Below are 108,996 nucleotides of genomic sequence, written 5' to 3'. Positions count from 1 at the left end.
TCGTTGGGGTAGCCGATGAGTTAAGTTTAAAGATTAAAAGATCACTTGGCCAACCACTCGCAGGCTATGATGAAATCAGCTACTCCAGAGAACCTAACGGGACTTATCTCATACAAAAAACTGACAGACTTATTGGATGAAGCTCCATTAACGAAGGAAACGCTGGGTTTGGCTTTATTCAGCGTGAGGATAACCCACAACATTTAGCTTTTCTCACAGATTATAACGGGATGCTGGGAATGATCCATGCTCCAGCACAGGCACGGCAGTGGTCGAACACCGCCTGGATGATGATTGGATACAACGTTTGGTAAAGGTGTTTCGATGGCAACCATAGTTCTTGCTGCCGCTGCAAGTCAGGAGCCTCAGCCCTGGGTGCTGGAAGTTTTCTATCCCCGTATTGCCGGTGGTATATAGGTGGTTTCATTGGTGGTTTTGTAGATCGTTCCATCTTTGGAAACCATGCACGTATTCATCAGGAAGGGTTCGCGCTAACTGACTTAATGCTACGGAGCTTCACCTGTGGAAAGCGATTCCGTTGGTCTATGGTAATGCCCGTATTGCTGGCAATATCATCTGGTCACTTCCATCCAGGAACATGCAACCACCACGACACAATCATCAGGCGGTGGTAAGGGTAGCGGTGGCGGCTCAAACCTCAACAAACAATTACAGTTACACAGCTTCACTGGCAATTTCAATTTGCGACGCCATTACAGAAGTGATACGTATGTGGGCAGATAGTAAGCAGCTTAACCTCATAAAAGGCAATTATACGCTTTACCTAGGTGATGAAACTCAACTACCGGACACGTTTATTTCATCCTTTCATTCAGGTGGGCAAACTCCTGCTTATCGAGGTATGGCCTATATTGTTATTAAGGACTTTCCACTTGAAGAATTTGGAAACCGTATCCCTAATTTTACCTTTGAAGTGCGGCGTACCATCAAAAAATCCTACGACCTTGAAGATAAAATTACCGATATTACCTTGATCCCTGGTGCTGGTGAACTGGTCTATGATACCGTCATACAGGAAAAAACACTTGGCAAACGAGATGCTTCTGGAAATTTCGTTCAAAGCGGGAAAGCCATTAAACTTAATCTGAATAATTTGAATAACAAAGCTGATGTGCTGGTAGCACTTGATAATTTGAAAGCCACCCTACCTAATGTGGAGTGGGTTTCGGTAGTGGTCAACTGGTTTGCTGATTCACTGGATCCAGCTGTATGTGTGATTAAACCAGCCGTTGAATTTGGCAGCCAAAATACCAAAGTTATACCTGATGATTGGGCCGTGGCTGCGTTTACACGTGAGACTGCCCATCATGTCTTAGTCTTCCCTGATGGCTCCACTACTTATGGCGGAACTCCCACAGATAAAAGCATCATTAGGCTTTGCCAAGAATTAAAAACACGTGGCTATAAAGTATTGCTTTATCCTATGTTACAGGTAGACACTATTACACCACAAGCCAAGCCATGGCGTGGCAAAATAACCCCAACCGATGTCGCAGCGGCTAATGGCTTCTTTACCCGCACGAATGGGTATAATGCATTTATCACGCATTATGCCAACCTCACTGTAGATGGCGTGTTGTTGAAGAATATTATCGATGCCTTTATCATTGGTTCAGAGTTGGTGGGTTTAACACAATACATGAACCCAACAGGCGTGTTTCCTGTCGTATCACAACTTAAATGCCTCGCTGCTACCGTAAAAAACACCGTGGGCTCCAATGTAAAAATCATGTATGGCGCAAATTGGAGTGAATATCACTCGGTCAATGGCTGGTACAACCTCGATCCACTTTGGTCAGATCCCAATATTGATGCAGTAGGAATTGATTGTTATTTCCCCCTCACCCCAGATTTACCACAATCACTGATTGATTATGAGAAAGTATATGATGGCTGGTCGAAGGATGAGGGTTGGGATTATTATTACTTAGATGCTGCCCAACGTACAGGTAAGACCAATTACGGATCACCTACCTATGCTTGGAAGAATATTCGGCATTGGTGGAACAGTACGCACACCAATCCTAATGCGACTGCCACTGCCTGGGTTCCAAAAATGAAACCTGTTTGGTTTTCTGAACTTGGCTTTCCTTCAGTTGATGGATGCTCTAACCAACCGGCTGCATTTACAGACCCTGACTCATCTGAAAATTCTTATCCCATAGGCAGCCGTGGCAGGGTTGATTTCCTTGCACAGCGCACTGCCCTTGAAGCTTCGATTGATTTTCTTAATAGCCAAAATGGGGAGGAAGCCAATTTTGTGCCCAGGAAATTTATTTGGACATGGGATGCACGTCCCTTTCCTTTCTTTCCTGACCTTAATTCTGTCTGGGCAGATGGAGGCAACTGGAAAACCGGCCATTGGGTACAAGGGAAGCTTGGGATTTCAAGTCTTGGGCAAATCATTGCCAACCTGTTGAACAAAGTCGGGTACGATTCCACAATGGTTGATGTCAGCCGACTAAACGACATTGTTTCAGGGTTTATCATCACCAACCGGCAAACGGTACGTGCGTGCCTTGAACAGCTGGCTATGGCTTATTTTTTTGACATGGTCGAATCAGATGGGATACTAAAATTTATCAAGCGGGGCAATGCTTCGCAGATCGATATCGACTTTAATGAATTAGCGTTACATGACGATGCAAGTCAAACTTTCATCGTTACCCGCACCCAAGAACTGGAATTACCGCGCCAGGTGGATGTGATTTATCTTAGTCGCACCGCTGATTACCAAACAGGTACACAATCCTCATTGAGGCAAACCGTCAATGCGGTCGATTATGCAACGATCAATTTATCCATTGTGCTCAACGACCAGGAAGCCAAATCTGTGGCAGATATTTCCCTCTATAATGCGTGGGTTGGGCGTACACAATACCAGTTCTCAGTACCTCCCAAATATGCACTGCTTGAACCCACCGATGTCATAACCGTTACCAAGGACAATGCTGCCTATTTGATGCGTATTACATCCACTAAGTTAGTGCGCAATGGAATGCAGGAAATTACAGCGACAGCTGAGGATATCAGTCTCTATGATTTCTATAATCCAACAGGTGGACATACTCCTAATGCCCAACTTCCTCCGCGTGCTTTGGCTACACGGTTGGAGTTGCTTGACCTGCCTGCATTCCCTACTGATTCCATGACAGATGCCTATTTGCGTTATGGTGCAGTAGGATTAGGAGCTGACTGGAAAGGAGCAGCGATCTACCGATCCGATGATGATGGTGCTAATTATACTTTGATGCAGACGCTAACCACCCAGGCAACCATTGGATCCGTACTGAGTATTATCCCTGCTGGTACGGTCTGCACGTGGGATAACACCACCACCATTGATGTATTGTTAACCTTTGGACAGTTGCAGAGCGTAACCGACCTCGCCGTACTGAATGGTGCCAATGTATGTGTGATTGGTGATGAAATTGTCCAGTTTCAAACAGCGACCCTCGTGGATACCAATCAATATCGTCTTTCTAATCTGCTACGTGGACGACTTGGTACGGAGTGGGCAGTCGGCACTCATAGTGCTGGTGAGCGTTTCATCCTGCTTAATAGCGCTATTGCCCGTGAGCCTATGGCATCATCTAACTGGGGTATGAATAAGAAATATAGGCCGGTAACGATTGGTTCTACACTTGCAGCTTCCTCCCCACAAGACTTTGCTTATTCAGCACGGGCTTTAAAGCCTTATTCACCCGTACATATAGCAGCAATCCGCAACCTCAATGGCGATCTCATCATTAGCTGGAAACGGCGTACACGTATTGGTGGTGATTGGCGTGATGGGGTAGATATCCCGCTTTCTGAGGAATCAGAACGATACGAGGTGGATATCATGCAGGGCAATGCCATAAAACGCACCCTTTCTGGTCTTGTTTCACCTACCGCAACTTACACTACCCAGCAGCAAATCGCTGACTTCGGACAGATACAAAATAACGTTACCGTCAATGTATACCAGCTCTCAGCCACCGTCGGACGGGGCTATGCAGGATATGCCAGCCTTTAATCTTTAACACCAAAAACAACCAAACCAAAGCCACTACCATAAATCAAACTTGGGCAGTGGCTTTTTTTATTGGAGGAGCCATGACCCAAGAACAAGAATCCCAACACCTTGATATGCATGTCGCCCTGTGCGCGGAACGTTATAAATCCCTCGAACAGCGACTAGACCGTATTGAACGCGTTATGTGGTGGACTTCCACCGTGCTGATGACCGGCATGGGTGGAGTTATTTTCAAACTCATGACAATTAAGGGAATTTTATGATTACATTGCTCAGCTCGCTGCTTGGTTTTATTAGCGCAACATTTCCTAATTTAATCCAGCTATTCCAAGATGCATCGAACAAAAAACATGAAATCACACTGCTGAAAATGCAGATGGATTCTCAAGCACAAGGACATCAGGAAAAACTAGAAGAAACAAATGCCCAAGCCGATATTGCCGAAAGCCAAGCCCTTTATAAGACGTATACTTCAGGCATCGGCTGGGTGGATGCACTCAATGGAACAGTAAGGCCTGTTATCGCCTATAGTTTCTTTATCCTCTATGCCACGGTTAAGGTGATGCATTTCTCGACTAATCTGCCATGGTTGCTTTGGACAGAAGAGGATCAGGCCATTTTTTCAGGTATTATCAGCTTTTATTTTGGACAGCGTGCCATGAGTAAAATTCATGGAAAAATAAGCAACTAGTCGTTCTAATTCAGTTGATTAACTTTTACACTTTATAACCGCTTCCTATGCATACTTCTCAGTTGCCTGAGTAACACCTGGAATTTCCTTTAATGGAAACATAAATGTGAATGTACTGCCAATTCCGTTCTTATTATTTTCCGCCCAAATAGTACCTAAATGTGCCTTGACAATTTCTCTGGAGATAGCAAGCCCTAAACCCGTTCCACCGGCTTTGGTTTTAGTAAGGCTGCTTTCAAAAAATTTATCAAATATTTTAACCAATTCATCTTCAGGGATACCAATTCCTTCGTCTGATATTGAAATGATCATACCTGGTGCTTGAGCCACCCCCTCAAGAAAAATAGCTTCTGGATTAACACTCTGGGAAATCCTTATGGTTCCCTTCTCAGAATATTTGACAGCATTACCAATTAAATTGGTCATCACCTGCGCCATCCGTCCCTCGTCTACTTCCACTAATGGTTCGTTAGCCATGGGTTGAAACACCAGCTTCTCATGTTTTACCTCCACTACTCCACTGGTTTCTGCAATAACGGTTTGAATCAGATCACTGAACAGCAATTCTTTACGCTCCAGCTGTACCGCCCCTTTCTCAAATTTAGACATATCTAGCAGGTTATTAATCAAGATCAATAACCGTTCACCTGATTTATGGGCGCGTTGGGCGTAATTGAATAGCATGTCATCATCTGTATCATTCCATTCTTCAACTAAAAGCCGAGTGAAACTCGTCACTCCATGGATGGAGTGCGGATTTCATGGCTCATGTTGGAGAGAAAGTCTTCTTTTACTTTTAGGGCGTATTCTAGGTCTTCAGTGCGTTCATGAACCTTATCTTCAAGGGCTAAATTCAAATCTCTGAGGGCCGCATCACCTTCAGAAATGATGTCAAGCATGCGATTAAACGCCATCGCTAAATCGCCTATTTCATCATCTGTTTCTATGTTAACCCTATGAGAGCAATCATTTTCTTGAGTAATATGAGTAACGACAGACTTAAGGCTGATTAATGGTGATAGAATGATATGCTCAAGTTTTCGGGATATAAGTGTACCTAATCCTAGCGTAGCCAGTATAAATCCAAGAATGATAAATGCATTTGTTGTGATAATGGCTTTAATGTCATGACTATTTGCTCCAATAAATACATAGCCAACATTTGATCCAGCCTTATCGATGCTTGCTAAATTTGAGAAGGGTAAATCAGAAAAATGACTGCGAACTAGATTTATGTCGTCTGGGCATCTTAAGCTATTAGATTTATGATAATCAAGAAATAATGAACCAAAACTGTAGTACAAACAGACGTTATCAATATAGGGTATATCTAAAAATTTCTTAAGTCTTGCTGCGCCTTCAGATTTACGGTCAAATATAAGGGGGTCGATCATAGCATCGGCTAAAACATTAGATAGAAGATTAACTTCATGTGAGCGATTTTTCCATGTTTCATATGAGTTAAAACCAATAAAGAATGATCCACATAAAAGGATAATTATCCATATTAGTCGATGAATAATCGAGTTTATTTTTGTGATAAGCGACTTTTTCTCAATCGTCATTTTTCATCATTACCCAAATATTCTACAAAAATTTTCTTATACCGTCCTGAAGTACGCAGATTTTTTAGCCCTTCATTAAAATCATCTCTCAGAACTTTGTCACGGAAAATAGTTTTATAATCATTCCAGGGGAATATCTGATGATAAGTAACATCTTGGTGGGTGCTTATCTTGTTTTTTAACTTACGGGTATAATACTGAAAAATAGCCTTATCAGTGATAACAGCATCGACTTGATTGTCATAAAGTAGTTTGACATGAATAATTTGGTCTTGTTTCTCACGATAATCTGGATTTTCCAATACCGCAGTAGCATATTCATTCCCAAGGTATCTTGTAGCCAATTGAAATGCGGAAACTTTTCCTTTTCTCAAGTCATTAATAGAGTTAATTTTCAATTTGTTTGATGCTAAAGTGATCGCATAATTCTTATACGTTATAACTACATCACTAAAGTAACCATCCATACCGATCTTATCATTAACGGTCGCCACAGCATCAACATTCTTATCTATAAACGAAGAAGTGATATTGCTAAAGGTCACATAAACAGGGATTAGTTTATGGCCCTTATAGGCAAGAGCCTCTCTTATAATATCCATTTCTATTCCACTGTTAGAATCCTGGATTATATAGGGAGGCACAGATTGACCAAAAGCTACCCTAACTTCTTTTGCTTCAACTACGAATGGCAATAGAATTCCTAAGATAAACAATAATAAAATACGACACATGCTTCTCTCCAATGCTCATTTTTTCATTATTTACAACAGGCTATCATAGAACCAATAAGTTAACAATCATTTATCCTGGTGTTTAGGCAGAAAAATCCTGTATGCTCACTGCCAATAAAGAGTTGGATTTGGGAGCGTAAATCACAATTACCACTTTAAGAAGGCGCTAACCTCTGCGCTTAAAGGTCATGCTGAAGCAATTCTTGAAGTACAGGGGTATGAACGGGTGAGTTATTTGTCTATACTTGATGGACCATTTACCCCACGTGTATCGCTAGAGATTTTTGTAATAAATCCCCCTGATGGCACAGAAGGTTGTGGGTGCTCTATGCGCTTTGCTAACACATTAACACTATTCCGAAATTCACTGTTTCCCAGCCTCTCGCTAAGATCTATGCCACATTTATTCGACGCCACAACTTGTACAGAACTTCTCAAAATCAGGCGATTGTTTTGTTCTTGAAGTAATGAACACAATTGCCCTAAATATTCTTGAGCAATCCCCTCCTCTGCAAGCTCTTCCAGTGGACGCTGAACCACAAACTCTACTAAATACTTAAGATACTTTAGGTCAGCATGATCATTTATATCTATTTCTCCGTTCACAGTCTTCAATAGATTCTCTTTTAATTCAATCGTATTATTTGGAAAAATCAACTCAGATTCAATTATATAATTAAAATGAGTCATTCCCTTGGAATTTAGAATTCTTTCCACAGTGCTTGTCGTATGTGGATTAACAGTAGCACGGAAATTGATCCTAAATTGATTTTGATCAGACTCAGGACTGTCATGGATTATGATAGCAAGTCCATTGTCAGACAATAAATTACAGACATTGCCCATGATAGATTCGATATCATTCGCCCAATAGAACACATGAGATGCAATTATTAAATCCTGTTTCCCAAAATTAGCAAGGTCATATTCGAATGCATTGCCTTGTCTTACGTCTAAATTTATGGGAAAGGTCCCAAGATCTTGTGATACTTTAGAAACATTTTTATCCACGATATCAATTGCTGCGTAAGTTCTCCCCTCTAATGCAAGGCTATTTCTTTGGAAAGATTCGAGTATGTGTTTGGCCAGCGTTCCTTCACCACATCCAATATCAAGCATTGTAGAGGGAGTCCATGGGGAATCACCTATGGCTAAATTTCTTATGAACTTCCTGAAAAATCTTCCTGTCTTAGCTTTTTGATTCGTACGTGGGACAAATCGTTTGAACCACTTATTTTCTAATCTCTTTTCCAGCAAAGATAATAATTCGTTCTTTATAACGTCGTCAATCAGAGAGCTATTTAGTCGACTGATTACCTCTCTTTTCCGAGCGATGGAAGATTTTGTTCGAGATAATAATGCAATATCAGCAACAGTTTGGGTTACATTTGAAGATTCTTGATATCCAATAAGAAGTGAAGAAGAGAGTCTTTCAATGACCTCTAATACTAATTTATATTCCGTTTGTTTGCTCATAATAATCCCAAATTAAATTTTTAATTGCTCGAGCATATATCAACTCAATAACAAATAAAACCAGAATTAATATTGTATTATTTAAATGCAATATTAATTGTTACTTTTGTATTTTATATTATTGACAATATCTAACATTATTATTTAAATTCAGTTAAGATGCACGCATCGAAACTTCTGTCAATGGAAAGTGCTGATTTTAAATTATTTCACTCCCTTCCATAGCCTGAACTAGAAAAAATTTATAGTTACTGTGGATTTTGATTAGAAGTTATGAAAGCTTTAGATTCGAAGGCGGTGATTAAGTTGTTAGCGTTTTTACGTTCCTTAGAATTATATTCACTAGACCTGCGTACGGTCTTTAAAAAACTCCCTTTTTACGTTTAGTTGAGGCTAGAACAAGGTAGTTGTGCCTAATACTACCCACCACGCATGGACAGGATAATACCATTTAGTGCGGTTTAATACAGCCCATAAAAACATAACATGCTGTCATTAAATGATTCTATTAAAAATAGAACCAAATAGCCTCAAATTTGGCAGAAGTCAGGAAACAACAAGCATTAAATGCTAATTAATTGTTCCGCAATTATCACTTTTAAGAATTTGAAGATAAAATTATATATATAATATTGAAAATATCCTATTAATGCTTTAATATGTGCAATGTCATTAATTTTTAATTGTAATTTGCAGTATTTGCTCGGAGAATAGAATGGCTTTCTTAGAAAAATTGATTAATCAAAACAATATAGATAAATTTAGAAAAAATATTAAGAGAATCAAAACAGAATCCCAATGGTTAGAAATAGCGGAGCATGCCCTTACGAGCAATAAGCCAGAATTTGTTAAAGAGCTGGTTAAATACCTCGCTGAAAATCGCCACATTACAGACCCTCAAACGCGCAGCCAATTAGTAAGCAACATTATGAATCAGGCTTTTGCTCAAAGAAATCTTGATATGGTAGAGATTATTCTAAATGAACGGCAAGCTATTGCCGTGAATGGGAACTTAGGTCTGATTGAGGACCTTCCTATTGAATTATTACATACTGCTATTGCCTCGCGTAAGTCCAATTTATCACTAAATCTTTTAAAGTATTTTGAAAAAGAGGATTTAAATAAATGTGATGCAAATGGATCTACTGCTTTACTAAGTGCCATTACCAATGGAATGGAAGAAGTAGCCTTAGCTCTTATTAAAAAAGGTGTGCAGCTCAACGTGACTGAAAGAAACGGACATTCTGCTTTAACAGTTGCCATCAATCTTGGAATGCAAAAAGCAGCCTCAGCTCTTATTGAAGCGGGAGCAGATATACGCATACGCGACTCAAGTGAATTGAATCCATTAACAAATGCAATACATCGGAAGAGAACGAATGTGGTTCTATCCATTGCTGAGCACGCAGATAATTTGAGTAAACAAGAAGCACATCAAATACTCCGTTATGCATATTTATCTAATAAAAGATCAATAAGGCCGATATTCTCAAAAATTCGCAATATTAATCCAGAAACGCCACCCGTACCTAGTTCAGTTAATTCACTGGCTCTCTCTGCCCTACAATACTCAAGTGATGACGTAGTCATTGAAGTTTTAATGCATAATCTAGAAGATCTCAACACACACTTTCGAGCTCTCCCCCTGTGGCTAACAATATTGAGAGCCAAATGTGGAATCCTTTATAGCAAGTATATTTCTTATCAAAATATTAATCCTAGACCTGAAGATTTAGCGCAATTAATTTTGCACTATAATAGGTTGAATACTGGAGAAAATAAAGATGAGGTAGAAATCTTAAATCATATTTTCAAACGATTACTCCAACAACCCCGTAAGGAAAACGTTCCTTTTTCTCATTATCTTTTCGAAGGCTTTTTTAAATTTAGGGAAGACAATAAGTGTGGGCTAGGTAATTTCCTGAATTCTGAATTAGCCATGACATTTGAAATTAATGACTGTAATGCTCAAGGTGAAACAATCTTAGATCTTGCATTTAAACATCTTCTTGAGGACCCATTGCAGAGCTTTCCTTTTTATGACCTAAAAGTGATGCTTGAAAAAGGCGCGCGCTGCAATGGTTATGACTTGAACGAAATCGTAGAGTTTCTGTTTAACGCGAATGATGGACTTGATAGTAAGTGTCTAACCATCAAAAATGAGATATATGATATTCTCCTAGATATTATCCAAAAACCTAAGGTTAAATCCGCACGAGTTGTTGATAAAATAAGCCCTTTAACCAATCTTCTGAAAAACGAACAATATTGCATTGGTTATGATGCCAATAAAAAGGAGATTCACTTGTTTACTACTAGCAAGGGTAAAGAAGCGCTTGCCACCCAACTAATAAAAAGTGGGCTTGATCAAAAACTTCAAGCATCTGGTGTGGTAAACTGCCTTGTTTGCATCCTTCCTGCTGGTCCTGATTCAGAAAAATTCTTAAATGATCTCAACAGCAAAATTAAACCAATTGCAGAAGCACAGGAAGCACTTAAAAAAGTTAGTCTAGAGGAGTTACGATCCAATCGTATTTCCGCTTCAAATGCGTCACAAGCTAAACAATCAGCTAGACAGTTATAAAATAAAGTGAGCCGTGAGTGGTTCTCCGCTTCTTATACATTGTAAAGGTTATTTAGATGTAAGAATTTTATAGATGGTGGCTTGATCCTCAGGCCACCATCCCCAGCTCTGGTATTCCCTCTCATGATACGATAAGTCGGGTGATTTCAAGCCTTGATGTATCAGGGTTCCACAACAGTTTTATGAATTATGCAGAGAGTCTTCGGGAGCAGGTTCAAGGGATTATATCGATTGATGGAAAGACAGTACGAGGCTCACACCATCGAGCAAAGAATGTTTCAAGTCGTCACATAGTTTCTGCATGGTCAGAGCATGAGCAGCTATCCTTAGGTCAGATTAAGACAGCAGAAAAATCGAATGAAATTACCGCTATTCCAAAGTTGCTAGATCAGTTGGATATTTGGAATCAAATTATCACAATCGATGCCATGGGTGCTCAGCGTGACATCTGTAATCAGATTCGTAACAAGGAAGGATATTATCTTATCGCCTTGAAAGGCAATCAAGGGTCTTTACATCAGGATATTAAGGATTATTTTGAAGATGAAACGCTTCCTATTAGCCAGGAATGGGAGGAAAGTGATAAGGGGCATGGTCGCATAGAATACCGCAAATGCAGGGTAACAGACGATATTGACTGGCTACAAGATCAGCACCAATGGCCTGCTTTAAAAACTATAGCCTGCGTTTACTCCAAAAGGGAATTTATCAATAGTGATAAACCTACTACAGCAGATGTGCGTTATTATATCTCATCATTACCTGCTAACGCTGAACAAATCGCCAAGGAAGCCAGAAAACATTGGTCTGTCGAGAATCAGCTCCATTGGGTACTCGATATGACTTTTAATGAGGATGGTTCACGTATACGTAATGATCATGCCCCTGAAATCATGAGCATGATCAGGAAATGGGCTCTAAATATCATCAACCAACTTAAAGGAACTTTATCCGTTAAACGTATGATGGCTAAGTGCGCTATGGATCCTAAATATCTCATAAGTGTCATCAAACAAATTTAGATACGTTTGCCCTGCCAAGACATGATAGACCCATTGACACATATAGTAGCGCATGGGATTATTGGTTGTGGCACCGGGTTAGCATTATCCGGTAATTGTGGAGCGGGCGCATTTGGAGCAGTTGTGAGCGAGGGGACAGCAGAATTGGCCTTTGGTGCCGGCATGAGTCAAACAGGTAGTGCAACATTAGGACAATCTTTAGCGGTAGGCGCTGCATTTGGCCTGGGCATGGGTGCCGGAGCTATTCAAACGGTCAACACGACGGCTGCGCAGGCGATCAATTATAATTATTTGTTGCCGGATGAGAAGGGTGATTTAATCAATAAATTAAAAGCTTGTGGCGATAATGATGCGTGCAAAGATAAGGTTCAGGAGAGCTATCAAAAAATTAGTGATGCAAGGGATGTGGAGTATGATAAGCAATATAAGATTTGTCAAGAAACTGGGAATTGTACAGAATCTTTGAAGATCCATTATGATTTACGTTTGGCGCTCACCCAGAAGGGAAATGAATATTTCCTAACACATAGGAATGAATTCGAGCTGTTAGACGATTATCAATCTGTGTTCCATAATTTTGTAGTGGATCCAGTAACAGGAAAGGTCATCGATGGCCAATTAGGAAATAATGTAAAATATATTGATCCAATACATGGATATGAAGTTGTTCTTGATACCAAAGGACACATAATCACCGATCCACTTAATGAAGGAACATATAATTTTTATAATCCAGGACTTCCTTGGTTTGGAGGAAATTCTTTGATTGAAAATCCATTATCTCATAATCATTTCGATGTGACTCCATATTACCAATTTGGAAATGCTGTTAATGACCCTACAACTCAAAATCAAAGAAATGATCAAAAATGGATGGCACCATTAGCAATTATGGGTATAAAATGAAAAATATAGGGAGATTATTTATACAGTTGAGCTTATTTGTGTTTTCAACTCTTTTTGGATCATATTTCTTGTTCCGTATATCCGAATATATTGCAAGGAAATTCTTTAATTCATTTGATATCATAAATGCATTTTTCATTTATTTTTCCATCATAACATTGCTGTCGTTTTATATATTAACTGCTTATAAAAGAATGAAGATAAAAATTTTATTTTGTTATATTGGCTTCCTAATACTAGGGGGGGATATGTTTATTTATTTATGATTCAATAAAATGGCTCATACTAGACAAGATATACCTTAATTCTTGAAAATTCATTATGATTTAAGGAGAAAAATAAATGAAGAAGCCGTAGATAATATATGACTATAGAACAAACAAACGTAGTAGACTTTATCGGGATTGAGGCTGATACAAATTCCGTTATCCTTGCTATTAGCGATCATTTGGACTCCAAATTTAATGAAGAAAATCATGTAGAATTATTGCGCAATAAAATCAATAATTATCTTGAATACATAGAAAGTGGAGAAATTTATGTACAGTTTCCTAAATATAAGGGAAAAAAAATTGTGATTAGCATAGCTCATAAATATCAAATAACGGAAAGGATTTTATTGTTTTATAGAAATGTTGGAATTACCCTAAAATCAATTGGAGTTGAAATAAGATATTTTTTATTATAGGGCCTGTTCTAAAATGAAGTGCAACACCTTATGACCGGCACCACAGGGCTACCTCATCTAAAAATGTTTAATAAATCTAGAAATGGATTAGAGTTCTGTTATTTCAACCATAAGGGATTGAGTTATGACGGAACTAGCTTTTTTGGATTATTTTGGTGAGTTGGAAGATCCGCGCATTGATCGGACGAAACTTTATCCTGTTGAAGAAATTCTCTTAACCACGCTGTGTGCGGTTATTTGTGGAGCAGAAGGTTGGAATGATGTCGAGCTTTTTGGTTTGAGTAAAGCGGAGTTTCTGAAGGAGTACCTCCCTTATGAGAATGGGATACCGAGTGATGATACCTTTCGTAGATTTTTCCGGTCGGTTGATCCTAAAGTTTTTCAAGATTGTTTTATAAAATGGGTTAACAGCCTTGGTATCGAAGTGAGAGACAAAGTGATAGCGATAGATGGTAAAACCTTACGTCGCAGTCATGATGGAGACAAGAAAGCACTCCACATGGTGAGTGCCTTTGCAACGGAAGCCAGACTTGTCCTTGCTCAACAAAAGACCTCTGAGAAATCGAATGAGATTACGGCAATTCCAGAGCTTCTTAAGTTACTGGATATTAAAGGTGCGACCGTTTCGATTGATGCAATGGGCTGTCAAAAGTCAAAAGCTCGGGAGATTGTTTCAAAGGAAGGAGATTATATACTTGGGTTAAAGGGCAACCATAACAGTTTACATGAAGATATTATGCAATTTTTTGATGACAAAGAATTGCTGAAAGAAGCTGATTATTATGAGGAAACAGACGGAGGTCATGGCCGTATTGAACTAAGGAAATGTACCGTAACGGATAAGGTTGATTGGTTAAAAGAGCGGCATAATTGGGAAGGTTTAAGATCAATTGTCAAAGTAGAGTCCAAGACGGAGTCAAGTGATAATCGAGAACCTGATACGCGGTATTACATCAGCTCACTGCCCGCAGACGCGAAGAGGATTCTTATCTCAGTTCGCAGCCATTGGGCAATAGAAAACTCGTTGCAATGGGTTCTGGATATGAGCTTTAACGAGGATCACTCCCGAATCAGAAAAATGAATGCGCTAGAGAATATGGCCATTATTAAACACTTAGCACTCAATATGATTAGAAAAATTCAACAAAAGAGACAGTCCATAAAGGGGCTCAGAAAAGTCGCAGGTTGGGACAACAGAACACTTCAGGCTATCTTGCAACAAAAATTATGATGAGGTAGCCCTGAGCTACGACGTTTTAAACCTGGAAATAATGGCGAATTACTGGTACATATTGTCATTGGCGGAATCCACTTATAATTGGTTTTAAGCAACTGTAATATATAAGATAAAGGCGGTTCCGCCAACCTATTACTTCATGCCTTCATGAAATATCCGGGTTAGTGGGGTAAGAGCCTCTGTGAATAATTGGACAAGAATGGACATTTCAACGCTTAAGTGACATCGGGGGTAGAAAATGTATATCCCAGCCTCTCATAGCCTTTACGCCTTTTATCGGCCATTTTGGCAAGCATTGGAACGGCTTGATCTACATAATCGTAGATAATAACTTCTTTCTTACCGGGATGGAGCCGGTGCAGGCGACCCGCGTATTGTGCAAGCGTTCCATGCCATGAGACAGGCATAGTAAGAAACAGTGTGTCTAACCTATGATCATCAAACCCTTCGCCAATATAACGGCCTGTGGCTATTAACAGGCGTTCTTCAGTTTCTGGAATGGATGCAAGCTGTTCTCTCACTTTTTCACGCTGCTTTGTGTTTTGTCCGCCTACCATCACCACAACATGCTTGCAGAACTTGGAAAATTGCTCTGCGAACGCAGATACATGATTTTTGCGTTCCGTAATGAGAATAGGATTGCGGCCAGATTCCAGTGACTTCAGTACATCATCAAAAATTCCCTGGTTTCGTATTTCATCATTAGCAATAGCTGCATATAATTGAGTGATGGTTGGAGCTTTATCTGTTAGGGCTGAAAATTTGAAGGTCGTATTTCGTATTACAACTTTGTGTGTAAATGGTCTGAGTCCTGCTTGTTTCTTTGCATCCACACGATAGCGTATAGGGCCGCATTGCATGCTAATAATCGGATGATGGCCGTCTTTACGTGTTGCTGTAGCGGTCAAACCAAGTACATAACGTGCCTTACTTGCACGTGCTACCGCTTCAAAGCTTACAGCAGATAAATGGTGACATTCATCCACTATGAGCTGCCCATAATCTGCAACGATATCATCAACCTCATTCCTGCGCACAAGGCTTTGGATTAACGCGACATCAATAATACCAGTCGGCTTACGCTTGCCGCCACCGATTATGCCGATATTTTTTTCCGGAATATTGAGAAAAATCTGTAATCTTGCTACCCATTGATCGAGTAATTGACGGCGGTGTACCAGCACCAATGTGTTCACCTGCCGGTAAGCAATGATATTTGCTGCAACCACGGTTTTGCCAAACGCGGTGGTTGCGGCGAGTATGCCAGTATCATGTTTCAGCAAAGTCTTTGCTGCGTCTTGCTGCTCATCGGTTAATTAGCCAAGGAATGCGACTTTCACCCCAGAACCATTGTTCCTTTTATCCTCAACTACCACCTTGATTCCTAAAGATTCCAGTAATTCTTTGGCTTCATCATAACAACCACGCGGTAAGCCGATATATTTCTTGAAGATTTCGGCACAACTGATAATACGTGGTTTATCAAAGGTGGAAAGGCGCATGGAATGTGTAAAATTGTTGGAGCGGTAGTTTATCCCACCACTTCTTCCTCTTTATCTGCTGGAATGTAAGGGATAATACCATCTTCATAGGCCTGTTCCTGAATCTCGCGGGGTAAGGTGCGTATATCGCAAATAAAACCGTCGACTTTTACAAACCAGAGCATAGGGTTGGAATCCTGGGTTGCCTGCAACATCCATTCTGTATTAAGTATATGATCCATACCCAGTGCTTCTCTTGCTGTCTTTGCCCGAAGCCCGGCGGTACTTTTGGATACAACGAAAAACTCCTGTATCGTTTGTGCGTTTGTATAAAATGGATTGGATTTATCAAACATCCAGTTTACATATCCAACGGCCTGGATAATACCACATGCCCATGATTCAGTTTTTCCGCTAAGTAGTGGCGATGGACGCTTGCGGCATAAAGCTGCGGTTGCCTTTCGTACAAGTTCTGCATATTCGTTGCTTAACCGTTCCTTGCAGAATGTATCAGTGAGTATAGTAATGGCATCATAATAGCCTTGCATTGCTTGTGGGATACGCTTGTTTGTCACTTTAGTCTCCTTTTACACATGGATCATGAAAAAATCATCGTTTTTAATGGCATCAAGGCAATCCTTTAATGGAATATTCTGATATTTATCCCACCATTGTCCCGTATGCCGCATATACGCAAGGTTAAACCGTTCATCACCCATATACGCCATACGGGCAAAAGGATCGCTATAATGTTCCTGTATTACGTTCGGCCTGGTATCATGGAACTCAGCCAGAAAATGTACAAAATGCTGCTGGTGCCATTTCGCATAAATATTCACCAGTCTGCGAGCTTCGTCGAATGGTTTTTCTGAAAAATAGCGGGGCTTAAGGGTGGTTTCAATACACGTTGTTACTGCTTTATCTACCATCCTCATGAATTCCGGTGATACTTTCTGTTTAGCCGGTTTGGGAGGAACCCGTACCCATTGTCTTTTTCGTTTCATAGTATTTTACCGTTTAGCGTGTCTAGAGAAATCATTAGGGCAATTGGCTAATAATACGGCTTTGAACAAAATCAAATGCTTCATCAAAATGCCAGTGCGTGTTATGTGGCAGCAGGATGTTCATATCGGTTTGAAAATCTCTATTTAAACGCTTCATCTCCATATTCTTGTGAAATAATTCTTTGGAGATGGTAATACCATCATTGACACAGTATTGCTGAAAGATATCAATAACCACATCGATATCCACCATCTCTCGCTTAAAAACATGCCACAAATCAAACAGATCCCGCCCTTTGCGTCTTTGATAGAGTGCCCGGAGTTTTGTTGCGATCAGTTCCTCAAGCTCGCAGGTGACAATGGAAGCATCGCCTTTAAACCATTCCGATTCTACCTGTAATGGTTCCAACCTAATGGGCAGCACCTGAAAATGCTCTGTCGTATTAATCTCTATTTTTAATTTAGCCGGCAATCCACCTATGGCTTGATACTGGTACACAAGTTTTGCGCTACGCTCTGTAATTTTCCTTTTTGGTTCCCCAAGCCAGGGTGTTAATATCTCGCGAATAGTATCGATGGTTGAACCTATAGGTTGTGGCTGTCTTTGAACAAAATCAATATCTTCACTGTAGCGTTCCGGTGGCTTCAGGAATAACTTGTTCAATGCCGTACCACCACGAAATACAAGGCTATTTTTAATGGTTGGATCATTATACAAGCATACAAGTGCTCGGCTAATGACCAGATCCTGTTCAACCATGCCAAGGGTTTGCCATTTGGCAACCGCGCGCCAGCTTTCTATAAAACTTTCCGGAATCATAAATCCCCCTCAATATCGGTATTCTCAATAATTTTCCATTTCCTTATGCGAGGATAGCCGGTTTTCGGCAACTCTGAAGCAAGAGGAACAAATACGGACATTTTTCCATCGAGATATGTTTGCAGGCTGGCTATAAGCCCAACTCGTTTTTCTTCATCCATCGAATCAATTTTTTCCAGAATGAACCCAAGCCGTTGTAACCAGGCTTTTGCTCCTACCATTATAGCCAGTTTGATAAGTTTATCGGCATCTATTGCCTCTATGAGTTCGGATAAGACAGTGGCAATATGACTTAAGCCCCCGACACGGCTTGGGTAGGTAAGAAGATCGAAGGCAATAAGTTCAGGGCTTGCAATTTTTAAGTAGCCAGTGTTCACAACGATATCTTGCATAGGAAGCCCGGTCATGGACTTCTTATAAATTATCTCTAATTTTATTTGCCCAAATTCCAACGGATGCTTGATGCGTTTGTTGGTAATGATTTGAAAACGTGCTGGTTTTTGATGAGATGCTCCATAATATGCCGCTCCTGAAAGCAGGGAGACATAGTACTCTGCTTTTAAATATTTCATCAGGATGGGTGCCAGTTCCTCAGCGGGAATAGAGCCTTGAGGCCGGTGTTCTGGCGGCACTATTACATAAAGCCCTTTAGCAGGGGTAATGAGTTTTCCTTCGGTTTTCAATCGATATAAGCCCGATTTTGCGCTATTAACCGAGGTGCTAAGGTCTGCAATTACCTGTGAAAAGGTAAAATACCGCTTTCCCGATGAGCGCAAGTTATCCAGATATTCTTCAAACATACTATGTCCTCTAGGTGTTATTTATTGACACCTAGAGGACATAGTAGGAAATAAATGCCTATTGGTCAAGCGTTACTAGTTGAGATATCATTCTCACTTTCTGTATGTTTCATGTCCCTTAGGTGTTATATATTGCCACCTAAAGGACATAGTAAAATTTAAAGAAGCGAGTTTACCATCCAGGGGGAATCGCTGTATTGCTGATAAGAAGTTGCAGTTCAACTATGGAGTGCCTGGATACTCAAAGTCAGAGATTTTATTATCTCCACGTGAGATCCAGCAGATGGCTCTTCTGACCTTGGCATATTGCAAAAGACGTGGGGATTAAGCAGATCCGATTCTAGCAGCGACACATTATGCATATCAGGTAGCGTATCAACATGTACCGCGCAATCAAAGTGTAAAGTTTAATGATGAGCATAAACCACAACAAAGACTACCACGTGCGAAAATCAAAGGTCTTCCCGATGACTACATCATGACCTCATCTCGTAGGCCAGTGATGTATTTGCTTAATGATATAGTGAATCTTAGGTCCTTCAAACGTGCCAACCCAGGACAAGTAAGCTGTGCGGGTCTTGGGGGGGTAATTCTGGAAGGTAAACCAGGTGTAGGCAAAAGCGAAATGGTGATTGGTTTGTTGCAGTCCAAGGGCTTAGTCAAAGATCAAGACTATTACATGATACCAGCGAGTATGCAGCCGAGCGAAAAACGCACCTTACTACTAAAAGCCTTCCATGAAGGAGCTGTGGTGGTTATGGATGAATGTAACAGTGCCTCGATGATGGAATCGTTACTGAATGCATTACTCAACGGTAAGACTCCAGACGGAAAAATGCCAGATACGCCAGGCTTACCGTTATTGGTACGCAAAATCCAATCAGTATGGCAGGACGCACTGCGCAAAGTAACGCATTGTCGCACCGCCTGATGAGCGTTGATGTGCCTGAGTATGGTAAGAAGGAAGTCAAACATATCTTGAGCGACATTAAACAGTTTACAAATGAAGAAGCAAAAGCAGCCAGTGAGGTGTATGTTGAGCTAGCGAGTAAAAACACCATCAGCTTTAGGGATCTGATTAAGGTTCAACCTTGTCCTGGGGTGAGCCGCCACATTCACGTTTGAAGTGCAAACCTCTGACATTTTTTTAGGAATGCCTCATGAGGAGTTATCCAATTGAGTTTTTTGCGTGGTGTTAGGTTATCGTTATCAATGGTTTCATTGAAATCCTCCTTGTTGTATGTGTGAATGTTCGTTTTTCTGGGTAAGTCTCTTCGCAGTCTTCCATTGGTATTCTCGACGCTGCCCTTTTGCCATGATGCATATGGGTCGCAGAAGAAGGTTTTGATGTCCAGTGCTTTACCCCATAACTGGTGACGGGTAAATTCACCACCATTATCCAAAGTCAACGACTTGCGTGCTTTTTGAGGTGTTTTGGTTATCAGGAGATGGAGTGAATGTTTGCTTGGCTGAGGGCGGTTTTAAACGCTTGTTTATATTCAGAATCATTATTAATCCTGGAAAATAACGAATCCCCTCTTCCATCAGCACCTTGATATTGTTTATCACGCGGCTGCAATTGGCTTCCATAGTCCTTTAACAGATTTAAAACAAGGAGGCGATCTAAGCTGCTTATCGCATTATAAAGCTTATGGTGGATTTTATTAGCTGCCCGTTCAACTTGCCTTAACCGGGATTCGCTCATGGATTCCCGATCAATCTTCACCTCTTGGATGGTGCTATTTGCCTCAAGGTTTTGAGTGATACCATTAAAAGTAGCTTCCGATATTTTAAGATTAAACCCCTGGATCTTCCCAACTGGATTAGCGGTTAGGATTAATACTGACAAGGCCGATTGAGGGTTTGTTCTCAGCGCTTCTGTGACTGCCAGCAGATCGCTGCCATATAGTTTATTGTCCTGAAGGTTCAGCTGTTGCAGGGTACTATTTGCCTTCAGCATCGGCACAAGACAGGTAGTAATGGCTTCAGACGTCATATGATTACCTATAAGACTCAGGTAAGTCACTGAACGATTAACCTGCAAGGCTTTAAAAAGCAGGCGGTATTCCATACCATTTTGTTCAGCTCCGCCAATCGGAGAGGCTGAATTATCAAGGATAATCGCTTTAATTGAGCATTCAGGCGCCTTTAATTGCACGCATAATTCACGTAATTCTTCTTCATCAACAGGGGTGTTGGACCAATTAACTTCAGAATTCTCAAGCATTTGTTCACGCATAAATAGATTTTCCTCTAGCTATTACAACCAATATTAATAATTAAGAAATAAATATATGCAACAATTAAAATATGAAGTCAACAAAATCAACGCCTGACGCAGGCCTCTATGACATGGTTTTTATTATTGGGCCCGATTTTTCTGAGGAAAAAATAGCTGAAACAATACAGGCCGCCTGCACCCATAAAACCTCAGAGGTTGATAGTTTTTCCTATCTTATCATCGGAAATGGAAAAGATTATGTAAGTGAAAATGAACTTAAATCTTTAAAAGGGCGCATTGGCCCTGGTACTCAAATACATCTCATGGCGCATGGTACGGTTCAAAATAAAAAACATATTATACAGCTGTTGAATGAACAAAAGCTTATGCAGACATTTGGGGTATTTGATATCTTAGCTCAGTGCGCCGTAGATGCCCCTACTGCCTCTCCCCTTAACGGTATGCAGCTTTCACTCAAGAGCTGTTATGGGGGCATGTCTGTTTTGGATGGTGAACGTTTACCGCATTACTGTGCCTTAATAATTCATGGCGGTAAGGAATATCCTACTTCTACACAAAGGAATATTGATGGAATTGTCCATTCCATCAAAACGCAGGATCCTTCACGCACCGTCCTGTCCAATTTTGCTGAAGATTGGAGAACAACTCCAGAGACTCACACATTATTACTTGGGCATTCCAAACAAACGATAAGCATGCGTGCACCCCATAAACACCCGTTAGCTACCGCAGATGCTGTGAAATTATATTTAGAAAACACACAAACAAGTACCTATCTGGATTGGTGTAAAAAACTTCCAGTATCGACACCACAAGAAGAAAATATAATCAAACAATCCGTGGACTACTTAGCCGAAAAAAAAGTGAGTGACCCAGAAGCACATACCTACCTGGCAAATTTAGATGTTTTTCACTGCTACATTCGCAAAAGACCTTTAATAGATTTTTTAGATAAAACAGGTAGACATCCAGATCAAGTGAATTTGAATAATGCTTCTTTACTTGCCATTTTTTCAGATAACGGCTTCATACAGGATTGCAACTCGCTACTTGAGCGTGGAGCTAATCCAAATCATATCTCAAGATCAGGAGACTCACTGTTACATGACGCCATCAGACATGACAATCTAATGTTCTTTAATACTCTGTTGCGGTATGGCGCTTCTACAGATAAGGAGTTTAACGGGAAAACCTTATTTGCCTTCGCACACGATAATGGGAAAGCCAATTTTGCTGAGGCGCTCATGCAATATAAGTTATTTCCCCTTCATTGGTCGATACGTAACCAATTTGATGAAAAAACACAGGAATATCTCGATTTACCCAGTAATCTGGATAGGCAATTTGCCCCTAAAGAACAAACATCTCTGCATGTGCTTGCAAAACATGGAAAAACCAATATTGCTCAGGTTTTTCTGGAAAAAGGAGCCGATCCCAACATCCCCGACAGCAAAGGGCATACACCACTCCATATAGCAGCCATGAAAGGTCATGCAGACTTGGTAACCTTACTGATTGAAAATAAAGCAGATTTCAATGCACTGGATAATACAGGACATACTCCTTTATATTATGCAGCTGCTCACGAGCAAAAAGAAATAGTTAATCTCCTCACATCTTATAATGCAAGCATGGATATAGGCTGGGAAGATAATAACAGCCCCCTGCATTATGCAGTAAAGAATAAAATGGTTACGCTTGTCGAGGAGTGTATAAAGCAACAGGTTCCCCTCAATGGCAAAGATGAGGCTGACTATACTCCTCTGCATTTTGCTGCCAAAAGCGATTCCGGAACGATAATAGATCTGCTCGTAACTGCAGGAGCAGACGTTAATGCCACCGCCAAAGGAATAACACCTCTCTATGTGGCATCATTCTACGGTAAACTTGAGGCAGTCAAGAAGCTGGTATCAGCACAAGCAGACATTAATCAGCATGATCTCAGAGGGCGTACTCCATTAGACCGTGCTCTCTATAAAAATAAACTTGATGTAGCGAATTACCTTCTCAAACAAGATGGAATACAAATAAACCAACAGGCTGATGATCTATCAACCCCTTTACATCAGGCCTTGCGTTCCACTGCAAATTTTAGCTTGGTAAAACCTCTTCTGGAAGCAGGGGCAAATCCTGCACTTGCAGACAAAAACGAAATAACCGCACTCCATCTCATAGCTCAAAAAGGATCTAAGGAGACGTTAGAGGAAGTACTTCAAACCATCAATAAAGACGCGATTCATGCTAAGGATAGTAAGAACAAAACTCCCTTAATTATGCAGAAGAATCTAAAAAAGATGCTAACGAAAAAGTAAAGTTGTTAAAAGAATCCTATACTCATAAAACCATATCGAATGAATCTCAATCAGCAGCATTGCTCCCTAAACACCCCCCACATCCCCGAATTAATAAGGGTCCTGAGCATCCTGGTGAAAGAGGAATGAAGTGATTGATAAAGAATAGACGCAGTAGCTTTCTTCACCCCTAAATCCGCGATGATATAAAAAGTATCCTTACCCCAATAAACACTGGGCCTGTTCTTCGCCACCCCGAGCTCCACTTGCATGCTGATGAGCACTGACATAACTTCCGTCGGCGAATACCCCACTCCGTATCAATTTCACCTCGTAGCTCAAAAAAAAATTCTCCTACACCCCTTTCGAAGCCCAACGGTTAAAGCGATTATAGGCTGTTTTCCAGGGACAAAATTCCTCGGGAACATCTCGCCAGGGAGCTCCTGTACGAAGCTTCCATAAAATGGCTTCCATAACTGCACGATCATTGTCCTTTGAAGTTGTTCCCAGATTGAATCGCTTAAAAATTGTCGCACCATAGGTAAAACCTCCCTTCAATATTAAGAAACAATCTCACTTATTCAGCTAATTTGCAGCCATTTTATGTGCAAAAGCATAATTGACGAAACGCCCTAGGAGACAACTGCAAAGAAATTTTTTACAGTTCAAACCTAAGTTACTGCTTACAGACCATTTTCTTTGGGCATGCAAATAAAATTGTACCGACACCTCATATCGCCTGCATTTCCCATAATTTCTTATATAAGCCGTTTTTTGCTATCAACACATCATGGCTGCCTTCTTCCATAATTTTCCCCTTATCTAGCACAATAATTCTATCCATGTGCTTAAGTGTTGAAAGCCGATGGGCAACAGCAATGACTGTGGCATTGCTTGTTTCAAGCAGTTCATTGAGAGATGTCTGGATTAGTTGTTCGGTTGGCGTATCTAATGCACTGGTTGCCTCATCTAGAATCAAAATAGGCGCATTCTTTAATATTGCTCTGGCAATGGCAATACGCTGCCTCTGACCGCCGCTGACCTTAACACCACGTTCCCCCACAATTGAATCATAGCCTTTATCCATCCCCATAATGTCGTCATGAATTTTTGCATGTTTACATGCCTCGACAATTTCTTCAAAACTTGCATCATGCTTTGCCAGTTGAAGGTTTTCAAGGATGCTACGGTGGAACATGGTAATATCCTGCGGAATCAACGAAATATTAGCACGCAACGATTCCTGGGTGACTTCAGCGATATTTTGACCATCAACTAGAATTTGCCCACCTTGTACATCAAAATACCGAAGCAGAGATTTAATCAAGGTGGTTTTGCCTGCTCCTGATTTACCGACGATTCCTATGCGTTGTCCGGCAGGAATCTCCAAGTGGAATCCATTAAATATATCCTTTCCACTTTTTTTATACGCAAAATTTATATTAGAAAATGCTATATTGCCTCTCACATTAGAAAGGATTTTTGCATCCGTCTTATCGGCAGTATCATAACCGGCACTCACAAATGCGAATGATGATTTCATGGTAGCAATGCCTGGAATTATGCTGAACAATAAACTTTCCAAAAATGTCTCAAGTTCGCTGTGGATACTGGAGGTTGTCATTGCAATGAAGGCAAAGCCACCTGCCGTTATTTTTCCGCTTTGATACAGGTATGCCAGTAGGTAAATTTGTACGGCACTCATGATTGTTCCCATGATTGTGTCGGCATTATCAACCCACCATGCATCAAAAATACGGGTTTTCCTATCCCAGCCACTCCAACGTAGTAGTGAGGGTGTTAGTTTGAGCTTAAATTCTGACCACAGATTGCCAATAATTTTTATACCAAAAACATTGGCAATTGAATCATTGATAATACCGACAGTTTCCTGCCTTGCCGATGTATATTGTTCTTGAAGTTGCAGTTGTTTTTTAAGTAAAATGCATACCACAGGCGTATAAACCAAGATAAACACAGCAACTACTGCGGCAGACGCGGGGCTAATATGCAAAAGATAAATCATACTGATTACCACCACCGCCAGGTTAATCAGTGCGCGGAAACACATGGTTATAATCGTAATGACGATGTTCTGGAAATCAATTATTTTACTCGATATCTCACCCGATAAATGCGAATCAAACCAATGGAGCGAATGCCCAAGTGTTTTCGTATACATATCGCTTACCACTTCAGCAAGTATGACCGGCTTATATTTAATATCGAGCAGCCTGGAAATAAAATATAATCCGTGCCGTATTAGTTTATAAAACACAAATAATGCTAATAATACACCAACATTATCACCGTTTTTTAATGCGATGGTATCGATAATTTCTTTAATCTTATAATTCAGGGAGATAAACGATATTGCAGCACCAATCGCTATGATCACCAATGAGAAAATATAGACCTTATACCGCATCAAAAGCGAGGTAAGGTAAAGGGAGAGTTTGGCTGTATTAGCGGTGTTATTTTGATTATTCATAGCAGCCCTTGTACACCTTATTATTTTCCTTCACTAGCCACTTTCCATCTTTGAGGAATTGTGGTTTTACATCATTTCTGGCTTGAATTTCTTCCAAGGTAAACCACTGTTTCAGGGTAACAGATTTATCATGTCCTAAATCAAACCATGCATGTGTTTCTGGATGGGCATCAATAACACCACGGAAAACACATTCTATTTTATGGCTATCAATGCGTTTATCGTAAAATTCAAAAACATAAAGAATATCCTGAAGTTCTACTTCGTACCCAGTTTCTTCAAAAACTTCACGCTTAACACATACCGCAAGATTCTCTCGTGGTTCCATATGCCCGCCTGGTAAATACCAGTAGCTGCCGTCATTGCTGACCAGCAGCAATTTATTTTCATGAACGACGCACGCACGGGCACAGGTGTTAATATGAGTCATCTTTATTAACCTTTTATTGCCTTCACCCTAAGACGTACATAATCGGCAAACCATCCCATATCCTGATTCCAAAGGATAGGGCGTACCTGCACAATCACTTCTGTTATAATATCCTTGGCTTCCTGTTCTGAGAATGATGATAGAAACGGATTTGCAAAGGTTCGCAGCCATCCTTCAATACCGGTTTTAAGCGGGGTAGGACGTATAAATAGTTCACATTTTTCAACGCTGAACCCTTGCGCTTCAAGTAGATTTTTATATTCATCGGGCGAGGGAAAATACCAGGGATTAAGTTCCTTTCCATCCTTGTCTCGTTTTGAAACGGATTCTATAAGAGCAGTTTGAATGGTTTCAACATTCCCCTTTCCCCCAAATTCGGCCACAAAGCGCCCTCCGTCTTTTAGCGCGTTAAAGATTCCTTCTACCGCCTTTTCAGGTGGCTTAACCCAGTGCAAAGTAGCATTTGAAAACACAGCATCAAATGCTTGTTTATAGGATAAGGCTGCCGCGTCCATTACATAGGCCTCCACTCCTTTCTTTTTGGCGGCCTCTACCATATCCTCACTAGCATCGATTCCCACAACATGTGCTTTGCATTCCGACATGATGAGGGCTAGCGTTCCCTCACCGCAGCCCACATCTAGAATTCTTTCTCCCGATTTTGGCGCAAGCCACTCTAAAACTTCCTGTCCGTATTCAGATACGAAGGAAGCATTTTGATTGTACAGTCCCACATTCCATGATTGGTTTTCTGCTGTCATTATTTCTTCTCCTTGACCAACATCCTAACTCTTGAGGTGTGAGGGGTATAATTCGATCCATAAAGGATCATAGGAACTTATGCATAAAGCTCATAAAACCACACTGAATTCCTCTCGTTACAAATCCTTGGTTTTGAATTCGCTATAGCCCTCATAGTAATAGCTGACGTCAATGCCTTTCATGAAGGTTTCGCGGTCATGAATTTTATCGGTGAGCGCAGCTCCAAGAAGTTGCTTAATTTCAACGTCCTTCACCACGCTGCGTTCCATGGCGGATAAGTATGCTTCCTTATCCACCAGATTCCAATCAATCACTTTTTGGATGTTTGCTTTCAGTATAACATCAAGCCAGATGCGCGTTGCGCGTCCATTGCCCTCTCTGAAGGGATGGGCAATGTTCATCTCAACATATTTTTCAATAATTTCATCAAAGCTGCCTTGCGCCATTGCGTCGATATGTTCCAGCGACGGCTTCAAATACATCAGCGGAGCGAAGCGGAAATTGCCCTTGGCGATATTCACCTCACGGATTTTGCCTGCAAAATCATAAATATCTTCAAATAGGATTCTATGAATCTGCGCCAGCCCTGCAAATGTCCCGACCTCAATCTTGTTGATTTCCTCAGTATCAAAAAGCTGTTTGGCTTTTTGCTTGCTGATTTTTTCCTCAGCTCTGCCAAGTTCAACTTGGTTGGTGATGTTCAGCTTATTTTCCAATACCATCTTATACCTCCATTAAATCAGCCACATCTGCGCAATCCACTTTTCTAAGTTCTGAGGTGCTCCCAAATGTTGTACCAGTTAGAAGTAGAGTCCTGAGTTTCTTATAACTGCTTTTGGTTTCGCGATCAACACCGCATTGGGCATGCCCAATGTGGTGTTGATCGCGGCGAATTGCTCAGGTGTCCAGAAATGGTTCTGCATGTGTTCCATAACACATTCCTGGAGCTTGATATCCTTGTCTTTAACAACAAACATCATTAGGTGTTGCACTTCATTTTAGAGCAGGCCGACAAGATGTTATCAACAGCGGCAACATCAAATGATCTCCAACATTCATGACCTTGCAAACACGTGACAGATCGATCATCACCGATAAGAAAGACCGTAATATCAAGCTCATCCAATACCGGCCTGATTTTGGCTATAAACGTAAGATAGGTAGGATGATTTGGAAATGCTAGAGCAATTTTATCTTCGCCTTGGCGCTCGTGACTGCTTAAATCAGCCGCGGGATATAAATCTGTGGAAACGCTTGTTGAAATCTGAGAAGGACTAAACGTTCTTTCATATCGCTTACTACCCTTAAAAGAGCCGGGGTCACCTTGGGCTTCGATTAAAAGTCGGCTAGTCCCCTTTTTAGCAATCACGTCGATTCCCTTCTCTTTCGTTGTGCGAGCTACCACAATTTTATAATCATGGCTTTTTAGATACATGCATAGTGCATCTATTAATTCATTTTCGCTAAGCATTTATCCCCCCCATAATAATGTGCACTTGGATTATGACCTCAAACACAATCTTATGTAAACAAAAAGATATTGTTACCCACGCCTGCACATGGCTTGGCAGACCAGCTGGGTAGATGCCATCATTGGAACTGTACAGCCTGTCATTGACGATGGTTTCTGTATCCGCTATGCCTCAGTCAACGTTATGCACTTCTTGGCTGATTAACGTTTACACTTTATAACCGCTTCCTATACATACTTCTCAGTGGCCTGAGTGATGCCTGGAATCTCCTTTAAGGGAAACACGAAAGTAAATGTGCTTCCTACTCCATTCTTATTATTCTCCGCCCAAATGGTACCTAAATGCGCCTTAACAATTTCTCTAGAGATGGCAAGTCCTAAACCTGTTCCACCGGCTTTAGTTTTAGTAAGGCTGCTCTCAAAGAATTTATCAAATATTTTGACCAATTCATCTTCAGGGATACCAATCCTTCGTCTGATATTGAAATGATCATACCTGGTGCTTGAGCCACCCCCATCAAGAAAAATAGCTTCTGGATTGACACTCTGGGAAATCCTTATGGTGCCCTTCTCAGAATATTTAACAGCATTACCAATTAAATTGGTCATCACCTGCGCCATCCGTCCCTCGTCTACTTCCACTAATGGTTCGTTGGCCATGGGTTGAAACACTAGCTTCTCATGTTTTGCCTCGACTACTCCGCTGGTTTCTGCAATAACGGTTTGAATCAGATCACTGAACAGCAATTCTTTACGCTCCAGCTGTACCGCCCCTTTCTCAAATTTAGACATATCTAACAGGTTATTAATCAAAGCCAAAAGCCGATCACTCGATTTATGAGCACGCTGAGCATAATTAAACAGTATATCATCATCTGAGGTATTCCATTCTTCGACCAAAAGGCGCACAAAACTAATTACTCCATGAATAGGAGTGCGAATTTCGTGGCTCATATTCGAGAGGAAGTCTTCTTTGACTTTGAGAGCGTATTCTAGATCCTCGGTGCGTTCTTGAACTTTTTGTTCTAACGATTGGTTCATTTCCTTTAGATTTAAATCCCTCTCATGAATTGTGGTCAACATTGAATTAAACGATTCTGTCAAAATCCCAATTTCGTCTTCATATAATTTTTTCGCACGTATATTATAATTCCCCGTCTTAATTGAAGAAGTTATATTTATTAAATTATCAATCGGGATTGAGATAAATGTTTGAATTTTATAAGAAAACAAAATAACAATTATTGATATTATTATAAATATACCAGATGCATATGTTAAGCGAATTATAAGATCTTTTATTATATAATTTGTTTTTGCATAAATAATTATTTTACCTAAGATTACATTATTTAGTTCTATATCTTCGTTAACAGTCAGGTAATTCCAATTTTTTGTCGCATAAGGACTACAAGAAAATGGATTCCCATCCTTAATTAAGGACACAACCAACTCTTGATTCTTTGAATAAATACAAGAAGCTATAACATCTTTTTTAACATCAAAAATCTTAAGATTTTTTCTGATTTCATCATAATCTTGAAAGCTCATCAAGACGGCGTTTCTGTTTCCAACCAGTTGAGCTAGAAGTTTTAATTCATGTGATAAACCGTTTCTTGAGTCAAAATAGGTTGTTATAACGAATGCTACATATAGTACCATGATAATGCTTCCACATGATCCCAGTGAGAGTATAAGCAATTTTGATCTGAGCGATTTATTTCCAATTAAGTTCTTGATATAACCATTCATAATCTTGTTTCCAAACTAGCTATTTTAACTATACTCATCAACTAAACTGGGCAGGAGGAACAAATGTTAGTCTCTCAAAACACGCTAGGGTCTTTGCAATTTTCGTTCTCCACGGACGTTCACGTCATCAAAGATTATTATGATATTGTTAAAAATGTTTATAGAAATGAAATGCATATACGCAATATTAACCTTCCTGAAGTTGATCCTGACGAATTTGATTTCCAAAGTGACTTCTTAATAATTCTATCGAATGGAGTATGTGTTGGCGGAGCCAGAATTACAACATCATATCCAAAAAATAAGAATCTTATCCCCCTAGAAAATGAAAATTTTCCACTTTCAACTTTTATACCTGATTTACAATACCATGCTTACTCTGAGATATCAAGACTCGCTGTACTGCCTGAATTTAGAAAACAAGGATTAGTAGCCGATCTATTTCGCTATATAATAATTCGGAGCCTAGACAATAATATATCAAGTATATTTGCTAAATCATCTAAAATTCACACTATAAATTACAGAAGATCAATAAAAAAACTAGGACTAGATATAAATTGCTTTAACTATCCTTTTAAAAATGATTTTTTAAACACTCGATATAAAAAGAACCTAGTGATGCTCTGTTTAAAAGATGTCACTAACTCATCTAATGGACAATTTCAACGGCTAACTCCAAAAGCCCAGGATCAAACTTTAACTTTAGTTGCTTAGCTGTCTTTATATTCACAGCAAATCCTATTTTTCCATCCCTCATATCTCTGAACTCGATTATCCCACCCTTATTGACGAAATCCTTAATTTCTGAAATAGAAAGAATAGGAAGATCGGCCATCTTAAAAAAGATTTTTTCTAATCGATATGCCTCAGAAGAGCCGACAAATAAAGCATTGCAATGAGGAATATCATCGATTAATACACCCCTTTTGATAATTATCTCATAGCGAGATGAAAGTTTCTCAGAAGCCTTATCTAAACTTGTACCAAAATGATCATCTCCAATTGTACAAATAGTTATGGTATGCTTCAAGGCAGGATAAAATTCAGTTGCCATAATGAAGTTATATATATAAAGCGATTTAACAAAATAAATATCTGCTGCTAAAACCCGATAAGATTGGCTCATTAGCAACCCCAAACCAATCATTATTAAAGCTAAATTTTTTCTTAGAAATGCCATGTTACTTTACCATAGACACTTCTTCTGATTTCGGATTCTTCACCATAAAGCGGTGCGCTCGTTTCAGGATGAGATGGATCAAGCAAATTTTGTCCAACAAGGCTGAAATCTAGATGCTCAATAGGGTTCCAATTAACTGAGGTATCAAATCTCCAATAACTAGGTGCAGAAAAACCTTTAAGCTCACTTACATAAGACAATATATTGCTCATAGAAAGACTTGGAGTAAATTTATAGACAGAAGATAGATTGAATTGATTTTGTGCCGACTGATCCTCTGCTTTTTCAAATGACGTATCGTTACTACCTACATCACGGTGTAAATTTAAGCGCAGATAACTATAACTACCTGATAAGCTCAACTTCTTTGTTACATTCCAACTTCCTGATAACTCAGTTCCAAAAACTTCAGCCGCACCTAAATTCTCAAAAGTAAATGGCAAATTTATATGCGGAGGGAATGTGGTAGTTGTATCAAGAAAACCGGCTCCCTTTTCTGTGGTTCTAAGGTTGTCATACCAATTCACAAAAGTAGTGAAATCAAGCATTGTTTGTTTGGTCGGCTTAATCCGATATCCTCCCTCCAAACTAATCAACTTTTCACTATCTAAATCTTTATTTCCATTCCATGTTGCAAATCCTCCTGGAATGCCTGCAACAATAACGGATACATCTTGCTCCGTTCGTGAAGGTGTTCGTACAGACCTACTTAGAGAAGTCCAAACTGTTTGATTTTCTTTTGGTTTGTATGAGATCTTGGCCGAGGGCTGAAGCTCTATATTTGTATACTGGTTATATTCAAGCTTTGTTCCCAATGTAGCAAATAACTTATCGGGAATAAGCGAAATTTTATCTTGAGCAAACACATTGAAAATTTCATCTGTTCTATTACTTTCTGAATATCGGATGTAAGCTGTCTCATCAAGTGAGTCTTTGATAACTCTTACACCCCCTCCAACGACAATGTCATTCTTTCCATTTCCAATCCAAGAACGTTGATAATCCAAATCCAAAGTATATATCCGTTGATCTAAAGAGATATTATTTCTTCTGGTATAATCAATATAAGCCTGAATTTGGCTTGTAGAATCATCTTCATGGTGATGGTTAAATCGGGTGAGTAAATTTGCACCACTCAATTCTTCGTCTCTTACAACTGTGTTTATTGTCGGGTAGGGAAGATCGGGCAAATAAGATACACCATCCTTAATACCGTTATAAATATCCCCCTGAAATGTGATTTGATTGTTATTAATTGAATCAAAATCCATCCGAAAACCACCAGTAGACACTCTCCAATCATTATTTAGTCCAGTTCCGTCTGGCCTTAATGATTCATCACGATCGAATGTTTCTGCATAGGTTTTAAAATAACCTTTGTCACCTATTTTCCCCCCATAACGACCTGATAATGCTCCTCTTTCAACATTTCCATATAAAGCCTTAACAAATCCCCCTTGAGTTTGAGACGCGCTTTTGCGAATAATATTAATAACCCCCGCCACAGCGTTGGCACCCCACATTGTGCCACCAGGCCCCCTTATAACTTCAATTCTTGCGATATCCTCCAATAAAACATTTTGTGTATCCCAATAAACTCCAGAGAAGAGCGGTGTATATACACTTCTACCATCGATTAGAACCAAAAGCTTATTGGTAAAAGCTTCATTAAATCCTCTTATTGAAATACGCCAACGGCTTGAATCTGTTCTTGTAACCTGAACACCAGGAACAGTTCTCAACAATTCTGGCACGGAAGTTGCTCCGGAATTCCTAATGTCTTCTTCAGTTATCACATAAATAGCAGCTGCGGCATCAAACGCATTTTCTTCAACTTTTCCAACAGAAGTAACCTTCAATGAAGAAAGATCTTTTAAATCCATTTTCATAAGCTCATCTGAATCATCCGCTGCAAGTGCTTGGAAACTGAAAATTAAACAAGCGCAAAAGCCTACCCAAAAAGAAAACCGCATAATGTCCCCCATACAAATTCAACGGACCATTGTATTAATGAGATATTAATACAATATTAAAAAATTGTCAAATTACGTAGCCATTCCATCACGAATCATAGAATGTTTTGTAACCGACTCTTTCTCTTAACAAATTGATAATTCCATCATGTTTGATTTAATTGTTTAGACATAAAAAATAGCTAAAGACTAAAAACATTTTCAAAATGTGAAACTCCAAAGTTTGCGAATTCAAATTCCTTAACCTAATATGAGACGGATTTAATAAACATGAGATACTGACTTAAGAAAGATTGATAGGAAGCACATTTTAATGTTGATCCAGGAAAGGTATGAGATTGGGACTAGAGAAAACTGAATTTGAGGCACAACTTTCTGAGGAAATTATATTTGAAGCAACTGACGATGCCAATCTTATTAAACAGTATATCGACCTAAGAAAGCGAATATTTGCTTCTAAGCCTGTCACTGAGAAGACACTTTCCCTTGATCAAGGTATTGATTACGAGCTAGAGACTTATGTGCTTGTTGCTCACAAAGGAAATCGTTGCCTTGGCGGGTGTCTTCTGCTCATAAATTATAGCAATACATAGAAACTTCTCCTGAGGTGCTCCCAATTGTTGTACCAGTTAGAAGTAGGGTCTTGAGTTCTTTATAACTGCTTTTGGTTTCGAGATCAACACCGCATTGGGCATGCCCAATGCGGTGTTGATCGCGGCGAATTGTGCGGGTGTCTGGTAACCCAGGCTGGAATGGGGGCGCACATGGTTATAATCCTGCCTCCATTCTTCAATCATTGCCCTGGCTTCCCGCAGACTTGTAAACCAGTTTTCATTTAAACATTCATCGCTGATCCTCCCATTTAAACTTTCTGTAAAACCATTCTCTGAAGGCTTTCCAGGACGGATATAGTGCCATTTGATCCCATGATGCTCTGCCCACATTAACACCGCTTTGCTTGTCAATTCTGTACCATTATCACTGATGATTGTCCCCGGCTTTCCATATCGCTTAATCAGAACGTCAAGTTCACGTACGACGCGGTGACCCCCAATCGACAGGTCTGCAACGAGGTTAAGGCATTGGCGGCTATAGTGATCCATAATCCCAAGGATACGGAATCTTCTGCCATCTGCTAAAGCATCACTCATAAAATCAAGTGACCACACTTCGTGCAATCGGCGAGAGCATGGCAAGGGAACGCGGCTTCCCAATGCGCGTTTCCTGCCCTTGCGACGTTTAACAGATAAATTTTCTTCTCGGTATAATCGGTAAACTTTCTTCAAATTGATAACATAACCTTCTCGTTTCAATAAAATAGCCAAACGACGGTAACCAAAACGGCAACGCTCGTGCGCAAGTTTCTTTAGGACAGCACGCAGCTCACTATCATCATGCTTCCGCTTATGACGGTGGGTGCTGCGAGCAAATCCTAATAGCCTGCAAACGCGACGCTCTGATAAACCTTTCGTTTGGCAGATATCTTCTACCAACAAACGCCGAGATGCAGGCTTTACCACTTTTTTGACAGGGCTTCCTTCAATATCGCTTTGTCTAATTCAGCCTCAGCTAAAAGCTTCTTCAAACGACGGTTCTCTTCATCAAGCGCCTTCAATCTGCTTGCTTCAGATACACCAAGCCCACCGTACTTCGATTTCCATTTATAAAATGTTGCTGAACTTATCCCATATTTCCGGCATAAATCTCCTGTTCCAGTACCGCTTTCATGCTCATGAAGTATGCGAATGATTTGATCTTCCGTGTAACGCTTTTTCATAGTCTGCTCCTTTTAGGTTAAAGTTAACAGACTCTACTTTTTTGTGGACCAATTTTTGGGGAGCACGTCACTCTCCTTATTCATCAATTGATGATTCTTCCTTGAATTCTGAAGCAATGCTGCAGGCCGTTATTTTTGGAATAAATCAAGATGGTGATAATTATATTGAGCTGTTACCAAAGACCGATTCAGGTTATAAGAAAAGGAGAGATGATTACGGAAAACAGCCTATTGAGTCAACTGCATACCAAGTGCAAAACACTGTCAGAGCCGCAGTTAATGCGTGGTTAAATCCTTAAACATGTGGAGTCAAATAATAAATGAGAAAATTTATAAAAATCGTTAATTGTCTTTTTATGGTATTTATCATATGCGCATGCAGCAACTCTTTTGCTGAAGAAAGATATTCTCCACTGGAAGAAAAGCATACAAGCTACATATATCCAATAAAAATAGAAATTAAATATTGGGGCAATCTTATATATGGAATACCTGGAAAAAACAGCAATAATTATTTCAAAGAACGATTGAAGCAACCAAGAAGTTATCTTCTTAAGGACAAACAGAAGTTAATGAGCTTAAACGCAACTCATTCAAAGGATCAGATTCTAGAAAATTATAAAGGATTTAGAGGGGGGTATTATAAGTATTTAATGCGTCCTGATAGCGGTAATGAAGGATACGAAAATTGGGAAATGGATGGTCCATTGGATTGTGGTTATATTATCATCGATAAAGATGGTTTTATTTGGCCTTTTCTTAAAAATGGACCTGCTGAATGGCTGTTATACAGTGATATAAGTCTTATAAACAGATCTGGTAAAGTCAGTCGAAACTTTTCACTACCAACTTATGACCAGAATGGACAAATTGTACCAGAGCCCCCCATCGGTCAATATGATCTTGATGGGGGTCAAACATTTGAAGCTAAAGACCCTTATTTTGCACATGGAGTTATTGGATATTTAGAAGATAGAGATTTTGAAATAACAGGTGTAGAGGAGAATGTTGATTTTAATCCTAAAGATTTCAAGGAATAATAACACTTCTTTTGAATCTCAATCAGCCTTTTAAGTTATCACAAGATGGTACTAATTATATCAAGCTGTTAAAAGAGCCTAATTCAGGTGATGAAAAAAGCATAGCTGATTACGAACAACAGCCTATTGAGTCAACAGCGTATAAAGTACAGTCTGATGTAAAAAAAGCCGACAAGATGTTATCAACAGCGGCAACATCAAATGATCTCCAACATTCATGACCTTGCAAACACGTGACAGATCGATCATCACCGATAAGAAAGACCGTAATATCAAGCTCATCCAATACCGGCCTGATTTTGGCTATAAACGTAAGATAGGTAGGATGATTTGGAAATGCTAGAGCAATTTTATCTTCGCCTTGGCGCTCGTGACTGCTTAAATCAGCCGCGGGATATAAATCTGTGGAAACGCTTGTTGAAATCTGAGAAGGACTAAACGTTCTTTCATATCGCTTACTACCCTTAAAAGAGCCGGGGTCACCTTGGGCTTCGATTAAAAGTCGGCTAGTCCCCTTTTTAGCAATCACGTCGATTCCCTTCTCTTTCGTTGTGCGAGCTACCACAATTTTATAATCATGGCTTTTTAGATACATGCATAGTGCATCTATTAATTCATTTTCGCTAAGCATTTATCCCCCCATAATAATGTGCACTTGGATTATGACCTCATTGGAACTGTACAGCCTGTCATTGACGATGGTTTCTGTATCCGCTATGCCTCAGTCAACGTTATGCACTTCTTGGCTGATTAACGTTTACACTTTATAACCGCTTCCTATACATACTTCTCAGTGGCCTGAGTGATGCCTGGAATCTCCTTTAAGGGAAACACGAAAGTAAATGTGCTTCCTACTCCATTCTTATTATTCTCTGCCCAAATGGTACCTAAATGCGCCTTAACAATTTCTCTAGAGATGGCAAGTCCTAAACCTGTTCCACCGGCTTTAGTTTTAGTAAGGCTGCTCTCAAAGAATTTATCAAATATTTTGACCAATTCATCTTCAGGGATACCAATCCCTTCGTCTGATATTGAAATGATCATACCTGGTGCTTGAGCCACCCCCTCAAGAAAAATAGCTTCTGGATTAACACTCTGGGAAATCCTTATGGTGCCCTTCTCAGAATATTTAACAGCATTACCAATTAAATTGGTCATCACCTGCGCCATCCGTCCCTCGTCTACTTCCACTAATGGTTCGTTGGCCATGGGTTGAAACACTAGCTTCTCATGTTTTGCTTGGACTACTCCGCTGGTTTCTGCAATAACGGTTTGAATCAGATCACTGAACAGCAATTCTTTACGCTCCAGCTGTACCGCCCCTTTCTCAAATTTAGACATATCTAACAGGTTATTAATCAAAAGCAACAGCCGCTCACCGGATTTACGGGATCGCTGGGCATAGTTGAATAGCAAGGCATCATCCGCAGTATCCCATTCTTCTACCAAAAGCCGGATGAAACTGAGAACACCATGGATGGGCGTGCGGATTTCGTGGCTCATGTTGGAGAGGAAATCTCCTTTTACTTTTAGAGCGTATTCTAGGTCTTCAGTGCGTTCTTGGACTTTTTGTTCTAAGGATTGGTTCATATCCTTTAGATTCATATCTCGATCATGTATTGTGTTTAGCATGGAATTGAATGTGTCCGCCAATGTTCCCATTTCGTCTTCGCTAAATTTATTCGCTCTAATCGAATAATCACCCTCTTTAACTTTTGCAGCAACCTCAACCAATCTTGTAATAGGATATGTAATAATAGGCTGAGTATATTTTATAGCTATATAGAATATTATTAACAACAATACAAATGAAATAGAAACAATATATATCAACCTAATTAAATGCTCTCTTATGTCTTTTTCATCCGAAATGATAAATATATAGCCAACAACAATAGAATTTTTTGATTTTATTTCTTTATAAACATATATATAATCTCCAGCCATAATTATTTCTTTATTTTTCTTGAAACATTTATATTTTCTTCCTTCATTCAATTCTGCAAGAAGCTTGCCCTCCACGCCATATATGCACGCGTTAACGATAGAACTCTTAGTCGCAACATCTTCAATTATATCATGAATTCTAAATTCATCTCCAAGCACAATCGCTGGTGCTAATCTTTTCCCAACGACTGTAGAAAGCAAATTTATTTCATTAACAATTGATGATTTCGTTGTTCTGAGATCATAGAAAATAAATGAAAAGGAAACAATCGATAGGGCGACAAAAAGCATTGCCATCATCATCACAACAAGTTTTGTTCGAATAGCAAGCTTAGAAAACACCTCTCCCTCCTTAATATGCCTCCAACCCTAACCAATTTATACAAAAATAACAACAAACTTTATTGCATATTAATAATTAATGTATATACAATAGTATATTGCATATATTGAATAATTATTAATTTATCTTAAATATGTCTTGAATAGCCTTAAATATTTGTTTATATACCCTTCGAGTTTACTTACTTCTCATTGGGAAACTAAATGCAGAAATCTCACCCAAAAAAAATATCCTTGATCACGTACCGTGATCTCGAAACGACTGATCTCATCATTGAAATCACCGATAATCAAGATTTCATTAACCAATACTTTGTACTACGCGAACAATGCTATAAGCAGGATTTGGGTTTAAAAAATTTTTCTGGTGGATGCGATGCTTTTGATAATAAAGGCACTATAGCTATTGCCAGACTGGGCCATATTGTGATTGGCGGGAGTCGACTAGTTGTCTCACTTATTAATAACCCATGTATATTGCCTCTTGAAGAAGATGGTTTTATGGTAAAAGACTTATTTCCAGAACTTGAGCTCAACAGACATGGATATTTTGAAATAGGTCGTACTGTTGTGGCCCCCAATTACCGTCACACTGATATCAATTTTAACATTAATAAGCTTCTTGTAATGAATGCCCTAGAGAGAGGTTGTTATTTTCAATTTACGATTTCAACCTTACCTGTTTTCCGAATAAATAGGATAATTGGGACAAGACTGGGCATGGAACATATGTTAATTAAACACGTTTCTGTGCCTATAAAACATATTTATGAAGCTCTAAATAAGCAAGGAATCTATATCTCAATCTCTTTTATACGTCCCAAAGATACAAGAATCCAACAAAGAAAATTATTAGAACATACCAATACTCAAGATAAATTATTCCTGGACAAGGAAACAGTTGCTTCATAATATAGTAAGTGGGGAATGCTATATAAGGGGCTATCGTTATCTTTGGGGGTGTTTATTTATGCGTAAATTGTTTTTCCTATGTATACTTACTCCTACCATAGCATTTGCAAATGATCCGACTATCAAACAGCAATTTCAAGTAACAGATGATGAAGTATTCACCTTATCGAAAAAGCCTGAAAATGCATTTCAAGCGGCTTCTGCCATTTATGTTATTTCCCAAGAAGATATAAGAAGAGCTGGCATAACCACAGTTCCAGAAGCACTCAGACTTGCACCTGGAGTAGAAGTTGCCCAGATAGATTCCAATAAATGGGCCATTACTAGCAGAGGATTTAATCGTCAATTTGTCAATAAAATGCTTGTTCTCATTGATGGAAGGACTGTTTATACCCCTTTGTTTGCTGGAGTTTATTGGGATATGCAAGATTTAATGATTGAAGATATTGAGCGCATTGAAGTTGTCAGGGGCCCCGGGGCAACTATTTGGGGAACAAATGCCGTAAACGGTGTCATAAATATTATTACTTATTCCTCAAAAGGTACTCAAGGCAATCTTGCATCTGCTGTTTACGGTAATGAGCAAAGGGGAAATTTAGCTTTTAGACATGGCGGTCGAATCAATGATAAACTGCATTATCGTGTTTATGGAAAATATGACCACCGTGATGATAGTCACTTTACTGATAAAACTAATGGGAATGACACCTGGGAAAATGGCAGAACAGGATATCGTATGGATTGGGACGCAAGCCCCAATGACCTAATAACATTTCAGGGTGATATAAGTAACGGTTATGAAGATTATACGTTAAACCCTCCATCACTACCCACTGCGGTTACCAGTGATGAAGAAATCATTGGTGCAAACCAGATGGTAAAATGGCAAAGGAATCTGACTAACCATTCAATTACGACAAATGCTTATGTTGACTACACATCGCGTGATTCTGTTTTCTTAGAACAAAAATACTTAACTTTTGATCTTGACTTTCAAGATGTGTGGACAGTCAACCCCAGTCATGAATTATCTTGGGGATTGGGATATCACTACTTTAGAGATAACTTAAAAAGTCTTCCAGTTTCAGGTGTTACGTTTATTGACTATACCCCTGACAAGACTGATAATGACTTATACAGCGTATTTCTACAGGATCAGTGGTCTATTATTCCTGATAAATTGTTATTAACCCTAGGATCAAAATTTGAGCATAATTACTATACTGACTGGGAAACACAACCCACTATTCGACTTAGTTATCTTCCTGATGAAAAGCAAACCATCTGGTCATCTATTTCAAGAGCAATAAGAATTCCGAGTCGTGCAGAGCGGACAATTAACCTTGCTGTAGCCAATACAGGTTTTGGACTCATAAGGCAGGTCGGTCAACCAGGCTATGATTCAGAAAAGCTAACTGCTTATGAATTGGGCTATAGAAATAAAATTATTCCTTCACTTACTTTTGATGTTTCTGCGTTTTATAACGTATATCAGGATTTGAGAAGCCTTGAATTTAGTGGACTCAACATGCTCGTTGAAAATCAAGCATCCGGAAAATCTCATGGCATTGAAGTTGCAGCTCAATGGACTGTTTTACCAGGCTTATGGTATCTACAGGGATCATACTCCTATTTGCATCTGGATATCGATAATAAATCTGGAAGTACGGATATCCTAAATGAAAAAGATGAGGGCGCATCCCCCCAAAATCAATACAAGATTCAATCTAGTATTAACCTCTCTCACAATGTGGAATTTGATCAAACATTATATTTTGTCGACAATCTTCGTACCCTTGGGATTAATGCGTATACACGCTTTGATTTGCATTTAGCCTGGAAACCTGTACGAGGACTAGAATTGAGCGTGGCTGGTCAAAATCTACTGGATAATCGACATCAAGAATTTAGTCCTGACTTATATTCCAAGGCATCAGAAATAGGTAGAAGTATCTATGGAAAAGTAGTTTGGGAGTTCTAAGTGAGTTTCACCTTATTCGAATACAGGCAAGTTCTATACGCATTGATACGGCTTCTTATGTGTTCATTGCTTATATTAATATCCTCTTCAGACGCATTTTCTCAAGTATCGGCTGCCAAAGTGAATATTTGGCCAGCAACGAAGGCATCTCTCATCATCAAGTATCTAAATTATGTCGTATGGCCTACAAGCGTTTTACCTTCTAAGAAAGAACCTTTAACGATATGCTTGTTTCGAGGAGATCCGTTGGAAGAATATATCCCCAAGGCTGCATCCAAAGAACATAGTCCTTATACTCTTACCGTTAAGAAGGTCGGATATAAAGATTCATTTTATGGTTGCCATATCCTTTTTGTCAGTGAAGGTAATAATGATCATATTGATGAGGTCATAGCCAGCACTAAGGGAAAACCCATTCTTACGATGAGTGATATTAGAGGGTTTGCAAAGAATGGAGGAATTGCCGGATTCTTTATTCGTTCAAATGGGCACAAAGAGACTGTTTTAGAAATTAATATTAGCAGTCTCCAAAGTAGTGGAATTCATATTGATACTGATTTTATCAGTATCATGGATATATACAGATGATTTATTTATGGTTTAAATATTCAATGCCATTTTTCAAAAGAACCCCTGAGTATATTTTGCACTTTAATTACACATATTAATCTAGGCCGTGATCATGATATTTATTAATTATATAAAGAGAAATAATTCCTCCATATTATTGCTATTATCATTCATCATGATTAATTTGTATGCCAACAACGCAATGGCCTTTTTACAGGAAGGAGTATGGCCAATTGAAAATACTAAATATCATTATCCTGTAAGACTCTGTATGCAGTATGTCTTTGAAGAAAAAACGCAATATGATAGGAAAGATGCGATACAGAGCTTCGCGACGACAAGAGATATTATTATTAAAGATAAAAACTTCTTTAATAAATTGCTGGTCTCAGAGAGCAGGGAAGTAATTTTCAAGAAGTATTCATATCTAGGAAAAAATTATCTTAAGTATATCTTAAATGATCATGCAGGAGAAGAGCCATATGATCTAGAAGATATTGCTCCAGTAACGGATGCGGGATGTATCATTGTGGATAAAAAACATTACATTTTGACTTACCCTGAAGATAATCCTTTACGTTGGGAAGTATTCTTTTTAACTTCAATTTTGAATAAAGAGAGAAAATTTCTGCTTTCTGATCCTTCGGGACTGTATCCTTTTGAACCCTATGGAGAAGGAGTAATTAAAACCGAAAAATTCAAAGCAGGAGATCCTTATTTTGCCCAAGGACTAATCCGCTTTTTAGAACAATTTGACTTTAAAATAACCAGCGTTACAGATGGAGTAGACATCCCTCCTTATGAACCGAATGGAAACGTAACCAGCAATAGTCACCTAAATATAAAATGATTAAACCTATATTGAAAAATGTGTTTTCTCCAAATATACCGGATTTGGAGAAATATGAACCAGAACAAGATGATTGTTTTATGATCCAACTTTGGCTGGATATTGGAGCAAATGATTCTGATGCCACAGACATATTTTATCTAACAGTATGTACACCAGAATGGCTTAAGAATGAATGTACGTTACAAGCACTTTGGGGACGTCATTTATTGATTGTTTCATCATACGATATTCAGATTATCCGCGATAAAATAGAAGATTATTTATCAACATGCACAGGTAATGATTGGCAACAATTAGCCGTTAAGATTGGTAAAATTTGTGCCTGGGAATTTGAAGACTATCAAGCATAATTTTGGGGAGAAATAGACCAAGAAACCTTTCAGCCATAGGCAGTATCAAAAGGCACTATAATTGGAACGAATGGATCGGCACCGGTATACCAAGTGGTATATAATGGAATTATTCAAGAACTAGCCATTGGCATTGGATCTAATGGATATATCGTTCGTGCAAATCCAGTAAGCGTATGGAAGCCATTATGAAGATTTTAAGATTCGGAGCAACTTATGGTGCTCCTCCTATTTTTGATCCAGGTTTAGAAAGTATGGGCTACGTTGACCTAGCTGATTTAAGGATATCTGATGTGTTAAAATGGCAAATTGATCTTTGGAATCAACAATATCAAGAAACTTTTTCAGATGATTATCCCCCAGATTCATGTTTTAAAAGTTTAGACGAATTAATAGCCCATAATAAAAGGGGGAACGAACTTTCTCTGCTATTGCAAACGCCACATTCAAGTTTGAAGTGCAAACCTCTGACATTTTTTTAGGAATGCCTCATTAGGAGTTATCCAATTGAGTTTTTTGCGTGGTGTTAGGTTATAGTTATCAATGGTTTCATTGAAATCCTCCTTGTTGTATGTGTGAATGTTTGTTTTTCTGGGTAAGTCTCTTCGCAGTCTTCCATTGGTATTCTCGACGCCGCCCTTTTGCCATGATGCATATGGGTCGCAGAAGAAGGTTTTGATGTCCAGTGCTGTACCCCCATAACTGGTGACGGGTAAATTCACCACCATTATCCAAAGTCAACGACTTGCGTGCTTTTTGAGGTATTTTGGTTAGCAGGTTAAGGATTGCGTTTGCAACGTCATCGGCCTTTTTACTGGGCAATTGCTTGCTGAGGGTAAACATGGTCTGTCTTTCCCTGAGAACCAGAATATGTTGAGAGCCCTTACAGAAGCTCATCAAATCCCCTTCCCAGTGACCAAATGTTGTCCGCTTATCAATGTGCTTGGGCCGTTGATGGATAGAGACTCTGTTTGGTATACGTGAAGCACCAGCGCCTTTAGATTTCCTTAGTCCCCGCTTTGCTTTATGCCGCGGAAGGAACTTCCAGATTTTCTCTTTTCGTCTGGAACCCTGATAAATCCAGTGGTAGATCGTTTCGTGACAAATGGATTTTAGCTCGGTTTGACCATGCTTAAGATGACCGGCGATTTGCTCAGGTGTCCAGAAATGGTTCTGCATGTGTTCCATAACAAATTCCTGGAGCTTGATATCCTTGTCGAGTCGCGCTTGACGGCAACGGCGGCCAGCTGCCAGGCGATGTGCCGTATCCGGCCAATATTGACCTGGCGGTGCTTCATTGCGCTTTAGCTCCCGATAAACGGTACACACTGGACGGCCGATCGCTGAAGCAATCTGGCCTGCTGCAGGCCAGATTGCTTCAGCTGAGATATCTTTACTCTTTCATCATAACTTAAATGGTTATATCTTTTCATACGCAACATCTTTTTGATTATCTGTTTTGACAACAAACATCATAAGGTGTTGCACTTCATTTTAGAACAGGCCAACTGAACTTGGTGATCAATATTACATTATTTTTTTGCCCTTGAAGTAATATAATGATTTGGAAAGGGGTTATTTAAATGCGAATGGTCGGATTTTGTGGTGGAAGTCGAATTATTGAATTAGGATCATCTTCAGATATGCAAGCATTTTTTAATGCTATCAGCAAGTTTGTTTTACAAAGCGATAACAATACAGACTATAATCCTATAACAGATAGATTATATCGAAGGTATTTAAAAATTGAAGAATTAGAAAAAGCCACGATGTTGATGGAAAAAATAAAAAGTATTTTGAAGACCATCTCATGTCAGGAAATAAATTTTACTGAATTAGAATTGGATATTAAAAATACAAAGCTGGACATTAAAAAACATAACCTATTTGAGCTATTTGAAGTTTATTTTAGTGCATTTGAAGTATGTGTAGAATCCTGTTTGGATTTTTATAGAAGATATAACGAAAATGAACCCGTCAAAATAATATTTACAGATACAGCCTGGTATATGTATGAGAGCCTAAGGACCTTGCCAGAATATGACGAACATGAGGGTGTCCCTTTTTGGTTTGCCACCAAAGATAATGATTATGGCCTTCCAAAACCTGCTAAGTTAAGACAGTAATCGCCGGCGCTTATGCAAGTGCTATATCGATTAAAACTGTTATGGGAGTTATTAAATCAAAGGGAATTGGAGCAGAGGTTCTTTCATCCGGAGCTCCTGCAACAACACCTACCAAAGATACACTGATACAAGAGTTAGTATCAAAGGGAGTTTAAAATACTCCTGAAAATATTATTGGAATCACTAAAACTGCAGATGGGTAAATCGTCTTTCTGGAAACAGGAAATTCATCTGCAGGACTTCAACACATAATTGAGGAACACGGCATACAATTTGCACAGCTAGGCATTTCAGAAGAAGAACTTCCCGATTTTCTTATGACTGCTGTGAAGAATGGAAAAATAGTAGGCCACCAGGGTACTGGAACAGGTAGGCCCGTTTACGCTTTCACATATAATGGAAAACCATATAATGTAGCTATCACCATTGGCAATAATGGTTATATCGTAGGAGCAAACCCAAGATAGGAATGCGTATGAGAAAATTAAAATTAATGGCTGATTATCAATGTTATCCTATTTGGGAACCAAACACTAAGGAGTATAACATTAATCCCTTTTCTCTTCCGATTTCATTACAATTGGGAAATGACTTAATGAAGTGGGCAGCACAATGGGATAAAACATTAAATTGGGATAATCCCTCAAATTCTGGATTTAATTCTACAGAAGAAGAAAGCTTTTTTATTTCAGAAGGCAAGCGACTCTGCGAAACACTCAATAATCAGCTTGGTAATCAGTTTGAAGTTGAATTTTCTTACTCCCCTCAATTTAAAGAATAAAGTGCTAGCCAAATTTGGCAGAAGTCAGGAAATAACATAGTCATCGGTAACACCTTTAACGCCATTGCTGGGTGCGATAAAACCATAGGTGCATGCTCAACCCTATTCAACAATGCGGTGAATTTTCATGGGGAACCTTATGTACCCGGTATGGACAAGATGTTATCAACAGCAGCAACATCAAATGATCTCCAACATTCGTGACCTTGCAAACACTTTACAGATCGATCATCACCAATAAGAAAGACAGTAATATCAAGCTCTTCCAATACCAGCCTGATTTTGGCTATAAACTTAAGATAAGTAGGATGATCTGGAAATGCTAGAGCAATTTTATCTTCCCCTTGGTGCTCGTTACTGCGTAAATCAGCCGCTGTATAAGAACCTCTTGAAACTCTTGTTGAAATCTGAGAAGGACTAAACGTTTTTTCATATCTCTTACTACCATTAAAAGAGCTGGTTCCACCTTTGGTTTCTATTAAGAGTCGGCTAGTCCCCTTTTTAGCAATCACATCGATTCCCTTCTCTTTCGTTGTGCGGGCTACCACAATTTTATAATCATAGCTTTTTAGATACACGCAAAGTGCATCTATTAATTCATTTTCGCTAAGCATTTATCCCCCATAATAATGTGCACTTGGATTATGACCTCAAAGTCCATCAATGTCCATCAATCAAGATACAGGATACATAAAAAACTTGACGCACGGTTAAAAATATACTACTTAGCAATAGTAACAATAATTAATAACGGATGCAGTCTAATATGACTAATGTTGCGGCTTACATCAATTTTATAGAAACTAACGAGCCAATTGATGCTCTGAAAACAAAGTTTGGTGGAAACCCTGTCTGGCTTGAAAAAGCATCGTGGCCCATTAGCAGGTCAACCGGCAAGCCAATGAACTTTATTTGTCAAATTGCTATCGATACGAGCATCTTCCCAAATGCTAAAGGTAAAATGGCTTATATTTTTATGACAGGTGATGAAGATGGTGGAGATGCTGAAACGTGGGATCCAGAAAGCGGAGAGAATGCCGTTATTATCCAACCTAGCCATGTTTTGGAGGCTGACGTTCAAGAAATTGCGGTAGGACCAACTATAGCTTCTGAATATGATGTTCAATTAAAAATTGTTAATGATATCGCCGCCCCTGCATTAGAAAGTATTGATGTGGACGACCCAAATTATGAAGAAATCATGAATTCTATTGCTGGAAACAAGATAGGTGGCACCCCTCTTTTCATCCAGGGAGATGAATCTCCTGAGGGAGATGATTGGGTTTTACTTCTGCAACTGGATTCGACACAACTGCCTTTTGAAATTAACTTTGGTACTTGTGGTGTGGCGTATGCTTTTATTAACACGAATGGTGATAAAGGAAAATTCTTGTGGCAATGTGGTTAGTTTTTTATTTCTAGCTTTACTACGGTCTCATTCATTAAGTTAGCGATAGTATTCTTCAGCTGCCTTAGTTCACGTTTGAAGAGCAACACTCTGACATTTTTTAGGAAAGTCTCATTAACTACTAAACCTGGTTATAACACGTTATCTGTCATTTTCAGAGATAAGCTATATCGAGTTCGATAAATGTGTGACCCTTTTCGTGAATATCTTCTATCCAAAGCCTCGGCACTTGGCCTGTTCTAAAATGAAGTGCAACATCTTTTTGAATATCTGTTTCACAACAAACATCATAAGGTGTTTCACTTCATTTTAGAACAGGCCGATGATGTTTAAAGACTTGATTACTGGCTAATTTACGGCTAATTTATGGTTATGCCATGGAAACCTCGATATACCATTACTGACAAGCTTCTTTTTACCATTCGTGAAATTGGTGAGGCTCTTGGTGAGATCAAGAGCCTGCATCTGACACCAAAGTCGCTGGCGCAACTAGAATTAAATGCCAGGGAAATGTCGACCTATGCCTCGATGAATTGAAGCGCGTGCATAAAATGCTACCTGATAATGCAGAAGCTAAGCCCCGCCTTGAACCACATCACCAGCTCGTTTTAGACTATATTAATGAGCATGGCAGCATAACCCAGCGTGAATATCAGGCTATTTCTTCCCGCAGCCTGGCTTCTCGGAAACTGGATATTGAGAAGTTGCTGGGTTTCGGTCTTATTGAAGCAAAAGGTACGGGGCGTGGGACGCATTATGTGCGGAGTATCGCAAAGTCGGACTAAATGAGCCGGCCTGTTCTAAAATGAAGCGCGACACCTTATGGTGTTTGTTGTGAAACAGATAATCAAAAAGATGTTGCACTTCATTTTAGAACAGGCCCCGCACTCCAAACGCTCCTTCATGCAAATGAAGAAGCGTTTGGATATGCAACGTGTTATGCAGCGTTATGGTCGGTAATGTTGTAGTGATGATAAAGATTACTGCGAAATGTCTCATCAGCCATATTGGGCCATTTATCCTTGTCAAATCCGTTTTCGTTTTTCAGCCTGTCTTTATCAATATTCAGTATAAAACATTTATCATTCCTATTTAACTTCATGGCTTCTGGTGGAATCGCAAACAGCTTGTCTCCCATGCCTAGAATGCCACCAAACGACAAAACATAATAGGATACACGATTATTTTCCGTGTCAATCATGATATCTTTTACATGACCAAGATTTTCTCCTTCAGCATTTTTTACATCATTACCATTAAGTGTTGAGGCCGACAATAAAATTTCATTTGTCATACGTTTTCTCCTTTCTCGTGTCCGCATTGCGAACTGGTTAATTATTTAAACATTACTCTTAGCAGAATAATATTTAATCGCTTTGATGTAATGAAACAATGCGATAAATTCACCTGAATATATTTTTTACATAAATGATGATGCTGGAGGTAATTTCAAAATTTTAAAATATCTCCCCCAAAAACAATCAACCCAATCCATGCCCTATACCTAAAACATGAATGTGGCGTTGCAATTCAAACTTGCATGTGGCATACGTTTGCTGCACTTCCAACAGATTTATTATTGCCCGGTAAGCGAGTAGTCTTCCTCACTAATTCCCTGAAGCTTAAAGCTGTTTGGGGATCCCCAGCTAGAATGTTAACATACACACTGCTTGCTGCTTTTGCATCGAAGCTCTCAACACCCTTCTGACTCAGCACCTCTCTTACCTCCTTTTTAGTATATTCAGGAACGTGATCAGCCATAAGTCGCCGAGAAAGCGCATGGCTTTTTAGAGCCCTTCCCGCCATACTCGGAGGGTTTTGTGTTCCAATAATCGTAAATCCTGGCCTTTGGGGTGGTTGCCCCTCCGGCGTTTTACCATTAAGCAACGCATTAAGAAGTGATTCCATCATGGAGGCACAATTAAACTCATCCATAACCACCACAGCACCCTCATTGAAGGCCTTCAATAGCGTGTCGCGCTTCATGTTATACTGCATACTAGCAGGAATAACATAATAGATTTTTGATGCCGTGTTTACATCGGCTTGTGAGGCTTCAACATAGCCCTTAGCTTTTAGGAGGTTAAATACTAACTCACTTTTACCCACTCCTGGCTTGCCTTCAAGAACGATCCCTCCCAATCCAGGAAAGTTCGCCAGCTCACGATCAGCCTGGCGCATCAACCGAACATTAAGTAAATCATTCATGGGCTGAGCAATAGCATACCGGGAAGGAGTAACGACAAATTCATTATTAACAGGCCATTTGATTTCCTTACGAACTAAAGATCCTTCTGGCTTATGTTTCTCTTCAAATTGACGGATATAATTAGCAGGTACCAGTGAATGTGCGACACGGTAGGCGTAATGATGAGCCACCTGTTTAGGATCAGCTTTCTGGCGTTGTTTGCAATAAGCCAGCGTCAGAAGCGCCATCATCTGTACCTCACGTGGCGAGATGAGCACTTCATCTTTGGAGTATGAGCACACATCACGATAGGTATTAAGGAAGAGTGGCGCAAGTTCCCGCGTCCTGGGTTCAAGCACGCTCCCCTTAAACAGCGGCTTTAACTGTGTTTCATAAATCATCTCTGCAGGCATAGGCTCAAACAGCACGGCATTACCGTGACGCTTAAAGAGGGTTGGAAGCGTACGTGCTGCTCCATAACTTAGTGGATTAGCGGCAAAGACAACTTTATGATCCGCCGTAAGTTCATGATAGACCCCATCAATAACGATTGAAGGCGGGTTATTATCAAACAATCCTTCAAATTCACTCCAGTTGCGTGTGGTGATATTTGCTTCATCAATAAATAGGATTTTGCGTCCTGGGGTTTTATCTTTTGCCCACTGGCTTAATTGCGATACCCCTTCATAGAGACCTTTGTTATCAGGAACAAGTTCTTGCTGCACAAACGTGGTTTTACCAACCCCGGTCAATCCCGTTAACAACACAAAGGGAGAATGTTCAAGAACGGCATTCACTTGGCTCAAACGGTTCGCCTTAAAGGCTTGGGTAATGTCCGCACTGTTTTCTAAATCGAAATCAGCAATAGTTACCCCATTGGGCAGAGTATAAACACCCGCCCACGCCGCCCCTTCACTACTTTGCTCAGGATGTTGTTTCAAATAACGCAAGCGTGCCTCTAACGTGCGAAGTGGTTCTTTTTCTAGCTGTTCATCTGTCAATAGATGATGCGCTTCGCCCAAAATCTGACATTTTTTGTTTTTTCCAACATTGTCGGTTTCATAAGGTAGATACCTAAGTTCACTAGGACCATCACTGAGCAGTATGAGCTTGTTTACTAGATTAGGGTCACGGCTACGTGCTATCAAAAGCGGCGCTAAAGCATCGCATAATTCAGCAGAAAAATGACCCTTTAGTATTATATTCTGATTATTATCCAAAGCGTGACGCAAGGCTCCGTTGGTTTCACTAAAGATAAAACACTGTTTATTACTGTCGTACTCGCCCGCACGTTTAACCAAAAGGTCGGCACTACGCAACTCAGACACATCAATGATGCAGCATGAAGCACCTTCTGCCATATCTGCCTTTATCAGCCCAATCGTAGTATCAGGGTCGTTGCTTTCAATCACCGTTGTATGTGAATAGCATTGCTTTGGCAACGTAACTGGAGGGAGTATTGAGCCATTTCGTAAGGCTAAGTTAGATTCAAGGTAGTTAGACACAGCCAGCGTAACCTTGTGTTTATGGCACTCGGTAAGGAGCATCGCCCATTGATTCTCAGTTAAGTCACGGGTTAATATAACAGGAAGAGTTTTGCCTTGATGCTGTTCAATGCGTCCAACGAGTACGGATAAACTGTGTGTTTTCTCAATTTATAAAGCGATTCCCTTGTTAAAGGCACTAAGGAACACATTCTCCAGTACAGGACTTGCCCCCCGTCTTGAGCCATCCACTGCTCTAATACTCTACGCGCATGTCGCTTTTCCCAAAGATACCATTGATTTGCAGTCCAATCTGAAATAATTAAGGTCTTAGGTTTGAAAACATCTGACTCGGATATATTACGATAGTAGGGCTCCTTTTGAATCAGGCGGTTAACGTCTATCTCTTCTGGCGGATTGGCATTAAATTGTTCATCTTCGAGCTTTTGTGCGTAATAGAATATTTTATTAAACTTCATGTTTCTTATAACCTATGTTTTGAAACAAGACATTATACAAACAAATGCTGTAAATTGTGCACTTGAATAGTCTCACGTTAAAAACCCCTTATATGACAGGAGTTTTTAACGTGTTTTGAATATGGATAATAATCTATGAAGAGATACCCTGAGCCTGAGATTGTGGAGCAATCTTATTCAATTCGTTTTTGGTAATCATTAAAAAATGAGTACCACGTTCTGGATCAACTTGAATCATTTTTTCTTTATTTGTATATTTATCTTGATTTTCTGTATGAAATTTCTCTGCAGCTTCAGGTGTATCAAATTCAAATCTGTATAAAACAACCGTATATGCTTTTTTTATGAATTCCTGAGGAACTACAGAAGCAACTCCTGGCACGGTAATAGTAGGTGATACCTGTGAGGCATAACTGTTAGCAGGCGTGGGAATCTTAGAAGAATGTCCCGCTACACTTTCTTCTTTTTCGTTTTTACTTTCAGAAAAACCTGAAGGTCTGACTACATTAGTATTCGCACTCTTAATATCTACTGTTTTTTCATAAGTTCCAGTTTCAACAACAACATAAGGCGTCGTATCTTTAATAAGCGAACCTGTTTTATAAAATTTCAGTTCATTCACAAAGAAATGCTCTATCTCATCAGCCGGTACACCAGTAAATTCAAGACCAGAATCATTTGGATGTTGTTTAGTGTACATCACAGCTTTTTTACCAAAACATCTTTGAAACGCTCCGTCCAGAGCTTCAGCACTTGGACCATCTAAAAAGATATTCGCGTAAGCATCATCTAGAAGACGGACAACAACCGTGCCGTTTTCATTTAATTTTATATTTATTTGCTCTATTAATTTTTCAGAAAACCCTGCTCTTTCTTCATTATTATCGCGATCTTTTCCTCTAATTTTATTTGCGACACTACTAATTTTAGAAGTTAAAAATTTTATTCCAGATTTCTTCTTTTCGTTTTGGTCTTGATTTCTGCCTTCTTCTTTTCTGCCTTCATCTTTTCTTTTTGACATATTTTTAGTCCTTTAATAAGTTTAAAACAATGAACAAACGCAGTATACTAAGTAAGTGTTGTGAATATTTATCAAAATTAGGATAGTGCTCAATTTAGGTGAGAATTGGGGTAAAGAACATACCGTTGTCCTGCGCTCTTGGCAAAATAATTAGGACGCATTGACCAACTTCTTCAAATAGGAAGACCATATCCGAAAAATCATCTACACCACAAATGCTGTATAGGGAACACACCGGATGATACTCAAATATACCAAAACTAACGCTCCTTTTACTTCTGAAAACGCATTGATCAAATTGGTCTATTGTGCCTACAGAAGATTCTGCTAAAATAGACAGTGCCTGTCGCTAATTTGACTACTACCGTCTCTCAGCTCAATCGCCCCTATAATGGCAGAATCCACGCTTAACATTGCTTGACACAGTTTAATGAATAGTCTGTGTCATCTGTTGGCAATTATGGTTCGCGCAAGCCTTCTAAGCTGAGTGTCCGGGGGGAAGAATCCCTTTAGGCACACCATTTTTCTAAGCGTTTTTAGCTTATCATTTGAGCAGCCAGCCTATAATTATTATAATGCTGAAAATGCTGGACCCTGTGACTTTTTAAAGCGCTCCTTTCCTAATTTGGTGGTAGATTGATCTCCATCCCTGATTTTCTCGTATTTTTCTGTATCTGCTCTCTGCATTTCCGAGAGTTTATCTTTAATCTCCGCCTTTTTGCCGCGAACACCGTTCTCTCTTATAAGGATTTTTTGAACAACTTTCGACTTATTAGCATCGCAACCTCTCTTAGCATGGTCTAGTGGCGTAAAGCCAGCTTCATCGGTGGCATTAATAGAAGCACCACTCTTAATTAGCAGCTCAACAATCTTATCTTTGCCTAATATTGCAGCATGGTGCAAAGCTGTGGCACCACATACATCTTTAACATCGCAAGAGACTTTATGTTTAAGCAGCTCACTAACGGCTTCGTCGTTTTGGTATAAGACAGCAAAATGAAGCGGTGTACGTCCAAACAGATCTTGTTTTGAAATATCCAGTCCTTTTTTAATCCATTCGCTGAGACACTTAAGACTCTCTTTATCCACAACGTGATGATGGAGTTTATTTCGGCCCAGTCCATCACAAGGGTATGCCTTTTCGATTAAATCCCTAAGCTTAGTATTTTGTTCTTTGCCAGCCATCGCAAGCGGAGTCTTGCCTTTGTAATTTTTGATCGCAACATCTGCTCCGACACCATAGAGAGCCTCGATAATAGATGGTTCGTTTTTCAACACAGCCAAATGCAGCGGGGTATTACCTTTATTATTTACAATATCAACAGCAGCCCCTTCTTGTAGAAGAAAAATCACAAGCTCTGGGGATCCGAAGCTTACAGCCAAATGCAGGGCTGAGTTTCCGGCATACGACTGTTCATTAATACCAGCACCTAATTCAAGAATTAAACCAAGAATAGTGTAAATATCGTCGACACGTCTATTTTGCTTAATCATACGGTGTAATAGCGTGTTACCGTTACCGTCGCGATAATCAATAGGCGCACCTTGTGCAATCAGTTTTCTACATTTGTCGTAATCTTTGTTATGCATAGCTAATTCTAATGCTTCACTATCAAGAGAGTTTACCGCATCTATTGCCAAGAATGACGCTAACCTTCGCCCCCCATAGGTAAGGCCAGGGATTTTCGCCGTCTCTGCTAGCCGACGAAGGCAGGCAGTGTCTCTAGTAGCACCTAGCTTAATTAACGCAAAGAAGGCCTCGAAATTACACGTGATTAAGGCATGACGTAGTGGTGTATCGTCAACATTACAACCATATGGACCAGTATTGATTGACTCTGAAAAATTATTTTCAATATTAGCGTTCAAGCCATGAAGGAATTTAATTGATGGGACTATATGAGATTCGGGTTGAAATAAAGCCATAAATTTGGACGCACAACCATCCAGTCTCCCATCGTTTAAATCTCCGATCGGACTGGAAGCCTCAATAAGTGATGAGATTTTTTCGTTATCATCGTATCGAAAGCTCCATAAAATACTTTCTATTAATGATTTATAGCCAAAATTTCCTCCAAAATCTTTACATTGTTTGGTCCTTTCATCATACTTCAGAAATAGTTCAGCTGCGGCGAAGTTTCCATTTATAAGCGCACGATAAAAGGGTAAATCGGTTACTCTTTCGTTAGAATAATCGTTAAGCATCTGAGTGGAATCGCTGAAAATGGCTCCTTGGGAAACAAGATGTTCGATCATCTCTACACTGGCAAAAGGAGCTATTAATAAAAACAAATTTTCACTAACTGGATTGCCGAATCCAGGCGGTAAAATGTATTCTATGTTTTCTTTAACATCTGCTCCCATATCTACGAGCATTCGTAAGGCAACTTCATCCCTATTCTGGATTGCACAATACATAAATTGATTGCGGTTAGATTGAAAATTTCCGTTGTTATGCTTGAAAATATCAAGATCATTCGAAAATAAAGTTTTAAAGTTTTCATAGTCTTTCTCATGGATAAAATGCGATCCAATTGCTTGTATTAATTGGTTATATTTTGATAGGTTCTCTGGATCTTTAATATTCAACACGCACTGAATCAATTCTTTAATCTTATTATTTGATATAAATCCAGCAGAATATTGCAGCGGTACTTTTTCATGAGTATGATTTCCCATGGGAGCAATAGGAAATGCTTCTCCCGCATAGAGTCGGGTACGAATGGGCTGATTAACCTCCGGAATAAAGTTTTTTACAGGTGCAACCGCCTTGTTCTTATCAATGCGGCTCGGATGTGCATTGATCAACGTGCTAGCCATCTTATATTTCCCCATTTTAATGGCTTCAACGTATAATCGTTGTGCATATTTAGCCACTTGCGAGCTTTGTGCGCCATGCTCTAAAAGTGCGATTGCCGCAGGAAACTTTTTGTGTTGCAGTGCAATATCAAGCGCTGTTTGATTCTCATCGCCATATTTGGCATTTATATCTCCACCAAGCTCTATAACATACTTCATAGCTTTAAAGTTTGCGAACTCTGCCGCCCTATACATAAGTGACAAGCGTGGTTTTCTGTTATTGAAAATTACCCCTGCTTTGATAAGCTTGATTAGTGCGTAATTAGATTTGTGTATGCAGGCAAAGACCAATAGATTTGTTTGTTCAGAATTGGAAAATTCATTTTCCCCGTGAAGCGCTTCAGGAAACGATGCAATGGCCTGTGAAAGTTTATCACGATCCTTCTCCCTGATGCAGCTTCTTATGAGCTCATACTTTTCTTTCAAAATTTGTTTGGGAGTATGTTCTTGCCACAACATTCTATCCAGAAAAACTTTTGCTGCTGAAATATTCAGCGCTAATTGGGCCTCTGCCATTGACGAAATAGACCAATTTTTTTTATTTACTAAATCCCGATGGTCTTCTATCAGCTTTTTGATGGTATCACCTGAGGCATATCTTGCTGCTAAAGATAAAATGTATTTCCTTTTTTTATTATCTGGCAATCCCATATTAAGAAGTAAAATAAACGCATTATCATTGTCATAGTCTAGGACTAGAGCCGTGATGTCTAAAAATAGTTGATATCTAGAGGAGCTACGAGTAAGAAGGATGTCAGATAGTTCTTTAAATAAGTCCATATCATTTGATTGAAGAGCTTTTTCAAACAGTTCTCTATAATGATTTTTCATGCTTTCTATGTCCTATAATAATTTTTAATTTACTTTATTATATTATTACATATACTACAGAACGCAATTTAATTAAAGTTTTTTTTAAATAACATATTTTTATTACTTTATACTGACACAGCGTGAATCATTGCGCATAAGCTCCCGACAAATGGTGTACACTGGATATGTTTTGGCAATCATTATAACCTCACCCACCATTATTTTACAAAAATAACTACAAGCTACAGCGTCAATACAAGTCGCTTATTTACATAAACGAATTAATCGAGCCAATAGGAGCAATCTTCTCTGGAGTGAAGTCTTAAATGGCTGTGCAAAAGGCAACTTCAAGCTCCTCTATTGAATCATAGATTTGGTTTCTGATGGCTCGACGCTTGAGCTATTGCCAGAATCTTTCCACGGGATTTAATCCAGGAGGACAATGAGCACATAGCCGGTTATCGTAAGCATCGTTAAACTCAATGAGGGTCTATTAATAACAAGACAATCTACCACTTGATTTATCATGATTCAAGACAAAACGAGCAAATTTATAAGTATTCCACTTATAAATTTACAATATTTACAACGACCGCTGTTTTTTACTAGAATTGTCAATCGATTGATTTTGCTTTCTTTTGCTCAAAAGGGACGGTGTGAGTGACAACGAATAGGCAAGATCAAGATACCCTTTAGCAAAATTTTTCCAATCTATATCTTTTTTAAGGCCACATCCCATATCAAAAAGTTTTGATCGCATGATATGCTTACAAGCATACTCTTCATTATGACAGTAATTTATATAATTATCCCTAATTTCAACATAGATATCATGTACGTTTCTCTTGCTTGCAGCGAGTTTTATAGCATAACGAATAGTGTCCTCGGATGTAAGACCAATCACATTCTTAAGCAAAACAAACATATTATTTTGCCGATCGCGCCAACACCAATGATATGTTTTGCCTTCCCATTCCATTATGGCTTTATCCAGAAAAGGTTTTAAGGATGCATCAGAATCTAGATAGACCATCAATTCCGTATTTCCTTCATGAATAGCTATCGTAGCCATATTCCGACAAACAGTCGATATTTCTGCTTTGCTCAACGAAGAATCATCACTCTGCTGTTCATTTATAAAATTAAAAACAGCTTTATAATTGTTAGTATCACGAATAAAACCTTGAAGCCATTGCGTATCAAGCACATTTCTTTTCGTGAATATGGGCGTGTCATCACCATCACACTCTTCTAATGCAACGCTGTCTTCTAATGCAACGCTTGGCTCTTGAGGTTGGACGACACATGTTTGAGCTGCAGAGAAAATAACCTCTGCAATCCCCCAATTTTCATGGCATACTTTATTTGACAAGAGCTCAACGAAGTCATTAAAGACATACTCACCCTCTTCTTTAGCCTGCAGCTCACAAAATGAATCAAGGGTATTAGGCTGATTTTCTCTTAATAAATCTTTCAAATATTCGATTGACTCTTTATTTTCAGTAAACGTTGCGCAGTGATAGAAATGCATAAAGTTTTGATAAAATGCATTTTTTTGCATTTGCGTTTCTAGGCTGATCATTCCCCATGTCTTAATCGTACCTAGTTTATTTTTTTCAATTAAATCGGCAATTGCTTGGCCTTCATTTAATAACCAAAAATCGCTAACACAAACATTATGATACTTTAGAAACGTCAATATCTTATCAATAATATCGTCATTGGCACCATCAAGAGCGGCTAACCATAATGCCTCTACCAGTGTCGCAAACCGATCATCTTCGCTTTCCTCAATGAAGGGATGTAATTGCCATGGCATGCTGGATAACAAAGACTGTTTTTTATCCGGTGGAATAGAATAGTGATTAAATTCACTCAATGCCTTTTCAAGAATATTAGTTTTCTGATCCATGACGGAGTAGTACATAACATTTAATATAAAATGCAACTTACCTTTAATATCACCACTCAATACATGCAGAAAACAATCCATGTTTTTTAAATTGTCATTTTTCACTAAGGTGGCTGCATACCAAGGCAACTCTTTAAGTATATCAGTTTTTATAATTGGTAAAAATGATATTTTTTCTAATAATTTATCTAAATAACGATCATCATTCACTATTAATAACGATCTCAATAATGTGTGTGGTTCCGTTTGATAAATTTCTTTAATTTTATCAACAATGCATCCAATTGCTAATTGATTTACCTCCGAGCGAGGCGCATTATTTCTATCCGTCAAACATTGTTGAAGATAATCATAATATGTATTGAGCATATTTGATTTTTTCGAATTAATAGTATAGTCTAATATCAGTCTCACTAGATGCTCGGTATTAGTAAAATGTAGAAATTCATTTACATTTAACTCAAGCGCATATTTAAAACTCTGTATATCCCCCATTCTGATATAGACTTCTGAATCTCTTAATAAAAATTTCATAAACTCATTTTATTCCACTAGATTATAATGGATATATTTATTATGTATTATTGTTTATAAGTCAATTATTAAATAACAACAACAGGCAACCGAACAACAATACAATTTACTTCATATTAATCAACATAATCATCTTTTCAATGATACGATTCACTGCGTAAACGATAACAAGAGGGCCTCCTGTTGTTCATATCAGAGATAGATAGAACCTACTGGCTCAGGACCAACATATTGGCTTGGATCAACAGCTCCATGGCCTTTACCAAAGGTGTAACCACCGGCAATGAGAGCAACTTGCTCTTCGTCATTCATGGCAATATGAATAAAAAATGCCCCATAGTGCCTATAATCTACTGGCCACCAAACTATATTGCTTGGACCACCCGTAGCTGTGTTTTTAAGTGTACCGTTAGAACATTGAGATTTTGTTACTGTTGTCATATTTTTCCCCTCATATACCCCCCTCCCCAGTTCTATTTTGTCACAACAACAGGACAGACAAAGAATTCAAAGCCGCAACTTTGGGTTGATAGAATTAATAATCGATATTGTATTAACATAACTTCAATGCACTTGCTTCCTGAAAGATAACACGCTATTTTGTAAACGTAATTGGGGAGTAGCCTCCTTTTGGGATTCAGCCAACATACTTGTGCGATGCACATGGTTGAATCGGCGCTTTGAGCGTTTGGCGAGACTGATGCATTTCTCAAGGCTTAAACTGGCAGCCTTGCGTTTTGTATTATCTGTAATGCCAGCTGGAGTATGTATGTCTCTCATTTCAAATACTATGTTAGCGTTCAGTATGTCTGCCGATGCCTTTGCTGCTGCAGTTAGCAAGGGGGTTATTCTTCGTAAGCCTAAATTCACCGAAGCGCTGCGGATAGGATTTATTTTCGGAAGCATTGAAACGCTTACACCTATTATTGGATGGCTTATCGGAATCCTTGCCAGCCGGTTTATTGAATCAATCGACCATTGGGTAGCCTTCATTATCCTTGCCATCATTGGTGGAAAAATGATCTATGAAGGACTAAAGCATGAAGATAAACCACGAGCGGAATCGCATCAATTACACATCTTGATACTCACGGCAATAGGGACCAGCATTGATGCGATGGCTGTAGGCGTATCACTTGCTCTTCTGGATGCTAATATCTGGATTACCGCAGCCATGATTGGTACAGCAACATTTATGATGGCTACACTGGGCGTTATGATCGGCCATTATATAGGTACTAAAGCAGGGCGAATTGCCGAGATACTGGGTGGATTGTGCCTCATAGCCATTGGTACCACGATCCTGTGCAAGCATTTAGGAATTATAAAAATTTAACTTTTTATGCAGCATCCCCCCCCTTCCGTTCTATACATTTATACCATTATCTCAGATGGTTTGTGGGGAAGTTGCTATTTTTTGTTTCTTTATCATGCGCAGCTCCTCATTGTTTGTTGAGGTAACAAGCAAACGCGTACGAAGGATCATCTGTTAGTAATGGGAAAACCAATGCAACATTGTTTTCATTGATGCCCGTTGAAGACGGATATTTTATGCAAATTGCTTCATCATGGACATGCGATGCTGCAGTGCTTGCATCATCGTAGCTGGCAGGTTATCCAGGGGCATGTCCAGCTGCGACAGTTTGCCACAGTGACATTTTGTCACATTCCCACATGAATTTTTATTGATACAATTTTGTTTCAACCAATGTGACAGGGAATCATCATGGTAGTGTCATTCGTGAAAAAATTTGCATTTAAACGACAGGATGCGTGGGGCACCAATAGTAAGCAGCATGGAATCATGCTTGACGAACAACGGATGGCTGAATCAGGGATGGCCCATGTGATTTCGCAAGTAACCGCATCCCAGGAAAACAGTGAAAATGTGAAATTACATCACCAAGAGACTCGCGCAAAGCGAGCCACTATGAGCCAGAAGCCACGCTCAAAAACAAAGGAAGAAGCCGCATTAGAAACCGCCATTGAAGCCTATTCCGTTGAACACTTACTAAAACGTCTAACCGAAGTCACGACTCTCGAAGAACTAGCCGCCATGACTCATGATTATGAAGATTTTCTCGTGGAGTGGAAAGATAAAATATCGCTTCTACGTAGCGAATCGCATTTGAAGGAATTCATGGCCATCTTTGCCGCCATACAGATGATGCAGCAATGTGCGCAGCATGGTCTTTTGGACGGCAGAATCATCGCTGAAAATATCCAGCAGCGCTTAGCAACACAGCAGCAAATGCTGCAAGAGCTGGCACAACAACGGCTGCAGCAAAATCTTCTCCTGTATAAGGCACAAGCTGCCATGCTCAATCAATTATTGCAGGCTGAAAATGCGTTGCTGGCAGCCCTGGAAGCCCTCAAAAATGATCCAGGCCAATTAAACCCAGAAGAACACCAGGAGGCCATCAAGCAACTTCAGGAATCAATAGAACGCCTACAGTCTTTGCGCGAAAACCTTGCACGCGACCCTTTGCTCGATGGTAATCTGGTCAAGCAAATGCTGGAAGTCACTCAACAACACATAAACCAATTGCTAGCAAATCAAGGTGTCAGTGATTCAGTGCGCCAGGCTCTAGAACAATCACAACAGGCTTTGCAACAAGCATCCTTCTATGCAGATAGATTCTCACAGCTGCAAACAAGACTGGCTGCTATAGATAGCCAGCAAATGACCTATATCCAATCAATGACTGCCATAAGCAACATGCCAAGCCAATTGTACGACACGTCGAATTCGTTTCAACCATCCATTCAAGCCATCGGTGTAGAACATCAAGCCAGCCAGGCCAATAACACGCCACAGTCTATTGCAAATTTCATTGCGGCGGAACAAGGCATCTATAACCAGGGGCAATCCATTCAGGCCACTACTCATTCGCACATGGAACAGCCTGCAACCGTGAATCCCGGATTAAGTGCTACACAATCAGTTTTACCCTTGATAGACATGAGTCCCCAACAAAACGCACATAATCTTGCGCATCAATCTCACATAATACAACCTTTAGAAAATAGATCATTTTCTGAACGACACACTGTAGCACAGCATAATGATCGTCAACAATCCGTATTCGCAGATTCTAAAGCATCCATTCCAATCAACTCAAACACACCAGCCAGTTTTGCCGAACAATTGGCAACCAGCGGAGTGACACGAAAGCAATTATTAGAAAACAACCAATCCAATACATCCGGCTTTGCGCAAGCCATTTTACAGCAAGCCGTTGCCAATACTGAAGGCATCGTCTGTACATGCCACTAAGGATGAATATGAAAACTCGTAAAAAAAATCTCTATGAAGAAGAATCACCCGCAATAGCCATTCCTAATAGTCTGGCAATCACGGATAACGTAGCTTCAACCCAACTGATAACAACCTTAATTGACGAACTTTCAACGCCATCTAGAATCAATGTCAAAACCGAACGTGTACAGCAGCTTTTTGATGAACTAAAGAGCCATACAATAGAATTTATATTGGTCTCAAGCACCGACGATACGTTTATCTATCGTCACCCTGATCATACGGATCAACAGGTTACCTATCGCAAAAATGCCAATGGCTCCTGGGATATTTTTCCTGGTCCAGGCGTCGATTGCATCATTCCCGATGACACACAAAGACAACTTGTCATTATCCAAAAAGGGCAACCTCAATTTTATGGAACCGGCCCCTTTCCGATGGTAAGAGTTGACCCAACAAGCATTAGGCCCGCTCCTGAAAAAAGAACGAGAAAGCCTGCTGAGGCAAAGGCTCACTCTACCAATCTCGAAGCAGAACCAACACCATCAAATACAGCATCCAACCCATTTCCTGAGTATAATATAAAAGAGGTTTGCACTCGTGTTCATAAAGAAGCATTACAGAGGATAGAAACACAATTTTCTCCCCATTTTGTTGCTATATACCGCATACCCACAGGTAGCCAGGACGCGTTTAAAACCATCATAGAAAAACTTCGCCATACCCAATGCCCTAAAACATTCTCGATGGATATGGCCAGAGCAATGAGCATGCTCACACAACAAGACGCAATGCTCCCACCTGCACTGGGCAGCCTGCCCCACACAAAAGGACAACATTGGTATAGTTGGTTTCAAGCCGATCATGGACACGCCATTGGAATGGAATTATCACAAACAAAACAATTGCAACTACTTGTCCCACAAGCACTCAGTCATGAAGAATATGCCGTATTCTCTATTCATAAAAACGATGCGCTCAGCCCCGGAGAAGTCTTATATTTGGGCAAGGGCGGCAACACCCAACTAGTGACTAAATCATGTTTTCCCGAAGGAACACCTCAGCTTAGTACGGACGTACGCATACTAGATCATGAACAAGAACAGACTTATTTAAGTGCATCAAGGGCAGAAGTTGATAGCTATATCAAAAATGGCTTGCCTGCCATCCATCATCGGGCATACACGCAGCCTAAACAATCGCGTCTTATTCAATCACCCGCGCCTTCACTTCAAAACAACCGTGATGAAACCTTCACTGGAAAAATTAAACTTAGCCGTGAAAAATCTGCATCCATTCTGGGCCTTCCATCTAATATCAAAATCTCCCCTTCATCCTTATATGAGTTACGTTGCGCCTTTAACGATGAGCATTGCTGGGGTAGCGACTTTGATGAGACCCATGCAACGGTTTATGTCCTTCAAAAAAGAGGAGTCGCATTTGCAGAAAAGGAGCTTTCTGGTACGCTGATTATTGAGGTATCTGGAAATCCTGGCGATGACGATTACTCCATTCGCATACGTTGCGGTTATAAAGCAGAAGGAATAGAAAAAGTCAGTGACGTTGATGCAACCATAACTGTGCACCATAAAGGTCAAGAATTTAGAGCAACAGTGAAGGATACAAACATCATATTTGACGCCTCAGCAACGAATACGCCGTACCTTAAAAGTTGCTGGAGTGAGATTATGTGCGTTGAAGGTTGCTGTGGAAATTATAGCGAAACCAATCAACACGAAATGCTCCATCCATCTACGGGTCGCCAGCGTGACGCATTTTAATACGCCACAACGTCATAATTTGGCAGAACGCAGCCTTAGTGAGTTGATAATGACCGATACCGAACTAAACGTCATGGCAGCGCTTGCTATTACCGGGCTCAACAACAATCCAAAGAATGGATAAAGAATACCTGCTGCCACCGGCACTCCAAGCACGTTATAGACAAAGGCAAAGAAGAGATTTTGTCTGATATTTTGCATCGTAGCCTGACTTAGGCGACGCGCACGCACAATGCCTAATAAATCGCCTTTAACTAAGGTGATGCCTGCACTTTCGATGGCCACATCCGTACCCGTTCCCATGGCAATTCCCACATGGGCTTGTGCAAGTGCCGGAGCATCATTCACACCATCACCAGCCATGGCAACTTTTCTGCCTTTTTCCTGGAGCTGGCGTATAATTTCACTCTTACGCTCAGGCAACACATCTGCCTCAATCTCATCAATAGCAAGCTGGCTGGCTATCGCTTGGGCGGTTATTACATTATCGCCTGTGAGCATCACAATATGCAACCCAAGCGCTTTTAATTGACGCAGTGCTTCAGCGGTAGTTGCTTTTATGGGATCAGCAACGCCAATCATAGCCGCTGGAACACCATCGACTGCAACAAACATAGTCGTTTGGCCTTTGAGACGTAATTGATCGGCCTGCTCAGTCAGTGGGCTTAGATCAATGTTGAGCGAAGACAGTAGCGCCGCATTACCCAGTGCAATGGTATGGCCGTCAATAATGCCCTGTACGCCCTTGCCTGTCATTGATAAAAAATTCACAACGGAAACAAGCGTTATGCCCTGTGCTTCAACCGCAGTGACTATGGCTGAGGCAAGTGGGTGTTCACTGTTTCTTTCAAGGCTTGCTATCCATTTCAAGATGAGGTCTTTATCAAAGCCCTTAAGCACAATCACATCCATTAATGTTGGTTTTCCTTCCGTAAGAGTGCCTGTTTTATCGATGATAAGCGTATCTACTTTTTCCATAATCTCCAGAGATTCGGCATTTTTAATCAGCACACCAGCAAACGCACCACGCCCAGTTCCTGCAATAATCGACATTGGCGTTGCAAGCCCAAGCGCACAAGGACACGCAATAATCAACACAGCAACCGCATTGACAATAGCATAAGCCAGTTTAGGTTCGGGTCCCCATATCCACCATGAGATAGCTGTTAACAGGGCAATGGCAATAATAATGGGCACAAAATAACCAGAGACACTATCAGCCAAACGTTGAATCGGCGCTCGCGTCCGTTGTGCTTTGGCTACCATTTCAACGATGCGTGCCAACATGGTTTCACTGCCCACATGCTCTGCACGCATGATAAAACTACCCGTGCCATTCAATGTTGCACCGGTTACTTTATCACCGACGTTTTTTTCTACAGGCATTGATTCGCCTGTAAGCATTGATTGATCTATAGTGCTGCTACCCTCAGTCACCACACCATCTACAGGTATCTTTTCACCGGGGCGCACGCGAAGAAGATTCCCTTTTTGTACCTGCGCAAGAGGTATATCTTTTTCCCTACCCATATCGTCAATCATCCGCGCCACCTTGGGAGCTAAATCAAGCAACGCACGCATAGCATTCGTAGTTTGTTCACGGGCTTTCAGTTCCAACACCTGGCCAAGAAGCACTAATGCCGTGATAACAGCAGCAGCTTCAAAATAAACAGCCAGCTTCATCCCACCTGCAAATTGGGCCATGATGTGTGGAAAAAGCGTCAGTATCACACTATAAAGATAAGAGACTGCCATACCCAGGGCAATCAGGGTAAACATATTGAAGCTACGATGCTTGATGGACGCGACCGCGCGTACAAAAAACGGCCACCCTCCCCACACGACCACAGGTGTTGCAACCACCATCTGCACCCAGTGTGAAATCGTTGAATCGACCCACCCATGAGGAAATCCAGGTATAAAATGTGCACCCATGACAAAAAATGCCAACGGCGCTGCAACTAAAGCCGATATCCAAAATCGACGCGCCATATCAACTAATTCGTGATTAACCACCGTGTCTTGCGAAAATGTTTCTGGTTCCAACGCCATCCCACACATGGGACAATGACCGGGCCCTTTTTGTTTTACCTGAAGGTGCATTGGACATGTGTAGATCACGTCACCATCTGAAGAACTATCACCCGAGTGTGTAACTGAGGGTGCATGATGATTAACATCCGATTTTGAATGACCACAACATTTTTTGGGAGAACCGTCGGGGAAATCAGGCATGAGATTATTTTCCTATAATAAACCATCTGCTCTCTATGTTTAATCGATTTATTTATCGTTTAAAAGGTATTTCCATGACTATTGATCATCTATTTAATGGTTTGTTTTTCCCTTGGGACAAGAATTAGGTTCAGATCCCTACAAAGGCTTATCAAATCGACTTCCCAGCAACCAAATGTTGCCACCGTGGCAATAGCTTCGGTCAATCATGGATAGCCGTGGTTTCCACATACCATCATCCTTATTTCTACAGGCTGCAACTTTGCTATAACACCGACCAACATACTATAGATATCAAGGCGTTCTCGCTAGCCATAGGCTATTGATAGATGAATATGAAACAACCTCATCTTATCGTATATTTCAATTACAAGTCATAAATTTTTCATAAAGCTTGACATTTATTAGTATTTTAATACAATACAACCCATTTAAAGCAAACCGAGGCGGCATGAATCTTCATATAAAACAAGGACTAATCACCAGCATATTGACTGTTATTATTATCATTTTTTACACCTCAACAGTTCGCGCACAGCCATTAATTCCCTCACCCCTTTTTTCACAGCAACCCGAATATCTAAAAGCACTGACGAATGCTACTCATGCTGCCATAACTGGTCCTGCTCATATTCCATTGCTGGATCAAGGTACCTTGACATTGCCTGTAGGTTATATTTTTATCCCTAAAAAAGAAGTAGCATCGCTGTTAAACATAAAAAGCCCTACTTTGGTAGGTGTTATCTTTCCAGCTAAAAACAAAACCAGCAAACACCAAGAAACATGGAGTATATTAATTGGATATCATCGCGTGGGACACATTAGTGATGAAGCTGCAAAGCAATGGGGTTCTGATGATGATCTAAAAAAACTGCAGGACTTAATCCAAAACAATAATACAACATTCACAAAAGATGGCATCCCCCCTCTGGAAGTCAGTGGCTGGATAGAAAAACCAATCTATAATGGGTCTTCCCATACCTTGAGATGGTCAGTACAAATGAATAATCGCTCCGCTGCTCCTTACGATGAACAAATGGTCAATTATAATATGTATATTTTAGGCAAAGAAGGCTATTTTGTCATGGGCCTGGTTGCACCGAGCTCATCGATAGGTCATATAAAACCACATGCGATTGAGTTGCTGAATTCCTTAGTTTATAATGACGGAAAACGCTATGAAGACTTTTCTGAACAAACCGATCGCGTTGCTCAATATGGCATTGCCACGTTGGTAACCGGTGTGGTTAATAAAAATGCAGGGCTATTGGATGAGGGACGTTCTTTAATAGAAAAATTTGGGGTATTAATTGTGATTGGTTTTATCCTCATTATTGCTAAAATTAATGGATTGTTTAGCTGGAAGTTCCACTTGCGAGGATTCTGACCCATCATGAAATTATTGATTCTCTTGCTTATTAATATCTTTAGTTATGCCAAACTTGGTAAAATTCTTCTATCTGCCAGTAGTATCATACTCTCAATCGGTACCTATGCTATGCTTTATGGATGGAGATATGCGGCTGGATTTGTCGCCTTAATCTTTTGTCATGAAATGGGACATTATTTGGCCGCTAAACAAAAAAAATTAAATGTAGGGCTACCGACGTTCATTCCTTTTTTAGGAGCGTGGATTCAGCTAAAAGAACAACCCATGAATGCCGAGGTAGAAGCCTATGTTGCTTATGCGGGACCATTCGTTGGCACGGTTGCATCCTTTGCCGTGTATTTTTTAGGAATGTCAAATGGCAATCATTTGCTAATCGCCTTAGCTCAAGCTGGATTCATCATCAATTTATTTAATCTCATTCCACTTCATCCACTGGATGGCGGGCGTATTACATCCGTAATATCGCCTCGTGTCTGGTTTGTGGGCGTTCCTTTGCTTGTTGCCGTCTGGTTTTATTTCCCAAGCCCTATCCTTATTATTATTGCGGTTCTCTCTGCCCCTCAATTAATCAAAGCCTGGAAATATGATCCTCATTTACCAGAGAATAAAGCTTATTATGCAGTTAAACTATCCACGCGAATTGAATATAGTGTGCTGTATTTAGGATTGGCCATCATCCTGGCCTTAATGATTGAAAAACTAACCACACATTTGGTGCAATAGATCTTCTATTGGTAAAGTATCTTACTTTATGACCGAAATGGTGTATCCTATCAATTCTTTGCACAAGGATTATTGCCATGATTCAAACAATGAAATATGTCTTTGCATTCATATCACTCATACTTACCGTTGGATTAAGTGCTCATGCCTTTGCGCAGGCAAAACAAAACACCCTTCATTCCTCAGGATCTATCGTCGTTGCCGGGGGATGTTTTTGGGGAATCCAAGCCGTGTTTCAACATACCAAAGGTGTTCTATCTGCAACATCTGGTTATGCAGGAGGACAATCCAACACAGCCTATTATGATATCGTCAGCGATGGCAACACTGGACATGCAGAATCGGTATTAGTGACCTATGATCCTAATCAAATTTCCCTAGATACATTACTCGATGTCTTCTTTATGGTAGCGCATAATCCTACGCAACTTAATTATCAAGGACCAGATCATGGAACACAATATCGTTCTGCTGTCTTTTATAACTCGCCTGCACAACAAAAAGTATTTGCGGCTAAAATTGCATCCCTTAGGCAAAGCACGTTATTTCCAGATCCCATTGTGACCACCATCGAACCTCTGAACCATTTTTATCCTGCCGAAGATTACCATCAAAACTATGCAACACTCCATCCGTATGACCCCTATATTGTGATCAACGATGCGCCCAAACTAATCACGTTGCAAAAAACATTTCCAGAGTTATATGTAAAAACCAAAAGTAAGTAAGTTATAAGCTAAGCGGCATGGCCTTACATGATTGCCCGATCCAATCCAGTAATAATTTTACCTTAGCTAAACGATAGCGGTTTGGCGGCATGAGTGCCGTGATTTGACGTTTTGGGTATGTTTCGTATTCGGGCAACACATGCACTAATTGCTGCGCTTTTAAATGGGTTGATATCGTAAATATCGGCAGGATCGCAATGCCTAAACCATCCAGGGCAGCCTGCAACATCATTTCGGTATTATTGGATCGAAAAACACCATCACCCCGAACCGTACCGATTGCTCCATTGTGATGCTGATAACGCCATTCCATAGTGGCTCCTTGATGTGTGTATGTAATAAGGCGATGTTGTTTTAACTCTGCCGGCGTTTTCGGTATTCCATGTGCATCAATATAAGAAGGAGATGCCACCGGTAACACAGCACAATCGCCTAAATGTTTGGAAACCAAGGTTGAATCGTTCAAAACACCAATCCGTATCACAACATCATATCCATCAGCTATCACATCTACCATTTTGTCATCCAATATCACTTCCATGGTAACGTGAGGATTTTGTTTAGCAAATCCAGCCAGTACCGGCAATAAATGCGCCTGCCCAAACGAAAGAGGAACGTTCACTTTAAGCAATCCTTTGGCCGTGGTTTTCATGTCGTGTAATTGCTCAGCGGCTTCTTTCAACTCCTCAACCGCATGGCGTGCCCGTTCATAATAGACAGCCCCTTCTTCCGTAAGCGTAACGAGCCGAGTTGTACGGTGAAGCAGCTTTACTCCCAGTTCATCCTCAAGCGCCACCACCTGCTTACTAGCTGCAGGACCGGTAATGCCAAGATTTTGTGCCGCTTTAGCAAAACTCTGTAATTTGGCAACTTCCAAAAAAATAGACAGGCGACCCAGTGTTTGCATATTAATAACCATTTGGAACTAATCAATTAACATTATTCAATATTAACATTTGTATTGGAATGAGTCAAACTAGCCTTATAACTAAACCAGTTTAAGGAGTTGATAGATGATACATCTCTATCCATATGAAACACTGGGCCATGCCGATCACGGCTGGCTTAATGCGCGACACCATTTTAGCTTTGCCCGTTATTGGAATCCAAAACGCTTAGAGTTTGGTGCATTACGCGTGGTAAACGACGACCGCATTGCCGCTGGCAAGGGTTTTGGCGCACATCCACATAACAACATGGAAATCATCACCTATGTTAAAAAAGGTGCCATATCGCACAAAGACAGTATGAAGAATGAAGGTCGCACCAAAGCCGGTGATGTTCAGGTGATGAGTGCTGGCACAGGTGTATTCCACTCGGAATATAATGCTGAACCAGAGGACACCACTTTGTACCAAATCTGGATTGAGCCTAATGAGAAAAATGTAGCGCCGCGGTGGAAAGCCAAAGAATTTCCTAAAGAACCAGTAACCGATAAACTTGCCGTATTGGTTTCGGGTCAAGCCCAACATGCAGGAAAAAATGCACTCTTTATCCATCAAGACGCAGCCATTTATGGTGGCACCTTAACCAAAGGAACCGTGATTACACAACCCATTAAACATCAGGCTTATATCCTGGCATCAGTAGGCAATTTTACGATCAATGGGATGCAGATGCAGCAAGGCGATGGCGCTGAAGTCACAGGTGAATCGATTATCACCATCGCCGCCACCAGTGATGCAGAAGTCCTTGTGATAGATGTACCAGCGCAATCATTATCTAACTAACCCATCGAATAAAAAAGCAGAATATCAGACAAATACTACATCGCCGCTAGCGGCTCCCCACAAAGATTAATTTGGTTATATGAATTCTACGCATCTTCCCTCACTCTTTATCTCGCACGGCTCGCCTATGTTGGCATTGGAAGACGCTCTAACCTCACAATTTTTGCGCCGACTTAGCACACGCATATCCAAGCCACGCGCTATCGTAATAGCATCGGCCCATTGGGAAACAGATGACCCCATGCTCACAGGTGCCTCGCTTCCAGAAACCATTCATGATTTTTATGGTTTTCCTAAAGCGCTTTACGCATTACATTATCCCGTCCCTGGTAATCCAGCACTTGCCAATCAGGTTCGTTCGTTATTGGTTACACACGGATTTAAAGCCGAGATTGATCCTTCACGTGGACTTGACCATGGTGTATGGAACCCCTTGCTCCTGATGTACCCCAATGCTGATGTTCCTGTTATTGAATTATCCGTACAGCCTCACAAAGATGCACAATGGCATTATCGTATTGGCCAGGCTCTTGCTTCCCTTAAAAAGGAACATATCTTAATCATAGGTACTGGTAACTTAACACATAATTTGAAAGAAGCCTTTCATGGTCACCATCTTCATACTCCCGAATGGGTTAACCACTTCTCTGCATGGGTGGAAGAATGCGTGCTAAAGGATGATATCGAAAGCTTGCTTAAATGGCACATATTAGCTCCCTATGCCAACGAAAATCACCCAACACCCGAACATTTTCTACCGTTCTTTGTTGCTTTAGGTGCCGCTGGCATCCCATTACAAGCACAGCATCTGCATAAAGACGTAGCCTTAGGCGTACTTGCCATGGATGCCTATGCCTTTGGCGCTTTTTAACCTGCTGACCGATTAGTATTTATCCATATTCTTTATCGTTTTCTTATCATTCCGAACATAAGTCCTGTCGCTTCTTTATTGAGAAGAAAACGATAATACAGAGTGCCTTAAATGCACACATTGTCTTTGACAATGTTAACCATAAATTTCAAGGAGATTTTTATGAATCAAGAACAAGTAGACGGAAAATTTACACAACTCAAAGGTAAAATCAAAGAAACCTGGGGTAAGTTAACCGACAACGACGTTACCCTTTTTAACGGTCAACGTGATCAATTCTTAGGCAAATTAAAAGAACATTATGGCCTGGGCAAAGAAGACGCTGAAAAGAAAATTAAAGAGATGGAAGATGATGTTGAACACAACCAAAAACATGATTCAAAAACTTCATAATCATTGATCCCCGTATTCGAAAATCGCCCGGCGCAGACAATGAGCCGGGCGATTTTTTATAGCTACCATCTTATATAAAATCATAATCTTTACGAAAATATTACGACTCATCATTATTTCTACATAGATTCATTATACACTAATCTGTAGCCTTCATTGTGTTGAGAGTATTTCTCTTCGAGTAACACGGCTCAACTTCATACTTTTAAGGAGATTGATATGACTAACAATCAACCTAATACTAATCAAAATCAAAATCAAAATCAAAATCAAAATCAAAAAAACGACCAAGCTGCGCAACAGCCGATCGTTGCCGAAAGCAAAGTAGACAATGCAAAAACTCCTAATACGAATAATGCACCTGCTAAGCCTGGCAATAACCAAACTGTTAAACCTAACAATGCCCCTCAAAATCGTTAGGTCTAAGCAATTTGTTGATCGACCCAAGAAAGCCGGACCTAGGTCCGGCTTTCTTTTGATTGTATCCTACATTTGAATCTTTATAGATTTCTTACATCCATCTTATTTTTCCATATCGAAAAACAACACTATACCTCCTACCCTAAAATCTCATTCACCCATTTAAAAGGAGTATTCCATGGCTAATCAATCATCAGCAAAAATTTTTACAATCACTCTACTAATTGCCGTTGTTGCCGTCATTGGCTATTACGTACTCAATGCTCCTGATCGTCGTACTGCAGGCCAAAAAATTGGCGATGCTGTCGATGAATTACCTAATGGCGCCGATAAAGCCGCTCGACAATTAGAAGACCGTACACCAGGCGATAAACTTCATGATGCAGCAAACAATGCTACTGATGACGTTAAAAAAGCAACCAATCAACCACGTAACTAACCCCCTCACTAAGGAGAGACTCCGATGAAAACACATCCATTACTTATCACAACCATTCTAAGCACAAGCTTGATTTTGAGCGCTGCTGCTTCATCTTTGGCTGCCGATATCACAACTGGTACCGTAGGAACAGCGACCAAACCTATCAGCAACGAAACCATAAGCAACCCTCGTATCGCTGCAAGCAGCTTTGTCGAACATATCAATTATGCTCGAGTGGCGCTTGCCATGAAAAACACCGACTTAGCCAGACAACATCTGGTTCAGGCACACAACCTGATCACGGTGATTAAACATTCAACCATTGAACATCGTCGTGTTACCCAGGTTGAATCCGGTCGTATCATTTATCAATATGATACAGAATATAAATATCACTATTTCCCCATTGAAACCGGTCCAGTTCAAGTGAAAAAAGTCAGTAGCGGCCCTATCTGGGCAGTCAATGACCTTGCCGTCACCGATGCGGATATTGTTTATCTTACGCTTGATTTAACAGGCGATAAAGCAGATTCGTTTCTTAGAGATGCAGACACCGCGATCACAAACGGTAAACTCAAAGAGGCAGATAATCAACTTGCCATGTTAACAGATGCGGTGGTTAAAATAGATAGCCAGGTATCGGTTCCTAGCGATAAAGCACATGATAATATAGCGCTCGCCCGCAATTTTATTGCTGGCAAAAACTATACTGGTGCTCGTTATGCCTTAAAACATGCCGATGAAGCACTTAATGAAATGCAGGATAATGCCAGCTATAAAGCTTATCGTCCTGATATTATCAACATGCGTAAAGACGTAAGTGACCTACAGAACTATATCGACAAAAAAGATCCAACCATGATCGAGAAAACCGATAAAAAGTTTGAAAAATGGGGTAAAGAATTGAAACGTTGGTCAGCACGCCGCTAATCACTTCGCATTTCTATTCCTATCTAAAATGCGCCATTTCAAACGAAATGGCGCATTTTTTATAGGCTTGAGAGGGCAACCTCCCTGAACCCAATTATCTTTATAATTTCCTTATTTTGCCATACTTAACTCATATCGCATTTTTATACCCCTTCTGTCATTGTGATCCATGGTATCTCACAAAGGAGATTTTTTATGTCTGTATCAGCAATCGTGTTAATTATTCTAATTCTCTTTTTGGTGGGAACTCTGCCAACATGGCCGCACAGTAAGAACTGGGGTTATTATCCCAGTGGAGGTATGGGGCTACTTGTTATCATCCTTCTTATCTTGCTACTAGCCGGCCGTATCTAGCGACATCGTATACAACACTTTCTAATTAAAAAGGACTATCCCATGAAAACGAATTTATCCATTTTAACGGCTCTTTCAGTACTAGCATTAACGCTTAGTGCATGCGCAGAAGATCGCCCCCAACGCACCGTACTAGACCAAGCTCCTGGTACATACGAAAGAACCGTGAGTTCAACGGATGCGCAAGGAACCACAACTGAGAAACAATCATCAACGGAGGTGAGCGTTGACAAAACCGGCAAGAAAAAAGCCGTGGTTAAATCCAAAACAACAAAAGACCCCAAGGGGTTGTTTAATAAATCAACAACCAATGAAACTGAACAAGAAATAGAAGAAAAATAGTTCCAGTTTCAGCTAAGCATTCATTCATCCAAAAAAGGCATAAATCAGCGATTTATGCCTTTTTCTTTTCTAGATATTCATCTTCAATTTCAATTGGAATCGTTTCCATGCGATAACCAATGCCTGGCTCTGTTACAATAAAAACAGGTATAATAGCATACTCTTCTATTTTCTTACGAATCTGACCAATATAAACGCGTAAATAAGTGGTATCTTCATCATGCGATGCGCCCCACACTTTTTTGAGGATCTCCTTATGCGTAAGCATTTTACCTCGATTAATCATAAAATGACGAAGCAAATCATATTCCTTGGGCGTAAGCCCTACTAATTTATCATTAAAATACACTTCGTGCCTTACCAAATCCATACGCAAAGGACCATTATGCAATTCTGGTTCCCCTACCTCATGGACAGCAGATGATCGCAGAGACACATTGATGCGTGCCAGGAGTACATCCACATTAAAAGGCTTGGTTATATAATCATTGGCACCCAAATTCAGTGCAGCAACGACTTCCTCATCCGATAAGCGTCCAGATAGGACAATAATAGGCACATGTGACCATTCCCGAATAGCAACAATTACCTCCTTGCCATCCATATCTGGTAATCCCAGATCAAGCAATATTAGATCTGGCTTAATGGACACACACAGACGTATCGCCTGTTGGCCATTATCACATTCAACAATTTTTAAATTTTCATCATCTAAAACAATGCCCAACATTTTTCGGACATGTGCTTCATCGTCAACAACAAGAATAGTGTTTTTCTTTTTGTGCATTATATGTCCCCCGAACGCAACTCTATAATTTAAAAAGATATTATTCCCGCAAAGCTGCGCACACTAATCTTTTATCAGAAAAATGCTAATTATGATAGATAAATCATTAGAATTGCCCAAATCATTGCCTACAAAGAGCATCTATAACTAATGTCACCCCCCTCTATACTTATTAAATATATAGCCTACAGGACCTTTAAACCATTATTCTTTTGTTGGCGCCTCTACCGTTCCTTTCATGTTGGTGAGACCTTTTTCAAACATGCCACCCACCATTTTATCGCAATTCATCACCAGGTTCATCGCTTTACCTATGAAATCATTTTTTCCATACATACTCCACGTCACCTCAGTTTGGTTGCCCTTGGCTTTAAACGTAAATTCTGCGGTATCTGTAGCAGCGAATGGCTTTAGAAATTCAAGTTTCATACGCACTAAATCACTGGGGCGGCTTTCGATAATAGTCATGCTACCTACCCCGACTTCTCGATTGCCTTCCCAACGCAAAACAGCACCCACTCCCGATTCGGGTCCCTCAAACGTATTTTTTTGATTTGGATCGAGTTTTGCCCATGGCGACCAGGCACCCCATTTATGAAAATCATTCACTTGCTCAAACACCACAGGCGCAGGGGCCGACATGGTCATAGTCCGCGAAATACGAAAATCAGCTGGCTGCATACCAACCACCATAACAAATCCGATCACAGCTACCGCAAGTATTGTTAACATTATTTTGAACATAAAAACTTCCTTCTTGTAAACGAACGTGCTAAAAGCTAAACAAAAACACCTCTTTTGCACCACCACAGGAATACTTATACATTCACCGAAAGTATACCGCAAGATACTTTTTGTAGATTATGATGTGGCTATTTTCAGATATTCTTCAAGCCGATCAAGACTTTGCGACCATCCGTCATTCATCCCCATTTTTAACATGGCATCCCTAATTTCCAGCGTATCAAAATAAATGCAAATGGTTATCTTTGTCTTTCCGCTTATCTCTTCAAACGTCACAGATGTCAATAATTCGCCCGCTGGATTTTTATCATTTTTAGCACGATTTGGTTTCACCATATCATGCCAGGCTGCCGGATGCTCACTGCAATCCTGGGTCATCACAAGACGCTCAGGCTTTTCAACTTCGAGGTAAATACCTTTGATTGGATAATCAACCCCATCAGGCGAACGCATCACCATACGATATTTTCCTTCCTCACGAACATTGCCTTCGCATACAGGCGTTTCAAATCCTCTTGGCCCCCACCATTTTGCCAGAATCTTAAGATCCGACCATGCTTTAAAAACAATAGTACGTGGCGCATTGACAGTGCGGGTGATAATAAATTCAGGATAGTCTTGAGTCATTGGTCGGCTCCTTGGCAATTGGTCCTCATGGTTTTACAAGGTTAGTTTTCTCACATCCTCTTTAAGACCTGAGAGTCCTGTAAAATTCAACTGCCACATGTTGAATTATTTTCTTCATTAAATCAAACACTAAACAAGGGATTCTGCAAATAAAGAACATCGAAAAATCGATCTCAATATAATCAGGTACACGGCAAAGGTTAGGGACTACTCGATAAATGACGAGTATAGTCCACATGCTTCATCATGAGGAGAACTTCGTCTCCTCCAGATCACCAGCCCAATAAGCGCGACGCTTACCAGTGTAATCGTCACAGGAAATAGCAGGGTCGTTAGCGAATAATGTTCTAAAGCCATGATCGAAATACAACCCCTTACAACAACGATCATATACATTAACATCGGTTCTTCGAATGGTTTGAAATAAGCCTTTCGAATAGTCGGAAAGAAACCAACCGTATCAATGCTCGTAAGAAGGATCACAGCCCATAATGGATTTGAAGTCACATACCAAAAAGGAATTGCTGATAACGCCAAAATAAAGAAAAGCCAATCGATTTTCTTTATGACGATTTCTGTCTTTCTGACATAGGCAAGAATAGCTATATAAAGTGTAATGACTCCTGATACTCCGGTTGACCAAGCACCTGCACCACCCTTATCGGCTAGTTGAGCAACGAATAAGATAGGCGTAGCAACACTCCATATCACCCATGAAAAAACATGAGGTTTGGTGCGTCCCTGCAAAATGGAGCGTATATAAGGTATGAAAGCGATAAACGTAAGTAAAATGGCTAATGAGCCAAGACATTCTTTGACGTTAGTCGCTTCAATTGTTGAAAGAAATGCCTGCATCATGCTTTTTGACCAACAACAAACAAATAATCGCCTTCATCACTTTCATAGTGTTTAATAATGTGATCGCTTTTATTCTTACGTAACATGAGGTATCTCTGGTAAAAATCCGCCTGCCTGCATGTGCCACATCCTGGCGTAATGGCCGTTTATTTTTAGTAATTGTTCATGTGTGCCATCTTCGATCACATGGCCTTTGTCAAATACCAATATGCGATCCATTTCCGAAAGGGTCGATAACCGATGCGCAATCACGATGGTCGTGCGCCCCTGCATCAGGGAGTGCAACCCTTCCTGGATATGTTTTTCTGTAACTGAATCCAGTGCCGAAGTGGCTTCATCCAAAATCAGGATAGGTGCATTTTTAAGCATGGCACGCGCAATAGCAATACGTTGACGTTGCCCTCCCGAAAGCTTGACTCCCCGCTCGCCCACTTCTGAATCATAGCCTTGAGGCAGTTGACTGATAAATTCGTGGCAATGTGCCCGTTTGGAAGCGATGATGACTTCTTCATCTGTAGCATCAATATTACCATAGCGAATATTATCCATCAGCGAACGATGAAACAGTGATGTATCCTGCGGAATCATGGCAATGGCTTCATGCAGTGATTCTTGTGTTACGAATGCAATATCCTGCCCATCGATTAAAATGCGTCCTGCTTCAACATCAAAAAACCGCAGTATCAAGTTAACAAACGTGGTTTTACCTGAACCTGAAAAGCCAACCAGGCCCACTTTACTGCCTGCGCTAATATGCACATGTTTATTCTCAAACAGGTTGTGGTTGCGTTGATAATGAAACGTTACATTATCAAAGAGGATATCTCCCTTTGATACGTGCAACCTTTGAGCACCTTCACTATCTGTCACGTCATGTGCTTTTTGAATGGGGATTAGCGCTTGCTGGCATTTCCCGATTTCTTTAAAGAAATTAGGTAGTTCAATGCCAGAAATCCATGCCATAACACAGATCCCCCAAGATGCATAGAAAATATAACCAAATTCAACACCCGTGATATGATTTTTTTGCCATTGGCTTATCATGAGCATCATCATCCCGACTCCCATAAAGGAATAACAACAGACACCCAAAATAAGACGAATTTTAAAAACCATATCAAGCACCCGGTGATGCTTAGCCTGTTCCTGTTGTTGTGAAACCTTGATATGCTGCCATTCCCACCCCATGCGGGCAAATAATTTAACCGCCGTGATATTGGCAAAACTATCGACAATCTGTCCATTGATTTTGTTTTTACTGGCTGAATGCTCAACCGATAAACGGTTACAGGCCTTAGCAAAAATCAGGCAAATTCCCAAATGGAGGCAAAACCAACCACAGGCAACGATACCAAATAACGGGTGCAAGCGTGAAAACATAATCGTAGCAATGGTTACTCCCACAGCAGCAGGAATAAACAAGGTAATCAATAGCTGCATAATACGCGTGGATGCCTCGGTGATATCATCAATCTTACTGGATAAATCTCCAGACAAATGATTCGCAAAGAACGTATAGGAATGATGGCGCATATACTCTACCATCGCCATACGTATAGTGGCTTCAAACCGAGGATAGGTACGAGAAGCGAGGAAATCACTACTCCTGTACAATATTTCTACGGTCAACCAGAACCCAAGTACCGTCAACGCTGGTGCAGCAAAGGCACCCCATGCCGCCATTCGGTCACCATCATAATGGATCACCGCCCCCACAAAGCGTTGAAACAAGTATGGCATTATGGTCCAATCTACCGCCCATCCTAAATGAGCCAATAACAGCAATATAAACCAAGGGCGCTGCAGCATAATGAAATGCCACAAAAAAGGCATTAAATGTTTGGGTGGCCCAGAAGCCAGGGTATTAGGCAATGTTGTTGTCATACCAATCATCAACGTCGGTTACGGTTTAATTTCTATAGAGGGAAATACTCTCCCGATTCTAGCATAGATTTTAGAACCATTGATACTTCAATTTTATTTTTCTAACCGATCGCGCACATCTATTTAAAAGGCACATGCTCCCAATCCCACTTCACAACCATCAAGCCCCCCTTCTTTATATTCTGCTGGTGCATATTTCTCCGTTGGGTGCGTATGATGAAACATCTGATTCATTTTTAATTATGGATGTTAACCCAATACCGCCCAATGGGTATGGGTCGAAAGCAATCAGTTAATGGCTGCTATGCGAACCTTTGATACGGTTGAAAACCGTGGCTATGTCTTGATCAGAGAAGAAAAATAATACGTATAATCCACTGATTGGACTCATCAGCTTTCCATCTCTTTTTAGTCGATAAACCTGCTCGTGCAGCATCACCAGCAAGGGGCAGATCCTGTATGATCTCCTCAGAGATGAAATATCTCTTTCCGCTGGATCGCAATTTGTCAAGAGACTCAATAAACATACCGCGTCCTAAAAATGATCTATTTCGTCATATATAGGACATAGCATACCCTAAACCTCGAAAAATACTCAATTGGATAGTCCCCCCAATAAGGCATTCCTAAACAATGTCAGGGTGTTGCACTTCAAACTTGAATGTGCCCCTCCCCTCCTTAAAATAATGTAAAATAAAATTTTACATATAATACATTCATAAATATACAGCATTAATAATATATAATACATGAATACTGTTGGAGTGATTCTAGCATTAGGAACCTCTAGCAATGGCCTAACCTGTGTAAGGAGAATATATGTCTAAAAATCCTAGTCCAACAGCTGGTCTCGTTCCTATTGCTGAGATCAATTCACCACCACAAGCATTAGTACAAACAGTTTCTAATGTTCCGGAGCCTTTTGTGCATAATTCCTCTGCAAAACTACAGGCAACAGTTCTATCAACCCTATTTACTTTTTATCCGGCTAAAGGCCTTGATACACTAACCGGTTTAGCATCAAAAGGTGCCCCAATACCATCCTTTTTAGGACTGAATGCTAAAATTTGGCCTGGAATGTCTGGATTTTTATTACGATTCCTTGCTCGACAAGCAGCGCGAGTTGCAAATTCCGATAATCTTCCACGTCTACTCGCAACCGAAATCCCCGTTAATGCTTTCTTTGGTACATATTTGCTGCAAAAATCGCTCTCAACCAACAGTAATACTCCAATAACCTTTAGAGGTGTTGCCGAAGGCGGTTTTAAAAGCCTTCCTTTGGTTGGCACTCAAAGTATTGTCTTTCTTGGATCAGCACTCCTTTATGATAAACTTTTCCCACAAAATGGCACATGGTCCGATCAGATAAAGAAAACTGGCGTTATCGCCAGCATTGATACGATCGTCAATCTGCTTCCTTCGATTGCAACATCAGAAATACAAACCGGAAAAAGTTACAGGGATGTGTATGAAGGATTCAAAAAGGATCCTGAAGCACTCATGTTACGTATAAAACGAACATTGCCGGCTCGCTTTGGTATGTGTGCTTTTGGAGCAGCTACATATTTAGGAACGCTTGAGCTAACTAAAAGACTAAACACACCTGAAGCAGCTCAATTTGTCGAAAAATCCATCAATGCTCTTTCTCCGTCAAAACAAAACGGAAAAACATGGCAAGATCCTGATGATATGATGCTGGCTCAATTAAAGAAATTGCCGCCTATCTTAAAACAAGCTTCCAGCCATACTTCACGTTGTATGCCTTCTTCGGCAGTTAGCGAAGCCGGTCAGCGTTTTATGTCTGTAGGTTAATATATCATGATCCTTAACGGCTTACCGTTTTGCCGTTAAGGATCATCAATGCCATCGTCTGCAATCAATGCCGGCAATAAAAAGAATAAAGACAATTACTCCTGAGCGACTTATACTCAGTGTGTCATATCTTGTGAACCACCGTATATTGCCCTTTTATGGATAGCAGCGCTTTACTTAATATCTTTATTTTCCTGGCGGCAGCCTGTGCGGTGGTCCCTATTGCCGGGCGTTTTAAGTTAGGATCTGTACTTGGTTATCTGGCGGCTGGTGTGCTCATTGGCCCCTTTGGGATTGGCTTTATCCATAATGCACAACAGGTTATGCACTTTGCCGAATTCGGTGTGGTGATGATGCTCTTTTTAATCGGACTAGAGTTAGAACCTCCCATGTTATGGAAATTGCGTAAGGCCATTATTGGCCTTGGAGGATTACAGGTAACCCTTACCAGTGCCGTATTTACCGCTATTGGCATAATGCTTGGATATTCGTGGCAGATAAGCTTAGCCTGTGGTATGGCGCTCTCACTTTCTTCCACGGCCCTGGTTTTGCAAATGCTTGAAGAAAAAGGGTTATTACAAACAGCCTCCGGAGAATCTTCCTTTGCTGTGTTACTGTTTCAAGATATTGCCGTCATTCCCATCCTGATTATTCTGCCGTTGCTTGTTGGTACATCGCAAACACCTGTTACCCAGCACACGATGATTTCTGATTTTCCTGGCTGGCTACGCACGCTCATCATCGCCGCAACCATTGCTGCCATCATTATTTGTGGTCGTTATTTATCACGTCACTTGTTTTATTTTATAGCCAAAACCAATCTGCGTGAATTATTTACCGCAACATCGTTAGCCCTCATCGTCGGTATTACACTGTTAATGCAGTTAGTGGGTGTATCACCGGCCCTTGGCGCCTTTGTTGCCGGAGTAGTACTTGCCAATTCTGAATATCGTCATACATTGGAAGGCGATATTCAACCCTTCAAAGGATTATTACTGGGGTTGTTTTTTATATCGGTTGGCATGAGTATTGATTTTGCTTTATTGACGGCACATCCTGTACCAATTTTGGGTGCTGTCGTGGGGCTCATGGTTCTTAAAACAGGTTTGCTTTTGGGATTAGGAACCTTCTTTGGCCTGCGCGATGGTCAACATGCGCTGTTTGCTATCGCCCTCTCTCAAGGTGGTGAGTTTGCTTTTGTTTTGTTTCAATATGCGGGAGGTTTGAATATCCTGAGTCAGGAACAATCTGCATTCCTGACCCTCTGCGTCGCTCTTTCGATGGCGCTGACTCCCTTCTTGATGATACTCAATGACAGGTTGGTTATTCCACAGTTTATGAGCGTATTACCTTCACGGCAATATGATACCATCAACGAAAAAGATAATCCGGTTATCATTGCTGGCTTTGGCCGGTTTGGCCAAATTATAGGACGTTTCCTGAATGCCCAAGGTATCAAGACCACCGTATTGGAAAAAGACCCTGACCAGATCGAATTATTGCGCAAATTTGGTCATCGCGGTTATTTTGGCGATGCCACCCGTTTAGATTTGTTGATCAATGCCGGTGCAGCCAGGGCCAAATTACTGGTTGTGGCTGTTGATGATGCCGATCAATGCCTGCAGATCGTGCGATTAGCTAAAGAGCAGTTCCCTAACTTAAAAATCTTTGCCCGTGCCCGTAACCGGCGCCATGCGTATGAATTGCATAAAGCAGGGGTCGATTATTTTCGCCGCGAAATATTTGATTCGTCACTGACCATGGCTCAAGAAGTCATGATATGGCTCGGTGCAGATGCGGCCTTGATGCGCCAGAAAGCCCAGCAATTTATGGAACATGACGAAAAAACCCTTTATACGTCTTTTGCCTTTATTGAAAAAGAACCCGAACTCATTAGTTTTGCTCGCCAGGCACGGGGAGAATTGGAGCGTATTTTACATGATGACACACGCCAAGACGAGCCGCTTGCGGTTCCTAATTAAATACGCTGAATCCTTAAAAACGAATCTCAGCCCTTGTACGTTTTAAAGTTCTTGTTATGATTAACCCACCTTCATCCAATCCATAAACAGGCTATGACTTTTCTTTTTAGACTCATTATTTCTATTTTCTTTGTCATTTTGGGCGTGGCTCAAATGTATGTCGGCTATTTGGAGATGAACCATTACATCGGGCCTATCTGGGCCGTTGGAGCCATATGCTTATGCCTGTTAGTACGGTTTACCCTTCCTATCACCGTTGCTGCTTTTTTTGGAGCCACTGACATATTAGGGTGGCCCTGGATCGGCGCTATGTTCTTTGCAGTACCTGGGCTTGCCTTTTTGGTACCAGGTGTTTTAGGAATGATTATATCGATTGTGAAAAGGTAAGACCAGTTACCTATAACTCCTATAACTGTAGGATGATCTGTTCATTAACTCAATCTGGACATTCCCTTATGTATCTCTATTTAAAACATCTTTTCGTTTCGATCACCCTGTTATGTGTCCTAAGTAGCTGTGACGGGACCACCCTTTTAAATGCTGTAATACCGCATTCTGGTTATACATTAAAACAGAATATTGCTTACGGAAACAAGTCCCGCCAGATGCTGGATATTTATATTCCTCAACAGCAGGCTGCCTCTAAAGCTGTCATCTTGTTTTTCTACGGTGGATCATGGCAACATGGCAGCAAAGATCAGTATCTTTTTGTTGCGCAATCGCTTGCCAGCAAAGGTTACATCACCGTGATAGCTGATTACCGGCTTTTTCCTGAATATTATTTTCCTGACTTTGTCGAAGATGGCGCTCAAGCCTTTGTATGGTTACATCATCATATTAAGGAATATGGGGGCAATCCCGATCAATTATTTATCATGGGACATTCAGCAGGAGGACACATTGCCGCCATGCTGAGCGTCAATGAACAGTATATCAAGGCTGCTGGAGGCGAGCGCTCATGGATTAAAGGCATGATCGGACTGGCTGGTCCTTATGATTTTTTGCCTTTTGTCGATCCTAACGTAAAAGCACTGTTTAGCAAAGTAACCGATACCAACACTCAACCCATTACGTTTGTTGGTCCAAACACCCCACCAATGTTACTGCTCACTGGCGATGCCGACCGTGATGTTCTCCCTAAAAACACCCTCAACTTAACCACCAAACTACGCCAATACCATAACCCCGTTAGCACTCATGTTTATCCGGGCGTTACACACAAAGGCATTATACTGGCTTTAGCCCATGGGTTTCATAAAAAAGCACCGGTGCTTGATGATATCATTGCGTTTATTGAAGGGCAGAACAATCACACCAACCGTTAATATCCAGACGATGTTGGCTGTTGATTAGCCTTGTGTGTTACATCAATATTTCTGCGTGATGCTTTAGAATATGGGCACATTTGTTGGGCCGTACAAAGGAGTTTCATAACTTATCTCCTTATGTTTATGTATTTTTATTCTTTATGTGTTTATTCCTCATGTGTGAGTGTATCTGATAGTTTTAGGAAATAAATGCCGCGGGCCTTTCTTCATAAGTGTCATGATATCCTGCTTGCTAATAAACCAACATTTAATTATCCTCCTTTTCGTTGTAATCCTTTACCTCGTTAAGGCTGAGTTTGTTTATGCTTTTTCATTCGCATCTATTCCTATTTGGATTTTTGCCCGTTTTGTTGTTAGGCTTTTTTGTATTAGGTCGTTTTAACCCTAAATGGGCTGCTGCATGGCTGGGACTTGGTTCGCTATTCTTCTATGGATTCTGGAGTATTAAAGCCCTGCCGTTATTGCTGGGCTCGATCATCGTAAACTATATGTTTGGTTTAAAACTAGCGCGCCCCTCTTCTCCTGATAACGCTCATGCGAGAAAATCATATCTTATCTTCGCGCTTATACTTAATTTAGGGTTGCTTGGTTTTTTCAAATACGCCCATTTCTTTATTGAAAATACCAACCAGTTACTGGAAGCCGCCGATCTTCATCTGCTACCTACACTCACCCTTATTTTACCGATAGGGATTTCGTTTTTTACCTTTACGCAAATCGCCTTCCTGGTTGATTGCTATCAAGGTAAGGTCCGAGAAACCAGCTTTATCCATTACCTGGTATTCGTGACCTATTTTCCGCATTTAATCGCCGGACCGGTGCTTCACCATTTGCAAATGATGCCCCAATTTAGTAAGCCCGACACCTATCGCGTTAATGCAGATAAAATTGCTCTAGGAATAGCTATTATCGCTATTGGTCTTGCCAAAAAAATGTTAGTTGCCGATCCTTTAGGTGAATATGCCAATACATTATTTAACGCAGTCCCTCACGATCTCCACCCGACCTTATGGGTCTCATGGTTAGGTGTATTATCGTACACCATGCAGATTTATTTTGATTTTTCCGGCTATTCAGACATGGCGATTGGTTTATCCCTCTTGTTTGGTATTTATCTACCTATTAATTTTAATTCTCCGTATAAGGCTACCAGTATGATCGATTTCTGGAGGCGCTGGCATATTTCTTTGTCTTCGTTTCTGCGCGATTATCTTTACTTCCCATTGGGGGGTAATCAAAAAGGCAAAGTCAGGCGTTATGTTAATTTACTAGTTACCATGATCCTGGGAGGGTTATGGCATGGCGCCAGTTGGACCTTCGTTTTATGGGGGGCTGCTCATGGATTATTTTTGGTCATTAATCATGCCTGGCGCACATTCATCGGATCTGAAAGAACCTATCTTTCCCTTGTGGCAAAGACCGTGAGCTGGCCTGTTACTTTTTTAAGCGTTTGCTTTACATGGGTTATTTTCAGAGCCAACAGCGTTAGCGAAGCATTGCCTATTTATAAAGGGATGCTTGGCCTCAACGGAATCGGCACATCCGCGCAAATCAATCCCGGTATCCTTGCCTACATTCTCATTGCACTGGTGATAGCGCTTAGGTTTAAAAATACGCAGGAACTCTTCTCATTACACGAAAAAACCCAATCCGATCACACCGTTACCCAATCTCACAACACCTTATTCTCCTTATCCATTGCTCTCATTGCTATTGTGTTATTTTGGATATCGGTTCTTAAGATCGGCGGTTCCAGTCCCTTTTTATATTTTCAGTTTTAACCATGAATGCTAAACAATTCCTCTCCTTGTTTTTCCTTTTGCCACTAGCACTTTATGCGCTTGTGTATAGCCTCTATATCGCTCATCCGCAGCATTTTCATTTTAGAAGTTGGGAATTTCTGCCCATATTTATATTTAATGGAGAATTAGACCGCAGTCAAATCATGCCGGAATCAGGAGACTCAGCGCGTGAATATTTAATCCAACGTTATACCCAAACCAATCATATTTCGGTAAACGAGTATGGCAACCGTGTTGCCTGCTTTGATAAAAACCAACAGATTAAACCTGCCGTACTTCTATTTGGCGACTCACAAATGTTTGGCTCAGGTACCGATGACAGCCAAACATTCCCCGCCCAATTGTGCAAAAACTATCATGCCAGTATATATAACGCAGCACGTAATCATGATCTTGATCTGTTGCGTCACCCAACCTACCATTTCAATGCCATCTTGTTTTCGATAACCGAACGTGATGATTTTTCCACGAGTTACTGTAGCAAACTCGATGAAATCGAAGCGCATTATGATGAGAAGCTTCCCGAACAAAGCTTCTACATTCCCAAAGCTACGTTTAAACAAAACTGGTTGATGCTGAGGCACGGACATAAATTCTTAATGGGGTATTTAAGAAACCGTATCAAAGCTCTGTTTTATGGTATCAATCATGGATTTATCGCTCCAGATAATCAGATCATCAAATTCACGCACCAACGCCAGGATGCGGACGGAGATATTGAAAGAGAAACCGCATGCGCCAAAAGGCTGGTGAATTTCTTTCATCAGAAACACATCAACGTAGGCTTTCTGTATTTTCCTGCACATCAAACCCTGTATGGCAAAGACTATCATCTTTCCATCGATGAGGGCACGTATACATTCATTGATAAAATCTCTGCCAGGTTTAAGCAAGAGGGCCTGCTGACATTTAACAGCAAACAATGCCTATTGGATGCGAAAGCAAAAGGATTGGTTTACCAAATGCACGATACCCATCTTAATGGATTTGGTTATTACCATCTGGCAGAATGTCTAAAACATTCCCCATTAGATACGTTATTTCATGAATAATGCCAAACGCTTTTGTTCTAACCAAGGTTACTTATCAAAAGAACGTCTGATAGAGCAATATCCCATTAGCAAGGATGATCGATGCCGCTATTCCCCAGCAAACTATCTGCATCAAACACGATAATTTCCATTGCTGCATCATTTCGCGATTGCTGCAAAACAAAATCAAAGGCACGACTGCAAAAGGTAGCTGCATACTCAGAATAATCTGGCTTAAAACCAGCAACTGACTTAATCCTCCATCACCCAACATCATCACCCCGATCCAGGCAGGTATAATGGCCAGGGTTCTGGTTATTAACCGTCTTTGCCAACAGGGAATATGCAGATCGAGAAACCCTTCAAGGATCACCTGCCCGGCGATGGTTCCTGTTAATGTTGAACTTTGGCCCGATGCCAGCAATGCTAACGCAAAAAGAATGGGAGCGGCCGTCCCTAATAATGGTTTGAGCAAGGTATGGGCATCACCTATATCGGTGATATTCGTAAAACCACTCATATGGAACGCACTGGAAGCCAGCACCAGAATCGCCGCATTGATAAAAAAGGCTAAGGTTAACGATAACAACACATCCGCATTCATAAGCATGATTGCATCACTTTTAGCGCTGTCCGTATGCGCGATGGTCCGTGTTCCAACCGCTGAGGAATGAAGATACAGATTATGCGGCATCACGGTTGCCCCTAAAATCCCAATCGCAATAAACATGCTTTCGTGATTCAATAACAACTGCGCATCCGGCACCAATCCTTTAACAACATCACCCCACACAGGTTGGCTCAGTAAAATTTCAATAAAAAACGCTGCCGCTATGGTTCCCACAAGCCCCGTTACGATCGCCTCAACCGTTAAAACGCCCTTTCCCTGTAAGACCAATACGATAACCGTATCCAGGGCCGTAAGCAGAATGCCAATGCCCAATGGCAAGCCCAATAATAATTTAAGTGCCAGCGCTGTGCCTAACACTTCGGCAATGTCGCAGGCGATAATTGCAACCTCAGCCGCCAACCATAGCGCACTATTTAACGCAGGAGGAAACCTTTCCCGGCAACAGGCCGCCAGATCTTTACCGGTAGCCACGCCTAAGCGTACGCACAGGGTTTGCAGCACCATGGCCACTAAACTCGACAGCAATACCACAAACAGCAAACCATAACCAAATGTTGAACCAGCCTCCAGATCGGTTGCCCAATTGCCTGGATCCATATACCCCACCGAAATCAGCAAACCAATACCACTGTAACGCTTAAACCGAAGCCAGGTCGAAGCACCAGGCGGCACAGCCACCGTGCTGTGAATTTGTGATGGACAAAAAGGGGCCGTAGCTGTTTTGGGCAACCTATATTTAAACATGGCATTCACTTGGAAGGGTCAGGGATTATCTATTATCTTACCTTGATTTAACGGACATTCGCAAAGCTTATATTGAGGATGATAGCCTCTTACACATGACCATAGCTTCTTACACATATTTGTCTGATATCTGCGTTACACCTGGAATTTCTTTTAATGGAAACACAAACGTGAAGGTGCTACCCGGTCCATTTTTATTATTTTCCGCCCAAATACTGCCTAAATGTGCCTTGACGATTTCTCTGGAAATAGCTAGCCCCAAACCGGTTCCCCCTGCTTTGCTTTTAGTAAGGCTGCTTTCAAAAAATTTATCAAATATTTTGACTAATTCATCCGCAGGAATACCAATCCCTTCATCTACTACCGATATCAACATACCTGGTGCCTGGGCTAACCCATCGAGAAAAATAGCTTCCCTATCGACACGTTGAGAAATGCGAATTGTGCCCTTCTGAGAATATTTAGCGGCGTTACCAATTAGGTTGGTAATCACCTGCGCCATTCGGCCTTCATCTACTTCAACCATGGGTTCGTTGGCCATGGGTTCAAACACCAGATGTTCGTTCTTTGCTTCAACCAAGCCACTGGTTTCGGCAATCACCGTTTGAATCACGTCACTGAACCGTACCTCTTTACGTTCCAGCTGAATTGCGCCTTTTTCAAACTTAGACATATCCAGCAGGTTATTAATCAAAATCAAAAGCCGCTCACTCGATTTATGGGCACGCTGCGCATAATTAAACAACAACGCATCATCGGCTATAGTCCATTCCTCTACCAGCAGCCGGACAAAACTTAACACACCATGGATAGGAGTGCGGATTTCATGGCTCATGTTGGAGAGGAAGTCTTCTTTGACTTTAAGGGCGTATTCTAGGTCTTCGGTGCGCTCGTGGACTTTTTGTTCTAAGGATTGGTTCATTTCCCAAAGAGCCTTATCTCGTATTTCAATTTGATCAAGCATATTATTAAATGAATTTACCATCGCTTGAGTTTCATCATAATTGGCATAAGAAGAGGCAATTCTAATTTTATAGTTATGATGACTAATTATGTCGGTTGCCGTATTTTTAAGATTTTCGATCGGTTGGGTTATTTTTCCATGTAATTTATTTACCAAAACATAGGAAAGAACAAGTGTGATAATCAAGGACAGAAATCCAACCATGAGCCAATTTATTATTTGTGAGTACATCTCATCAAGACTTGCGTAAATAACTATAAATCCAACCCATTGTTTCGATTTTCCGTATATAGGTTCCTGAACTTTTACGTGATTGAGCGAATAAATCACTTCTTCTTGCTGCCCCTCAATAATTGAGCACATTAAATTGGGATCTATCTTAAAATCAGCAAAAAGTTTTCCATCCTTAGTATATAAACAAGCAGCTCGAATAACCTCTTTTCTCTTAAGAGCACTGAGATTTTCTGAAGCTTTATTCTTCTCAACTACAAGCACTTCTTTATCAAGATTTAAAGACTCCATATTAGATGCTATTTGGAGAATGGGGGAACTTCTCTCACCTATAACTTTAGCAAGAATTAATAATTCTTGCTGTAAATTTTCTTTAGTCAAAGAAATTTGAAATCCTATCAAGATAACACCTAAGACAACAGTTGAAATGGTCGCAATAACCATCATCATGGCAATCATCTTAGATTTTATTGTCTTATTCCGGATATTAGCCACCATTTCCTCATTGAACTTTCCCTAACCTCAGACTACAATATATTTACCAATAATCAAACCATTTTCTGATGGTTGACATTAAAAAAACTTAATGGCATCCTTGATCAAGAGGAGTACGAAGGGGATATTATGTACAGAAAGTCATTGCTTACGGCTCTAGTAGGGTTTATATGGCTTATTCATTTTGCCGAATATGCTAATTCTACAGACAAAATCCTTGAAGAATTGGTTCAAACCGAAGTTACTTCTGTTTCTAAAACACCGGAAAATCCATTTCAGTCAGCTGCAGCAGTTTATGTACTAACAAGAGACGATATCGAACGCTCTGGAGCAACAACTATCCCAGAAGCACTTAGATTAGTACCAGGCCTTGAGGTTGCACGCTCAAGCTCAAATCAATGGTCAATTACAGCCAGAGGATTTAATGGCGGATTCTCAAATAAATTATTGGTCATGATTGATGGCCGAACAGTTTATACCCCATTGTTCTCGGGAGTTTACTGGGGAGTACAAGACACATTGCTTCAGGATATCAAACAAATTGAGGTCGTTCTTGGGCCTGGTGGTACTCTATGGGGAGCCAATGCGGTGAATGGTGTAATTAACATTATTACTGAGGAAGCGGTTAATACCCAATCAAAAATAATCTCTGTAAAATATGGAATCGAAGAACAAGGAACTGTTGAAGGACGTTATGGAGGTAGAATTAACGATAATTTATTCTATCGTGTCTACGCAAAACATGCTGACCGAAATGATCTACGTAGTTTGAATAATGATCCCGCTCACGATGAGTGGGACATGTCCAAATCGGGCTTTAGAGCGGACTATACACCGTCTGAATCAGATAATTTCACCTACCAAGGTGACATTTACTATAGCAATCAAGATCTTGATTTATTTCTTCCCAATCTTCCTTCAAAAGATAGACAAATGGAAACATTGGCTGCAAGTGGTGGAAATTTTCTTACTAAATGGGAACACACTCAGGATAGCGGAGCAACAAGTACACTTCAAGCATACTATGATAGAACAAGATTTGATTACTCACAACTTGATCAAACAATCAATACACTTGATATAGATTGGCAATATAACCAAACATATTCTGAACGTCATCAAATTGTATGGGGGCTTGGTTATAGATTGATTTTTGATAATTTGAGAGGAAGCCAAAATATAAATTTCAATCCCAAAAGTGACTATTTTAATATTTTCAGCACGTTTCTCCAAGACAAGATCACGCTTAAGGAAAATCTATTTTTTACACTTGGTTCAAAGTTTGAACATAATGACTTCAGTGGTTTTGAAATTGAACCAACAGCAAGAGTCAGTTGGCTACCTACACATAATCAAACTTTATGGGCAGCCATATCTCGTGCAGTTAGAACACCGAGCCGTGCTGAAGCCAGTATTAATCTTACCGCAGACACATTTGGCGGATTTGCTTATGTCAACCAGCACGGTAGCAATCAATTTGATTCTGAATCAATGCTTGCTTATGAGGTTGGCTATAGAGTAAAACCTTCTAACGATACATCATTGAATGCATCCATTTTCTATGATGACTACAGTCATCTTCGCAGTGCCGAAATAGGCACACCAACCGCTGAACCTAGAGGCCTTACAATTCCTATAATACCTCTCAATTTGGGGTTCGGCGAAGCGTATGGCTTTGAGTTATCGGGTGATTGGCATATCTCGCCACGTTGGAAACTGACAAGTGGATATACTTTCCTTGAATTAACGTTACATACAAAAGCCGGAAGCACAGATAGTGAATTACAGAAAGATGAAAATCGTTCACCACAAAATCAGTTCAATCTCCGCTCACAATTAAATTTACCGCATGATATACAGTGGGACGTTATGGGATACTATGTGGGCAGTATAAAAGCCACGGACAACAACGGAGTTCTTGTTGATATCCCATCATACTTTAGATTGGATACCAGGTTGGGATGGCGATTCTCACCTAATTTATCATTTGATTTAGTAGGACAAAATTTACTAGATTCACGACATCCAGAATTTTCAGGTGCGCTTTTTTCTGTTTCAGAACAAGTGGAACGAAGCGCTTATGGGAAAGTTACTTTCAAATTTTGACATATGGCAATTCAAGATATTTATATCGTAGAAAATAATAACGAAGGCGAAAGACTGGAAAATAAAGTTTTGCCCAAACAGTTAGTAGATGATTTCTTTCCTTCATATATGCCACGTAATTCAATCATCGTTGATTTGGGTTGTGGCCCCGGGAACATCACATCTGCTATAGAAGAAAAATTTCAATGTAAGGTAATTGGCCTTGATAATAGTGCCGAACGTATAAATCATGCAAGAACGAAATTTACTTCCCAAAATATTGATTTTTTGCATGGTAATGTATATAGCCTCCCTTTTGACGATGAAAAAATTGATTTAGTTTTTTCGAGATTTCTTCTTGAGCATCTCAGAGAGCCATTAAAAGCAATAGCAGAGATGTTTCGAATTATTAAACCAGGGGGAACGATTTTAATTCAGGAGATTGACTATCAGTACCAAGGTAATTATCCGGAGATAGGATGGCCGCAAGAGGACGTTTCATCTTTGTTGACACTTTTGAGGAAATCAACAGGCTTTGATGGTAACATTGGAAGAAAATTATATTCATACCTTTTCCAGGCGGGGTTTAAAGATATAGATGTAAGTATCTCTGGGTATAATGTTTTCGCTGGCTCAATTTCTAACAATGATCTTTATCAAAAAACATTAGAGTTTCAAGCCATTGAGTCTAACTTAAAACAAATGGATCTTCTTCAAGGAGAGATAGCCTCCATGAAGGAGAAAGTACTAAAATATTTCTTGAAAGAGGATAGTTTAAGTTTTTCTTTATTATTTCACGTTAAGGCCACCAAACCTTTCTAGGGTTTTATTCTACTACTTCAGATAATGACCGTACATCACTATCGATAATTATGCCTGATTTTATTGCCGTTGCTAAATTAATTTTTAGATGAACATTCTTTGCTTTAGTAACCAATTCTATCATTCCCATATGAACAGAAAAGTCTTTAATACTCGAGATAGTTAGAATTGAATCATTACTAATTCTTCTCAGAATTTCTTCATACATATTTATTTCCGATTCTGCGATATAAACGATAAGACAACCACTTAAATCTGCATCAGGATCCTTGGGTATTATAATAGCTTTTTTGGCATATGTTTTGTTCAAGGAAATTAGATTAATAACTACACCATCCTTGCCAATGCTACATACATTGACTCTTCCTACATGCGTCTGATTTCTCCAAGCAACCCAATCAATCAGAGTATACACCCAGACAGCCTTAACTTGATTTTCAGATGTAGTGGCTGCTTGAGCTTGCGGCATTAAACAGAGCATCATCTCAATAATCAGCAAAAAAATATTACAACAAATAGAAACGCGCACTGAGCGTCCCCCCTTACTTGGCTCATTATGACACAATCACTTCATTTTCGTATATCCCGTTATTTTTTGCAACTTTTTTATAATAATTTATGACGTCTAAAATAATAATGTACATCTTGACATTATCATATTTCCCTTCATCGGGAAGCTCTGAGTTCTTGTTTATGAGTGCGGCATTACCATATTTCTCTGCAATCCTCTTATAGATTACGCATCTTGCAAGAGTTGCTGTCCCAACAAGGAAAGATAAGCAAAGTTCCTGTGATTTTTGAAGTAGAAGAATATATATTTCTTCAATATATCCGCTATATTCGGGTATTAAGGCCAGTCTAGAAAGCTCTCCGTAATGCAGATGTTTTAATGGTATGTTTTTTATAGATTTTTCAAACGAAAACATGTCGCCCTCCGAAGGCAAGAGATGGGCATCTCCTGGCAATTTAGTAATAATACGCCCTCCTCCTATACATTTGCCATCTTTAATACATAAAAGGATATGTGAATTTGGATGATTAGGATTGTCAAACTGATCTATTTTTCCTTTGCCAAGGGTGCCCTTATATCTATCTCCACCATTTTCATATAGTTGTTTTCTTAGATTATAATAATCTCTGAGGTAATGATTTTTAGAGTCCTTAACCCATATAAATTCAAATGGATAATTATCTGAATGAATATTATATGCCCAATTATTTGATGTCATGAAACTCCCCAGCCTATTCTAGAATGACCCGTAACGCCGTATGATGTTTGTTGTTAGACAGATCATTAAAAGTATGTTGCGTATAAAAAGATATAACCATTTAAGTTATGATGAAAGAGTAAAAATACCCTAGTTAAAGTGACGTTCTCCCATTGCTGCGCCACTTTAAAAGTAGCCTCTTCCACCCCTTATCTAAACACCCCCTCCCCAAACCACCGAGAAAGATACTGTGGCAACTGTATAACCAGTTGTTCGACATCCACTCCCGGAAGTGAGGCTGTTTTTTCAAGGGCCTCGTTAAACATCAATCCCTCATGGATGGCACTTAATAAATGATATTCAGCAACATCCAACACCAGTCGCCTAACTTCATTGCGATGCCGCACCACACAGAGATATTCAGGGTTATCGGTCATGTCAACCATGTTCCCTTCGCGAAATGCACTCATATAGGCATTGGCTGAACAATCCAATGCAAGCAACCTGCTGGCTGTGCGCAGCTTAAAATGGGTGCTCGCTAATTGTTCTAAGGATATGGCCGCCCAATGCGATGCATCCAGCGGAACACTATCGGGCAACCAGAACACATCCGCAATCGCACTTTCCAGAAGCGCTAAGGCGTGTACACTTTGATCAGCACTCATCGTTTTCACACCATCGGCAAAGCCAAACGGATAGCGGTTTAAATCCCATACCCGTGAAGGCGTTGCAGTAACATAGGCTTTCACAGCCTGCATAAAAACATCCTCCCCCATGTAATGCTGCAAGGTTGGATAGTCACTGCAGGTTGCCTGGATTAACCGTTCGATATAGCCTTTTTGATACACCGCCAAACGCATTGCTGGTGATAGCATGTCTAATCGTGTTGGTTTTATCAACGACAGCATGTCTTCATCTTGATCAATGATGGCATTATTGAAGGCCGCTAATTGCTTGGCATAGGCGTTCATGCCACTTTCCTTTGTTGAACTAATGCGTTATCAACCACCCGACGCGCTTTATCCAATTCGGCCAATAATACCGAAAATTCTGGGATATCATCATCCCATTCAATCATGGTGCTGCGCAATCCTTTGGTTTGAATAGTATAGGCAAATAAATCCCACACAGGATCGGTTACATAATCATTATGCGTATCAATGATATGGGTACCCTTATGGGTATATCCCGCCAGATGGTATTGCATGATGGCTTCCGCAGGAATAGCATCAATATAGGCCTGCGCATCCCAGCCATGATTAAAACTGCTGACATACACATTATTCACATCCAGTAAAATACCGCAGCCAGTACGTTTACAGAGCTCTGTTAAGAACTCGGGCTCACTCATGGTGGCACCGTCAAACTCTAAATACGAAGACGCATTCTCAAAAATAAAAGGGCGATTGATGTGTTCCTGTACATATTCCACACGCGGGATAAGATGCTTTAGCGCTTCTTCCGTATACGGAATAGGCAATAAATCGTGGGTATTTTTACCCTGTACACCGGTGTAACATAAATGGTCTGATAGCCAGGGAGCCTCAAGAACATCGGCAAGTGTTTTCAGTTTAGAAAGATAGACGTCGTTCAGGGGATCGGTCGAGCCAATCGAAAGCGATACCCCGTGCATAATAATAGGATAATCCTTACGCAAATCCGCCAGGTAATCCAGGTACCCTTGATGGGCTGTAATGTAATTTTCGGAGATAATTTCAAACCAGCCAACAGCCGGTTTATCACGCATGATTTCATCATAATGCGGATGACGCAGGCCTAAGCCAAATCCCAGTTGAGGATGATTATGTTGAGCCATCATATCCGCCTTAAAAAAATGGCCCACGGAAACCGCAGGCCATTTTCAGTTCAAAAAACTAGTTAGCTTTTTTCTCAGCTTTAACAGCTTCGAGTGAACCGCCTTCTTTAGCACAATGGCCTTTTTTAACGAAATTGAAATCGTTAGCATCATTGTCTTTGGTAGCATGACCAGCGCACTCATGATTTCCATCAGCAGCTTTACAGTCGTTTTTGCCTGCTTTAGCAATACCATAGCATTTTTCTTGATCTTTGTGTGAATCAGCAGCAAAAGCAGAAACAGAAGCAACAGTCATAATACCGGTCAAAGCCGCAGCAAGAAGTTTAGTATTCATGATGAATCCCTTTTTAAAATTAAATCACTGTGAGACAACCCCACATTCTTATACTCTCACATTTTCTAGAAAATGACATCGCTTTTTTAATCGCGAACTATCACGAAAATAAGGTATAGCTTGCTGATAATACAGATGAGGGATACTCTAGAATCAAATACGAGAAATGGAGCATCCTGTGGAAAGAAGATCGTTTATTAAGCTCACACTTGTCGGTAGTGGTTTACTCGCTTTGAAACCATTTTTAAGCGCATCACACGCATTTGCAACAAATGAACCCATCACCAACATCATCAAAACAGAGGCCGAATGGAAAAAGATACTAACTCCTCAGCAATTTGATATTTTACGCCACGAAGGAACAGAAACACCTTTTTCCAGCCCGCTTAATCACGAAAAGAGAACCGGTATCTTCGCCTGTGTTGCTTGTGCATTACCGCTTTTTCCTTCTCAATTTAAGTTTGACAGCGGCACCGGCTGGCCTAGTTTCTTTGATGTTATTCCCGGCCATATCCAAACGAAAACCGATAAGTCTCTGTTGATGGTACGCACCGAATATCATTGTGCACGCTGCAATGGGCATCACGGCCATCTTTTTGATGACGGCCCCGAACCAACCGGATTGCGCTATTGCAGTAACGGTGCCGCACTTACCTTTATTCCAGGAAAGAAATCATGAATAACTTCATCGAAATTGGCCTTGCTTTTATAGAGGGGCTAGCCTTGATTGTTTCACCTTGCATATTGCCGGTGTTGCCGATTGTCCTTTCGGCTTCCGTTGATGGTGGCAGACGACGACCATTTGGAATTATCGCCGGCTTTGTGGTGGCCTTCAGTATCTTTACACTGTTATCGCGCAAACTAGTGATCGCACTTGGTTTTAATCTGGATATTCTTAAAAACGTTTCTTTAGTCCTGCTGGCTTTGTTTGGCCTAATCCTGCTTTCGTCTACCTTATCTGATAAATTCAGTGCCGCAACCCAAGGAGCAGCCAACTGGGGCAATCGATTATCCAATACACAAGGCAATGGCTTCTTTAGTGGGATGTTGATAGGCGCCTTAATTGGATTGATCTGGACACCCTGTGCTGGCCCCATTCTGGCTGCAGTCCTGGTTCAGGTTATCCGACAGCATAGCGATCTCACCAGCTTTTTAACGGTGGCCGCTTTTGCAACAGGAGCTGGCATTCCGATGTTTATCATTGCGCTTACCGGACGAAACATCATGAATAAATTAAGCTTCTTTACTAACCATGCCGAAGCGGTACGCAAAACATTTGGTGTCATTATTTTATTGTCAGTTGCTTTCATTGCTTCTGGCATCGACACGCAATCGCTCTTTACCCAAAAGAGCACCCCCACCATCGTATCATCAACCCTGACAAACCCACTTGAACATCCGTATCAAGCCCCAGAATTTGCGGGTATCGAAGCCTGGCTTAATAGCAATGCCTTAACCATGAATGCACTCAAAGGAAAGGTCGTGCTGATTGATTTTTGGACCTATTCCTGTATCAATTGCGTGCGCACCCTCCCCTATATAACCGCATGGGATCAGCAATACCGTGACAAGGGATTAGTTATCATCGGCATCCATGCACCGGAATTTGAGTTTGAGAAATCCAGAGCCAATGTCGAATCCGCCATTAAAAAACACGGTATTCATTACCCGGTTGCGCTTGATAACGAACTGGAAACCTGGACTCATTTCAATAATCAATATTGGCCAGCTCATTATCTTATCGATCAAACAGGCAAGGTTGTATACACCCATTTTGGCGAGGGAAAATATGATGTCACAGAACATAATATACAGGTATTATTGGGAATAACTGGAAAAGCGGCATTTCTTTCGGCAGAGCAACTCGACAATGGCGAACATCAGACTCCAGAAACCTATCTTGGTTTTTCTCGTGCAAGTCATTTCTCCCTTGTCAATGGTCCACTGAAACCTGACCAGGTTGCGAATTATCATATACCGAAATCCCTGCAATCCGATCATTGGGCACTGGAAGGGACGTGGAAAATTGAAGATGAAAAAATTATAGCAGTATCAAACGATGCTAAGCTTCAATTGAATTTTACCGGCAAGAAAGTTTTTCTAGTTCTTGGTAACCCAACTGGAAAACCAGTCCATGCTATGGTATCATTAAATGGTAAGCCACTTGGTCCTAATGCCGGAAAAGATGCCCCCGGAGGTTATCTTACTATCGATCAAAATACCCTCTATGAACTTATCAATCAGCCTCACTCAACCAATGGACTTCTTGAACTAAAAGCACTCGAACCAGGATTAGAAGCATTTGCATTTACCTTCGGTTAGATGTAAACATAATTAATTCTTATTAATCACTGTTCAAGGATTGGCGGATTTAGAGGCGTTCAACTGGCCGTGCAGGTGAGTGGATACGTATATGAAGAGACAACCTCTGGTAAAGGTAATGTATGAATATCCCCTATTTTTCAACAACCATGCAAAGTCCTCTTGGTGATTTGCGATTAACGTCCAATGGACAAGCAATGACCGGCGTTTACATGAGCACACAACAGACTCATTCCCCTGCTGAAAATGCCTCCAAAGAATGCAGCATCCTGCAACAGGCTAAGCGTCAGCTAAACGAATATTTTTCAGGTCAACGGCACCATTTTGAATTACCACTTGCTCCGTCTGGAACCGAATTTCAGCAACGCGTCTGGAAAGCCTTATGCACGATCTCGTATGGGCAAACCGTCAGTTACCAGTATCTTGCCAACCTCGTAGGCAATCCTAAAGGATGCAGGGCTGTCGGGCTTGCCAACAGCAAAAATCCTATTTCTATCATTATCCCTTGCCATAGGGTCATTGGCACAAACGGCAAACTCACCGGTTATGCAGGTGGACTTGATAATAAAAAATGGTTATTAGAACGCGAAGTAGCCGCAGCAACATTTCGCATGAAAATCGCTTAAGCCAACGTACAACGCGATGTATCAAGCACTTCACACATCACAGACACCAGATTTTCATTGGCTTTATGAATATCTTTGATCATTTCCCTTTGTCGCGGAGTTAATAGCGTTTTTTCTAATAATTCTACTTGGTTTCGAATACTCATGAGGGATGCGTTGATTTCATGGTTCATCGAGGCCATCAATTCAAGCATGGCACTCCCCTTATGATCTAAATTCCATTGTAAATTACTGATATACTTATTCAAACTAGCTTTTCGTTTTAGAAAAATGCTCCTTTCTATCGTAACAACAACCTTACTTCTTAACGATTCGCGGGTCACCAGTTTTTTAGGAATATAATCCTGGACGCCCTTCTTGATAACATTGACAGCAAGGGCTTCATCACCATACCCCGTCAACATAATAACGGGAAGTATAGAGGTTTGTTCAGAAAATCCTTCCACGACATGCTCCCCCGAAAAATCAGGCAATTTATAATCTAATAACACGCAGTCTGGTTTTATATCAGAAAACAATGCCCACGCCTCTGTCGCGGTTTCCGCTTCATAAAACAGATACTCATTTTCGCCTTCAGATTTTCGTCCCTCAAGGAGCGATTTATATAACTCTCGATCCGCTTCATTATCATCCACAATTAAAATAGTATACGTTGGTTTCATTGATAGCTCCTATACGGATTTCAAAGTAAAAAAGAAGGTGCTGCCACTCCCTAGTTGCGATTGTATCCAGATGGGCTGTCCATGCTTATCAAGAATCTTTTTTACAAGCGCTAAGCCTATTCCGATGCCAGGATATTGTCTGGCCTTATTCAAACGTCTAAAAATTGAGAACACCTCAAGCTGGTGAGTTTCAGAAATTCCGATGCCATTATCTTTTACCGAAACCTGGCAGATATTATCCTTAAGCGAAGACACATTTATTTCCACCACTGGTTTCGTCCCTTCGTGCTGAAATTTTAGTGCATTGTCAATCAAACAAATCATCACCTGCTGCAATCTTTCTGCATCACCGTAGACCCACTGTGAAGTAGGCCCGATGCTTAAGCTGGCGCTTAGCTTCTCGATTACTGGTTTGAGTGCTACACAGGCACGTTCTATAATTTGCGCAAGCGGTATTGGCAACTGGGGCTTAATGTGGGTGTTTAGACGCGAGTATAGAAGCAATCCGTCCATCATTTCCTTCATTTCAAGACTGCCATCGACAATATAACGCATGTATCGTGACGTTTTTTCATCCCACTCATTTTGATATCTCTCCAATAAGAGCTGGGGGAAATTAATCATCGTACGCAAAGGCGCCTGAAAATCGTGCGACACGCTATAGACAAACGATGCGAACTCACTTTTTACTCTATTCAATTCAGCAATCGCCTGTTCATGTGACAAGTCTTCTGTCGTATAAACTTCCTGCATCATATTTTGCGTCTGCATCCTCTCTCCATAACCACAATTAAATCGTACAAACAATATATGTACATTCAATAATACCCCACATCAAAACTTATATACCAAATAATCCCATAGATTCAACAAGGAATTCATTGTGGTTAATTTTTATTAATATATTAGCAGCGCAATTACGTACATAAACGTGAATTGCTGAGGACTATATTGGCCTGTTTAACAGCAAACATCATAAGGTGTTGCACTTTTTTAAACAGGACAGGTTCAACTGAAGAAGGACTGAACGAATAAAATTAAATATAACATGAAAAAGAACAACCGAAAAACAGATAATTTCTGTAAGGAACAGCTTGTCGATTCTATAAATGCAGCCAATAAGAAGGGGTTCGTTAAGAATATAGTCGAGAATATTAAAGGAAAAAAGCCAATCCCCCCCCAGTCTGTCGTATCTTTTTAAAAGGTGCGGTAGGCCTTCCAAAGGGAAAGAGAATATGCACATCAAGGAAAATGCCCATTGGCCCATTATTAGTGACGCTTCACAACGGTTTAAAAAATCTCTGTTTTAAAGGAAAAAACGAGAACAGTTCAGGCTACAGATTGTGGTCTATATTATCCATCATCGTTTTAGGGATATAAATATAATTGACATTTAGCTGGAGTTAGTATACCCTACCTTAGAGTTTTAATCGACTCTCTGACAATTCACGGGCCGTTAATGGCCGCTCTTTACAGGGTTCAGGTTTGAATACTAGTATCTGGATGTTCTTCCTTTGATTTGGCATTGGGTTAAGCGGCAATTTTATTGCAGCGACAAAGCTCTTAATTTTGCCTTCATGGTGAAGGTAGAGTTATCAACGCCATCCGAGGAGATTCACATATGGCAACAGGTACAGTTAAATGGTTTAATGCAACAAAAGGTTACGGCTTCATTACTCCTGATCAAGGTGGAAGTGACGTTTTCGTTCATATCTCTGCATTACAACGCGCCGGCATTCAAACATTAAATGAAGGCCAAAAAGTTCGTTACGAATTGGCTACCAACAGAGGCAAAACTTCTGCTGAACAGTTAGAGTTAGTAGCTTAGTTCTACTTACTCTTCTAAACGAAAGATACCATAGAAGATACGCATTCGAGTGCTTAAGCGGGGGCCGTTTGTTTTCGCTTTTATAATATGCGTCAACAAATTTTAACCTACGTGCTTGACGGAATCTGCACTATATTTTCGTTTGCGCGTTGTTTTGGATCATTATGAATTCCTATGAAACACTTGCGCTGCCAAAAGAATTGCAGCAAACCGTTACTGTCACCGATGTTGAAACTGATGTAGATGCTGAAACTAATTCAGCTCCATCAGCTGCTCCTGCGCCTTCTTTAGCAGCCGATGTAGCTGATATTGCTCCTGTTGATACTGATATCGAAATCGCGAATGCTTTTGAAACATTTGATCTGCCTGCCAATTTAAAGCAGACCATTATTAAGGATTTAGGATTTAAAAACCCTACTCCCATTCAAAAACAGGCAATCCCTGTTGCATTGGCCGGAAGAGATGTTCTGGCTTCTGCTCAAACCGGAACCGGCAAAACCGCCGCGTTCTGTATCCCAATGATCGCTAAACTCATGCAAAGCCCTCGTGGCTCTCTCTTGATTCTCACACCAACGCGTGAACTTGCCGTACAGGTAGTCGCTGTTGTTAATGCACTTATCCGCAATGACAGAACGATAAAAACAGCCCTGTTAATTGGTGGTGAGCCTATGCCAAGACAGCTTCAGCAGCTTCGTCAACGTCCACGTATCGTTGTTGGTACACCTGGACGGGTCATCGACCATCTTGAGCGCGGCACCTATAAGGCACATGACGCTGATCTGATTCTCGATGAAACCGACCGTATGCTTGATATGGGTTTTGGCATTCAGCTTGATCAAATCTTGAAATTTGTTCCTAAAGACAGACAAACATTAATGTTCTCGGCAACCCTGCCACCAGCCATTGTTAAACTGGCTGATAAATACCTAAGCAATCCAGAGCGTATCGCAGTGGGTTCAACCACCGTGACGGCTACTAATATTAAACAAGAAGCTCTCCATATTCCTCAAGCCAAAAAATTGGATGAGTTGTTAAGGATACTTGATACTAATTCTGGTTCGGTGATCATCTTCGTTAAAACGAAACACGGGGCTGATAAACTTGCTGATAAATTATATCAATTACGTTTCTCCGCAAAAGCTATCCATGGTGACCTTCGCCAAAGCAGCCGTGATAAAGTGATCCGCGGATTCCGTGATAAATCATATCGCATTCTCGTAGCAACTGACGTTGCTGCAAGAGGGCTTGATATTCCACATATCGAAGTGGTTATCAACTACGACCTCCCACAATCCAGCGAAGATTATATCCACCGTGTGGGTCGTACTGCACGTGCAGGAAGTGATGGAATTGCTATCAGCTTTGTTTCGCCTGATGATTCACGCAAATGGAGAGATATCCAGATCATGCTTAATCCAGGTGAAAAACCACCTGCTGCTGCAAACAGAAATCAACGTGGCAACAGTGGTGGCGGTTCAAGAGGCAATAGCAGCCGTTCTAGTTTTGCTCCTCGCAGAGATAGGGACAGAGATTCTTATCAAGGCCGTAAAAGCTTTGGTGATGATCGTACCGACTCTAACCGCGAACCTCGCAGAGAATTTGATTCCGAGCGTCGTCCTTCTACTGGTGACGATCGCAGAGATTCTAACCGCGGACCTCGTAAAGAGTTTGATTCTGAGCGTCGCAGCAACTTCGGTGGTGAACGCCGTGATTCAAATCGTGGCCCTCGCAAAGAATTTGATTCTGAACGCCGCCCTAGCTTTGGTGACGATCGCAGGGATTCTAACCGTGGACCTCGTAAAGAGTTTGATCCTGAGCGTCGCACTAACCATGCAGGCGATGATCGCAGAGATTCTAATCGTGGTGGACCTCGTAAAGAATTCGATTCTGAACGTCGCAACAGCAACTTTAATGGCGAACGCCGCGATTCAAATCGCGGACCTCGCAAAGAGTTCGATCCTGAGCGTCGCAATCATAATGCAAGTGACGATCGCAGAGATTCTAATCGTGGTGGACCTCGTAAAGAATTTGATTCTGAGCGTCGCAACAGCAACTTTGGTGGTGAACGCCGTGATTCAAATCGCGGACCTCGCAGAGAGTTCGATACTGAACGTCGTAACGATTCTGGTGAATATGCAGGCGGCCCTAGGGATGCCAATGCAGCTCCGCAGAAACCGAAAACATTCTGGGGATTTGGTTCAAAAAAACCAAATGGTGCTAGTAAAAAACCAGATGGTGCACATAAAAAACCATTTAAATTTAAACAACATAGTCGTAACGATAATCCAAAACGTATCATGAACGACTAATCCAACGTCCGCTTATATCGCTTCATTGCGATGATCGTTATCGCAACGAGACAAATAAGCATCGGACAGATATGGGGCCATATTTCCTAAAAGGTTTAACCTTTCAGCAATATGGCCCTCACTATCCCAATAAAAGGTTGCATCGACCTCAATTAAAAGAGATGGGCGCTGACCACGAATTCGATATCCGCTTTTAATACGAGCACATCCAGCGAAAATAGCGGCAGACCTTTTTTGATCTCTAAACCACGCTCAACATCCCAATACTGTAAAACACCACTGGTAGTTAGCCTACTATAGATAAAGTCACCGTCAACCTAACCATCCGCCCTCTACGTTGCGGTTTACAGGATAGCAACGTTAGCCCTAAGGTGATAATGGCCAAAATGCACATGATATAATCGATCCCAATTCCCCATTCTCATTATTTCGAGTTTATGGTGAGAAAGCCAGGACGCCCTATGGCTCCGTATGCATTAGCCTGTTAGGGTGTTCCCACATCAAACTTATATTCGCCAGGTGTCATCGCACCGCAATCGCAAAAAACATTCCATTGCACTTTATAGCGCCCGGGAGTGTGGATGTTAACTTTGGTAAGGATCATCGTATCATCACCCTCTTTCCCATAAGGCTTGCCTACATTCACTTTATGGCCAGTAGGATCAAATACATCAAGGGTGCTTGAGTCGGGGAATATCTTGGTACTGAATTTTATTTCGACCACTTCCGGGGAGATTTCTACCACGCTTCCCACTTTGGGATTTGCTTTTTCAAGCATCGGACATGCCCAGGAACCCTGGGCTATCCCCACACAAAAAACAATAGATAAAATAGTCAGTAATTTTACCACAGAGGACGTCCTAAGGTTTTAGGAAAGAGATCATCAAAATACACATGTACCTGCGCACGAGCGCCAACATTATTTCCAGAATCATCATTCACAGGAATCATTGCCTCTAATCCTAACTGAATTATTTCCCCTGTAAAGATAATACCCGGATTAATGGTTCCTGTCGTACGGCCAGCATCTTCGCCATTGGTGGGAGTTTCTAATGCAAATTCCACCACAGGGATTGCCATACCAAGCAGTTTGGGCAGGCCTACATCCTTAACATGCTGCTGTAAATAGGGAAGGCTGTACTGCATCGTCATTCCCCATTCCAATACGCGAGGATTGCGCGTGCGTACAATTTCACCATCAAAGCTAACAGCAAAATTATCTGTCGGTACGGCATATCCGAGACTGCCCGTTAATGCCAGTGGCTTTAACAATGAGATATTATCAGGTAAATCACCGAAGCCTTTGCCAAAAAAGACAGCTGGAGTAAGCGTACTAAAGCGCTCTGCGCCTATTTTTTTTGCACCACTACCACCGATATCCCAGTCAAGGCCCAGGGACAGCATCGCTTCGTGTGGGGCATTTTTATAAAATACATATTTTGTCCCAACACCGATATTATCCCAACCAGCAACATGTCCTTCATCAACCCAGGCAGCTTCGACTGCCAGGCCAAGATTTTCTGTTATTCTTTTATTCAGCTCAACAGATGTTTCTGTACCCCATCTGGCTTTTTCACCCTCTTCCCCAGGCTCTTTAAAGCGGCTAACCAAAGGAAGGTTCATTTCATCTGATACACCAGGATCATCGACTGCCAGCGTTGCTGGAAATACCCGGTCTCCAACAATTGCATGCGCACACGCATCCTGTGCCGTTATAGCAACGACAGAAAGGGTCATCAACACTACTAAATTATATTTTTGCATACCATAAATCCTTAGGTTTCTTTAAAGCAGGGTACTCTACTGCAGTTCACTTCATAAGCCCATGCGACAAATTGTCGCATGGGCTTACATAGCTATTTCCACACGGATGGTTATGAACGATTTTTGAAATTCTGCGACATTTTGCCACACGCATTTTTCCTTAAAATAGTGTATTATGCCCGCATGAAATACCTTCACCCAACCCAGGAATCTTGCCGAAAGAACCTTAATCTGCTCTGGTGGCTGCGCATATTCGCAGTGTGCGGACAGGCGGGAGCTGTGCTGATGGTTACTCAGGTGTTGCATCTGCCTTTGGACACCCAGCCTTTGTGGTTCATTATCAGCGGGCTTACGGTATTTAATCTATTCACCGGCATCCGGATGAAAATGCGTTATCACGTGAGTGAGCTGGAATTTTTCTTGCAGCTTAGCATCGATATCACTGCCCTTTTCGGGTTGCTCTATTATTCTGGTGGCCCCTCTAATCCCTTTACATCCCTGTTTGTATTACAGGTGATTATTGCCGCTATTACATTGTCACCTTTATTGACCTGGCTTGCCGCAGCACTGGCCGTTGGATTCTATATCGTGCTGATGTTTGAACATGTCGACGTACCGTTCTCCCATCACCATGAGCTTGGGCAATTTTTTAATATGCATCTTTATGGAATGTTGTTTAGCTTTATGCTGCTGGCAATTTTAATCCCCTGGTTTGCTGCTAAAATGGCGACAACCATCCGCCGGCAAGATCAATTATTGCTTGATGCTGAACATATCGCTGCCCTTGGTACTTTAGCGACATCTGCTGCCCATGAACTAGGAAGCCCACTGGCTACCATGGCTATTATAGCCGGTGAATGTTTAGAGGAGGCATCAACCGATGAACAACGCCAGCGTGCCGAAGTGCTAGGCGACCAAATTAAACGCTGCAAATCCATTATTTCGCATATTGCCGCCTCCGCCGGATCAGCCCGAGCAATCTCAGGCAGACAAATGCCGCTTCAATTATTTCTAAAGGAAATAATTGATCAATTCACGCAACAGCGACAAACAATCGTGCATACATCGTATAATGGCCGGGTTCCTTCTCCCGTTATTGTGACAGAATATAGCCTGCAACAAGCTATTCTAAACCTGCTACATAATGCTGCAGATGCAACAACGGACCTTGTTTTGATTGAATGCACCTGGACCAACCAGCAGCTTAGTCTTTCTATCAGAGATCATGGCAGGGGGATTCCCGAAGCGATCATCAAAACACTTGGGCACCCTATTACCAGTACCAAACCTCACGGATTGGGGATGGGGCTTTATCTGGTGCAAACAGTAATGAACCGTTTTGACGGTCATTTTACCCTTTTTAATCATCCCGAAGGTGGTGCTGTTGCTTCTATTACCCTTCCTTTGAAAAGGCTTAGCGTATGAAAACAATATTGCTCGTCGATGATGATATGACTTTTTGCCAAACCCTAGAGCGCGCTTTATCTAAAAAAGGGTTTGAAGTGAAAGTGGCGCACCGTGCCGAAGAGGCACTATTTCTTACACGCGAATTTAATCCCGAATATGTACTTGTTGATTTAAAAATGCCCTCGCAATCTGGCCTTAACCTGATTCCGCAACTCATCGATATTGATCCTTATACCCGAATTGTCGTATTAACCGGATATGCTTCTATCACAACCGCTGTTGAAGCCATCAAACTCGGAGCTATCCATTATCTGGCCAAACCCGTTACCGTCGATGAAATCATCACAGCATTTGATAAAAAGGACGGCGACCCGGAAACGCCCATTGAGGAACAACTTCCAACGGTTCATCAATTAGCATCCGACTATATACGCAGTGTCCTTGAGCGCAACGGTGGCAATATTTCTGCCACAGCCAGGGAACTTAAAATGCACCGGCGGACGTTGCAGCGAAAACTGCAGAAACATTAAATTTTAGATGTTATACCCCTCGCGCTTCATTTGTGATATGTTGATGCCATCTGTTCATTCACTGTTTTCCCATGCAAACCACTTCAGCCAAACAACTCGATTTCAATCCCATCTTCCAAGACGCACTGACGCTGATGGAAGAAACCGGTACCAGCCTTTTTATTACCGGAAAAGCAGGAACCGGCAAATCAACCCTGCTTGATTATTTTCAAAAAAACAGCCAAAAAAATCATGTGGTCCTCGCACCGACGGGTGTAGCCGCCCTTAATGTAAAAGGTCAGACGATTCACCGTTTTTTTGGTTTCAGCATTGATATCACCCCTCAAAAAATTGCCGATAAAGAATTTAAGCCCCGCACAAAGAATATCTACAAGCAGCTCAAAACCATCATTATCGATGAAGTCTCCATGCTTCGCGCGGACCTAGTCGATTGCATCGATCTGTTTTTACGCATGTATGGGCCCAGCGCTATTCAACCTTTTGGTGGTGTCCAAATGATTTTTGTGGGAGATCTCTACCAGTTGCCACCAGTAGTAACCGCCCAGGAAACCCAAATCTTTTCAACCCTATACCAAACACCTTATTTTTTCAGTGCGCATGTATTTGCTCATTGCACGTTTAAGATTATTGAACTGGAAAAAATCTACCGTCAAAAAGACCAGATTTTTATCGACCTGCTCAACCGTATCCGCAATAACCATATTGAAGAAGGTGATCTTCAAAAGTTAAACTCACGGCTTAATATCCCTTCAGCACCTGAACATCAT

105 protein-coding genes and 4 pseudogenes (1 of these 109 only partly in view) are annotated in these 108,996 nt (G+C 40.7%); 58 read left to right on the top strand and 51 right to left on the bottom strand.

The window, feature by feature from the left end; genetic code table 11:
- Positions 1 to 538: 538 nt before the first annotated feature.
- From IPP74_08730 to IPP74_08720, 3 genes are all read left to right on the top strand, one after another.
- Complete coding sequence (locus IPP74_08730) at positions 539 to 4,039, top strand: glycoside hydrolase TIM-barrel-like domain-containing protein (GenBank protein MBL0319355.1); 3,501 nt, start codon at positions 539 to 541, stop codon at positions 4,037 to 4,039.
- Positions 4,040 to 4,119: 80 nt separating this feature from the next.
- The gene (locus IPP74_08725) at positions 4,120 to 4,302 is read left to right on the top strand and encodes a hypothetical protein (GenBank protein ID MBL0319354.1); all 183 of its coding nucleotides are present in this window, start codon (positions 4,120 to 4,122) and stop codon (positions 4,300 to 4,302) included.
- Between the two features lie 113 nt (positions 4,303 to 4,415).
- Positions 4,416 to 4,730, top strand: a complete 315-nt coding sequence (locus IPP74_08720; protein MBL0319353.1) for a hypothetical protein — start codon at positions 4,416 to 4,418, stop codon at positions 4,728 to 4,730.
- A 45-nt stretch (positions 4,731 to 4,775) separates the two neighbouring features.
- Here IPP74_08720 and IPP74_08715 read toward each other — a convergent pair whose 3' ends face one another.
- The 4 genes from IPP74_08715 to IPP74_08700 all read right to left on the bottom strand — a co-directional run bounded on the left by IPP74_08715 (position 4,776) and on the right by IPP74_08700 (position 8,505).
- Complete coding sequence (locus tag IPP74_08715) at positions 4,776 to 5,414, bottom strand: HAMP domain-containing histidine kinase (GenBank protein ID MBL0319352.1); 639 nt, start codon at positions 5,412 to 5,414, stop codon at positions 4,776 to 4,778.
- Positions 5,415 to 5,464: 50 nt separating this feature from the next.
- Positions 5,465 to 6,295: a HAMP domain-containing protein gene (locus tag IPP74_08710; GenBank protein MBL0319351.1), complete on the bottom strand. Its 831-nt coding sequence runs from the start codon at positions 6,293 to 6,295 to the stop codon at positions 5,465 to 5,467.
- Positions 6,292 to 7,029, bottom strand: a complete 738-nt coding sequence (locus IPP74_08705; protein ID MBL0319350.1) for a transporter substrate-binding domain-containing protein — start codon at positions 7,027 to 7,029, stop codon at positions 6,292 to 6,294. Before IPP74_08705 ends, IPP74_08710 begins: the two co-directional genes overlap by 4 nt.
- 231 nt (positions 7,030 to 7,260) lie before the next feature.
- Positions 7,261 to 8,505 (bottom strand): class I SAM-dependent methyltransferase, encoded by a 1,245-nt coding sequence (locus tag IPP74_08700; protein ID MBL0319349.1) that lies wholly within the window; start codon positions 8,503 to 8,505, stop codon positions 7,261 to 7,263.
- A 715-nt stretch (positions 8,506 to 9,220) separates the two neighbouring features.
- Here IPP74_08700 and IPP74_08695 point away from each other — a divergent pair.
- The 5 genes from IPP74_08695 to IPP74_08675 all read left to right on the top strand — a co-directional run bounded on the left by IPP74_08695 (position 9,221) and on the right by IPP74_08675 (position 14,936).
- Entirely contained in the window at positions 9,221 to 11,089 is a 1,869-nt protein-coding gene (locus IPP74_08695; protein MBL0319348.1) for an ankyrin repeat domain-containing protein, read from the top strand.
- A gap of 140 nt (positions 11,090 to 11,229) precedes the next feature.
- Positions 11,230 to 12,111, top strand: a complete 882-nt coding sequence (locus IPP74_08690; GenBank protein ID MBL0319347.1) for an ISAs1 family transposase — start codon at positions 11,230 to 11,232, stop codon at positions 12,109 to 12,111.
- A gap of 33 nt (positions 12,112 to 12,144) precedes the next feature.
- Positions 12,145 to 13,017: a hypothetical protein gene (locus tag IPP74_08685; protein ID MBL0319346.1), complete on the top strand. Its 873-nt coding sequence runs from the start codon at positions 12,145 to 12,147 to the stop codon at positions 13,015 to 13,017.
- A 364-nt stretch (positions 13,018 to 13,381) separates the two neighbouring features.
- Positions 13,382 to 13,705, top strand: a complete 324-nt coding sequence (locus IPP74_08680; GenBank protein ID MBL0319345.1) for a hypothetical protein — start codon at positions 13,382 to 13,384, stop codon at positions 13,703 to 13,705.
- A 124-nt stretch (positions 13,706 to 13,829) separates the two neighbouring features.
- Positions 13,830 to 14,936, top strand: a complete 1,107-nt coding sequence (locus IPP74_08675; protein ID MBL0319344.1) for an ISAs1 family transposase — start codon at positions 13,830 to 13,832, stop codon at positions 14,934 to 14,936.
- A 221-nt stretch (positions 14,937 to 15,157) separates the two neighbouring features.
- On the opposite strand, the pseudogene IPP74_08670 reads toward IPP74_08675, so the two are convergent.
- The 5 genes and pseudogenes from IPP74_08670 to IPP74_08650 form a co-directional block, all read right to left on the bottom strand.
- Positions 15,158 to 16,444 (bottom strand): annotated as a pseudogene (locus IPP74_08670) (DEAD/DEAH box helicase).
- A gap of 29 nt (positions 16,445 to 16,473) precedes the next feature.
- A complete protein-coding gene (locus IPP74_08665; GenBank protein ID MBL0319343.1) occupies positions 16,474 to 16,998 on the bottom strand; it encodes a hypothetical protein in 525 nt (174 codons plus the stop codon).
- Positions 16,999 to 17,010: 12 nt separating this feature from the next.
- Positions 17,011 to 17,427: a hypothetical protein gene (locus IPP74_08660; protein MBL0319342.1), complete on the bottom strand. Its 417-nt coding sequence runs from the start codon at positions 17,425 to 17,427 to the stop codon at positions 17,011 to 17,013.
- A 34-nt stretch (positions 17,428 to 17,461) separates the two neighbouring features.
- Entirely contained in the window at positions 17,462 to 18,247 is a 786-nt protein-coding gene (locus tag IPP74_08655; protein MBL0319341.1) for a nucleotidyl transferase AbiEii/AbiGii toxin family protein, read from the bottom strand.
- On the bottom strand, positions 18,244 to 19,047 hold the full coding sequence (locus IPP74_08650; protein ID MBL0319340.1) for a type IV toxin-antitoxin system AbiEi family antitoxin: 804 nt from the start codon (positions 19,045 to 19,047) through the stop codon (positions 18,244 to 18,246). The genes IPP74_08655 and IPP74_08650 overlap by 4 nt, the downstream gene beginning before the upstream one ends.
- Before the next feature lie 478 nt (positions 19,048 to 19,525).
- On the opposite strand from IPP74_08650, the gene IPP74_08645 reads away from it, so the two are divergent.
- Both IPP74_08645 and IPP74_08640 read left to right on the top strand, forming a co-directional pair.
- Positions 19,526 to 19,978: a hypothetical protein gene (locus IPP74_08645; GenBank protein MBL0319339.1), complete on the top strand. Its 453-nt coding sequence runs from the start codon at positions 19,526 to 19,528 to the stop codon at positions 19,976 to 19,978.
- Complete coding sequence (locus tag IPP74_08640) at positions 19,963 to 20,172, top strand: hypothetical protein (GenBank protein ID MBL0319338.1); 210 nt, start codon at positions 19,963 to 19,965, stop codon at positions 20,170 to 20,172. Before IPP74_08645 ends, IPP74_08640 begins: the two co-directional genes overlap by 16 nt.
- On the opposite strand, the gene IPP74_08635 is transcribed toward IPP74_08640, so the two are convergent.
- Together IPP74_08635 and IPP74_08630 are read right to left on the bottom strand one after the other, a co-directional pair.
- Positions 20,163 to 20,492, bottom strand: a complete 330-nt coding sequence (locus IPP74_08635; GenBank protein ID MBL0319337.1) for an IS30 family transposase — start codon at positions 20,490 to 20,492, stop codon at positions 20,163 to 20,165. The two genes, IPP74_08640 and IPP74_08635, sit on opposite strands and share 10 nt — an antisense overlap.
- Positions 20,489 to 21,286: a hypothetical protein gene (locus IPP74_08630; GenBank protein ID MBL0319336.1), complete on the bottom strand. Its 798-nt coding sequence runs from the start codon at positions 21,284 to 21,286 to the stop codon at positions 20,489 to 20,491. Before IPP74_08630 ends, IPP74_08635 begins: the two co-directional genes overlap by 4 nt.
- A 71-nt stretch (positions 21,287 to 21,357) precedes the next feature.
- Between IPP74_08630 and IPP74_08625 the strand changes: the two genes are divergently transcribed.
- Positions 21,358 to 23,601 (top strand): ankyrin repeat domain-containing protein, encoded by a 2,244-nt coding sequence (locus tag IPP74_08625; protein ID MBL0319335.1) that lies wholly within the window; start codon positions 21,358 to 21,360, stop codon positions 23,599 to 23,601.
- 216 nt (positions 23,602 to 23,817) lie between these two features.
- Here IPP74_08625 and IPP74_08620 read toward each other — a convergent pair.
- The 8 genes and pseudogenes from IPP74_08620 to IPP74_08585 form a co-directional block, all read right to left on the bottom strand.
- Positions 23,818 to 24,119, bottom strand: a pseudogene (locus tag IPP74_08620) (transposase).
- A 191-nt stretch (positions 24,120 to 24,310) separates the two neighbouring features.
- On the bottom strand, positions 24,311 to 26,071 hold the full coding sequence (locus tag IPP74_08615; GenBank protein ID MBL0319334.1) for an ABC transporter ATP-binding protein: 1,761 nt from the start codon (positions 26,069 to 26,071) through the stop codon (positions 24,311 to 24,313).
- On the bottom strand, positions 26,064 to 26,501 hold the full coding sequence (locus IPP74_08610; protein ID MBL0319333.1) for an NUDIX hydrolase: 438 nt from the start codon (positions 26,499 to 26,501) through the stop codon (positions 26,064 to 26,066). The genes IPP74_08615 and IPP74_08610 overlap by 8 nt, the downstream gene beginning before the upstream one ends.
- 5 nt (positions 26,502 to 26,506) lie before the next feature.
- Positions 26,507 to 27,262: a methyltransferase domain-containing protein gene (locus IPP74_08605; protein MBL0319332.1), complete on the bottom strand. Its 756-nt coding sequence runs from the start codon at positions 27,260 to 27,262 to the stop codon at positions 26,507 to 26,509.
- 117 nt (positions 27,263 to 27,379) lie between these two features.
- Positions 27,380 to 27,985 (bottom strand): Fic family protein, encoded by a 606-nt coding sequence (locus tag IPP74_08600; GenBank protein MBL0319331.1) that lies wholly within the window; start codon positions 27,983 to 27,985, stop codon positions 27,380 to 27,382.
- Positions 27,986 to 28,063: 78 nt separating this feature from the next.
- Positions 28,064 to 28,243: a hypothetical protein gene (locus tag IPP74_08595; GenBank protein MBL0319330.1), complete on the bottom strand. Its 180-nt coding sequence runs from the start codon at positions 28,241 to 28,243 to the stop codon at positions 28,064 to 28,066.
- Positions 28,243 to 28,734: a hypothetical protein gene (locus IPP74_08590; protein MBL0319329.1), complete on the bottom strand. Its 492-nt coding sequence runs from the start codon at positions 28,732 to 28,734 to the stop codon at positions 28,243 to 28,245. Before IPP74_08590 ends, IPP74_08595 begins: the two co-directional genes overlap by 1 nt.
- A 228-nt stretch (positions 28,735 to 28,962) precedes the next feature.
- Complete coding sequence (locus IPP74_08585; protein MBL0319328.1) at positions 28,963 to 30,396, bottom strand: hypothetical protein; 1,434 nt, start codon at positions 30,394 to 30,396, stop codon at positions 28,963 to 28,965.
- A 153-nt stretch (positions 30,397 to 30,549) separates the two neighbouring features.
- Between IPP74_08585 and IPP74_08580 the strand changes: the two genes are divergently transcribed.
- Positions 30,550 to 31,203, top strand: coding sequence for a GNAT family N-acetyltransferase (locus tag IPP74_08580; protein ID MBL0319327.1), 654 nt, complete (start codon positions 30,550 to 30,552; stop codon positions 31,201 to 31,203).
- Here the strand turns inward: IPP74_08580 and IPP74_08575 are convergent.
- Positions 31,139 to 31,669, bottom strand: a complete 531-nt coding sequence (locus tag IPP74_08575) for a YfiR family protein (protein ID MBL0319326.1) — start codon at positions 31,667 to 31,669, stop codon at positions 31,139 to 31,141. The genes IPP74_08580 and IPP74_08575 overlap by 65 nt on opposite strands.
- The gene (locus IPP74_08570) at positions 31,657 to 33,642 is read right to left on the bottom strand and encodes a TonB-dependent receptor (GenBank protein MBL0319325.1); all 1,986 of its coding nucleotides are present in this window, start codon (positions 33,640 to 33,642) and stop codon (positions 31,657 to 31,659) included. The genes IPP74_08575 and IPP74_08570 overlap by 13 nt, the downstream gene beginning before the upstream one ends.
- Positions 33,643 to 33,974: 332 nt before the next feature.
- Here IPP74_08570 and IPP74_08565 point away from each other — a divergent pair, with 332 nt between their 5' ends.
- Entirely contained in the window at positions 33,975 to 34,235 is a 261-nt protein-coding gene (locus IPP74_08565) for a hypothetical protein (protein ID MBL0319324.1), read from the top strand.
- Positions 34,236 to 34,361: 126 nt separating this feature from the next.
- Here the strand turns inward: IPP74_08565 and IPP74_08560 are convergent.
- Positions 34,362 to 35,419 (bottom strand): annotated as a pseudogene (locus IPP74_08560) (IS3 family transposase).
- Positions 35,420 to 35,520: 101 nt separating this feature from the next.
- Between IPP74_08560 and IPP74_08555 the strand changes: the two are divergent.
- Both IPP74_08555 and IPP74_08550 read left to right on the top strand, forming a co-directional pair.
- Positions 35,521 to 35,718 (top strand): hypothetical protein, encoded by a 198-nt coding sequence (locus IPP74_08555; GenBank protein ID MBL0319323.1) that lies wholly within the window; start codon positions 35,521 to 35,523, stop codon positions 35,716 to 35,718.
- A gap of 21 nt (positions 35,719 to 35,739) precedes the next feature.
- Entirely contained in the window at positions 35,740 to 36,459 is a 720-nt protein-coding gene (locus IPP74_08550; protein ID MBL0319322.1) for a hypothetical protein, read from the top strand.
- A gap of 109 nt (positions 36,460 to 36,568) precedes the next feature.
- Here the strand turns inward: IPP74_08550 and IPP74_08545 are convergent, their stop codons facing one another.
- Positions 36,569 to 37,090 carry a hypothetical protein gene (locus IPP74_08545; protein MBL0319321.1) on the bottom strand — a complete coding sequence of 174 codons (522 nt, stop codon included), beginning with the start codon at positions 37,088 to 37,090 and terminating at the stop codon, positions 36,569 to 36,571.
- A 146-nt stretch (positions 37,091 to 37,236) separates the two neighbouring features.
- The gene (locus IPP74_08540) at positions 37,237 to 38,748 is read right to left on the bottom strand and encodes a HAMP domain-containing protein (GenBank protein MBL0319320.1); all 1,512 of its coding nucleotides are present in this window, start codon (positions 38,746 to 38,748) and stop codon (positions 37,237 to 37,239) included.
- A 204-nt stretch (positions 38,749 to 38,952) separates the two neighbouring features.
- Here IPP74_08540 and IPP74_08535 point away from each other — a divergent pair, with 204 nt between their 5' ends.
- The 6 genes from IPP74_08535 (at position 38,953) to IPP74_08510 (ending at position 43,896) form a co-directional block, all read left to right on the top strand.
- A complete protein-coding gene (locus tag IPP74_08535; GenBank protein MBL0319319.1) occupies positions 38,953 to 39,660 on the top strand; it encodes a GNAT family N-acetyltransferase in 708 nt (235 codons plus the stop codon).
- 58 nt (positions 39,661 to 39,718) lie between these two features.
- Positions 39,719 to 41,641 (top strand): TonB-dependent receptor, encoded by a 1,923-nt coding sequence (locus tag IPP74_08530; protein ID MBL0319318.1) that lies wholly within the window; start codon positions 39,719 to 39,721, stop codon positions 41,639 to 41,641.
- 57 nt (positions 41,642 to 41,698) lie between these two features.
- A complete protein-coding gene (locus IPP74_08525) occupies positions 41,699 to 42,229 on the top strand; it encodes a YfiR family protein (protein MBL0319317.1) in 531 nt (176 codons plus the stop codon).
- Positions 42,230 to 42,386: 157 nt separating this feature from the next.
- On the top strand, positions 42,387 to 43,061 hold the full coding sequence (locus IPP74_08520; GenBank protein MBL0319316.1) for a hypothetical protein: 675 nt from the start codon (positions 42,387 to 42,389) through the stop codon (positions 43,059 to 43,061).
- Positions 43,058 to 43,414: an immunity 8 family protein gene (locus IPP74_08515; protein ID MBL0319315.1), complete on the top strand. Its 357-nt coding sequence runs from the start codon at positions 43,058 to 43,060 to the stop codon at positions 43,412 to 43,414. The genes IPP74_08520 and IPP74_08515 overlap by 4 nt, the downstream gene beginning before the upstream one ends.
- Positions 43,415 to 43,602: 188 nt before the next feature.
- A complete protein-coding gene (locus tag IPP74_08510; protein MBL0319314.1) occupies positions 43,603 to 43,896 on the top strand; it encodes a hypothetical protein in 294 nt (97 codons plus the stop codon).
- A 67-nt stretch (positions 43,897 to 43,963) separates the two neighbouring features.
- Here the strand turns inward: IPP74_08510 and IPP74_08505 are convergent, their stop codons facing one another.
- Positions 43,964 to 44,743: an IS30 family transposase gene (locus IPP74_08505; protein ID MBL0319313.1), complete on the bottom strand. Its 780-nt coding sequence runs from the start codon at positions 44,741 to 44,743 to the stop codon at positions 43,964 to 43,966.
- A 254-nt stretch (positions 44,744 to 44,997) separates the two neighbouring features.
- On the opposite strand from IPP74_08505, the gene IPP74_08500 reads away from it, so the two are divergent.
- From IPP74_08500 to IPP74_08490, 3 genes are all read left to right on the top strand, one after another.
- Positions 44,998 to 45,540, top strand: coding sequence for a hypothetical protein (locus IPP74_08500; GenBank protein ID MBL0319312.1), 543 nt, complete (start codon positions 44,998 to 45,000; stop codon positions 45,538 to 45,540).
- 493 nt (positions 45,541 to 46,033) lie between these two features.
- Entirely contained in the window at positions 46,034 to 46,321 is a 288-nt protein-coding gene (locus tag IPP74_08495) for a hypothetical protein (GenBank protein MBL0319311.1), read from the top strand.
- A gap of 12 nt (positions 46,322 to 46,333) precedes the next feature.
- Positions 46,334 to 46,525: a phage BR0599 family protein gene (locus tag IPP74_08490; protein ID MBL0319310.1), complete on the top strand. Its 192-nt coding sequence runs from the start codon at positions 46,334 to 46,336 to the stop codon at positions 46,523 to 46,525.
- On the opposite strand, the gene IPP74_08485 is transcribed toward IPP74_08490, so the two are convergent.
- Positions 46,459 to 46,935, bottom strand: a complete 477-nt coding sequence (locus IPP74_08485) for a hypothetical protein (GenBank protein ID MBL0319309.1) — start codon at positions 46,933 to 46,935, stop codon at positions 46,459 to 46,461. The genes IPP74_08490 and IPP74_08485 overlap by 67 nt on opposite strands.
- Before the next feature lie 152 nt (positions 46,936 to 47,087).
- On the opposite strand from IPP74_08485, the gene IPP74_08480 reads away from it, so the two are divergent.
- The 3 genes from IPP74_08480 to IPP74_08470 all read left to right on the top strand — a co-directional run bounded on the left by IPP74_08480 (position 47,088) and on the right by IPP74_08470 (position 48,514).
- Complete coding sequence (locus tag IPP74_08480; protein MBL0319308.1) at positions 47,088 to 47,729, top strand: DUF1963 domain-containing protein; 642 nt, start codon at positions 47,088 to 47,090, stop codon at positions 47,727 to 47,729.
- Between the two features lie 372 nt (positions 47,730 to 48,101).
- Positions 48,102 to 48,266 carry a hypothetical protein gene (locus tag IPP74_08475; GenBank protein ID MBL0319307.1) on the top strand — a complete coding sequence of 55 codons (165 nt, stop codon included), beginning with the start codon at positions 48,102 to 48,104 and terminating at the stop codon, positions 48,264 to 48,266.
- 5 nt (positions 48,267 to 48,271) lie between these two features.
- The gene (locus IPP74_08470; protein ID MBL0319306.1) at positions 48,272 to 48,514 is read left to right on the top strand and encodes a hypothetical protein; all 243 of its coding nucleotides are present in this window, start codon (positions 48,272 to 48,274) and stop codon (positions 48,512 to 48,514) included.
- A 152-nt stretch (positions 48,515 to 48,666) separates the two neighbouring features.
- Here IPP74_08470 and IPP74_08465 read toward each other — a convergent pair whose 3' ends face one another.
- The 7 genes from IPP74_08465 to IPP74_08435 all read right to left on the bottom strand — a co-directional run bounded on the left by IPP74_08465 (position 48,667) and on the right by IPP74_08435 (position 59,460).
- Complete coding sequence (locus tag IPP74_08465) at positions 48,667 to 49,023, bottom strand: PRC-barrel domain-containing protein (protein ID MBL0319305.1); 357 nt, start codon at positions 49,021 to 49,023, stop codon at positions 48,667 to 48,669.
- A 236-nt stretch (positions 49,024 to 49,259) separates the two neighbouring features.
- Positions 49,260 to 51,422 carry an AAA family ATPase gene (locus IPP74_08460; GenBank protein ID MBL0319304.1) on the bottom strand — a complete coding sequence of 721 codons (2,163 nt, stop codon included), beginning with the start codon at positions 51,420 to 51,422 and terminating at the stop codon, positions 49,260 to 49,262.
- A 71-nt stretch (positions 51,423 to 51,493) separates the two neighbouring features.
- A complete protein-coding gene (locus IPP74_08455) occupies positions 51,494 to 51,880 on the bottom strand; it encodes a hypothetical protein (protein ID MBL0319303.1) in 387 nt (128 codons plus the stop codon).
- Between the two features lie 133 nt (positions 51,881 to 52,013).
- Entirely contained in the window at positions 52,014 to 52,901 is an 888-nt protein-coding gene (locus tag IPP74_08450; GenBank protein MBL0319302.1) for a hypothetical protein, read from the bottom strand.
- Between the two features lie 570 nt (positions 52,902 to 53,471).
- Entirely contained in the window at positions 53,472 to 56,591 is a 3,120-nt protein-coding gene (locus IPP74_08445) for an ankyrin repeat domain-containing protein (GenBank protein MBL0319301.1), read from the bottom strand.
- Between the two features lie 565 nt (positions 56,592 to 57,156).
- On the bottom strand, positions 57,157 to 59,019 hold the full coding sequence (locus IPP74_08440; protein ID MBL0319300.1) for a hypothetical protein: 1,863 nt from the start codon (positions 59,017 to 59,019) through the stop codon (positions 57,157 to 57,159).
- Between the two features lie 192 nt (positions 59,020 to 59,211).
- On the bottom strand, positions 59,212 to 59,460 hold the full coding sequence (locus tag IPP74_08435) for a hypothetical protein (protein MBL0319299.1): 249 nt from the start codon (positions 59,458 to 59,460) through the stop codon (positions 59,212 to 59,214).
- A 328-nt stretch (positions 59,461 to 59,788) separates the two neighbouring features.
- Between IPP74_08435 and IPP74_08430 the strand changes: the two genes are divergently transcribed.
- From IPP74_08430 to IPP74_08420, 3 genes are all read left to right on the top strand, one after another.
- On the top strand, positions 59,789 to 60,355 hold the full coding sequence (locus IPP74_08430) for a manganese efflux pump (protein MBL0319298.1): 567 nt from the start codon (positions 59,789 to 59,791) through the stop codon (positions 60,353 to 60,355).
- 390 nt (positions 60,356 to 60,745) lie between these two features.
- Positions 60,746 to 62,296: a hypothetical protein gene (locus tag IPP74_08425; protein MBL0319297.1), complete on the top strand. Its 1,551-nt coding sequence runs from the start codon at positions 60,746 to 60,748 to the stop codon at positions 62,294 to 62,296.
- A gap of 8 nt (positions 62,297 to 62,304) precedes the next feature.
- Complete coding sequence (locus tag IPP74_08420; protein ID MBL0319296.1) at positions 62,305 to 64,059, top strand: hypothetical protein; 1,755 nt, start codon at positions 62,305 to 62,307, stop codon at positions 64,057 to 64,059.
- A 12-nt stretch (positions 64,060 to 64,071) separates the two neighbouring features.
- Here IPP74_08420 and IPP74_08415 read toward each other — a convergent pair whose 3' ends face one another.
- On the bottom strand, positions 64,072 to 66,162 hold the full coding sequence (locus tag IPP74_08415) for a copper-translocating P-type ATPase (GenBank protein MBL0319295.1): 2,091 nt from the start codon (positions 66,160 to 66,162) through the stop codon (positions 64,072 to 64,074).
- 583 nt (positions 66,163 to 66,745) lie between these two features.
- Between IPP74_08415 and IPP74_08410 the strand changes: the two genes are divergently transcribed.
- From IPP74_08410 to msrA, 3 genes are all read left to right on the top strand, one after another.
- Positions 66,746 to 67,681, top strand: a complete 936-nt coding sequence (locus tag IPP74_08410; GenBank protein MBL0319294.1) for a DUF2167 domain-containing protein — start codon at positions 66,746 to 66,748, stop codon at positions 67,679 to 67,681.
- A 15-nt stretch (positions 67,682 to 67,696) separates the two neighbouring features.
- On the top strand, positions 67,697 to 68,407 hold the full coding sequence (locus tag IPP74_08405) for a site-2 protease family protein (protein ID MBL0319293.1): 711 nt from the start codon (positions 67,697 to 67,699) through the stop codon (positions 68,405 to 68,407).
- A 77-nt stretch (positions 68,408 to 68,484) separates the two neighbouring features.
- Positions 68,485 to 69,135, top strand: a complete 651-nt coding sequence (gene msrA / locus IPP74_08400; GenBank protein MBL0319292.1) for a peptide-methionine (S)-S-oxide reductase MsrA — start codon at positions 68,485 to 68,487, stop codon at positions 69,133 to 69,135.
- A 1-nt stretch (position 69,136) separates the two neighbouring features.
- On the opposite strand, the gene IPP74_08395 is transcribed toward msrA, so the two are convergent.
- On the bottom strand, positions 69,137 to 70,042 hold the full coding sequence (locus tag IPP74_08395; protein MBL0319291.1) for a LysR family transcriptional regulator: 906 nt from the start codon (positions 70,040 to 70,042) through the stop codon (positions 69,137 to 69,139).
- A 106-nt stretch (positions 70,043 to 70,148) separates the two neighbouring features.
- Between IPP74_08395 and IPP74_08390 the strand changes: the two genes are divergently transcribed.
- From IPP74_08390 to IPP74_08355, 8 genes are all read left to right on the top strand, one after another.
- The gene (locus IPP74_08390) at positions 70,149 to 70,865 is read left to right on the top strand and encodes a pirin family protein (GenBank protein MBL0319290.1); all 717 of its coding nucleotides are present in this window, start codon (positions 70,149 to 70,151) and stop codon (positions 70,863 to 70,865) included.
- 79 nt (positions 70,866 to 70,944) lie between these two features.
- Positions 70,945 to 71,736: a dioxygenase gene (locus IPP74_08385; GenBank protein ID MBL0319289.1), complete on the top strand. Its 792-nt coding sequence runs from the start codon at positions 70,945 to 70,947 to the stop codon at positions 71,734 to 71,736.
- A 162-nt stretch (positions 71,737 to 71,898) separates the two neighbouring features.
- On the top strand, positions 71,899 to 72,129 hold the full coding sequence (locus IPP74_08380) for a CsbD family protein (protein MBL0319288.1): 231 nt from the start codon (positions 71,899 to 71,901) through the stop codon (positions 72,127 to 72,129).
- 219 nt (positions 72,130 to 72,348) lie between these two features.
- The gene (locus IPP74_08375) at positions 72,349 to 72,549 is read left to right on the top strand and encodes a hypothetical protein (protein ID MBL0319287.1); all 201 of its coding nucleotides are present in this window, start codon (positions 72,349 to 72,351) and stop codon (positions 72,547 to 72,549) included.
- Between the two features lie 178 nt (positions 72,550 to 72,727).
- Positions 72,728 to 72,988 (top strand): hypothetical protein, encoded by a 261-nt coding sequence (locus tag IPP74_08370; GenBank protein ID MBL0319286.1) that lies wholly within the window; start codon positions 72,728 to 72,730, stop codon positions 72,986 to 72,988.
- Between the two features lie 24 nt (positions 72,989 to 73,012).
- Entirely contained in the window at positions 73,013 to 73,900 is an 888-nt protein-coding gene (locus IPP74_08365) for a YfdX family protein (protein ID MBL0319285.1), read from the top strand.
- A gap of 195 nt (positions 73,901 to 74,095) precedes the next feature.
- Complete coding sequence (locus IPP74_08360) at positions 74,096 to 74,254, top strand: DUF3309 domain-containing protein (protein ID MBL0319284.1); 159 nt, start codon at positions 74,096 to 74,098, stop codon at positions 74,252 to 74,254.
- Between the two features lie 42 nt (positions 74,255 to 74,296).
- A complete protein-coding gene (locus IPP74_08355; GenBank protein ID MBL0319283.1) occupies positions 74,297 to 74,596 on the top strand; it encodes a hypothetical protein in 300 nt (99 codons plus the stop codon).
- Between the two features lie 52 nt (positions 74,597 to 74,648).
- Here the strand turns inward: IPP74_08355 and IPP74_08350 are convergent, their stop codons facing one another.
- From IPP74_08350 to IPP74_08330, 5 genes are all read right to left on the bottom strand, one after another.
- A complete protein-coding gene (locus tag IPP74_08350; GenBank protein MBL0319282.1) occupies positions 74,649 to 75,383 on the bottom strand; it encodes a response regulator transcription factor in 735 nt (244 codons plus the stop codon).
- A gap of 204 nt (positions 75,384 to 75,587) precedes the next feature.
- Positions 75,588 to 76,127, bottom strand: a complete 540-nt coding sequence (locus tag IPP74_08345) for an SRPBCC family protein (GenBank protein MBL0319281.1) — start codon at positions 76,125 to 76,127, stop codon at positions 75,588 to 75,590.
- A gap of 117 nt (positions 76,128 to 76,244) precedes the next feature.
- Positions 76,245 to 76,754: an SRPBCC domain-containing protein gene (locus tag IPP74_08340; protein MBL0319280.1), complete on the bottom strand. Its 510-nt coding sequence runs from the start codon at positions 76,752 to 76,754 to the stop codon at positions 76,245 to 76,247.
- Between the two features lie 207 nt (positions 76,755 to 76,961).
- Positions 76,962 to 77,609: a hypothetical protein gene (locus tag IPP74_08335; GenBank protein ID MBL0319279.1), complete on the bottom strand. Its 648-nt coding sequence runs from the start codon at positions 77,607 to 77,609 to the stop codon at positions 76,962 to 76,964.
- A 78-nt stretch (positions 77,610 to 77,687) separates the two neighbouring features.
- Entirely contained in the window at positions 77,688 to 79,496 is a 1,809-nt protein-coding gene (locus IPP74_08330) for an ABC transporter ATP-binding protein (GenBank protein MBL0319278.1), read from the bottom strand.
- Between the two features lie 134 nt (positions 79,497 to 79,630).
- On the opposite strand from IPP74_08330, the pseudogene IPP74_08325 reads away from it, so the two are divergent.
- From IPP74_08325 to IPP74_08295, 7 genes and pseudogenes are all read left to right on the top strand, one after another.
- Positions 79,631 to 79,860 (top strand): annotated as a pseudogene (locus tag IPP74_08325) (hypothetical protein).
- Positions 79,861 to 80,315: 455 nt separating this feature from the next.
- Positions 80,316 to 81,308, top strand: a complete 993-nt coding sequence (locus tag IPP74_08320; GenBank protein ID MBL0319277.1) for a hypothetical protein — start codon at positions 80,316 to 80,318, stop codon at positions 81,306 to 81,308.
- A gap of 158 nt (positions 81,309 to 81,466) precedes the next feature.
- Positions 81,467 to 83,290 (top strand): cation:proton antiporter, encoded by a 1,824-nt coding sequence (locus IPP74_08315; protein ID MBL0319276.1) that lies wholly within the window; start codon positions 81,467 to 81,469, stop codon positions 83,288 to 83,290.
- A 93-nt stretch (positions 83,291 to 83,383) separates the two neighbouring features.
- Positions 83,384 to 83,677, top strand: a complete 294-nt coding sequence (locus tag IPP74_08310; GenBank protein MBL0319275.1) for a hypothetical protein — start codon at positions 83,384 to 83,386, stop codon at positions 83,675 to 83,677.
- A 68-nt stretch (positions 83,678 to 83,745) separates the two neighbouring features.
- Complete coding sequence (locus IPP74_08305) at positions 83,746 to 84,615, top strand: alpha/beta hydrolase (protein MBL0319274.1); 870 nt, start codon at positions 83,746 to 83,748, stop codon at positions 84,613 to 84,615.
- Positions 84,616 to 84,920: 305 nt separating this feature from the next.
- The gene (locus IPP74_08300; protein MBL0319273.1) at positions 84,921 to 86,399 is read left to right on the top strand and encodes an MBOAT family protein; all 1,479 of its coding nucleotides are present in this window, start codon (positions 84,921 to 84,923) and stop codon (positions 86,397 to 86,399) included.
- A 2-nt stretch (positions 86,400 to 86,401) separates the two neighbouring features.
- Positions 86,402 to 87,472 (top strand): hypothetical protein, encoded by a 1,071-nt coding sequence (locus IPP74_08295; GenBank protein MBL0319272.1) that lies wholly within the window; start codon positions 86,402 to 86,404, stop codon positions 87,470 to 87,472.
- Between the two features lie 34 nt (positions 87,473 to 87,506).
- Here IPP74_08295 and IPP74_08290 read toward each other — a convergent pair whose 3' ends face one another.
- Entirely contained in the window at positions 87,507 to 88,826 is a 1,320-nt protein-coding gene (locus IPP74_08290) for an Nramp family divalent metal transporter (GenBank protein ID MBL0319271.1), read from the bottom strand.
- A gap of 109 nt (positions 88,827 to 88,935) precedes the next feature.
- Positions 88,936 to 90,471 carry a hypothetical protein gene (locus IPP74_08285; protein MBL0319270.1) on the bottom strand — a complete coding sequence of 512 codons (1,536 nt, stop codon included), beginning with the start codon at positions 90,469 to 90,471 and terminating at the stop codon, positions 88,936 to 88,938.
- Positions 90,472 to 90,645: 174 nt separating this feature from the next.
- On the opposite strand from IPP74_08285, the gene IPP74_08280 reads away from it, so the two are divergent.
- Together IPP74_08280 and IPP74_08275 are read left to right on the top strand one after the other, a co-directional pair.
- Positions 90,646 to 92,622, top strand: a complete 1,977-nt coding sequence (locus tag IPP74_08280; protein ID MBL0319269.1) for a TonB-dependent receptor — start codon at positions 90,646 to 90,648, stop codon at positions 92,620 to 92,622.
- Positions 92,623 to 92,625: 3 nt separating this feature from the next.
- Positions 92,626 to 93,423: a methyltransferase domain-containing protein gene (locus IPP74_08275; GenBank protein ID MBL0319268.1), complete on the top strand. Its 798-nt coding sequence runs from the start codon at positions 92,626 to 92,628 to the stop codon at positions 93,421 to 93,423.
- A gap of 4 nt (positions 93,424 to 93,427) precedes the next feature.
- On the opposite strand, the gene IPP74_08270 is transcribed toward IPP74_08275, so the two are convergent.
- The 5 genes from IPP74_08270 to IPP74_08250 all read right to left on the bottom strand — a co-directional run bounded on the left by IPP74_08270 (position 93,428) and on the right by IPP74_08250 (position 96,781).
- Positions 93,428 to 93,952, bottom strand: coding sequence for a YfiR family protein (locus IPP74_08270; GenBank protein ID MBL0319267.1), 525 nt, complete (start codon positions 93,950 to 93,952; stop codon positions 93,428 to 93,430).
- A 25-nt stretch (positions 93,953 to 93,977) separates the two neighbouring features.
- Positions 93,978 to 94,652, bottom strand: a complete 675-nt coding sequence (locus IPP74_08265) for a hypothetical protein (GenBank protein ID MBL0319266.1) — start codon at positions 94,650 to 94,652, stop codon at positions 93,978 to 93,980.
- 188 nt (positions 94,653 to 94,840) lie between these two features.
- On the bottom strand, positions 94,841 to 95,602 hold the full coding sequence (locus IPP74_08260) for a putative DNA-binding domain-containing protein (GenBank protein MBL0319265.1): 762 nt from the start codon (positions 95,600 to 95,602) through the stop codon (positions 94,841 to 94,843).
- Positions 95,599 to 96,450 carry a DUF692 domain-containing protein gene (locus IPP74_08255; GenBank protein MBL0319264.1) on the bottom strand — a complete coding sequence of 284 codons (852 nt, stop codon included), beginning with the start codon at positions 96,448 to 96,450 and terminating at the stop codon, positions 95,599 to 95,601. Before IPP74_08255 ends, IPP74_08260 begins: the two co-directional genes overlap by 4 nt.
- 55 nt (positions 96,451 to 96,505) lie before the next feature.
- Positions 96,506 to 96,781 (bottom strand): DUF2282 domain-containing protein, encoded by a 276-nt coding sequence (locus IPP74_08250; GenBank protein MBL0319263.1) that lies wholly within the window; start codon positions 96,779 to 96,781, stop codon positions 96,506 to 96,508.
- Positions 96,782 to 96,947: 166 nt separating this feature from the next.
- Between IPP74_08250 and msrB the strand changes: the two genes are divergently transcribed.
- From msrB to IPP74_08235, 3 genes are all read left to right on the top strand, one after another.
- Positions 96,948 to 97,460, top strand: coding sequence for a peptide-methionine (R)-S-oxide reductase MsrB (gene msrB, locus IPP74_08245; GenBank protein ID MBL0319262.1), 513 nt, complete (start codon positions 96,948 to 96,950; stop codon positions 97,458 to 97,460).
- A complete protein-coding gene (locus tag IPP74_08240; protein MBL0319261.1) occupies positions 97,457 to 99,103 on the top strand; it encodes a cytochrome c biogenesis protein DipZ in 1,647 nt (548 codons plus the stop codon). Before msrB ends, IPP74_08240 begins: the two co-directional genes overlap by 4 nt.
- A 122-nt stretch (positions 99,104 to 99,225) precedes the next feature.
- Positions 99,226 to 99,729, top strand: coding sequence for a methylated-DNA--[protein]-cysteine S-methyltransferase (locus tag IPP74_08235; protein ID MBL0319260.1), 504 nt, complete (start codon positions 99,226 to 99,228; stop codon positions 99,727 to 99,729).
- Here the strand turns inward: IPP74_08235 and IPP74_08230 are convergent.
- Together IPP74_08230 and IPP74_08225 are read right to left on the bottom strand one after the other, a co-directional pair.
- A complete protein-coding gene (locus IPP74_08230) occupies positions 99,726 to 100,391 on the bottom strand; it encodes a response regulator (GenBank protein MBL0319259.1) in 666 nt (221 codons plus the stop codon). The two genes, IPP74_08235 and IPP74_08230, sit on opposite strands and share 4 nt — an antisense overlap.
- A gap of 9 nt (positions 100,392 to 100,400) precedes the next feature.
- Complete coding sequence (locus IPP74_08225) at positions 100,401 to 101,162, bottom strand: hypothetical protein (GenBank protein ID MBL0319258.1); 762 nt, start codon at positions 101,160 to 101,162, stop codon at positions 100,401 to 100,403.
- An 850-nt stretch (positions 101,163 to 102,012) separates the two neighbouring features.
- On the opposite strand from IPP74_08225, the gene IPP74_08220 reads away from it, so the two are divergent.
- Both IPP74_08220 and IPP74_08215 read left to right on the top strand, forming a co-directional pair.
- Positions 102,013 to 102,219, top strand: a complete 207-nt coding sequence (locus tag IPP74_08220; protein ID MBL0319257.1) for a cold-shock protein — start codon at positions 102,013 to 102,015, stop codon at positions 102,217 to 102,219.
- A gap of 164 nt (positions 102,220 to 102,383) precedes the next feature.
- Positions 102,384 to 104,528 carry a DEAD/DEAH box helicase gene (locus IPP74_08215; GenBank protein ID MBL0319256.1) on the top strand — a complete coding sequence of 715 codons (2,145 nt, stop codon included), beginning with the start codon at positions 102,384 to 102,386 and terminating at the stop codon, positions 104,526 to 104,528.
- A gap of 484 nt (positions 104,529 to 105,012) precedes the next feature.
- On the opposite strand, the gene IPP74_08210 is transcribed toward IPP74_08215, so the two are convergent.
- Together IPP74_08210 and IPP74_08205 are read right to left on the bottom strand one after the other, a co-directional pair.
- Positions 105,013 to 105,378 carry a copper resistance protein CopC gene (locus IPP74_08210; GenBank protein ID MBL0319255.1) on the bottom strand — a complete coding sequence of 122 codons (366 nt, stop codon included), beginning with the start codon at positions 105,376 to 105,378 and terminating at the stop codon, positions 105,013 to 105,015.
- Positions 105,372 to 106,292 (bottom strand): hypothetical protein, encoded by a 921-nt coding sequence (locus IPP74_08205; protein MBL0319254.1) that lies wholly within the window; start codon positions 106,290 to 106,292, stop codon positions 105,372 to 105,374. The genes IPP74_08210 and IPP74_08205 overlap by 7 nt, the downstream gene beginning before the upstream one ends.
- A 123-nt stretch (positions 106,293 to 106,415) precedes the next feature.
- Here IPP74_08205 and IPP74_08200 point away from each other — a divergent pair, with 123 nt between their 5' ends.
- The 3 genes from IPP74_08200 to IPP74_08190 all read left to right on the top strand — a co-directional run.
- The gene (locus IPP74_08200) at positions 106,416 to 107,717 is read left to right on the top strand and encodes a HAMP domain-containing histidine kinase (GenBank protein MBL0319253.1); all 1,302 of its coding nucleotides are present in this window, start codon (positions 106,416 to 106,418) and stop codon (positions 107,715 to 107,717) included.
- The gene (locus IPP74_08195) at positions 107,714 to 108,229 is read left to right on the top strand and encodes a response regulator (GenBank protein MBL0319252.1); all 516 of its coding nucleotides are present in this window, start codon (positions 107,714 to 107,716) and stop codon (positions 108,227 to 108,229) included. Before IPP74_08200 ends, IPP74_08195 begins: the two co-directional genes overlap by 4 nt.
- A 71-nt stretch (positions 108,230 to 108,300) precedes the next feature.
- Positions 108,301 to 108,996, top strand: partial view of an AAA family ATPase gene (locus IPP74_08190; protein ID MBL0319251.1) — the start only. Its footprint extends 867 nt past the window's final position; only the first 696 of its 1,563 coding nucleotides appear in the window; the start codon lies at positions 108,301 to 108,303; its stop codon lies beyond the right edge, outside the window.

The organism is Alphaproteobacteria bacterium (assembly GCA_016722515.1).
In the GTDB taxonomy this organism is placed as follows: domain Bacteria; phylum Pseudomonadota; class Alphaproteobacteria; order Rickettsiales; family JADKJE01; genus JADKJE01.
The sequence above is the reverse complement of the archived record's forward strand: the minus strand, read 5'-3'. Positions and strand labels throughout refer to the sequence as shown.

Excerpts from the sequence above, each read along its gene's own strand:
- IPP74_08725 (MBL0319354.1), top strand. The coding sequence starts at position 4,120 with ATGACCCAAGAACAAGAATCCCAACACCTTGATATGCATGTCGCCCTG.
- IPP74_08720 (MBL0319353.1), top strand. The coding sequence starts at position 4,416 with ATGGATTCTCAAGCACAAGGACATCAGGAAAAACTAGAAGAAACAAAT.
- IPP74_08715 (MBL0319352.1), bottom strand. The coding sequence starts at position 5,414 with ATGCTATTCAATTACGCCCAACGCGCCCATAAATCAGGTGAACGGTTA.
- IPP74_08710 (MBL0319351.1), bottom strand. The coding sequence starts at position 6,295 with ATGACGATTGAGAAAAAGTCGCTTATCACAAAAATAAACTCGATTATT.
- IPP74_08705 (MBL0319350.1), bottom strand. The coding sequence starts at position 7,029 with ATGTGTCGTATTTTATTATTGTTTATCTTAGGAATTCTATTGCCATTC.
- IPP74_08700 (MBL0319349.1), bottom strand. The coding sequence starts at position 8,505 with ATGAGCAAACAAACGGAATATAAATTAGTATTAGAGGTCATTGAAAGA.
- IPP74_08695 (MBL0319348.1), top strand. The coding sequence starts at position 9,221 with ATGGCTTTCTTAGAAAAATTGATTAATCAAAACAATATAGATAAATTT.
- IPP74_08680 (MBL0319345.1), top strand. The coding sequence starts at position 13,382 with ATGACTATAGAACAAACAAACGTAGTAGACTTTATCGGGATTGAGGCT.
- IPP74_08675 (MBL0319344.1), top strand. The coding sequence starts at position 13,830 with ATGACGGAACTAGCTTTTTTGGATTATTTTGGTGAGTTGGAAGATCCG.
- IPP74_08660 (MBL0319342.1), bottom strand. The coding sequence starts at position 17,427 with ATGAAACGAAAAAGACAATGGGTACGGGTTCCTCCCAAACCGGCTAAA.
- IPP74_08655 (MBL0319341.1), bottom strand. The coding sequence starts at position 18,247 with ATGATTCCGGAAAGTTTTATAGAAAGCTGGCGCGCGGTTGCCAAATGG.
- IPP74_08650 (MBL0319340.1), bottom strand. The coding sequence starts at position 19,047 with ATGTTTGAAGAATATCTGGATAACTTGCGCTCATCGGGAAAGCGGTAT.
- IPP74_08645 (MBL0319339.1), top strand. The coding sequence starts at position 19,526 with ATGACCTCATCTCGTAGGCCAGTGATGTATTTGCTTAATGATATAGTG.
- IPP74_08630 (MBL0319336.1), bottom strand. The coding sequence starts at position 21,286 with ATGCGTGAACAAATGCTTGAGAATTCTGAAGTTAATTGGTCCAACACC.
- IPP74_08625 (MBL0319335.1), top strand. The coding sequence starts at position 21,358 with ATGAAGTCAACAAAATCAACGCCTGACGCAGGCCTCTATGACATGGTT.
- IPP74_08615 (MBL0319334.1), bottom strand. The coding sequence starts at position 26,071 with ATGAATAATCAAAATAACACCGCTAATACAGCCAAACTCTCCCTTTAC.
- IPP74_08610 (MBL0319333.1), bottom strand. The coding sequence starts at position 26,501 with ATGACTCATATTAACACCTGTGCCCGTGCGTGCGTCGTTCATGAAAAT.
- IPP74_08605 (MBL0319332.1), bottom strand. The coding sequence starts at position 27,262 with ATGACAGCAGAAAACCAATCATGGAATGTGGGACTGTACAATCAAAAT.
- IPP74_08600 (MBL0319331.1), bottom strand. The coding sequence starts at position 27,985 with ATGGTATTGGAAAATAAGCTGAACATCACCAACCAAGTTGAACTTGGC.
- IPP74_08595 (MBL0319330.1), bottom strand. The coding sequence starts at position 28,243 with ATGATGTTTGTTGTTAAAGACAAGGATATCAAGCTCCAGGAATGTGTT.
- IPP74_08590 (MBL0319329.1), bottom strand. The coding sequence starts at position 28,734 with ATGCTTAGCGAAAATGAATTAATAGATGCACTATGCATGTATCTAAAA.
- IPP74_08585 (MBL0319328.1), bottom strand. The coding sequence starts at position 30,396 with ATGGTACTATATGTAGCATTCGTTATAACAACCTATTTTGACTCAAGA.
- IPP74_08580 (MBL0319327.1), top strand. The coding sequence starts at position 30,550 with ATGTTAGTCTCTCAAAACACGCTAGGGTCTTTGCAATTTTCGTTCTCC.
- IPP74_08575 (MBL0319326.1), bottom strand. The coding sequence starts at position 31,669 with ATGGCATTTCTAAGAAAAAATTTAGCTTTAATAATGATTGGTTTGGGG.
- IPP74_08570 (MBL0319325.1), bottom strand. The coding sequence starts at position 33,642 with ATGCGGTTTTCTTTTTGGGTAGGCTTTTGCGCTTGTTTAATTTTCAGT.
- IPP74_08565 (MBL0319324.1), top strand. The coding sequence starts at position 33,975 with ATGAGATTGGGACTAGAGAAAACTGAATTTGAGGCACAACTTTCTGAG.
- IPP74_08550 (MBL0319322.1), top strand. The coding sequence starts at position 35,740 with ATGAGAAAATTTATAAAAATCGTTAATTGTCTTTTTATGGTATTTATC.
- IPP74_08545 (MBL0319321.1), bottom strand. The coding sequence starts at position 37,090 with ATGCTTAGCGAAAATGAATTAATAGATGCACTATGCATGTATCTAAAA.
- IPP74_08535 (MBL0319319.1), top strand. The coding sequence starts at position 38,953 with ATGCAGAAATCTCACCCAAAAAAAATATCCTTGATCACGTACCGTGAT.
- IPP74_08530 (MBL0319318.1), top strand. The coding sequence starts at position 39,719 with ATGCGTAAATTGTTTTTCCTATGTATACTTACTCCTACCATAGCATTT.
- IPP74_08525 (MBL0319317.1), top strand. The coding sequence starts at position 41,699 with ATGTGTTCATTGCTTATATTAATATCCTCTTCAGACGCATTTTCTCAA.
- IPP74_08520 (MBL0319316.1), top strand. The coding sequence starts at position 42,387 with ATGATTAATTTGTATGCCAACAACGCAATGGCCTTTTTACAGGAAGGA.
- IPP74_08515 (MBL0319315.1), top strand. The coding sequence starts at position 43,058 with ATGATTAAACCTATATTGAAAAATGTGTTTTCTCCAAATATACCGGAT.
- IPP74_08510 (MBL0319314.1), top strand. The coding sequence starts at position 43,603 with ATGAAGATTTTAAGATTCGGAGCAACTTATGGTGCTCCTCCTATTTTT.
- IPP74_08500 (MBL0319312.1), top strand. The coding sequence starts at position 44,998 with ATGCGAATGGTCGGATTTTGTGGTGGAAGTCGAATTATTGAATTAGGA.
- IPP74_08495 (MBL0319311.1), top strand. The coding sequence starts at position 46,034 with ATGGCTGATTATCAATGTTATCCTATTTGGGAACCAAACACTAAGGAG.
- IPP74_08485 (MBL0319309.1), bottom strand. The coding sequence starts at position 46,935 with ATGCTTAGCGAAAATGAATTAATAGATGCACTTTGCGTGTATCTAAAA.
- IPP74_08480 (MBL0319308.1), top strand. The coding sequence starts at position 47,088 with ATGACTAATGTTGCGGCTTACATCAATTTTATAGAAACTAACGAGCCA.
- IPP74_08475 (MBL0319307.1), top strand. The coding sequence starts at position 48,102 with ATGCCATGGAAACCTCGATATACCATTACTGACAAGCTTCTTTTTACC.
- IPP74_08465 (MBL0319305.1), bottom strand. The coding sequence starts at position 49,023 with ATGACAAATGAAATTTTATTGTCGGCCTCAACACTTAATGGTAATGAT.
- IPP74_08455 (MBL0319303.1), bottom strand. The coding sequence starts at position 51,880 with ATGAAGTTTAATAAAATATTCTATTACGCACAAAAGCTCGAAGATGAA.
- IPP74_08450 (MBL0319302.1), bottom strand. The coding sequence starts at position 52,901 with ATGTCAAAAAGAAAAGATGAAGGCAGAAAAGAAGAAGGCAGAAATCAA.
- IPP74_08445 (MBL0319301.1), bottom strand. The coding sequence starts at position 56,591 with ATGAAAAATCATTATAGAGAACTGTTTGAAAAAGCTCTTCAATCAAAT.
- IPP74_08440 (MBL0319300.1), bottom strand. The coding sequence starts at position 59,019 with ATGAAATTTTTATTAAGAGATTCAGAAGTCTATATCAGAATGGGGGAT.
- IPP74_08435 (MBL0319299.1), bottom strand. The coding sequence starts at position 59,460 with ATGACAACAGTAACAAAATCTCAATGTTCTAACGGTACACTTAAAAAC.
- IPP74_08430 (MBL0319298.1), top strand. The coding sequence starts at position 59,789 with ATGTCTCTCATTTCAAATACTATGTTAGCGTTCAGTATGTCTGCCGAT.
- IPP74_08425 (MBL0319297.1), top strand. The coding sequence starts at position 60,746 with ATGGTAGTGTCATTCGTGAAAAAATTTGCATTTAAACGACAGGATGCG.
- IPP74_08420 (MBL0319296.1), top strand. The coding sequence starts at position 62,305 with ATGAAAACTCGTAAAAAAAATCTCTATGAAGAAGAATCACCCGCAATA.
- IPP74_08415 (MBL0319295.1), bottom strand. The coding sequence starts at position 66,162 with ATGCACCTTCAGGTAAAACAAAAAGGGCCCGGTCATTGTCCCATGTGT.
- IPP74_08410 (MBL0319294.1), top strand. The coding sequence starts at position 66,746 with ATGAATCTTCATATAAAACAAGGACTAATCACCAGCATATTGACTGTT.
- msrA (MBL0319292.1), top strand. The coding sequence starts at position 68,485 with ATGATTCAAACAATGAAATATGTCTTTGCATTCATATCACTCATACTT.
- IPP74_08395 (MBL0319291.1), bottom strand. The coding sequence starts at position 70,042 with ATGCAAACACTGGGTCGCCTGTCTATTTTTTTGGAAGTTGCCAAATTA.
- IPP74_08390 (MBL0319290.1), top strand. The coding sequence starts at position 70,149 with ATGATACATCTCTATCCATATGAAACACTGGGCCATGCCGATCACGGC.
- IPP74_08385 (MBL0319289.1), top strand. The coding sequence starts at position 70,945 with ATGAATTCTACGCATCTTCCCTCACTCTTTATCTCGCACGGCTCGCCT.
- IPP74_08380 (MBL0319288.1), top strand. The coding sequence starts at position 71,899 with ATGAATCAAGAACAAGTAGACGGAAAATTTACACAACTCAAAGGTAAA.
- IPP74_08375 (MBL0319287.1), top strand. The coding sequence starts at position 72,349 with ATGACTAACAATCAACCTAATACTAATCAAAATCAAAATCAAAATCAA.
- IPP74_08370 (MBL0319286.1), top strand. The coding sequence starts at position 72,728 with ATGGCTAATCAATCATCAGCAAAAATTTTTACAATCACTCTACTAATT.
- IPP74_08365 (MBL0319285.1), top strand. The coding sequence starts at position 73,013 with ATGAAAACACATCCATTACTTATCACAACCATTCTAAGCACAAGCTTG.
- IPP74_08360 (MBL0319284.1), top strand. The coding sequence starts at position 74,096 with ATGTCTGTATCAGCAATCGTGTTAATTATTCTAATTCTCTTTTTGGTG.
- IPP74_08355 (MBL0319283.1), top strand. The coding sequence starts at position 74,297 with ATGAAAACGAATTTATCCATTTTAACGGCTCTTTCAGTACTAGCATTA.
- IPP74_08350 (MBL0319282.1), bottom strand. The coding sequence starts at position 75,383 with ATGCACAAAAAGAAAAACACTATTCTTGTTGTTGACGATGAAGCACAT.
- IPP74_08345 (MBL0319281.1), bottom strand. The coding sequence starts at position 76,127 with ATGTTCAAAATAATGTTAACAATACTTGCGGTAGCTGTGATCGGATTT.
- IPP74_08340 (MBL0319280.1), bottom strand. The coding sequence starts at position 76,754 with ATGACTCAAGACTATCCTGAATTTATTATCACCCGCACTGTCAATGCG.
- IPP74_08335 (MBL0319279.1), bottom strand. The coding sequence starts at position 77,609 with ATGCAGGCATTTCTTTCAACAATTGAAGCGACTAACGTCAAAGAATGT.
- IPP74_08330 (MBL0319278.1), bottom strand. The coding sequence starts at position 79,496 with ATGACAACAACATTGCCTAATACCCTGGCTTCTGGGCCACCCAAACAT.
- IPP74_08320 (MBL0319277.1), top strand. The coding sequence starts at position 80,316 with ATGTCTAAAAATCCTAGTCCAACAGCTGGTCTCGTTCCTATTGCTGAG.
- IPP74_08315 (MBL0319276.1), top strand. The coding sequence starts at position 81,467 with ATGGATAGCAGCGCTTTACTTAATATCTTTATTTTCCTGGCGGCAGCC.
- IPP74_08310 (MBL0319275.1), top strand. The coding sequence starts at position 83,384 with ATGACTTTTCTTTTTAGACTCATTATTTCTATTTTCTTTGTCATTTTG.
- IPP74_08305 (MBL0319274.1), top strand. The coding sequence starts at position 83,746 with ATGTATCTCTATTTAAAACATCTTTTCGTTTCGATCACCCTGTTATGT.
- IPP74_08300 (MBL0319273.1), top strand. The coding sequence starts at position 84,921 with ATGCTTTTTCATTCGCATCTATTCCTATTTGGATTTTTGCCCGTTTTG.
- IPP74_08295 (MBL0319272.1), top strand. The coding sequence starts at position 86,402 with ATGAATGCTAAACAATTCCTCTCCTTGTTTTTCCTTTTGCCACTAGCA.
- IPP74_08290 (MBL0319271.1), bottom strand. The coding sequence starts at position 88,826 with ATGTTTAAATATAGGTTGCCCAAAACAGCTACGGCCCCTTTTTGTCCA.
- IPP74_08285 (MBL0319270.1), bottom strand. The coding sequence starts at position 90,471 with ATGATGATGGTTATTGCGACCATTTCAACTGTTGTCTTAGGTGTTATC.
- IPP74_08280 (MBL0319269.1), top strand. The coding sequence starts at position 90,646 with ATGTACAGAAAGTCATTGCTTACGGCTCTAGTAGGGTTTATATGGCTT.
- IPP74_08275 (MBL0319268.1), top strand. The coding sequence starts at position 92,626 with ATGGCAATTCAAGATATTTATATCGTAGAAAATAATAACGAAGGCGAA.
- IPP74_08265 (MBL0319266.1), bottom strand. The coding sequence starts at position 94,652 with ATGACATCAAATAATTGGGCATATAATATTCATTCAGATAATTATCCA.
- IPP74_08260 (MBL0319265.1), bottom strand. The coding sequence starts at position 95,602 with ATGAACGCCTATGCCAAGCAATTAGCGGCCTTCAATAATGCCATCATT.
- IPP74_08255 (MBL0319264.1), bottom strand. The coding sequence starts at position 96,450 with ATGATGGCTCAACATAATCATCCTCAACTGGGATTTGGCTTAGGCCTG.
- IPP74_08250 (MBL0319263.1), bottom strand. The coding sequence starts at position 96,781 with ATGAATACTAAACTTCTTGCTGCGGCTTTGACCGGTATTATGACTGTT.
- msrB (MBL0319262.1), top strand. The coding sequence starts at position 96,948 with ATGGAGCATCCTGTGGAAAGAAGATCGTTTATTAAGCTCACACTTGTC.
- IPP74_08240 (MBL0319261.1), top strand. The coding sequence starts at position 97,457 with ATGAATAACTTCATCGAAATTGGCCTTGCTTTTATAGAGGGGCTAGCC.
- IPP74_08235 (MBL0319260.1), top strand. The coding sequence starts at position 99,226 with ATGAATATCCCCTATTTTTCAACAACCATGCAAAGTCCTCTTGGTGAT.
- IPP74_08230 (MBL0319259.1), bottom strand. The coding sequence starts at position 100,391 with ATGAAACCAACGTATACTATTTTAATTGTGGATGATAATGAAGCGGAT.
- IPP74_08225 (MBL0319258.1), bottom strand. The coding sequence starts at position 101,162 with ATGCAGACGCAAAATATGATGCAGGAAGTTTATACGACAGAAGACTTG.
- IPP74_08220 (MBL0319257.1), top strand. The coding sequence starts at position 102,013 with ATGGCAACAGGTACAGTTAAATGGTTTAATGCAACAAAAGGTTACGGC.
- IPP74_08215 (MBL0319256.1), top strand. The coding sequence starts at position 102,384 with ATGAATTCCTATGAAACACTTGCGCTGCCAAAAGAATTGCAGCAAACC.
- IPP74_08205 (MBL0319254.1), bottom strand. The coding sequence starts at position 106,292 with ATGCAAAAATATAATTTAGTAGTGTTGATGACCCTTTCTGTCGTTGCT.
- IPP74_08195 (MBL0319252.1), top strand. The coding sequence starts at position 107,714 with ATGAAAACAATATTGCTCGTCGATGATGATATGACTTTTTGCCAAACC.